This is a genomic window from Mixta sp. Marseille-Q2659 (assembly GCF_940807255.1).
Lineage (GTDB): Bacteria > Pseudomonadota > Gammaproteobacteria > Enterobacterales > Enterobacteriaceae > Mixta.
The window spans coordinates 1-115,343 of record NZ_CALNWY010000002.1 but is presented as its reverse complement, the minus strand read 5'-3'; the positions used below and the strand labels follow the sequence as shown (position 1 = coordinate 115,343).

Annotated in this window: 95 protein-coding genes and 5 pseudogenes (1 of these 100 running past the window's edge); 56 read left to right on the top strand and 44 right to left on the bottom strand. The window is 55.5% G+C overall.

What is annotated here, in order from left to right; all coding sequences use genetic code 11:
- Positions 1-1,154 carry the 3' portion of a hypothetical protein gene (locus P3C52_RS02395; protein WP_275553630.1) on the top strand. It extends 796 nt beyond the left edge of the window, so the window shows 1,154 of its 1,950 coding nt (coding positions 797-1,950); its start codon lies beyond the left edge, outside the window; it ends in the stop codon at positions 1,152-1,154.
- On the top strand, positions 1,147-3,798 hold the full coding sequence (locus tag P3C52_RS02390) for a DEAD/DEAH box helicase family protein (protein WP_275553629.1): 2,652 nt from the start codon (positions 1,147-1,149) through the stop codon (positions 3,796-3,798). Before P3C52_RS02395 ends, P3C52_RS02390 begins: the two co-directional genes overlap by 8 nt.
- A gap of 98 nt (positions 3,799-3,896) precedes the next feature.
- Here P3C52_RS02390 and P3C52_RS02385 read toward each other — a convergent pair whose 3' ends face one another.
- The 3 genes from P3C52_RS02385 to fsa all read right to left on the bottom strand — a co-directional run bounded on the left by P3C52_RS02385 (position 3,897) and on the right by fsa (position 6,952).
- Positions 3,897-4,661, bottom strand: coding sequence for a DNA-binding transcriptional regulator YciT (locus tag P3C52_RS02385; protein WP_275553628.1), 765 nt, complete (start codon positions 4,659-4,661; stop codon positions 3,897-3,899).
- 120 nt (positions 4,662-4,781) lie between these two features.
- Positions 4,782-6,050, bottom strand: coding sequence for a DUF1479 domain-containing protein (locus tag P3C52_RS02380; protein ID WP_275553627.1), 1,269 nt, complete (start codon positions 6,048-6,050; stop codon positions 4,782-4,784).
- Positions 6,051-6,289: 239 nt separating this feature from the next.
- Positions 6,290-6,952: a fructose-6-phosphate aldolase gene (gene fsa / locus P3C52_RS02375; protein WP_275553626.1), complete on the bottom strand. Its 663-nt coding sequence runs from the start codon at positions 6,950-6,952 to the stop codon at positions 6,290-6,292.
- Positions 6,953-7,090: 138 nt separating this feature from the next.
- On the opposite strand from fsa, the gene P3C52_RS02370 reads away from it, so the two are divergent.
- The 8 genes from P3C52_RS02370 to P3C52_RS02335 all read left to right on the top strand — a co-directional run bounded on the left by P3C52_RS02370 (position 7,091) and on the right by P3C52_RS02335 (position 16,436).
- The gene (locus tag P3C52_RS02370) at positions 7,091-7,990 is read left to right on the top strand and encodes a glycyl-radical enzyme activating protein (protein ID WP_275553625.1); all 900 of its coding nucleotides are present in this window, start codon (positions 7,091-7,093) and stop codon (positions 7,988-7,990) included.
- A 4-nt stretch (positions 7,991-7,994) separates the two neighbouring features.
- A complete protein-coding gene (locus tag P3C52_RS02365; protein WP_275553624.1) occupies positions 7,995-10,430 on the top strand; it encodes a formate C-acetyltransferase/glycerol dehydratase family glycyl radical enzyme in 2,436 nt (811 codons plus the stop codon).
- Between the two features lie 165 nt (positions 10,431-10,595).
- Entirely contained in the window at positions 10,596-10,733 is a 138-nt protein-coding gene (locus P3C52_RS02360; protein ID WP_275553623.1) for a hypothetical protein, read from the top strand.
- The gene (locus P3C52_RS02355; protein WP_275553622.1) at positions 10,730-11,434 is read left to right on the top strand and encodes an ABC transporter ATP-binding protein; all 705 of its coding nucleotides are present in this window, start codon (positions 10,730-10,732) and stop codon (positions 11,432-11,434) included. Before P3C52_RS02360 ends, P3C52_RS02355 begins: the two co-directional genes overlap by 4 nt.
- A gap of 5 nt (positions 11,435-11,439) precedes the next feature.
- Positions 11,440-12,312, top strand: a complete 873-nt coding sequence (locus tag P3C52_RS02350) for a metal ABC transporter permease (protein ID WP_275553621.1) — start codon at positions 11,440-11,442, stop codon at positions 12,310-12,312.
- Positions 12,309-13,190, top strand: coding sequence for a metal ABC transporter substrate-binding protein (locus P3C52_RS02345; protein ID WP_275553620.1), 882 nt, complete (start codon positions 12,309-12,311; stop codon positions 13,188-13,190). Before P3C52_RS02350 ends, P3C52_RS02345 begins: the two co-directional genes overlap by 4 nt.
- 133 nt (positions 13,191-13,323) lie before the next feature.
- Positions 13,324-15,288 carry a glucose PTS transporter subunit IIA gene (locus tag P3C52_RS02340; RefSeq protein WP_275553619.1) on the top strand — a complete coding sequence of 655 codons (1,965 nt, stop codon included), beginning with the start codon at positions 13,324-13,326 and terminating at the stop codon, positions 15,286-15,288.
- A 155-nt stretch (positions 15,289-15,443) separates the two neighbouring features.
- Positions 15,444-16,436, top strand: coding sequence for a LacI family DNA-binding transcriptional regulator (locus P3C52_RS02335; RefSeq protein ID WP_275553618.1), 993 nt, complete (start codon positions 15,444-15,446; stop codon positions 16,434-16,436).
- A gap of 5 nt (positions 16,437-16,441) precedes the next feature.
- Here P3C52_RS02335 and P3C52_RS02330 read toward each other — a convergent pair whose 3' ends face one another.
- Positions 16,442-17,461 carry a LacI family DNA-binding transcriptional regulator gene (locus P3C52_RS02330; RefSeq protein WP_275553617.1) on the bottom strand — a complete coding sequence of 340 codons (1,020 nt, stop codon included), beginning with the start codon at positions 17,459-17,461 and terminating at the stop codon, positions 16,442-16,444.
- A gap of 943 nt (positions 17,462-18,404) precedes the next feature.
- Between P3C52_RS02330 and P3C52_RS02325 the strand changes: the two genes are divergently transcribed.
- Genes P3C52_RS02325 through P3C52_RS02315 form a run of 3 tightly spaced genes read left to right on the top strand, consistent with a single transcriptional unit; the run spans position 18,405 to position 22,196 of the window.
- A complete protein-coding gene (locus P3C52_RS02325; protein WP_275553616.1) occupies positions 18,405-19,064 on the top strand; it encodes a gluconate 2-dehydrogenase subunit 3 family protein in 660 nt (219 codons plus the stop codon).
- Between the two features lie 38 nt (positions 19,065-19,102).
- On the top strand, positions 19,103-20,875 hold the full coding sequence (locus P3C52_RS02320; protein ID WP_275553615.1) for a GMC family oxidoreductase: 1,773 nt from the start codon (positions 19,103-19,105) through the stop codon (positions 20,873-20,875).
- A gap of 1 nt (position 20,876) precedes the next feature.
- Positions 20,877-22,196, top strand: coding sequence for a cytochrome c (locus tag P3C52_RS02315; protein WP_275553614.1), 1,320 nt, complete (start codon positions 20,877-20,879; stop codon positions 22,194-22,196).
- Positions 22,197-22,325: 129 nt separating this feature from the next.
- On the opposite strand, the gene corA is transcribed toward P3C52_RS02315, so the two are convergent.
- Positions 22,326-23,294, bottom strand: a complete 969-nt coding sequence (corA, locus tag P3C52_RS02310; RefSeq protein WP_275553613.1) for a magnesium/cobalt transporter CorA — start codon at positions 23,292-23,294, stop codon at positions 22,326-22,328.
- Positions 23,295-23,578: 284 nt separating this feature from the next.
- Between corA and P3C52_RS02305 the strand changes: the two genes are divergently transcribed.
- Positions 23,579-23,758: a hypothetical protein gene (locus tag P3C52_RS02305; RefSeq protein WP_275553612.1), complete on the top strand. Its 180-nt coding sequence runs from the start codon at positions 23,579-23,581 to the stop codon at positions 23,756-23,758.
- A 56-nt stretch (positions 23,759-23,814) separates the two neighbouring features.
- Here P3C52_RS02305 and P3C52_RS02300 read toward each other — a convergent pair whose 3' ends face one another.
- Positions 23,815-24,198 carry a RidA family protein gene (locus P3C52_RS02300; protein WP_275553611.1) on the bottom strand — a complete coding sequence of 128 codons (384 nt, stop codon included), beginning with the start codon at positions 24,196-24,198 and terminating at the stop codon, positions 23,815-23,817.
- A gap of 233 nt (positions 24,199-24,431) precedes the next feature.
- A complete protein-coding gene (dbpA, locus tag P3C52_RS02295; protein WP_275553610.1) occupies positions 24,432-25,811 on the bottom strand; it encodes an ATP-dependent RNA helicase DbpA in 1,380 nt (459 codons plus the stop codon).
- 284 nt (positions 25,812-26,095) lie between these two features.
- On the opposite strand from dbpA, the gene P3C52_RS02290 reads away from it, so the two are divergent.
- Complete coding sequence (locus P3C52_RS02290) at positions 26,096-26,455, top strand: DUF1971 domain-containing protein (RefSeq protein ID WP_275553609.1); 360 nt, start codon at positions 26,096-26,098, stop codon at positions 26,453-26,455.
- Between the two features lie 207 nt (positions 26,456-26,662).
- On the opposite strand, the gene P3C52_RS02285 is transcribed toward P3C52_RS02290, so the two are convergent.
- The 6 genes from P3C52_RS02285 to P3C52_RS02260 form a co-directional block, all read right to left on the bottom strand.
- Positions 26,663-27,649, bottom strand: coding sequence for an ABC transporter substrate-binding protein (locus tag P3C52_RS02285; RefSeq protein ID WP_275553608.1), 987 nt, complete (start codon positions 27,647-27,649; stop codon positions 26,663-26,665).
- A 36-nt stretch (positions 27,650-27,685) separates the two neighbouring features.
- Positions 27,686-29,755, bottom strand: coding sequence for a TonB-dependent receptor (locus P3C52_RS02280; protein ID WP_275553768.1), 2,070 nt, complete (start codon positions 29,753-29,755; stop codon positions 27,686-27,688).
- Between the two features lie 259 nt (positions 29,756-30,014).
- Positions 30,015-30,773 carry an ABC transporter ATP-binding protein gene (locus P3C52_RS02275; RefSeq protein WP_275553607.1) on the bottom strand — a complete coding sequence of 253 codons (759 nt, stop codon included), beginning with the start codon at positions 30,771-30,773 and terminating at the stop codon, positions 30,015-30,017.
- Entirely contained in the window at positions 30,770-31,765 is a 996-nt protein-coding gene (locus tag P3C52_RS02270; RefSeq protein ID WP_275553606.1) for an iron chelate uptake ABC transporter family permease subunit, read from the bottom strand. The genes P3C52_RS02275 and P3C52_RS02270 overlap by 4 nt, the downstream gene beginning before the upstream one ends.
- Complete coding sequence (locus tag P3C52_RS02265) at positions 31,755-32,714, bottom strand: ABC transporter permease (protein ID WP_275553605.1); 960 nt, start codon at positions 32,712-32,714, stop codon at positions 31,755-31,757. The genes P3C52_RS02270 and P3C52_RS02265 overlap by 11 nt, the downstream gene beginning before the upstream one ends.
- An 11-nt stretch (positions 32,715-32,725) precedes the next feature.
- Positions 32,726-33,676, bottom strand: a complete 951-nt coding sequence (locus P3C52_RS02260) for a siderophore ABC transporter substrate-binding protein (protein ID WP_275553604.1) — start codon at positions 33,674-33,676, stop codon at positions 32,726-32,728.
- Between the two features lie 358 nt (positions 33,677-34,034).
- Here P3C52_RS02260 and P3C52_RS02255 point away from each other — a divergent pair, with 358 nt between their 5' ends.
- Positions 34,035-36,221 carry a TonB-dependent siderophore receptor gene (locus P3C52_RS02255; protein ID WP_275553603.1) on the top strand — a complete coding sequence of 729 codons (2,187 nt, stop codon included), beginning with the start codon at positions 34,035-34,037 and terminating at the stop codon, positions 36,219-36,221.
- Between the two features lie 358 nt (positions 36,222-36,579).
- A complete protein-coding gene (locus tag P3C52_RS02250) occupies positions 36,580-36,987 on the top strand; it encodes a POTRA domain-containing protein (protein ID WP_275553602.1) in 408 nt (135 codons plus the stop codon).
- Here the strand turns inward: P3C52_RS02250 and P3C52_RS02245 are convergent.
- Positions 36,981-37,678, bottom strand: a protein-coding gene (locus P3C52_RS02245; protein ID WP_275553601.1) for an IS1 family transposase whose coding sequence is annotated in 2 segments (ribosomal slippage) — positions 36,981-37,429 and positions 37,429-37,678 — 699 coding nt in all. Because the reading frame shifts where the segments join, the coding sequence is not laid out codon by codon here. The two genes, P3C52_RS02250 and P3C52_RS02245, sit on opposite strands and share 7 nt — an antisense overlap.
- 41 nt (positions 37,679-37,719) lie before the next feature.
- On the opposite strand from P3C52_RS02245, the gene P3C52_RS02240 reads away from it, so the two are divergent.
- From P3C52_RS02240 to P3C52_RS02210, 6 genes and pseudogenes are all read left to right on the top strand, one after another.
- The gene (locus tag P3C52_RS02240; protein ID WP_275553600.1) at positions 37,720-39,027 is read left to right on the top strand and encodes a ShlB/FhaC/HecB family hemolysin secretion/activation protein; all 1,308 of its coding nucleotides are present in this window, start codon (positions 37,720-37,722) and stop codon (positions 39,025-39,027) included.
- A gap of 12 nt (positions 39,028-39,039) precedes the next feature.
- Positions 39,040-44,989: pseudogene (locus P3C52_RS02235) on the top strand (filamentous hemagglutinin N-terminal domain-containing protein); the annotation flags it as partial.
- Positions 44,986-45,225 (top strand): annotated as a pseudogene (locus tag P3C52_RS02225) (tyrosine-type recombinase/integrase); the annotation flags it as partial. The pseudogenes P3C52_RS02235 and P3C52_RS02225, both read left to right, overlap by 4 nt.
- Before the next feature lie 56 nt (positions 45,226-45,281).
- Positions 45,282-45,560 carry an antitoxin of toxin-antitoxin stability system gene (locus P3C52_RS02220; protein WP_275553599.1) on the top strand — a complete coding sequence of 93 codons (279 nt, stop codon included), beginning with the start codon at positions 45,282-45,284 and terminating at the stop codon, positions 45,558-45,560.
- Positions 45,557-45,856 (top strand): type II toxin-antitoxin system RelE/ParE family toxin, encoded by a 300-nt coding sequence (locus P3C52_RS02215; protein WP_275553598.1) that lies wholly within the window; start codon positions 45,557-45,559, stop codon positions 45,854-45,856. Before P3C52_RS02220 ends, P3C52_RS02215 begins: the two co-directional genes overlap by 4 nt.
- Positions 45,857-46,458: 602 nt before the next feature.
- Positions 46,459-46,743: pseudogene (locus P3C52_RS02210) on the top strand (IS3 family transposase); the annotation flags it as partial.
- Positions 46,744-46,790: 47 nt separating this feature from the next.
- Here P3C52_RS02210 and P3C52_RS02205 read toward each other — a convergent pair.
- On the bottom strand, positions 46,791-47,039 hold the full coding sequence (locus tag P3C52_RS02205; protein WP_275553597.1) for a SymE family type I addiction module toxin: 249 nt from the start codon (positions 47,037-47,039) through the stop codon (positions 46,791-46,793).
- Positions 47,040-47,288: 249 nt separating this feature from the next.
- On the opposite strand from P3C52_RS02205, the gene P3C52_RS02200 reads away from it, so the two are divergent.
- Both P3C52_RS02200 and P3C52_RS02195 read left to right on the top strand, forming a co-directional pair.
- The gene (locus tag P3C52_RS02200) at positions 47,289-48,989 is read left to right on the top strand and encodes a molecular chaperone HscC (protein WP_275553596.1); all 1,701 of its coding nucleotides are present in this window, start codon (positions 47,289-47,291) and stop codon (positions 48,987-48,989) included.
- A complete protein-coding gene (locus P3C52_RS02195; RefSeq protein WP_275553595.1) occupies positions 48,986-50,323 on the top strand; it encodes a J domain-containing protein in 1,338 nt (445 codons plus the stop codon). The genes P3C52_RS02200 and P3C52_RS02195 overlap by 4 nt, the downstream gene beginning before the upstream one ends.
- A gap of 89 nt (positions 50,324-50,412) precedes the next feature.
- Here P3C52_RS02195 and tehB read toward each other — a convergent pair whose 3' ends face one another.
- Genes tehB through norV form a run of 3 tightly spaced genes read right to left on the bottom strand, consistent with a single transcriptional unit; the run spans position 50,413 to position 53,898 of the window.
- Positions 50,413-51,276, bottom strand: coding sequence for an SAM-dependent methyltransferase TehB (gene tehB, locus P3C52_RS02190; RefSeq protein WP_275553594.1), 864 nt, complete (start codon positions 51,274-51,276; stop codon positions 50,413-50,415).
- A 14-nt stretch (positions 51,277-51,290) separates the two neighbouring features.
- Positions 51,291-52,424, bottom strand: a complete 1,134-nt coding sequence (norW, locus tag P3C52_RS02185; protein ID WP_275553593.1) for an NADH:flavorubredoxin reductase NorW — start codon at positions 52,422-52,424, stop codon at positions 51,291-51,293.
- Positions 52,425-52,428: 4 nt separating this feature from the next.
- Positions 52,429-53,898: an anaerobic nitric oxide reductase flavorubredoxin gene (norV, locus tag P3C52_RS02180; RefSeq protein ID WP_275553592.1), complete on the bottom strand. Its 1,470-nt coding sequence runs from the start codon at positions 53,896-53,898 to the stop codon at positions 52,429-52,431.
- A gap of 156 nt (positions 53,899-54,054) precedes the next feature.
- On the opposite strand from norV, the gene norR reads away from it, so the two are divergent.
- From norR to P3C52_RS02165, 3 genes are all read left to right on the top strand, one after another.
- Positions 54,055-55,569 carry a nitric oxide reductase transcriptional regulator NorR gene (gene norR / locus P3C52_RS02175; RefSeq protein ID WP_275553591.1) on the top strand — a complete coding sequence of 505 codons (1,515 nt, stop codon included), beginning with the start codon at positions 54,055-54,057 and terminating at the stop codon, positions 55,567-55,569.
- Positions 55,570-55,707: 138 nt separating this feature from the next.
- Positions 55,708-57,087 carry a glycoside-pentoside-hexuronide (GPH):cation symporter gene (locus P3C52_RS02170; protein WP_275553590.1) on the top strand — a complete coding sequence of 460 codons (1,380 nt, stop codon included), beginning with the start codon at positions 55,708-55,710 and terminating at the stop codon, positions 57,085-57,087.
- Positions 57,084-59,126, top strand: a complete 2,043-nt coding sequence (locus P3C52_RS02165; protein WP_275553589.1) for a glycoside hydrolase family 31 protein — start codon at positions 57,084-57,086, stop codon at positions 59,124-59,126. Before P3C52_RS02170 ends, P3C52_RS02165 begins: the two co-directional genes overlap by 4 nt.
- 262 nt (positions 59,127-59,388) lie before the next feature.
- Here the strand turns inward: P3C52_RS02165 and P3C52_RS02160 are convergent, their stop codons facing one another.
- From P3C52_RS02160 to P3C52_RS02150, 3 genes are all read right to left on the bottom strand, one after another.
- The gene (locus P3C52_RS02160) at positions 59,389-60,183 is read right to left on the bottom strand and encodes an SIR2 family protein (protein ID WP_275553588.1); all 795 of its coding nucleotides are present in this window, start codon (positions 60,181-60,183) and stop codon (positions 59,389-59,391) included.
- Entirely contained in the window at positions 60,180-60,740 is a 561-nt protein-coding gene (locus P3C52_RS02155) for a non-canonical purine NTP pyrophosphatase (RefSeq protein WP_275553587.1), read from the bottom strand. The genes P3C52_RS02160 and P3C52_RS02155 overlap by 4 nt, the downstream gene beginning before the upstream one ends.
- A gap of 151 nt (positions 60,741-60,891) precedes the next feature.
- Positions 60,892-64,692 (bottom strand): NAD(P)-binding protein, encoded by a 3,801-nt coding sequence (locus tag P3C52_RS02150; RefSeq protein WP_275553767.1) that lies wholly within the window; start codon positions 64,690-64,692, stop codon positions 60,892-60,894.
- Between the two features lie 799 nt (positions 64,693-65,491).
- Here P3C52_RS02150 and P3C52_RS02145 point away from each other — a divergent pair.
- The 4 genes from P3C52_RS02145 to P3C52_RS02130 all read left to right on the top strand — a co-directional run bounded on the left by P3C52_RS02145 (position 65,492) and on the right by P3C52_RS02130 (position 69,281).
- Entirely contained in the window at positions 65,492-65,701 is a 210-nt protein-coding gene (locus P3C52_RS02145) for a YdgH/BhsA/McbA-like domain containing protein (RefSeq protein WP_275553586.1), read from the top strand.
- Between the two features lie 74 nt (positions 65,702-65,775).
- Positions 65,776-66,501: a pirin family protein gene (locus P3C52_RS02140; RefSeq protein WP_275553585.1), complete on the top strand. Its 726-nt coding sequence runs from the start codon at positions 65,776-65,778 to the stop codon at positions 66,499-66,501.
- Between the two features lie 566 nt (positions 66,502-67,067).
- Positions 67,068-68,102: a cell division protein ZapE gene (gene zapE, locus P3C52_RS02135; protein ID WP_275553584.1), complete on the top strand. Its 1,035-nt coding sequence runs from the start codon at positions 67,068-67,070 to the stop codon at positions 68,100-68,102.
- Between the two features lie 321 nt (positions 68,103-68,423).
- A complete protein-coding gene (locus P3C52_RS02130; protein ID WP_275553583.1) occupies positions 68,424-69,281 on the top strand; it encodes a glucose 1-dehydrogenase in 858 nt (285 codons plus the stop codon).
- 85 nt (positions 69,282-69,366) lie between these two features.
- Here P3C52_RS02130 and P3C52_RS02125 read toward each other — a convergent pair whose 3' ends face one another.
- The 4 genes from P3C52_RS02125 to P3C52_RS02110 form a co-directional block, all read right to left on the bottom strand.
- Positions 69,367-70,188 (bottom strand): Cof-type HAD-IIB family hydrolase, encoded by an 822-nt coding sequence (locus P3C52_RS02125; RefSeq protein ID WP_275553582.1) that lies wholly within the window; start codon positions 70,186-70,188, stop codon positions 69,367-69,369.
- A gap of 174 nt (positions 70,189-70,362) precedes the next feature.
- On the bottom strand, positions 70,363-71,751 hold the full coding sequence (gene sad, locus P3C52_RS02120; protein ID WP_275553581.1) for a succinate-semialdehyde dehydrogenase: 1,389 nt from the start codon (positions 71,749-71,751) through the stop codon (positions 70,363-70,365).
- 544 nt (positions 71,752-72,295) lie between these two features.
- The gene (locus P3C52_RS02115; protein ID WP_275553580.1) at positions 72,296-72,532 is read right to left on the bottom strand and encodes a hypothetical protein; all 237 of its coding nucleotides are present in this window, start codon (positions 72,530-72,532) and stop codon (positions 72,296-72,298) included.
- A gap of 106 nt (positions 72,533-72,638) precedes the next feature.
- Positions 72,639-72,809, bottom strand: a complete 171-nt coding sequence (locus P3C52_RS02110; RefSeq protein ID WP_275553579.1) for a hypothetical protein — start codon at positions 72,807-72,809, stop codon at positions 72,639-72,641.
- A gap of 197 nt (positions 72,810-73,006) precedes the next feature.
- Here P3C52_RS02110 and P3C52_RS02105 point away from each other — a divergent pair, with 197 nt between their 5' ends.
- Entirely contained in the window at positions 73,007-73,447 is a 441-nt protein-coding gene (locus P3C52_RS02105) for an anti-virulence regulator CigR family protein (protein WP_275553578.1), read from the top strand.
- Between the two features lie 98 nt (positions 73,448-73,545).
- On the opposite strand, the gene P3C52_RS02100 is transcribed toward P3C52_RS02105, so the two are convergent.
- Positions 73,546-73,692 (bottom strand): hypothetical protein, encoded by a 147-nt coding sequence (locus P3C52_RS02100; protein WP_275553577.1) that lies wholly within the window; start codon positions 73,690-73,692, stop codon positions 73,546-73,548.
- Between the two features lie 269 nt (positions 73,693-73,961).
- Between P3C52_RS02100 and P3C52_RS02095 the strand changes: the two genes are divergently transcribed.
- Both P3C52_RS02095 and P3C52_RS02090 read left to right on the top strand, forming a co-directional pair.
- Positions 73,962-74,312, top strand: coding sequence for a DUF305 domain-containing protein (locus P3C52_RS02095; RefSeq protein WP_275553576.1), 351 nt, complete (start codon positions 73,962-73,964; stop codon positions 74,310-74,312).
- A gap of 75 nt (positions 74,313-74,387) precedes the next feature.
- Positions 74,388-74,581 (top strand): annotated as a pseudogene (locus P3C52_RS02090) (hypothetical protein).
- A 78-nt stretch (positions 74,582-74,659) separates the two neighbouring features.
- On the opposite strand, the gene P3C52_RS02085 reads toward P3C52_RS02090, so the two are convergent.
- From P3C52_RS02085 to P3C52_RS02060, 6 genes are all read right to left on the bottom strand, one after another.
- A complete protein-coding gene (locus tag P3C52_RS02085) occupies positions 74,660-75,340 on the bottom strand; it encodes an ABC transporter ATP-binding protein (RefSeq protein WP_275553575.1) in 681 nt (226 codons plus the stop codon).
- Positions 75,333-76,172: an ABC transporter ATP-binding protein gene (locus P3C52_RS02080; RefSeq protein ID WP_275553574.1), complete on the bottom strand. Its 840-nt coding sequence runs from the start codon at positions 76,170-76,172 to the stop codon at positions 75,333-75,335. Before P3C52_RS02080 ends, P3C52_RS02085 begins: the two co-directional genes overlap by 8 nt.
- On the bottom strand, positions 76,162-77,022 hold the full coding sequence (locus P3C52_RS02075; protein WP_275553573.1) for an ABC transporter permease: 861 nt from the start codon (positions 77,020-77,022) through the stop codon (positions 76,162-76,164). The genes P3C52_RS02080 and P3C52_RS02075 overlap by 11 nt, the downstream gene beginning before the upstream one ends.
- Positions 77,019-78,071, bottom strand: a complete 1,053-nt coding sequence (locus P3C52_RS02070) for an ABC transporter permease (RefSeq protein ID WP_275553572.1) — start codon at positions 78,069-78,071, stop codon at positions 77,019-77,021. The genes P3C52_RS02075 and P3C52_RS02070 overlap by 4 nt, the downstream gene beginning before the upstream one ends.
- Positions 78,071-79,639, bottom strand: a complete 1,569-nt coding sequence (locus tag P3C52_RS02065; protein WP_275553571.1) for an ABC transporter substrate-binding protein — start codon at positions 79,637-79,639, stop codon at positions 78,071-78,073. Before P3C52_RS02065 ends, P3C52_RS02070 begins: the two co-directional genes overlap by 1 nt.
- 118 nt (positions 79,640-79,757) lie before the next feature.
- A complete protein-coding gene (locus P3C52_RS02060; RefSeq protein ID WP_275553570.1) occupies positions 79,758-80,417 on the bottom strand; it encodes a type II CAAX endopeptidase family protein in 660 nt (219 codons plus the stop codon).
- A 216-nt stretch (positions 80,418-80,633) separates the two neighbouring features.
- Here P3C52_RS02060 and P3C52_RS02055 point away from each other — a divergent pair, with 216 nt between their 5' ends.
- The 3 genes from P3C52_RS02055 to P3C52_RS02045 all read left to right on the top strand — a co-directional run bounded on the left by P3C52_RS02055 (position 80,634) and on the right by P3C52_RS02045 (position 84,593).
- Positions 80,634-83,246, top strand: a complete 2,613-nt coding sequence (locus P3C52_RS02055) for an EAL domain-containing protein (RefSeq protein WP_275553569.1) — start codon at positions 80,634-80,636, stop codon at positions 83,244-83,246.
- A 263-nt stretch (positions 83,247-83,509) separates the two neighbouring features.
- Positions 83,510-83,806, top strand: a complete 297-nt coding sequence (locus P3C52_RS02050) for an I78 family peptidase inhibitor (RefSeq protein ID WP_275553568.1) — start codon at positions 83,510-83,512, stop codon at positions 83,804-83,806.
- A 241-nt stretch (positions 83,807-84,047) separates the two neighbouring features.
- Complete coding sequence (locus P3C52_RS02045) at positions 84,048-84,593, top strand: GNAT family N-acetyltransferase (protein ID WP_275553567.1); 546 nt, start codon at positions 84,048-84,050, stop codon at positions 84,591-84,593.
- A gap of 13 nt (positions 84,594-84,606) precedes the next feature.
- Here the strand turns inward: P3C52_RS02045 and P3C52_RS02040 are convergent, their stop codons facing one another.
- Complete coding sequence (locus P3C52_RS02040; protein WP_275553566.1) at positions 84,607-84,855, bottom strand: biofilm development regulator YmgB/AriR family protein; 249 nt, start codon at positions 84,853-84,855, stop codon at positions 84,607-84,609.
- Between the two features lie 188 nt (positions 84,856-85,043).
- Positions 85,044-85,715, bottom strand: coding sequence for a MarC family NAAT transporter (locus tag P3C52_RS02035; RefSeq protein ID WP_275553565.1), 672 nt, complete (start codon positions 85,713-85,715; stop codon positions 85,044-85,046).
- 363 nt (positions 85,716-86,078) lie between these two features.
- Here P3C52_RS02035 and cspA point away from each other — a divergent pair, with 363 nt between their 5' ends.
- A complete protein-coding gene (cspA, locus tag P3C52_RS02030; protein ID WP_103058889.1) occupies positions 86,079-86,291 on the top strand; it encodes an RNA chaperone/antiterminator CspA in 213 nt (70 codons plus the stop codon).
- 136 nt (positions 86,292-86,427) lie between these two features.
- On the opposite strand, the gene P3C52_RS02025 is transcribed toward cspA, so the two are convergent.
- Positions 86,428-86,601: a general stress protein gene (locus P3C52_RS02025; RefSeq protein WP_275553564.1), complete on the bottom strand. Its 174-nt coding sequence runs from the start codon at positions 86,599-86,601 to the stop codon at positions 86,428-86,430.
- A 569-nt stretch (positions 86,602-87,170) separates the two neighbouring features.
- On the opposite strand from P3C52_RS02025, the gene iraP reads away from it, so the two are divergent.
- Positions 87,171-87,425 carry an anti-adapter protein IraP gene (gene iraP, locus P3C52_RS02020; RefSeq protein WP_275553563.1) on the top strand — a complete coding sequence of 85 codons (255 nt, stop codon included), beginning with the start codon at positions 87,171-87,173 and terminating at the stop codon, positions 87,423-87,425.
- 100 nt (positions 87,426-87,525) lie between these two features.
- Here iraP and proC read toward each other — a convergent pair whose 3' ends face one another.
- Entirely contained in the window at positions 87,526-88,338 is an 813-nt protein-coding gene (gene proC / locus P3C52_RS02015) for a pyrroline-5-carboxylate reductase (RefSeq protein ID WP_275553562.1), read from the bottom strand.
- A gap of 105 nt (positions 88,339-88,443) precedes the next feature.
- Here proC and P3C52_RS02010 point away from each other — a divergent pair, with 105 nt between their 5' ends.
- Genes P3C52_RS02010 through P3C52_RS02000 form a run of 3 tightly spaced genes read left to right on the top strand, consistent with a single transcriptional unit; the run spans position 88,444 to position 89,895 of the window.
- Entirely contained in the window at positions 88,444-88,959 is a 516-nt protein-coding gene (locus tag P3C52_RS02010; protein ID WP_275553561.1) for a hypothetical protein, read from the top strand.
- 10 nt (positions 88,960-88,969) lie between these two features.
- Positions 88,970-89,413, top strand: a complete 444-nt coding sequence (locus tag P3C52_RS02005) for a YetF domain-containing protein (RefSeq protein WP_275553560.1) — start codon at positions 88,970-88,972, stop codon at positions 89,411-89,413.
- Between the two features lie 11 nt (positions 89,414-89,424).
- A complete protein-coding gene (locus tag P3C52_RS02000) occupies positions 89,425-89,895 on the top strand; it encodes a YaiI/YqxD family protein (RefSeq protein ID WP_275553559.1) in 471 nt (156 codons plus the stop codon).
- A 226-nt stretch (positions 89,896-90,121) separates the two neighbouring features.
- On the opposite strand, the gene P3C52_RS01995 is transcribed toward P3C52_RS02000, so the two are convergent.
- Positions 90,122-90,814 (bottom strand): DUF2076 domain-containing protein, encoded by a 693-nt coding sequence (locus P3C52_RS01995; protein WP_275553558.1) that lies wholly within the window; start codon positions 90,812-90,814, stop codon positions 90,122-90,124.
- A gap of 282 nt (positions 90,815-91,096) precedes the next feature.
- Between P3C52_RS01995 and aroL the strand changes: the two genes are divergently transcribed.
- The 4 genes from aroL (at position 91,097) to ppnP (ending at position 93,827) form a co-directional block, all read left to right on the top strand.
- Complete coding sequence (aroL, locus tag P3C52_RS01990) at positions 91,097-91,621, top strand: shikimate kinase AroL (RefSeq protein WP_275553557.1); 525 nt, start codon at positions 91,097-91,099, stop codon at positions 91,619-91,621.
- A gap of 174 nt (positions 91,622-91,795) precedes the next feature.
- Entirely contained in the window at positions 91,796-91,975 is a 180-nt protein-coding gene (locus P3C52_RS01985; protein ID WP_275553556.1) for a YaiA family protein, read from the top strand.
- An 815-nt stretch (positions 91,976-92,790) separates the two neighbouring features.
- Positions 92,791-93,465 carry an AroM family protein gene (locus tag P3C52_RS01980; protein ID WP_275553555.1) on the top strand — a complete coding sequence of 225 codons (675 nt, stop codon included), beginning with the start codon at positions 92,791-92,793 and terminating at the stop codon, positions 93,463-93,465.
- A 77-nt stretch (positions 93,466-93,542) separates the two neighbouring features.
- Complete coding sequence (gene ppnP / locus P3C52_RS01975; protein WP_275553554.1) at positions 93,543-93,827, top strand: pyrimidine/purine nucleoside phosphorylase; 285 nt, start codon at positions 93,543-93,545, stop codon at positions 93,825-93,827.
- Positions 93,828-93,863: 36 nt separating this feature from the next.
- Here the strand turns inward: ppnP and rdgC are convergent, their stop codons facing one another.
- Positions 93,864-94,775 carry a recombination-associated protein RdgC gene (gene rdgC, locus P3C52_RS01970; protein WP_275553553.1) on the bottom strand — a complete coding sequence of 304 codons (912 nt, stop codon included), beginning with the start codon at positions 94,773-94,775 and terminating at the stop codon, positions 93,864-93,866.
- A 146-nt stretch (positions 94,776-94,921) separates the two neighbouring features.
- Between rdgC and mak the strand changes: the two are divergent.
- A pseudogene (mak, locus tag P3C52_RS01965) lies at positions 94,922-95,829 on the top strand (fructokinase).
- Here the strand turns inward: mak and P3C52_RS01960 are convergent.
- From P3C52_RS01960 to sbcD, 3 genes are all read right to left on the bottom strand, one after another.
- Positions 95,830-96,204 carry a cell envelope integrity TolA C-terminal domain-containing protein gene (locus tag P3C52_RS01960; RefSeq protein ID WP_275553552.1) on the bottom strand — a complete coding sequence of 125 codons (375 nt, stop codon included), beginning with the start codon at positions 96,202-96,204 and terminating at the stop codon, positions 95,830-95,832. It lies immediately after the preceding pseudogene.
- 70 nt (positions 96,205-96,274) lie between these two features.
- Positions 96,275-99,952: an AAA family ATPase gene (locus P3C52_RS01955; protein ID WP_275553551.1), complete on the bottom strand. Its 3,678-nt coding sequence runs from the start codon at positions 99,950-99,952 to the stop codon at positions 96,275-96,277.
- Entirely contained in the window at positions 99,949-101,178 is a 1,230-nt protein-coding gene (gene sbcD / locus P3C52_RS01950; RefSeq protein WP_275553550.1) for an exonuclease subunit SbcD, read from the bottom strand. The genes P3C52_RS01955 and sbcD overlap by 4 nt, the downstream gene beginning before the upstream one ends.
- A 237-nt stretch (positions 101,179-101,415) precedes the next feature.
- Between sbcD and phoB the strand changes: the two genes are divergently transcribed.
- From phoB to proY, 7 genes are all read left to right on the top strand, one after another.
- Positions 101,416-102,105 (top strand): phosphate response regulator transcription factor PhoB, encoded by a 690-nt coding sequence (phoB, locus tag P3C52_RS01945; RefSeq protein WP_085067747.1) that lies wholly within the window; start codon positions 101,416-101,418, stop codon positions 102,103-102,105.
- A gap of 14 nt (positions 102,106-102,119) precedes the next feature.
- Entirely contained in the window at positions 102,120-103,454 is a 1,335-nt protein-coding gene (gene phoR / locus P3C52_RS01940) for a phosphate regulon sensor histidine kinase PhoR (RefSeq protein ID WP_275553549.1), read from the top strand.
- A complete protein-coding gene (locus P3C52_RS01935; RefSeq protein WP_275553548.1) occupies positions 103,451-104,368 on the top strand; it encodes a phosphate ABC transporter substrate-binding protein PstS family protein in 918 nt (305 codons plus the stop codon). Before phoR ends, P3C52_RS01935 begins: the two co-directional genes overlap by 4 nt.
- 422 nt (positions 104,369-104,790) lie before the next feature.
- A protein-coding gene (locus tag P3C52_RS01930) for an IS1 family transposase (protein WP_275553408.1) occupies positions 104,791-105,488 on the top strand; the annotation gives its coding sequence in 2 pieces (ribosomal slippage) (positions 104,791-105,040 and positions 105,040-105,488; 699 coding nt in all).
- 582 nt (positions 105,489-106,070) lie between these two features.
- Positions 106,071-107,174 carry a cobalamin-independent methionine synthase II family protein gene (locus tag P3C52_RS01925; RefSeq protein WP_275553547.1) on the top strand — a complete coding sequence of 368 codons (1,104 nt, stop codon included), beginning with the start codon at positions 106,071-106,073 and terminating at the stop codon, positions 107,172-107,174.
- 405 nt (positions 107,175-107,579) lie between these two features.
- Positions 107,580-108,899 (top strand): branched-chain amino acid transporter carrier protein BrnQ, encoded by a 1,320-nt coding sequence (gene brnQ, locus P3C52_RS01920; protein WP_275553546.1) that lies wholly within the window; start codon positions 107,580-107,582, stop codon positions 108,897-108,899.
- A gap of 67 nt (positions 108,900-108,966) precedes the next feature.
- Complete coding sequence (proY, locus tag P3C52_RS01915) at positions 108,967-110,316, top strand: proline-specific permease ProY (protein WP_275553545.1); 1,350 nt, start codon at positions 108,967-108,969, stop codon at positions 110,314-110,316.
- A 93-nt stretch (positions 110,317-110,409) separates the two neighbouring features.
- Here proY and P3C52_RS01910 read toward each other — a convergent pair whose 3' ends face one another.
- The 3 genes from P3C52_RS01910 to P3C52_RS01900 form a co-directional block, all read right to left on the bottom strand.
- The gene (locus P3C52_RS01910) at positions 110,410-112,362 is read right to left on the bottom strand and encodes an acyltransferase family protein (RefSeq protein WP_275553544.1); all 1,953 of its coding nucleotides are present in this window, start codon (positions 112,360-112,362) and stop codon (positions 110,410-110,412) included.
- A gap of 275 nt (positions 112,363-112,637) precedes the next feature.
- A complete protein-coding gene (locus tag P3C52_RS01905) occupies positions 112,638-113,888 on the bottom strand; it encodes a mechanosensitive ion channel domain-containing protein (RefSeq protein ID WP_275553543.1) in 1,251 nt (416 codons plus the stop codon).
- Between the two features lie 183 nt (positions 113,889-114,071).
- The gene (locus tag P3C52_RS01900) at positions 114,072-114,650 is read right to left on the bottom strand and encodes an ACP phosphodiesterase (RefSeq protein WP_275553542.1); all 579 of its coding nucleotides are present in this window, start codon (positions 114,648-114,650) and stop codon (positions 114,072-114,074) included.
- Between the two features lie 103 nt (positions 114,651-114,753).
- Between P3C52_RS01900 and P3C52_RS01895 the strand changes: the two genes are divergently transcribed.
- The coding region (locus tag P3C52_RS01895; protein ID WP_275553541.1) for an S-adenosylmethionine:tRNA ribosyltransferase-isomerase at positions 114,754-115,343 on the top strand (590 nt) is incomplete at its 3' end.

Here is a 115,343-nt window from a genome sequence, read left to right as displayed (position 1 = left end):
GCACACCCTGGTGCAAGGAAATAGCAGATTTACAGCAAAGCGGCCAGCTGGTTTTCTGCCGTAATCCCTGTTCCGCGAGCCGGGATGAACGTGTAGAGATGATTCATGCAAAAATCTGGTATGCACGCAGCGCCGCAGGCCGACGGATGGCCATTGGCTCCTGGAACTTTACCCAACCAGGCTGCGCCAGCCTGGAAGGAGAGCGCAATATTGAAGCGGGTATTGTTCACCGGGTAAAAGAGGTTATCGAGATTGCCGGGGAACGCTGGCAGGTTAAGCGCAGCGACTTCGCCGATCGGGAAATGCTGGATAATGAACAGCTGGTGCTGCAAAGCCTGCCGCCTTTTGATCTGCAGGTTATTTTTGACTGGCGCCTTGGCGAATACCAGATTAGCGGCGTCTGGCAGGAGGGCGATACGAGCGAGGCATATCAGTTGCAATTGCCCGCTATCGCAGAGGAGATTCCTCTGAGCTGGAAGTCGATAGCGAGGACGCTTCGTGTTCTGACATTATCTCCGACAGAGACCGATGAGCTGCTGACCCAGCGTTTCTATACATTGCTGAAGGACGGTAAACCCTGCGGACAGGGCATCATTCTGGAAAAGGAACAGGTATATCGCCGTGTGGAGGCTTTCAGTTCACTGGAAGAGATCCTTGAAAGCTACGCCAGCGGCCTGATGCCGACGGAAAGCAATCGCACCATTCTGCGTGGAAGCCAGCAGAGCGAGGAAGCAGAGCCGCACGCCGATCGCGCCGTCGCTGCTTCCTCTGTGATGCCCAGCTACTTCCGCCTGTTTTATGCAATGGCGCAACGGCGTAACGTACTGGAACAGGCGCCTACGCCGGAGCAGTTATATTTCCACCTGTTTAGCGAGCCTGGCTGCCTGCTGGAGCTGGTGGAAAAAACGAATCAACGCCTTGCGCAATTGCCGGAGTCAATCTTCAGCTGGTTCCTGCAGCATGAAGTGCGCAAGCTGGCCCGCCTGGCGCGAGCGCGCTACCGCAGCTATCCGCAGGCGAGCAGGAAAGCCTTCCCTGTTTCCGCCGCCCGGTGGGAAAAACTCACCGTCAATGCCTGCCCGATCAATAACAAAAAGAATGCTCAGCGGCAGCGTTATATCGCGTTAATTATGAGTGAGTGTGGTTATGAGTAAACGGTGGCAGCGCATTAAGCCGGAACAGGTATCAAAGGTGATGAACTTCGATGCGGCAAACCCGACGTGGCATTACTGCAAGAGCGACAGTTCAATGGCGGCAAAGCAGGTGGAAGGCGTGGCCGGGTTGTGGAACCTGCTGGCGGAAAACGCGCTGGCGCTGCTGGCAGATGAGGTTGGCATGGGCAAAACCTACCAGGCCATTGGCGTGATGCTGTGGCTGTGGCAGCAGCGGCCTGATGCCAGAATACTGGTGATGGCGCCAAACCGTAGCATCTGCCACAACTGGCAGAAGGAGTTCACCACCTTTTTTGACAAGCATTATCGGGCTACAGCGGAATTTCAGAAGCCGGAGAAGAGCCGGTATCAGCCCACACTGTTCACCCGGCTGGAAGCGCTGGCAACGTCCGTGGAGAAAAATCCCTGCCATTTTTATCTCGCCACCATTCATTCGTTAAGCGGGCTGGTAAAAGATAAAACGAGCAATCTACTGGATAAAGCGGAGGAGGAAGGAGAGCGCTATCGCCGACAAATTAAAAAGGCGATAGGGCAGTTCGATCTTATCATTATTGATGAGGCGCACTACTTGCGTAACCGCGGACGCTCACAGCGCAACATGGCGGCGGAAGGCTTTTTTGGTAAAGAAGGTGACCGGCTGGGAGAAAAAGCGCTGCTGCTGACGGCAACGCCCAATCACTCCGCTGCGCGCAATATCTACGATATTTTCAGCTACTTTACCAGGCTACCTGCAACGTTCAGCGAAACCGATATTAGCGCGTTGATGAAAACCTATGGTATTCGCCGTCTGCGCCAGATGCGCGGCAAAGAGGGCAGGAGTTTCAATAAATATCAATATCGACGGGAACAGGCAACGCCCGTTGATTTTTCTGCCAGCCCCGATGCCGAACTATTTTTCGCTTTTTACCAGCAGCAACTGGTCGCGGATCACCTTGAAGGCGGCGAAAAGCGCGCCTTTCTGTATGGTTATCTGGAAGGTTTCGAATCTGTCGGCAGCCAGTCGCTGGAGGAAAAAAGTACGAGCGAGGCTGATGAAGAACCCTCGCGTAAAGATTTTAACAACGCCCCGGACAGCGACCTGCTAAAAAAATTAGCCCGTCAGTTTCATGACATCTATCACCGCTTTCCTGACCATCCTAAATATGACGCTATCGTCAAAGACTGCGTACCGGAGGCGCTTTTTGAACGCAGACAAATCATCAGTAACAATAAGCATCTGGTTTTTGTCCGGCGCATTCCGTCGGTGCGTGAACTGACTCAGCGTATTAATGCCGGATATGATGAGACGATGGCGCGGAAAATCCTTTCCGTTCTGGTGCCGGATGCGCTGGAAAAAACGCTGAATGCATGGCGGAAACAGCACTGGTCACGGCAGATGTTCAACCGTATCGTTAACCGTCAGGACATTCAGCACGATGAAAATATGGTGGAGATCGATTCCGAACGTGCTGAAGAGCAGGAGCAGAATGAAGGCGATAAGAAAATTGCCAGTCAAATCGCCGAACTGTTTGTGGTCAAGCGGGAGGAGAAGAAGCAGACCGACTGCACCAAAGTAAGCCTGCGTTTTCGTCGCCCGGAGAGCCTGTTTTCGCTTTTTCTGGAGCCAGCTTCAGATTATGAAAAAGGCGAATACCATTGGTACTACCTGAAACCGCGTGAAGGCCGTCACGATCGCAAGCAGCGAGAAAGCTACAGCGATGCGGCAAAAGATGCGCGTCAGGCCAAAGGGAAACCTTCTGACAGAGCTGTGAATGACTATCAACAGCCACTCCCGACGGCCTGGGGACTGATGTATTGCTTACTGCCGGAAAAAAGCCGGAACCAGCTGCGCGCATGGAAAGCAAAAGATTCGCGTATTCTGGAAAACTTCGGCAACTACCTGCGTGCCGGCTATCTGTTTGCCAGTCCAGTCATGGTCGAGCTTTACTGTTGGTTCACCGAACTGAATCGGACACGGCAGGAAAGCGATGTGCAAAAACGCTATTTCAGTTTTACCCAGTGGGTAGCTAAAAAGCTGCCCGATTCGCTGATGCTGAACTACTTTATCGCCGCCATTGAAACCTTTGAAACGCTGTGTGAGAAAATCGCCGAACACCAGCTGGATGGGGCCGATCATCCCTGGCGTGAGTTGGTAAGCCTTAACAGCCCGGCCTGGTATGCCAGCGGTCAGTCTGATAACCGTGAGCGATTGATCATCGGTTTTAATAGCCCTTTTTATCCCAATACGCTGGTCGCAACCTCGGTACTTCAGGAGGGCGTTAACCTGCACCTTAATTGCCATAAGGTTCACCATTACGGCATCGCCTGGACGCCGGGAGATAATGAGCAACGGGTAGGGCGTGTTGACAGGTTGTTCGGGCAGGTCAACGCGATGCTGCGGGAGCAGGGCAGCGCCACGCTGGATATTCACTATCCCTATCTGGCGGGGAGTTTCGATGAGGATCAGCTGGCTTCATTTTTGCGTTTGAAACGGAGCGTTGAGGAAAAGCTGGACGCCTGTGAGCAGCCGACGTTTAATCGTGAAATTAATCTGCGTAACAGCGAGACAGAATTACAGCGGTGGCTGCGCCAGCCGGATAATACGCAGTTGCAGGATCCTTATCCGGCAACGTTTAAAAAGAAATAAGCGCTTTTATTCACAGAGGGAACCGTTGATAACGGTTTTACCGACAGAGCCGTTCAACGCGGCTCGCTGTTCTTGCTGAAAATAAAATCTATCATTCCTCACGCCACGCCGCTTATTTTTTCCGGCACCAGATGAACGCGCGTATGTGCTTTTTCCAGCGCTGAACGATATTCCGGTAATAAACCTTCATCCGTAATCAGATGGCGGAAAGGTTTATCCAGCGCGAGCGGATAGGGATGGATCAGGCCGAATTTAGACGAGTCCGTTAAGGCAAAACTTTCAATATCTTTTGCCATAACCGCATTTACAATATCGCTGCGCAGCATATTTTTGCCGGTAAAACCGGTGTCGGAATGCCAGCCGTCGATACCAATAAAAGCTTTTTGAAAATGCACCTGCTGAATACAGCTGCGCGTTAAAGGGCCAACCACGGATTCACTGCTTTTTTGATACAGCCCGCCCAGTACAATCACTTCACAGCGCGAGTTTTTTAATATGCCGGCAATATAATGGCTGACGGTAACAATCGTAATGCTGTCGTCATCCGCCAGATAGCGGGCCAGCAGCGCATTAGTGCTGCCCCCTTCAATAAAAACCGATTCCCCGGCATTGACCAGTGAGGCGGCATATTCCGCCAGGCCTTGCTTCAATGGAAAGCGCGCCTGCATTCTTGCTTCGACATTATCGCTTTCCAGCGAGACGGCGGAACCGTGAACGCGTTTCAGATAGCTGCCTTTTTCCAGCATATTTAAATCCTGGCGAACAGTCACTTCTGAAACCTGCGTAATACGGGACAGTTCGCTGACGCTAACGCTTCCTCGTTCATTAACCAGCTGAACTATCTGTAATTGCCTTGCGTTCATCTCACGTCTCACCTTCGGTTTCGGGGGAGGGGAGTATAACAAAATCGCCGTGGGATCACATTTGACGCGAAGTCAGCAAATAAAGGGCTTCTTTCTCCATTAAGAAGCCCTCAGCCGAACTCAGTTCTCTTCCATTCCCAGAGCGCGTCGCCCGTTGATATTAAGATCGCTTAGCTGAAAACGGTTTGCCCACGCCTGTTCGTAATCTTCCTGCGGGAAGTCGGCGGGCGAAGCGCCTTTCTCCAGCGCGTTGCGCACGCTGTGGGCATAGGCCAGATTTTTCTCACACATCGGCGCCGCCGGAATATACATAACGTTGCCCCAGCCCTGTTGGTTTTCCACCGGCGCCACGGAATGAATCACATCGCAATGCCACCAGACGGAATCTCCCGCCTGAACCGCAGGAATAGAGCAAAGTCCGGCAATTAAATGAGGATGCCACTTCTCGGAAACCGGCAGTACGCGCCCCGGCGCTACGCCGCACAGCTCATCTTCCGGCACATCGTCCAGCAAAGGGCGCAGCAGCACATAAGCCATCGCTTCCGGCACCGGCACCACATGCAGCAAACCCTGCCCGCTCAGCATATCCGATAGTGCCGTCCAGCCCTGGAAGGTACGAAACGCCGAACATTTGGTGGTGTTCGCGACATCATATTCGTTTACCTCAGGACGGTAAGCCGCATCCCAGGGATCGTACTCAGCAAAGCGGTTAGTAAAGATTTTGCGGAAGACTTTTTGATAAGCGGGCAGCAGCCAGCGCTCCAGCGCGCCGGAATCGGTATGCGCGCCCAGTCCTTTTGACGTGGTGCCCGGTGGACGACGACGAATGCGGTCGGGATAGATAATATTGACGTCCGGGTTAAACCAGCTGCCGCCCGCCTGCTGAAAATGCCACAGACGATTAAGAAAAGATTGCGTGGCCGCCATCTGCTCGCTTTGGCGCGCGCTCATCTGCGCTTTTGACCAGTAGATGGGATAAATCTCCGGGCGTGACGCCTCCAGCGAACCAAAGAAGTTATCGCCTGGCCCGCGATAGACTTCATCAAAATGGTTTTCATCGAGATAGTTCAGCATCGAGCGATCCATCTCCAGCGCGCTCTCCCGGCTAAAGGTTTGTCGCACCACCAAACAGCCGCGCCGCTTGATTTGCGCTATCTGCTGCGGTGAAACTTTCCCCGCCGCCAGATCCGCATAGCTTATTTCTGGCCAGGCGCTGCCGTTTCGCTTCTCTTCTTCACGCGCCGCTGCGATTTCCGTTTCGATTTTGTCGCAAACCTGGCGAAACAGGCCTGCTATGTCGCCGATTTGTGCGCGCATGGCGCGTTTCATTTCAACAATATTCTTTTTGTAATCATCAGGTAAGGTTAAGGAAGAAAAGGATGTCGTCATGGTCTTCTCCGCAGGCAAGGTTATGTGGCATTAACTGAATGAAGGTTAATTTCTTTCATTCGTAAGATAGTTGACGAAATGTAGCAGAATTGATAACGGAATTTTGTGAAAAAGATCGCGGTTTAGCCGTTCAGCTAGCGATGAAAGGCGTCATGCAGAAAGAGGAAATGAAACAGAGTACCTAATGAAAGAGAGGACAGGAGAGCTACGAAAGCAGCTCTCCAGAGTGGAAAAGCGGCTTACAGGCCCGGCACCCCAAAAGCGGCCAGCCAGTCCTGCTCAAACTTCGTGACGGCGGCGGTCACGGCTGGCGTCGCGATCATCTGCTCCGCCACATCCAGCGGCAGCGTAATGGCTTCGCAGCCTGTGAGCAGGCAATCCAGCGCCTGGCGCGGCGTTTTAAAACTGGCCGCCAGCACTTTTGCGCCTGGCGCATGCAGCGTCAGCAACTGCTGAAGTTCTTTTACCGTCTGGATGCCGTCGCCGCCCTGTGCATCAACGCGGTTCACATAGGGCGCGATATAGTCTGCGCCCGCCAGCGCCGCCAGCAAACCCTGCGCCGCGCCGTAAACCGCCGTCCCCAGCGTGGGAATGCCTTCTGCCTTAAGCAATTTAATCGCCGCCAGGCCCTGGGCAGTTACCGGCACCTTAACCACCAGATCGGGAATAATGGCGCGCAGTTTTTTGGCTTCTGCCACCATCTGTCCCGCTTCCGTCGCCATCACCTGGGCAAACAGACGGCCCCGGCCGCCCAGCGCCTCCTGTAGCTCAGGCAGCACCACATTAATCGGCTTTTTGCCGCTGGCGATAATGCTGGGATTGGTGGTGACGCCAGCCAGCGGAAAAATGGGCGCCAGGCGTTTGACCGCCGCGACATCCGAGGTATCGAGATAGAGTTCCATAACTGACTCCTTAAGAAATCGTGATGTTTAGCAAATTTCGTTGAGTATATCTGCAGGGCCGCCTTTTTTATTGACAGGCATCAATATCACTTTCTTTCGAAAGCTATCTAATCTTCAAACGAAAGATGAGGTGGCTTTATGATTTTTAATATCCAGCGTTATTCCACTCACGACGGCCCCGGTATTCGTACCGTGGTATTTCTGAAAGGCTGCTCGCTGGGATGCCGCTGGTGCCAGAACCCTGAAAGCCGCTCACGCCATAAAGATCTGCTGTATGACGCCCGGCTCTGTCTGGAAGCGTGCCGTTTATGTCAACAGGCGGCGCCGGACGTGATTGAGAAAACAGTAAACGGCCTGCTAATCCAAAGAGAAAAAATCGAGCCGGAACATATCGCCGCGCTGGAAAACTGCTGCCCGACGCTGGCGCTGACGGTATGCGGCGAGGAAAAAGATGTTGCAGAGATCATGGCGGTTGTCAGACGCGATCGACCTTTCTATCAGCGCAGCGCAGGCGGCGTTACGCTTTCCGGCGGCGAGCCTTTTATGAATCCCGAACTGGCGGCCACGCTGTTCCGTCAGTGTCATGAAGAAGGGATCCATACCGCCGTGGAAACCTGTCTGCACGTGCCATGGCGCTACGTTGAGCCTTCGCTGCCGTGGGTCGATCTCTTTCTGGCGGATCTGAAGCATGTTGATGAGACCATCTTCCAGCAATGGACCGATGGCTCGGCAAAACGCGTACTGAACAATCTACGTCGGCTGGCCGCCACTGGCAAACAGATCGTTATTCGGGTGCCGCTGATTCAGGGATTTAACGCCGATGAACGATCCATTACCGATATCGTTAACTTTGCCGCCGATGAACTCGGCGTCAAAGAAATCCACTTTTTGCCTTACCACACCTTAGGCATCAACAAATATACCTTGCTGAATCAGCCCTATCTGGCACCGGATAAACCGCTGGATAGCCCGGCGCTGCTCGCGTTTGCTGAAACATACGCAACGCAAAAAGGCCTGACCGCGACACTGAGAGGATAAGAAGATGACGACGCTGAAACTCGATACCTTAAGCGAACGTATTAAGGCCCATAAACAGGCGTTAATACATATTGTTAAGCCGCCGGTTTGTACCGAACGCGCGCAGCACTACACCAAAATCTATCAGGAAAATATGGATAAGCCGGTGCCGGTACGCCGCGCGCTGGCGCTGGCGCATCATCTGGCGAACCGCACCATCTGGATTAAGCACGATGAGCTGATTATCGGCAACCAGGCGAGCGAAGTGCGCGCCGCGCCGATTTTCCCGGAATACACGGTGAGCTGGATCGAAAAAGAGATCGACGATCTTGCCGATCGTCCCGGCGCCGGCTTTGCCGTTTCGGAAGAGAATAAGCGCGTGCTGCATGAAATCTGTCCGTGGTGGCGCGGCCAGACGGTGCAGGATCGCTGCTACGGCATGTTTACTCATGAACAGCAGGCGCTGCTGGCGACCGGCATTATCAAAGCCGAAGGGAATATGACCTCCGGCGACGCGCATCTGGCGGTTAATTTCCCGCTGCTGCTGGAAAAAGGGCTGGACGGCCTGCGCGATAAAGTGGCGGAACGCCGCGCGCGCCTTAATCTTACCGTGCTGGACGATCTGCACGGCGAGCAGTTCCTGAAAGCGATCGCTATCGTGCTGGAAGCGGTCAGCGATCATATCAAACGTTTTGCTGACCTGGCGCGCCAGATGGCGCAGCAGGAAGATCGCGCCGCACGCCGGGCCGAGCTGCTGAACATCGCGACAAACTGCGACGTTATCGCCCATCAGCCGCCGCAGAATTTCTGGCAGGCGCTGCAGCTCTGCTACTTTATCCAGCTGATCCTGCAAATTGAATCCAACGGCCACTCTGTCTCTTTTGGCCGCATGGATCAGTATCTTTATCCGTTCTGGCGCCGCGATGTGGAGCTGGAGCAGACGCTGGATCGCGAACAGGCGATGGAATTGCTGCAAAGCTGCTGGCTGAAGCTGCTGGAGGTCAATAAAATCCGCTCCGGCTCGCACTCAAAAGCCTCTGCGGGCAGTCCGCTTTATCAGAACGTCACTATCGGCGGTCAGAACCTGATCGACGGCAAAGGGGTGGACGCGGTGAATCCGCTTTCCTATGCCATTCTGGAATCGTGCGGCCGCCTGCGCTCTACGCAGCCGAATCTGAGCGTGCGCTATCACGCCGGTATGAGCGACGATTTCCTCGACGCCTGCGTGCAGGTGATCCGCTGCGGCTTCGGGATGCCCGCCTTTAACAATGATGAAATCGTTATTCCGGAATTTATTAAGCTGGGCATTACGCCGGAAGATGCTTATCAGTATGCCGCCATCGGCTGTATCGAAACCGCTGTTGGCGGCAAATGGGGCTACCGCTGCACTGGCATGAGCTTTATCAACTTCGCCCGCGTAATGCTGGCGGCGCTGGAAGGCGGACGCGACGCTACCAGCGGCAAAGTGTTCCTGCCGCAGGAAAAAGCACTGTCGCAGGGTAACTTTAATAGCTTCGAAGAAGTGCTGGCCTGCTGGGATAGCCAGATCCGTTACTACACGCGCAAATCGATCGAAATCGAATATGTGGTAGATACCGTGCTGGAAGAGAACGCGCACGATATTCTCTGCTCGGCGCTGGTGGATGACTGCATCGAACGCGCCAAAAGCATTAAGCAGGGCGGGGCGAAATATGACTGGGTATCGGGTTTACAGGTCGGTATCGCCAACCTTGGCAACAGCCTGACGGCAGTGAAAAAGCTGGTTTTCGAGCAAGGCATCATTGGTCAGCAGCAGCTGGCGGAAGCGCTGGCCTCCAACTTTGACAGCTTAAACCACGAGCAGCTGCGCCAGCGCTTAATCAACGGCGCGCCGAAATATGGCAACGATGACGACAGTGTCGATACGCTGCTGGTGCGCGCTTATCAAACTTACATCGACGAGCTGAAAAACTACCACAACCCGCGCTATGGCCGTGGTCCGACGGGCGGCAACTATTACGCTGGCACCTCTTCTATTTCGGCGAACGTGCCGTTCGGCGCACAAACCATGGCGACGCCGGATGGACGCAAGGCAAAAACGCCGCTGGCGGAGGGCGCAAGTCCCGCTTCCGGCACCGATCACCTGGGGCCGACGGCGGTGATCGGCTCGGTCGGCAAGCTGCCGACCGGTTCGATTCTTGGCGGCGTGTTGCTGAATCAGAAGCTGAATCCGTCCACGCTGGATAATGAAAGCGATCGCCTGAAGCTGATGGCGCTGCTGCGTACCTTCTTTGAGGATCATAAAGGCTGGCATATTCAGTACAACATCGTCTCGCGCGACACGCTGATTGCGGCGAAAAAGCATCCGGATCAGTATCGCGATCTGGTGGTCAGGGTGGCGGGCTATTCCGCCTTCTTTACCGCGCTGTCACCGGATGCGCAGGATGACATTATCGCCCGTACCGAACATAGTTTGTCCTGAGTCCCAATGGCGCAGTGCCAGCACTGCGCCGCTTTCCTTCTCTGTTCTTCCCAGACCTTACCACGTCAAAACATCTTCAGAAAACGCCCGTCTCGCTTCATCCTTGCAGTTAACTTTTGTTATGTTATAACATATAAAAATCAAGCCGCTGTTATTGAGTCATTTATGCCTGAATCTTTTTCTGCCGGTGAACGTGCCGGCTTAACGCTACTGGCGCAGTCTGCGCTCACCCGCATTTTTTCTGTCTCCCTGTTGTTGGGCCTGCTGTGGTTTGCCATTTACTGGGCGGAAGCGATTTTATGATCGGTCTGGAAAAGCTGGTTATCGGCTATCGCGGGCAGGCGCTGGGGCAGCCGCTCAGCGGACAATTTGCACGCGGCAGCCTGACGGCGATTATGGGCGTTAACGGCGCGGGCAAATCCACGCTGCTGAAAACCATCGCCGGACTGCTGCCCGCCGTAAGCGGCACGCTGCACAGAACCGCAGAGGCGAAACAGATTGCCTGGCTGCCGCAGCAGAGCGACATCGATCATCATTTTCCGTTGCGGGTGATTGACGTGGCGGCAATGGGAAGCTGGCCTGCTACCGGACTGTTCAGCGGCCTGAACCGCCGGATGCGCAATCGCATTGCTGCCGCGCTGGCGCTGGTTGGGCTGACGGATCTTGCCAACCGCGCCATCGGCGAACTCTCCGGCGGCCAGTTTCAGCGCATGCTGTTTGCGCGCATGCTGGTGCAGGACGCAGAGGTCATGCTGCTGGACGAGCCCTTTACCGGCATCGACAGCCAGACCAGCGCACTCCTTCTGAACGTTATCGACGAACTGCACGCGCAGGGCAAAACCATCATTACCGTGCTGCACAGCCAGCCGATGGTGGAGAGCCATTTCCCTGAGCTGCTTTATTTGCACGACGGACACTATCACTGGGGCAAAACCGGCGACATCCTGGCGGCCAGGCAGACGCCGCCGCTCGCCTTGATCCGCTGTGCGGTCGGCCAGGAGTAAAAGCGATGACGCATCATATTTTTGAGGCGTTTACCGCCTTTGGCTTTATGCGCCGCTCGCTGGTGGCCTGCCTCGCTTTATCGCTGAGCGTCACGCCGCTGGGCGTCTTCCTGCTGCTGCGACGCATGAGTCTGATAGGCGATGCGCTTTCCCATGCGGTGTTGCCCGGCGTGGCGATCGGCTATCTGCTTTCCGGCATGTCGCTGCTGGTGATGGGCGCAGGCGGCTTTATTGCCGGTTTGCTGGTGGCGCTGCTGGCGGGCTGGGTCAGCTCGGTTACCACGCTGCGCGAAGATTCCAGCTTTGCCGGTTTCTATCTGGGATCGCTGGCGCTGGGCGTGACGCTGGTTTCCCTGCGCGGCAGCGGCGTGGATCTGCTGCATCTGCTGTTTGGCTCGCTGCTGGCGGTCGATCGCCAGGCGCTGACCTTTATCGGCATTATCGCCAGCCTGACGCTGTTGACGCTGGCGATGGCTTACCGGGCGATTGTCGCCGAAGCCTTCGATATGACCTTTCTGAAAGTCCGCGCCCGGCACGCGCCTCGCCTGATCCACGCGCTGTTTCTGGCGCTGGTGGTGATGAACCTGGTCGCGGGTTTTCAAATTCTCGGCACGCTAATGACGGTCGGATTAATGATGCTGCCCGCTATCGCCGCGCGCTGCTGGTCAAATCGTCTGCCGGTCATTTTATTGCTGGTGGTGTTAACCGGTATGGCCAGCTCTCTGATCGGGCTGAGCTGGTCCTGGTATCAGTCGCTGCCCGCCGGGCCGGCGATTGTGCTGACCGCCAGCATCATCTTTCTGTTTTCGGTGCTGTTTGGCACCGAAAAAGGAATATTTCGCTTTATTAACAACAAGGTAAAAGGTGAGGAAAAATGAAATCTGTGCTGTGGAAATGTTCTGCGCTGTCGCTGCTGATGGTCAGTCCCGCGCTGCTAGCGAAAACCGTCAACGCGGTAGCCAGCTTTTCGGTGCTGGCCGATATTGTGCAGCAGGTGGGCGGCGATCGCGTGAACGTTACTTCGCTGGTGGGGCGCGACGGCGATCCGCATGCGTTTTCGCCTTCGCCAAAAGATAGCCTGGCGCTGCATAACGCTGATGTAGTGTTTGTCAGCGGGCTGGGCCTGGAGGGCTGGATGGATCGGCTGGTAACCGCGTCCGGCTATAAAGGCCAGGTGATTACCGCCTCGACGGGCGTTAATACGCGCAGCATGGAAGAAGAAGGGCAGCGCATTACCGATCCGCACGCCTGGAACAGCGCGAAAAACGGCGCGGTCTATGCCCGAAACGTCATGAATGCGCTTATCGCCGCCGACCCGGAGGATAAGGCAATATTTCAGCAGCGCGGCGAAGCCTATATTCAGCGGCTGGAAAAGCTGGACGCCTGGGCGAAAGAGACCTTTGCCGCCGTGCCGCAGAGCAAGCGTAAGGTGCTGACCAGCCACGATGCCTTCGGTTATTTCGGCGCTGAATATGGCGTGCGTTTTCTGGCGCCGTTGGGCTTCTCTACCGAGTCGGAAGCCAGCGCCAGCACGGTTAGCAGCCTGATTCAGCAAATAAAACAAGAAAAGATCAAAACCTGGTTTATTGAGAACCAAACCGATTCTCGTCTGGTGAAGCAGATTGCGGCAGCGAGCGGCGCAGAGCCGGGCGGGGAGCTTTATCCTGAAGCATTAAGTAAAGAAAACGGGCCGGCACCAACCTACGAAGCCGCCTTTAAACATAACGTCACCACGATTTATGCCAGCATGAAATAAGTCCCGTTTCTGCATTTTCCCTGGTCAATAAAAACTGCGATACGTTGCACAGTTCCTTTTGAAACCGGTTGCAGCGCAAGTTGCCGATGCTACGCTGAAACCGGTTTCAATCACTTAGCCGCAGGGAATTACCATGGGAAAAATAAGAGATTACTCGCAATTAGCTGCTGACATCCTGAAGGAAACCGGCGGCGAAACGAACCTGATTAGCTTCTCCCGCTGCGCCACGCGCCTGCGGCTGGTGTTAAAGCGCGTGCCTGCGGGCGCCATGGAGAAGGTCAAACAGCTGCCCGGCGTGATTACTGTGGTGCAGAGCGGCGGCCAGTTTCAGGTGGTTATCGGCACGCACGTGGCGGATGTCTATGAGGCGCTTGCCGCCATTGTCGATCCCGATAAGCTGCAGAGCGGTGGTGAAAAACGGCGTTTTCTGGATACGGTAATTGCCACCATGTCCGCCGTCTTTGCGCCAATTATTTATGTGCTGGCCGCAGCCGGTATCCTGCAAGGGATCCTGATTACCGTTAACTATTTCCTGCCGTCGTTTCAGCAAACCGGCGCGTTCAGCGTGCTTAACTTTATTTCCTGGACGCCTTTCGCCTTCTTGCCGGTCTTTATTGCCGTGACCGCCGCGAAATTTTTCAAATGCAATATGTTTATTGCTCTGTTCTGCTGCTGTGCGTTGATTAACCCGGAATGGGCGGTCATCGCCGCGCAGATTGCCAAAGGCGATGCCGTTACCTTCTTTTCCCTGCCGCTGGCGCAAACCGTCTATACCTCATCGGTACTGCCGCCGCTGTTTTTGGTGCTGGGGCTCTCTTATCTGGAGCGCGCCGTCGAACGCCTGTTGCCGCAGGTCGTCGCGCCGCTTTTTACCCCGCTGATTTGCGCCATCATTATGGTTCCGCTGACGCTGGTGCTGATTGGGCCGGTGACCTCCAGTCTGGCGAACGGTATTGCGATGGGCTACAACTGGCTGTTTGAAACCGCGCCTGCGCTGGCGGCGGCGGTGATTGGCGGCGTCTGGCAGGTTATCGTGATTTTTGGCGTTCACTGGGGCATTACGCCGGTGGTGATGGCGAACTTCGATCTGCACGGACGCGACTCCTTCCAGGCTTTTCAAACCATGGCGGTTGTCGGGCAGATGGCGGCGGCCTTTGCCTGCGCGCTGAAAGCGAAGCAGCGCGGCTTTAAAACCGTGGCGTATTCGGCTGGCCTGACCGGCGTTTTCGGCATCACCGAACCCGCTATTTATGGCGTCACCTTAAAGCTGAAAAAGCCCTTTATTTGCGGCTGTATCGGCGGCGCGGTGGGCGCGATCGTCACCAGCCTGTTTGGCAGTTACTACTACGCCTATGCCGGTTTGCCGGGATTGCTGACCATTGTGAACGCCATCAGCCCGGAAAATCCGATGTCGTTTATTGGCGAAGTCACGGGCGTAGCGGTGACGCTGGTAGTGACGTTTGCGCTGGTTTTCCTGGTGGGCTTTAAAGAGCCAGCGGGCGAGCAGCAGGGCGGTGACGCTTCAGGCCCATCCGCCGCGGGCTCCGTTCCTCCGTCAAGCTCCGCCGCGCCGTCGTCAACGCTGTCATCCGTTGCTGCTTTATCAAGCGCTGCTTCAGCATCCACCACGGTAGAAAAAGGCGTTCCGGCCTTAACGCTGATGAGCCCGGTGGCGGGCAACGCGCTGCCGCTGGCTAACGTGAGCGATGAAACCTTTGCCGGTGGGCTACTGGGCGATGGCATCGCCATCGTTCCTGAAGGTGACGTGATCGTCGCGCCCTGCGATGCGGAAGTGGCGACGACGGTGGAGAGCCATCACGCCGTCGGTCTGCTGTGCGCTAACGGCGCGGAGCTGCTGATCCACGTTGGGCTGGATACGGTAAAACTCGGCGGCCAGCACTTCTCTACGCTGGTGAAGGTGGGCGATAAGGTGACGGCGGGAACGCCGCTAATCAAATTTCAGCGTCAGGCGGTGATCGCTTCCGGTTATGACATCACCACGCCGTTTCTGGTCATCAACAGCGACGATTACCAGATGACTAAATATATTGTTAACGGGCCGGTTGCCTCCGGCGCGCCGGTGATGGCGGTCAGCTAAGCATCCGCGATCGGTGCGGCGTCCGGCGGTTAAAGCGGACGCCGATGCCGGATAACCTTACTATCGCCGGTAATCTTTACGATATACTGGCGCCGTTTTCGCCGCTCCCTTGTCTGGGAGAGTGTCCGATAAGGTTGTCCGTAAGCGAGGCTGTAATGGTTACAATGCTTGACGTTGCGCGCTGTGCCGGGGTGTCGAAGTCCACGGTATCGCGCGTACTGAATGGTAAAAACGTCGTCAGGGAAGAGGTCAGGGCGCTGGTCTACAAAGCGATCGCCGAAACGGGCTATCGTCCTAATCTGCTGGCGCAGCAGCTGGCTACCAAAAAAAGCAGCATGATCGGGCTGGTGATGACCAACGAAGTCTACAATGGCCCTTTTTTCTCTACGCTGGTCTATAACGCCGCAAAATTCTGCGAACAGCACGATCACCGGCTGATCTTTGCCGACGGTAAAAACTCCGCCGAAGAGGAGATCAACGCCATCGATTTTCTGGTGCGGATGAAATGCGCGGGCATTATGGTTTACGCCCGCCACACCAGCCAGGCGCAGCTGGAGAGCATCATCCATGACAGCCCGGTGCCGGTGATGATCCTTAACCAGAAACTCACGGTTCGCCCTGACCGCAATATCTTCATCGATCACTATCGCGGCGGCGAAATCATGATGGATTACCTGCTCAGCCAGGGACACCGCCGCATCGCCTATATTCGCGGTAAAATGCCGTCCCCCAGCAACACGGCGCGCCAACAGGCCTGGCAGGATAAACTGACGGCCAGCGGATGCGCGGATATTGACGCGTTAATAGCGCAGGGGAACTGGAGTATGGAAAGCGGCTATCAGGCGGCGCAGGCGTTGTTGGATAGCGGAGCCGCGTTCACCGCCATTCTGGCTGCGAATGACGATATGGCGTTGGGCGCGATCAAAGCGTTAAAAGAGCGCGGGCTGGCGGTGCCGCAGGATATTTCCGTCGCCGGATTTGATAACGCCAAAATCGGCCACTTCTTTTCGCCCACCCTGACCACGCTGGATACGCCGATTGAGCAGATGATCCAGCGCGCGGTGGCAAGGATCCTTGACGTTGCCGAGCCGGGCCAGGCTGCGCTTGTTGGCTCATTGGTGGTACGCGAATCAGTGAGCGCGCACTAAGCACGTTAGCAGAGGTTTTCCGCTGTAATAATTTTCAGCTCTACCTTACCATCCTGATACGCTTCCGGCTGGTGGCCGGTTTCCAGATAGTTCAGCATAATCTGCGTAGCCAGCTGTGCGTGCTGTTGCGCGTTTTGATCGAGCGTAAAAGAGACCGCGTCTTCTTCCAGCAGTCGGCGCGTGGTGCTGTACAGCTCATGGGTAATATAAAGACATTTACCAGCCAGCCGATGACGCGCCAGCGCCTCGCTAATCGCCGCGTTACCTACGCCGGTGTTATAAATGCCGACCAGATTGCTGCAGCGGGCAAGGTTCTCTTCCAGCAGGCGGCGAATGGTATCGCGCTGATCCTGGCCCGCCAGCACCTCGCGCAATATTAGCCAGGGCGCGCGCTGCTGTAGCACTTCGCGAAAGCCCGCCACCCGCTCCCAGTGCGCGCGATAATCAAAACGCCCACTGATAGTTAAAACCTCTCCGGGCTGGCTGGCGGCCTTTTTCATCAGCAATCCAGCTGTGCGTCCGGCCTGCTGCTGATTAATGCCGACGTGGCATAACCGCTCGGCGCCGGGGAGATCGGTCACAATGGTAATGACCGGCACGTTGCGCGCCTTGCAGACCGCCAGCGCGTCATAAAGCGCCGGATCGTCATGGGCGAAAACAATAATGCCGTCGCGTTTTTCGCTGCATTCAATAATATGCTGCGCCAGCTTCTGCGGGTGGGATTCCGACATAAAGGTGCGGTGCAGGGTAATACGGCGATAGCCCAGGCCATTGGCGACATCAATAAAATCCTGCGCCAGCTTCTTAAAAAACCAGGCGTCATTGCTGCTCAGTAAAACTTCAATTTGCCACGGATGCTGATACTCCTGCGGCAATACACGTTTCAGGCCTACGGCGCGGGCTGCCTGTAATACTTTTCTGGTGGTTTGTGGCGAGACGCCGCCGCGCTCATTTAATACCCGGTCAACGGTTGCAATGCCAACACCTGCCATTTTTGCCAGCGTCTCAAGGGTGAACCGTTTCATTATCGCTCCAGTCAGTACAAATAAAAAATGCGGCATCCCAGCGCGAGGCCAGCCCGTTTAATGCTTATTTCTTTGTCGCCATGGCGGAAATAAACAGCCAGCGTGGAAAATAGTTATCATCGTCGCCCGGCAAATAATCATAGCAAACGAAAAGCGTGGCTTAACTTAAAAGCAAATAAATCCCGCTCGCTATTTATGCGCGATTTTATTTACCTGAATTACTCCGCCTTGTCTGCCTCAAATAAAGGCAAATACAGCGTTTACTTTAGCGATTTTGTAACAGTTGATTGCTTTTCAACGTTTTAAATCTATCGATGGGAGAAGAGAAGGGTAATGTGCGGCGCATTAAATAACGTAAATTCAGGATGATGTTATTTTTTAAGCGGCCTGGCGATGTTTGCATTATGTTAACGGTGGGTAAATGAGCGCAGCCCAACCAGAGGATTTTCAGCGTCGCAGAAGGCGTATTCTATTGTTCAGAATAGCTTATCAATCAACATTGATGCATGGATAACCCGGTTTTGTCGTTAAATTAACCTTGATGGAAAACCATCAAGCACAATGTTTAAAAAAAGTAGCTGAATAGTTAATATCGCTCCGCTTATGATTAACGACTTAATAACATCAATAAATGCGGGCCGTTAATTATCGCTAATTAAGCCTTGCCACAGGCGGGCTGAGATAAAAATGTACAGGAGATCATTATTGCGCCGGAAATCCGCAAATTAAAAATTGATCTCTGCCGAGCTTGTATTTGGCAATACTCCCTTTCCGCTTTGGCGGAAGATTTTTCTGAGCGCTGCATTTTTTAATCTACACTCAAAAATTATCTGGTTATTTTCTGTCTGACTCTCTGACATCGTTTAATTAAATAAGACCGCAGCATTCCAAAGATTGTTTTTATTTATAACGGCAAGTTTTTTTGCAATAACAGGGCATATCTATGAAGCGTAGGGAATTCCTCTCATCTATCGCTGCTCTCAGCGTGACTTCCGCGCTGCCTGTCGCCAGCGCGCAGGAAGTTAAAGGCGGCCTGCAGTTTTTTACTCCTCATGAATTCGCCACCGTCGGCACCATCGCGGAAATTTTCATTCCAGCGGACGAGCTGAGCATCAGCGGGAAAGAGGCCGGATGCGCCACCTTTATCGATCGTCAGCTGGCGAGCGATTACGGTCGCGCCACCACCCTTTACCGCCGGGGCCGCTTTATTAAAGGCACGCCGGAGCAGGGCCCGCAGTCGCCTTTAACACCAGCCGAGCGCTATCGGCAGGGGCTGACGGCGCTGGATGCTTACACGCAGAAGCAGTTTGGTAAAAACTTTATCGATCTGACTAACGCTCAGCAGGTCACGCTGTTGACGGCAATGGAAGCGAACCAGCTGAACCTCGGCGCCGATGTCGAAACCAAACCTTTCTTTGAACTGATGCTGCAAAACGTGCGCGAAGGGTTCCTCGCCGATCCCATTTATGGCGGCAATAAAGATATGACCAGCTGGAAAATGCTGGGCTTCCCCGGTGCCCGTTATGACTTCCGCGACGTGCTGAGTAAGAAAGGCCAGAAGCTGAATATCATTCCTACCAGCCTGATTGACAACACCCTGTAAGCAGGCCTGAAGCAAAGCATTGATGAGTTCTGAAAATAATGAAAAATAGTCGTCCAAAAGCTGACGTCGTTATCGTCGGCCTTGGCTGGTGCGGATCGCTGATTGCCGAAGAGCTAACGCGCGCTGGTCTGAATGTCGTTGCCATTGAGCGCGGCCCCTGGTTTGAAACCGCCACCGATTTCCCTCCCTCCATCGATACCGATGAGCTGCGCTGGGATACGCGTCGCAGTATGCTGCTTCCGCCCGCCGTGGAAACCACCACGTTCCGCAATAACAGCACGCAAAAAGCGTTGCCGAGCCGTGACTGGAACCTGAATGAGATGGGTTATAACGTCGGCGGCTCCGGTACGCACTGGGCGGGCATGGCCTGGCGCTTCACGCCGTTTGATTTCCAGCCTTATACGCAAACTATCGAGCGTTACGGCAAACAGCAGATCGCCGATGGCCTGATCCTGCAGGACTGGGGCGTCATCTACGATGAGCTGGAGCCGTTCTACGATCGCTTTGAGAAAATCGCGGGCGTATCGGGCAAAGCGGGCAAACTTAACGGCGAGATTCAGCCGGGCGGCAACCCCTTTGAAGGCAATCGCAGCAGCGAATATCCGCTGCCGCCGCTGGAAAGCCTGCGTCTGACCGATATTTTCCACGATGCGACAAAAAGCCTTGGCTATCATCCGTTTATGGTGCCTGCCGGTCACGCTTCGCGCGCTTACGTTAATCCGCTCGGCGTGCGCATGGGGCCATGTACCTACTGTGGCTACTGCCTCTATTACGGTTGCGGCAACTTCTCCAAATCCAGCCCGAACGCCTGTGTGATCCCGGCGCTGATGCAGCGTGAAAACTTTACTGTTCTCACCGAGTCGGCGGTGGTGCGGGTCAACAAAGCGGATGACGGCAAAACCGTGACCGGCGTGACCTATATCGATCGCAACAAGCAAGAGTGGGAGCAGCCGGCGGACATCGTCATCCTTTCCGCTTTCCAGATGCAGAACGTGCGTCTGCTGCTGCTGTCAAAAATCGGCAAACCCTACGATCCGGTGACCAAAACCGGCGTTGTCGGACGTGCCTATAACTTCCAGACCGTCTCCGGCGCCAGCCTGTTTTTCGAAAACGAATATCTGAACCAGTACATCGGCGCGGGCGCGCTGTCGCAGCAGATTGATGATTTCAATGGCGACAACTTTGACCATACCGGCCTGGGCTTTATCGGTGGCGCCGGGATTCTGGTGGTGGCACGCGGTGCGCGTCCGATCGGCAACGCCGATACGCTGCCGCCGGGCACGCCGCGCTGGGGCAAAGAGTGGAAAAAAGCCTATACCCATGCTTTCCAGAACGCGACTTTCATTTTCGGTCAGGGCACCAGCTTTGCGCATCAGGATCACTACCTCGATCTCGACCCGGAATACACCGACGATTACGGCCTGCCGCTATTGCGCCTGACCTACGACTACAACGAAAACGATCGCCGCTCGGCGAAGTTTATCCAAGAGAAAAGCGTGGAAATCGGCAAGGCGATGGGCGCGAAACTGGTTTATGGCACCAATTCCGCTTCCGGCCACTATTCACCGTATAACTTCGCCAGCGATCACACCAACGGCGGCGCGGTGATGGGCACCGATCCAAAAACCAGCGTGCTGAACCGTTATCAACAGAGCTGGGATATGCACAACCTGTTTGTGCTGGGCGCCTCCTCTTTCCCAAACAATGCGGGCTACAACCCGACCGGCACCATTGGCGCGCTGAGCCTGTGGACGGCAAAAGCGATCATTGAAAAATATCTCAAAAACCCCGGCCCGCTGGTAGAGGTGTGATATGAAGAAGCTTAACATTATCGGCGGGATTGCGGTGCTGGCGGCGGCCGTCGCCGTGGGACTGTTGTGGCAAAACGGCGACGCTTCGGCGGATGACGTGGCGGATAATCAGATCCTGATGAAGCAGCCGCCGGCGCCAGAGGATGCGGACGCGGTAGCGCGTGGCCGCTATATCGCTATCGCGGGCGACTGCGTGGCCTGTCATACCGCGCCGGGCAGCAAAACGGCGTTCTCCGGCGGCTATTCCATCAGCACGCCGTTTGGCGGCATCTTTGCCAGCAACATTACGCCGGATGCGGAAACCGGCATCGGCAACTGGACCGAACGCGACTTTTATCGCGCGGTGCGTCACGGCAAGGGCAAAGAGGGTGAAAACCTCTATCCGGCCATGCCTTATAACGCCTACGTGAAGGTCAGCGATAAGGATATGCACGACCTGTGGCTCTATATGCGTTCAGTGCAGCCGGTACATAACAAGGTGCCGGAAACCGATCTCGGCTTTCCCTATAACATTCGTCTGGCGATGATGGGCTGGAACCTGCTGTTCTTCAGCAACAGCCCGTTCAGGCCTGATATGAGCAAGTCAGCCGAATGGAACCGGGGCGCTTATCTGGTGGAAGGGCTGGAACACTGCGGCGCCTGCCATACGCCGAAAAATATCCTTGGCGGCGATCGGGACGCTTATTTGCAGGGCAGCAACCTGGGCGAATGGCACGCGCCGGATATCACCAGCAATAGCTACACCGGCATCGGTCGCTGGAGCGAAGCGCAGATTGTCGATTACCTGAAGGTCGGCAGCAACCATGTTGCCGTGGCCTCCGGCCCGATGGCCGAAGCGGTGACCAACTCGACGCAGTATCTGTCGGATGAGGATCTGCGCGCGATTGCGGTGTATCTGAAGGCCCAGCCCGCTTCGCCGACAAAAGCGCCGCAGCCGCTGACGGCGGAGAATGCGCAGATGAAGATGGGCGCTAACGTTTATTCCGCTAACTGCGACGCCTGCCATAACAGCGACGGCAAAGGCATTCCGGGCATTGCCGCCAGCCTGGCGGATAACCCTGGCCTGATGGCGGAGGACGCCTCGTCCATTATTACCACCGTGCTGCAGGGCGGACGCGGCGCCGTAACGCATGCCAACCCGACCAGCGGCGCGATGCCTTCTTTCGCCTGGAAGCTGTCGGATGAGCAGGTGGCGGCGGTCTCGACCTATATCCGCAATAGCTGGGGCAACGCGGCGTCGGCGGTGCCGGTAGAAAACGTGAAGGAAGAACGTGAGCTGCTGAAGCTGCCGGAGCAGATGCCGGCGGGCCAGGGCGACTAAGCGACAAGAGGATGGCCGGGGCCATCCTCTTTTTTTCAGGCCATTCAGCGTGCGCTTTCAATTCTGACAGGAGAACCGAGCGCTTTCGCTCGCCGTACCGATTGGGAGCCAGCCGCACGCATTAGTCGATTACACCCAGCCGGCGCGTTTCAGTCGCCAGTAGAGCGCCGCGCAGATCAGCAGCGTGCCGCCGATGGAGATGGGATAGCCGTAAGGGGAATGGATTTCCGGCATACTTTCAAAGTTCATGCCGTACATGCTAAAAATCACCGTCGGGATCACCAGAATCGCCCCCCAGCCCGCCAACTTTTTCACGACTTCGTTTTGCTGAACGGTGACCAGCGCCAGGTTGACGTGCATGGCGTTGGTGAGAATTTCACGCATATCGTCCGCGTCGGTCACGACGTGATGCGCATGATCCTGCACGTCGCGAATATAGGCACGTAGCGGCTTGGGAATAATGTTTTCATGCAGGCGGATCAGCTGATTACAGATTTCGTCCACCGGCATCGCCGCATTGCGCAGCGACAGCAACTGCCGACGCAGGGTATAGACCTTCTGCACCGCCTGGCGATCAAACTCGGTGCGGAACATCGCACGCTCCAGCTCATTAATCCGCTCGCCGAGCGCGGCGGTAATATTGCTGTAGTTATCCACGATAAAATCGAAGAGGCAGTAAAGGGGAAAGCCGACGCCTTTACTGAGCATTTCCGACCGCTCTTCCGCCCGCTGTCGCAGCGGCGCATAGGTGTCCGACGCGCCGTGGCGGACGGTAATCAAAAATTTTTCATTAACGAAGAAATGCGTTTCGCCAAACTCAAGGCGATCGTCCTCGGTCAGATGGGCCGTTTTCAGCACAATAAACAGCGAATCGCCATACTGTTCAATTTTGGGACGCTGGTGGGCGGTCAGGGCATCTTCTATCGCCAGCTCATGCAGGCCGAACTGCTCCTGCATTTTTTTCATAAACGGCGGATCGGGTTGATAAAGACCCAGCCAGATAAAGGTATCCGGCTCATCCATCACCTCACCGATCTTCTCCGCGTCAATGACTTCTCCCCGCTCTCCATTGCGATAAACGATACTGTTCACAACCATAGCTCACACGGCTCCCTTTCTGGTCTGGTTTCTCCTCTGTAAAGCGTAGACGTTAACCGCGCCGCGGGCGCCACTCCTTTGTAACAAAGGGCTTTTTTCAGAGCAGGCTGACGTAAGAAAGCCTTTGCCGCTGTATATTGTCGCCGTCAGCGATGCTGAAGAAAATCTGGAAAAGGCTCTGCCTTACTGGGTTTGCCGCGAAACTTTTATTCTGCTGAATTAACATAGCTTACCGCCAGCATTCTGCTTTGGCGGGCTTCTGAAATTGATTTATGAGGGTGTTTATGGCTGTTGTAGCAGATAAGACGTCGTCCGTTTTTTCCTCTGAGGAGCTGGTTCGCATTGGCCAATGGTCAACGTTGTTACGCGAGCTGCTAAAAGGAAAGGGCGAGATGTGGAGCGCGGCAGACGAAGCGTTGTTTAAGCGGTTACAGACCGCGCTGCCTGAAACAGATGTGAACTAACGCTGTGCCGGGCCATGATCCTGTACGGGTCAGCAGCCCGGTCTGTTCTGAACCTTTTAGTGATTCAGCGCCAGAATTGCTTCTATTTCTACGTTAAGATCGGGCGAGAACAGCTGGCTCACCTGCACCAGCGAACTGGCAGGCAGATGATCGCCAAAATTGCGATACAGCACTTCCCGCAGCCGATCGATCCCATCCAGCGCAGTGACAAAAATGGTCACTTTCAGCAGCGCATGCAGCGAGGTGCCTTCAGCATCGGCAATCAGATGAAGCTGACGGAAAATTTCCTCCGCCTGGTCGGCAATCCCGGCCTGCTGCGCCGCGCTGCCGAAAGCGGTTAAACCGGAGATATAGAGCGTTTCGCCATGCCGCACCGCATGAACATACGGGCCTTTTACCTCGCCCAGCTGCGGATAATTTTTTCGTTCAGCAATGCCCATTCTGCTTCCTTATTGAGGGTGATCGATAAGCCAGCTTAATCGTATCGCCGCCGCTTTGCTATCGGGATGCAAAAGGATAACTTCAGGAAATGACCATGATTGCTAAAGAGAACGCAGAGCATTATCAGTGGGGCGGCCAGTGCGATGGCTGGTATCTGGCGAGGGTGGCGATCGTACCGACGTAGCGTGAAAAGCGGGCGCGCCTGCTGGCAGGCGGCCCGTAAGCGGAAAACCTATTTCAGCAGAATAGCGCGGCAGGTTTTGCCTTTGATTTTGCCCTGTTTGAGCTTAATCAGCGCTGCTTTCGCCTGGTCGGCGGCGATGGCGACATAGGCGTGCGTCGGCGTCAGATCGATTTTGCCGATCAGCTCGGCACTGAAGCCCGCTTCGCCGGTCAGCGCGCCGAGAATATCGCCCGGACGGATTTTCGCCTTACGGCCACCATCAATACAGAGCGTCATCATCGCGGCGGGTAGCGCCTGCTGCGGCTGATTTTTCAGTGCCGTTGTTGCCACCCAGTTCAGCGGCTGTTGCAGATAATCTTCCAGCGCGTGGGCGCGTACCATCTCATCCGGCGCGACAAAGCTGACCGCCGTGCCTTCTTCACCGGCGCGCGCGGTACGGCCAATGCGATGCACATGCACTTCCGGATCGAAAGAGAGCTGATAGTTCACCACCATCGCCAGCGCCTTAATATCCAGCCCACGCGCGGCAACATCGGTCGCCACCAGCACGCGGCAGCTACCGTTGGCAAAGCGAATCAACACCCGATCGCGGTCGCGCTGTTCCAGATCGCCATGCAGCGCCAGCGCGCTGATATTGCTGTTTTCCAGCGCGGCGGCGATGTCATCGCATTCGCGTTTGGTATTACAGAAAACCACGCAGGAGGCGGGCTGCTGCTGGCTGAGCAGGGCAATCAGCAGCGGTAACTTCTCGCGGCTGCTCGCCTCATAAAAATATTGCTCGATGGTTGGCAGTTCAGTGACATCTTCGGTGGCGATAGAGAGCGCGTCACGCTGAAAACGCTTGCTGATAGCGATAATGCCGTGCGGCCAGGTGGCGGAGAACAGCAGCGTCTGACGCTGCGGCGGCGTCTTGCTGACAATCACTTCCATATCTTCCAGGAAGCCCATTTCCAGCATCCGATCGGCCTCATCCAGCACCAGCGAACGCAGCTGCGAAAGATCCAGCGTTTCGCGCTTCAGGTGATCGAGAATACGGCCCGGCGTACCGACCACAATGTGCGGCGCATGCACCAGCGAATCGCGCTGAGCGGCAATCGGCTGGCCGCCGCACAGCGTCAAAATTTTAATATTGCGGGTAAAGCGCGCCAGGCGACGCAGCTCGTTGCTGACCTGCTCGGCCAGTTCACGCGTGGGACACAGCACCAGCGACTGTGTCTGATATTGTGCGGTATCAATATGTTGCAGGATGCCTAACCCAAACGCAGCGGTTTTGCCGCTACCGGTTTTTGCCTGGGCGCGCACGTCGCGTCCCTCAAGAATAGCGGGCAGGGCGGCGGCCTGGATGGGCGTCATGGCGTCGAAGCCCATTTCGCGCAGGTTATCGAGCTGGCTGGCGGGCAGTTGCGTCAGGGTGGAAAAAGCAGTCACGGGAAAATCTCTAATCAGGCGGGTTTGCGGCGGCCAGTTTACCAGAAGTTCAGCAGGCCGACAGTAAAAGGCGCAGAGGACGCGCCGGGAACGGTATAAGCTTTACTCTGTCGGCGCATCGTGTCACTGCCACAATGCATTGTCAAAAAGACTATTTTTAACCGCGTCTTTTTAACAATTAAACGCGGCGCTGAAAAGCTTAACCTATTGAATTTAGGTAATTAAAAAAGATGGCACAGAGGTTGCAATATTCAGCGTAAATAAAATCCTGAGAGGACATCACCATGGCTCATCAAATTCCTAAACACTTCGTTCATACCCGCTCCACGCCGTTCTGGGATAAAGAGAGCGTGCCGCGCGCGCTGCTGACCCATCACAACACCAAAAAAGGCGTTTACGGTCGCCTTTCCGTGATGCAGGGCGCAGTGAAATATTACGGTTTCGCCAACGAGCATGATGAAACGCCGGAAATCGAAGTGGTGATTGAGGCCGGACATTTTGGCATCAGCCCGCCGCAGTACTGGCACCATGTGGAGGTGCTGACGGACGATACTTATTTCAACATCGATTTCTTTGCCGATCCGCAGGAAGAGCTGCAGGGTCAGGGCATCGGTCAGGTGGTAAATACCCATAAAGGCGCATAATTCTGGCGCCTGAAAGATGACGGCAGGCGTTAACAGCGCCTGCCGCAAAAGGCGATCAACGTAGACGCAATAAGAGCATTGAATACGATGTCGCCTAAGCCCTGCCGCGTTTACGAACCGCTTATTTTGGTGCTGTGAAGAACGTAATTTGCGGGGCAATTCCCTATCATCAATGAATATTCGCTCTGCCGTTCGCGCTTATCTGATTTACTCTGGCGACAAAATATCCCGTACCTGCTTATCGCTTAAGGTAATGCCGAAAAAGTCGTGGTAAAAACGCCGCGTCTCCTGCGTCATATCAATATCCTGAAAGCGCTGCGGATAGAGCGTTTTCGCCAGCCACAGAAATTGCAGCGCTTCCTCACTGGTCTCGCGGCACCACCAGAACATTCCTTTTGGATTCACATAAACCCGGTGATGCTGCACGGCGGCGATGCCCTGCCACTGCGCGGAATGAAGTATCAGATCGGCATCACGCTTATTCATCGCCACAATCACATCGGGATTAGCCTGCGCCACTTTCTCCAGCGGCACTTCGCCCGCGCTGTTTTTATGACCGCGAAACCAGTCCGCCGCCACGTTGCGGGCGCCCGCCAGATCCATCCAGTCCTGATTCAGCGAAGGGCGGCCGGTAGTCGTCAGGGCGTTGCCCATACTGTGATAAACCCGCAGCCGCTGCTCAACGGGCAGATCCTTTAGCCGCGCCTGCACGAGTTCCACGTTATGCTGAAAATAGCGCTGATAGCGATCGGCAACCTGTTCTGCATCGGGCCCGAGCGCTTTGCCGGTCAGCGTGACGCGATCGCGCAGGGCCTGCATGGCATTTGCCTGCAGCGCCAGCGTTTTGACGCCCGCCTGCTGCAACACTTCCGGCTCCGGCACCGTCATGGTTTGCGGCAGAAACAGCAGCTGGGTGCGCAACGCGATGACCTGTTCAGGGTTGATTTCATGGCCGCTGGTCACGCTAATCACCGGCACCTTATCAATGGCCGGATAAACCTGGCGGAACAGCGGAATGCGTTTAGCGATTGCCGAGGTGCCGACAATATTCTGGCCGTAGCCGAGCATGGCGATAATGGTATTTTGCGCCGGCCACGGCGTGGCGACGCGAATATCGCGATGCGCAGGCGCGGCGAAAGCCAGCGCTGGCAGCAGTAGCCAGGCCAGCAGGGCAGAAGATCGTTTGAGTTTCATAAGATTCCGGCGCGCGGCCATCGCGCGCCGCTCCGGTCAGAAGTCAAAGGTGACGGAAGCGCGGACTTCGCGTCCCGCGCCTGGAAACGCGCTGGATGCGCCTTCGTTACCATCGGTATCGGTAGCGAAAATCGACGCCCAGTAATGTTCATTGGTGACGTTATTGACGGCGATGCGGAAGGTAGTCGGCAGCCGATCGATTTTGGTACTGTAGCGCGCGCCTAAATCCAGCGTGGTATAGCTGTCGGCCCAGCTGGTATTAGTGTCATTGGCGGCGCGGCGGCCGGTGTAATGCACGTTGGCGCTGTAAACCAGCTGCGGCATCGACGGCAGGTTATATTCCATCAGCAGATTCGCCTGCGTTTTCGGCACGCCGACCACGCGCTTGTCGCGTGTACTCTGATACTGCGTATTTTTCAGCTGCGGATCGAGGAAGGTGACGCCGCCGTAGATATTCAGCCCCTGCCAGAGGTTGCCGGTAGCCGTCAGCTCCAGGCCGTTGTTAACCTGATCGCCTTCTTCTTTATAGACATTGTCACGGGGATCGAGCCAGGCGAACGGGCGTTTCAGACGGAACAGCGCCGCGCCAAGATTCATCGCGCCTAAATCCGCTTTCAGGCCCAGTTCATACTGTTTGCTGCGGTAAGGATCGAGCGTCTGACCGGCATTTTTCACATAATCCTCGGTGGGCGCAGTGCCGCCCTGTTCCAGCGAGTCGGCGTAGCTGATCCAGGTCATCAGCGTCGGCGTAATGTGATACATCAGCGCCACGTTCGGGCTGAGGCCGTTTTCATTGACCTGACTGGTTTTGTGATGCTGCTTATCGAAGCTCTGCGTTTCCAGCCAGCTCTGGCTCAGATAAAACATCGCCGACCACTGCGGATTAAAGGTCACCGTATCGCCGAGGGTAATGCTTTGCTGGGTGTTCACGCTCGATTTATAGCGCGCGCCATGTTTATTGATGGTGCCGTTGCCCGGCTCTGCCAGCGCGGAAGGATGATAAATCGAGGTGGTGCCGAGTTGATAAGGCGTATTGCTGCCTTTAGCACCGTAGATTGACCAGACGTAGCCGCTGGTGGCAAGCGCCAAATCGTGGCCGATGCTGCCGGTATCGAGATGGCCGTTCAGTGCCAGGCTGTTGCTCAGCACGCGGAAACGACCGGCGGCGCTGGCATCGCTAATCGAACGATTAAGCGTGCCGTCATTGTCCACCAGCTTATTGGAGAGCGAACGCATGGCGCGATCCGCCTGCTGCCAGCCGACGCCCGCGGTCAGCGACCAGTCCTGATTAAAATAGTGAATCAGGCGGGTGCTGAGCGTATCGGTCGTGAGATCGTTGCCCGCCGTCGGTAGCGCGAAATTTTTATTTTTGGCATTGGGCGCGGCAGGCAGTTTGATGCCAGGGCCATAGCTGAAGCCGCCCGCGTAGCCTTTCTGCAAAAATTCATAGTGGCTGGCGTTCAGCTGAAGCTGGGTGCCAGGCTGGATATCCCAGTCGAGGGCCAGCGAAACCAGTTTGCGCCGCAGCGTGCTGTCGTCAACGCTGCCTTCGCCCTCTTCATCCAGCAAATTAAGGCGATAGCCGAAGCGGTTGTCCTTATCGAGCGGCCCGCCCAAATCAAGATGACCGCTGTACGCGTTGCGGCTTTGATAGCCGAGCGTAACGCGGTGCAGCGGCTGCGCGGTCGGGCGTTTGGCGACAAAATTAAACTGTCCGGCGGGACTGGCGGGGCCGTAAAGCGCGCCGGTCAGGCTGTTAAGCACGTCCAGCCGCTCCAGCATCTCTACCGGAAAGGCGGTGGTGGAGACAATGTTCAGCCCGTCGAGGCGGCTGTTCGCCACCACGCTGCCCTGCATACCGCGGCTCTGCGGACGACCGACATCCATGCCGCCGCGCGCCTGCATCTGCGTATCGGGCGCATATTTCAGCAGCTCGCTGACGCTTTTCGCCTGCTGATTCTGAATCATCGCCTGCGTTACGGTGTTGCTGGAGTAAGGCGTATCCACCCAGCTTTTATTGCCCAGCGGTCCGACATCCAGCTCAGAGGTCACAAAGCCTGCGCCCGCCTGGTTAGTATCAGCTGCGGTAGTAGCGTTGACCACCATCTGTTTTTCTGCGGTGGGCTTTTCCGCCGCATCGGTAGCGGCTAAAGCGAGAGAAGGGAGGCCTGGCAGCGCCAGCAAAAGTGCGGCAAAAGCGGGTTTGTTCATTTTATGCTCATCGCCATATAAAGTTTTATATTACGGTGGCGAAACCTAACACCTTTTGATGTTCATCACACTTTATTTTTTTAGGTAAATTTTCGTATAGAAAGCGTAAGCGAGGCAGTTCGCCCGCCACAGGCAGGCGAACTGAGCGGCAGGTTTAACGATAATAGATGGCGATATGCTGGCCCTGCAGGGTTTCGATATGCACTTTAGTATCAAAGATCGCTTCGATAATTTCGGGGCGCATGATTTCCTGCGGCGTGCCGCGATAAAGGACTTCGCCCTGTTTCATGGCGATAATATGGTCGGAATAAGCCGAGGCGAAATTGATGTCGTGGATCACCAGAATAATGGTTTTATGTAGTTCGTCCGCCGCCCGCCGCAGCTGTTTCATCATCGCCACGCTGTGCTTCATGTCCAGATTATTGAGCGGTTCATCCAACAGCACATAATCGGTGTTCTGACACAGCACCATCGCTACGCAGGCGCGCTGACGCTGGCCGCCGGAGAGCTGGTCCAGATAACGATTCTTCAGCGGCAGCAGATCGAGAAATTCCATTGCGGTGACAATATGCTGGCGATCATCCTCAGTTAAACGCCCTTTAGACCAGGGATAGCGACCAAAGCCGACCAAATCTTCCACCGTCAGGCGGCTGGTAAAATGGTTTTCCTGGCGCAGCACCGACAGCACTTTCGCCATCTGCTCATCGGGCGTTTTTGCCACTTCCAGCCCGTTTACCCACACGCTGCCACTGTCCGCCGTCAGCAACCGGCTAATCACCGACAGCAGCGTCGATTTGCCCGCGCCGTTGGCACCGATAATTGAGGTGATGCCGCCTGCCGGAATGGTTTCGCTAATGCGCTTCAGCACCTGCGTATTCTGGTAGCTCTTATTAATCTCTTTTACTTCAATCACACCGCAGCCTTTTTAATCAAAAACCAGAGGAACAGCGCACCGCCGACAAACTCAATTACCACGGAAAGCGAACCGGCCATATTCAGCCCGCGCTCCAGAATCACCTGGCCGCCGACCAGCGTAATGATGCCGGTCAGTACCACGCCGGGTAGCAGATAGTGATGACGATGCGAACCCATCAGCTGATAGGTCAGGTTCGCCACCAGCAGGCCGAAGAAGGTCAGTGGGCCGACCAGCGCAGTAGAGAGCGCCACCAGCAGCGAGACCAGCAGTAAAACCAGCGTCACGCGACGGCGCCAGGGCACACCGAGGCCAATAGACATATCGCGTCCCAGCGCAATCACATCCAGGCTATGGCGCATACGCCAGATTATCAGCGCAACCGCCAGCACGACCAGGCCGGAAAGAGCGATGATCTCCGGCGCGGCGCGGGTAAAAGTGGCGAAAATACGGCTTTGTAGAATAGCGAACTCGCCCGGCTCCAGCAGGCGCTGCAGCAGACTGGAGATACTGCGGAACAGCGTGCCGCATACCAGGCCGACCAGCAGCACCATATGCAGATTGACGCCGATCCGCCCCAGCAGCCAGCGGTAAAGAAAGGTGGAGAACAGCACCAGCAGTAGCGCCTCGCAGATAAACTGCCCGACGGTGCCAAGCATACGCAGGCCATTAGCGTCGATAAAAAAGATCAGCAGCGTCTGAATCAGAATAAACAGCGCTTCCAGCCCCATTACCGATGGCGTAAGAATGCGGTTATTGGTCACGGTCTGAAACAGCAGCGTGGCGACGCCGGAGGAGAAGGCGACCAGCAGCATGGTGGCGAGGATCAGCCCGCGATGCACCAGAATATAGCTGATGTTGCCGCGCAGGTTGATGGTCATAAACAGCACGATGGAGGCCAGCGCCAGCACGCTTAAGCCCGCCAGCCGTTTACCGGGCGTATCGAAAGATAAGCGCCGCGCCGGACGACGCACGGAACTTTCAGCCTGCATAGCGGCGACTCCTTAAAATCAGCAGCAAAAAGATCGCCGCGCCCAGGCAGCCGAGGATCACGCTGACCGGAATTTCCCACGGGAAGCTGATCAGGCGGCCAATAATGTCGCACAGCACTACCAGTCCGCCGCCGCACAGCGCGACCCACGGAATGGTACGGCGCAAATTATCGCCGATGGCGAGGCTAACCAGATTAGGCACGATCAGGCCGAGAAAAGGCAGCACGCCGACCACCACGATCACCACGCCGCTGATCAGCGCGATAATACCCATGCCGAGAAACACCACGCGGCGATAGTTCAGCCCGACATTCACCGCAAACTCGCGGCCCATGCCAGCCACGGTAAAGCGGTCGGCAATGATGCAGGCCAGCACCGTCAACAGGCCGGTCAGCCACAGCAGCTCGTAGCGACCCTGCAGCACGCCGGAAAAGTCGCCCGCTTCCCAGCTTCCCAGCGACTGAAGCAGATCGAATTCCATCGCCAGGAAAGTGGTAACCGCGCTGAAAATCGCGCCGAGCATAATGCCGGTAAGCGGCACCATCAGCGGCGTTTTAATGCGCATCCGCTGCAGCACCAGCAGAAACAGACCGGTGCCCGCCAGCGCAAACAGCGTGGCGACCACCATTTTTACCATTACCGGCGCGGCGGGATTGACGATCATCACCAGCAGCAAACCCAGGCTGGCCGACTGCGTGGTGCCGGCAATGGAAGGCTCAACGAAACGGTTCTGGGTCAGCATTTGCATAATCAGCCCGGCCACGCTCACCGCGCTGCCCGCCAGCAACAGCGCGAGCGTGCGCGGCACCCGACTGAGAAAAAAGACATCGCGGATTTCCGCATCGCTCCACAGCCGGGACAGCGTCACGTGGCTGACGCCAACAAACAGACTCCAGGTCATCAGGCCCAGCAAAATCACCAGGCCTGCGACAAAGCTGAAACTCTTCATTACGTTAATGATTACTCGCTTTTGGCGTTGTTCAGTGCGGCGCTTACGCTATCCATTAAACGTGTGTAGCTCTGAATGCCGCCAGCGATATAAAGCGAAGCAGAGTCAAGGTAGACGATGTGTTTGTTCTGCCAGGCTTTGGTTTTATGAATCAGCGCGTTATCCAGCACCTGCTGTGCAGACTCGCCTTCGGCGCGGCCGATAGCGCTGTCGCGATCCAGCACGAACAGCCAGTCGGGATCGGTATTCATAATAAATTCAGAGGTGACGACGTTGCCGTGTTTACCCGCCTGGGTAAAAGCGGCGGCAGGCTTAAAGCCCAGTTCGTCAAAAATAAAGCCGAAGCGGGAGCCGGGCGCATAGGCAGACATTTTTCCGCCGCTGATCATAATGACCATCGCGCTGCCCGCATGTTCAGACTGCGCGCGCAGGGCGGCGATTTTGGCGCTAAAGGCGTCGGTTAGCGTTTTGGCTTCTTTCTGCTTGCCAAAGATCTCGCCCAGCTGTTCCACGCGCTGCGTCAGGCTCTGGGTAAAGTGGTGAGGATCGACATCCAGCGCAATGGTCGGCGCGATGGCGCTGAGCTTATCGTAGGCGTCATGCGCGCGGCCACCGGCAATAATCAGGTCAGGTTTGGCGTTGCTGATGGTTTCGTAATCAGGTTCGAACAGCGTACCGGCATTCAGGTAAGACTCACCCTGATATTTTGACAAAAATGCGGGCAGATGCGCGCTGTTTTTCGGCACGCCGGCGACGGGAATCTGTAACGCATCCATGTTATCCAGCGTCGAGGGATTCAGCACAATCACTTTCTGCGGCGACGGCGTAACCGAGGTGGTTCCCTGCGCATGTTCAACTTTGATGGTATTCGCTGAGGCCGTTTGCGCCGTGGAATCATCACATCCGGCGAGGGCTAAGGATGCGGCCAGAATCGTGGTAGTAAAAATGGAAGATAGACGCATTTTCTCTCCTGAAAATGTTAACAGGCGGACTGCTACTGTTAATGAATATGATTCGCATTCTTGATGCGGCCGGCGAATCATACCCCCGTCTTAACGGCTTGAACAGCGCTCTGTTTTATTCGGGCTGCGATAAAAATTGGCAGGATCAGGCAATAGTTTCCATTGCTGCTAACTATGGTTAATAAATAATATATTGTTTTTTAAAGTTTTTAGTAAAGCAGGCACAATAGTGCCGCTTTTATATGGCGTTAATTATGGAGATTTTGTGAAGATTGGACGTCAGGCAGTGTAATGGAAATAATAATCGTTATCATGTTGCCCCGGAAACAATCATATACATTTATCAGGGATTAGTAGCATGATTCATACAAAGTCTTTCCAGTTGCGTCCATGCGCGCTGTTGCTGTTGCTCTGCTTCAACGGTACCAGTCAGGCGGCCGATGAAATCCCGGCTGAAGATGGCGTAATGACGGTACGCGCCACGGCAGAAGAAGAACTCAAACAGCAGCCGGGCGTATCGATTATCACCGCTGAAGACATTGAGAAAAGCCCGCCGGTAAACGACCTTTCCGACATTATTCGCAAAATGCCAGGCGTCAACCTGACCGGCAACACCGCAAACGGCAGCCGCGGCAACAACCGGCAGATCGATATTCGCGGGATGGGACCGGAAAATACGTTGATTTTGATTGACGGCGTGCCGACCACCTCACGCAACTCAGTACGCTACAGCTGGCGCGGCGAGCGCGATACGCGCGGCGATACCAACTGGGTGCCGCCGGAAATGGTTGAGCGTATTGAAGTGCTGCGCGGCCCGGCAGCGGCGCGTTATGGCTCCGGCGCGGCGGGCGGTGTGATTAATATCACCACCAAGCGTCCAACCAACGACTGGCATGGCAGCCTGTCGCTGTTTACCAACCAGCCGGAAGATGACAAAGAAGGGGCGACCAAACGCGCCAACTTCAGCCTCAGCGGCCCGCTGGCAGGCGACGCGCTGACGATGCGTCTCTACGGTAATATTAACAAAACCGATGCGGATGCCTGGGATATTAACAACGCCCAGAATGGCTCTTATGCCGCCGGTCATGAAGGCGTGCGCAATAAAGATATTAATACGCTGATTTCCTGGAAACTGACGCCGGAGCAGATTATCGATTTCAGCTACGGTTACAGCCGCCAGGGCAATATTTACGCGGGCGATACCCAGTACAGCAACAGCAACCTCAGCCCTGGCAACCGCATTCAGGATCTCTACGGTCACGAAACCAACCGTATGTATCGCCAGACTTACGGCATTACGCATAACGGCATTTGGGACTGGGGTCAGTCGCGGCTGGGCTTTTCCTATGAGAAAACCAACAACACCCGTCTGAAAGAGGGCGCCGGCGGTAAAGTTGAAGGGATGATCAACAGCGATGAGTACGCGACCAGCCGTCTGAAAAATTACCGCGCCAACGGTGAGATTAATGTGCCGCTCGATCTGCTGGTGGAACAGAATATTACGCTGGGCGCCGAGTGGAACCGCGAAGAGCTGGACGATCCGGCATCAATGTCGATGATGGACGCGGGCGACGTCGATATTGGTGGCATCTCTGGCGATCCGACGAAGCGCAGCAGTGAAAACAGCGCCGATTTAAGCGCGGTTTATTTCGAAGATAATATCGAGCCGCTGCCGGGCACTACGCTGATTCCGGGCCTGCGTCTGGATCACCACAGTAAGTTCGGTAACAACTGGAGCCCGAGCCTGAACCTGTCACAGGAGCTGGGTGATTACTTCAAGCTGAAAGCAGGTATTGCGCGCGTGTTCAAAGCGCCAAACCTCTATCAGTCAAGCGAAGGCTATTTGCTCTCTACCCGTGGTAATGGTTGCCCGCTGGGTATTGAAAGTCAGTGTTACTTGATGGGCAATGACGATCTCGACCCGGAAGTAAGTGTCAACAAAGAGGTGGGCATTGAATTTACAAACGCGGGTTACGATGCCGGTATCACCTGGTTCCGCAACGATTATAAAAATAAGATTGTTTCCGGCACCGATTTGATTGGCGTAGCCAGTAACGGTTATCACATTTTGCGCTGGGAAAACGGCGGTAAAGCGGTAGTTGAAGGGCTGGAAGGTAACCTGGTCGTTCCGTTAGTGAAGGATACGCTGAGCTGGCGAACTAATGTAACTTATATGATCACCTCAGAAGATAAAGAGACCGGTAACCCGCTGTCGATCATTCCGAAGTATACCATTAATAATATGCTTGATTATCAAGTCACCGATAAGCTCTCTGCTAATGTTAACTGGACGCTGTATGGCCGCCAGAAACCGCGCACCTATGCGGAAATTAACAAAGAAGAAAAAGGTGGCCTGTCAGATAAAGAGATTGGCGCTTATTCCGTGGTCGGCTTTAACGTTAATTACGAGCTGACAAAAAACCTGCATCTGAACGCCGGTATTAGCAACCTGCTGGACAAACGCGTTTATCGTGAAAATGAAGGTGCATCGACTTATAACGAGCCGGGCCGCGCTTATTATGCAGGCGTGAAAATGTCCTTCTGATTTTTTCTACTATCTTTACAGCTCAACAGAAAGCCTGCGTTATGCAGGCTTTTTTATTATTTTCTGCATAGCAACCTCACAAGATTTAACTGAAATAGTTTAACGTAGATATTATTTGAACTGATAAGTGAAAGTGGCAGTGCGCGTTTTTAGCAACGGTCAGTACGACGGTGAAAACAGATATGTGACGACGATCTGTTAATAAATAAATTTATTTGGGTTAAGCGGAGAACTATTTTTCTCGTTAACTCAAATTAATAAAGAATTGTTTTTTTTCTGCTCCCATGAAACTTTAGTTATTTAGCTGGTATTCTGCGCTGCATCAAAAATAAGATTAAACTCATTCAACAATCGACCTATGATGATGGCACATACAGGGAAAGTCATAGTGCTGGCTGCCGCGCTGGGGCTGTTTAACGCACATGCAGCGCCGCTTTCGCCGGCGGATCGCAATCAGGTGCAGCTGGAACAGCAGCAACGTCTGGATCAAAACCAGCAGCAGCGCGAAGAACTACAGCGCAGCATAGATACGCGTTTACCTGCCAGTCCGGCGCCCGCCGAACCGCAAGGCGCTTGCATCACCATTCATCACATCATTATTGAACAGGCCACGCTGCTTAATGAAAAACAGCAGCAGCGGCTGACCGCACCTTATTCCAGCCGTTGCCTCGGCATGCCGCAAATTAATCAGCTTATTCGCGATGTTTCGCAGTGGTATATCAGCCGGGGCTACATTACCAGCCGGGTAATGACTCCAACTTACTGATAGTGTTTTATGTTCAGATAATGCCCGATGACCTTGTCATGCAGCTCCACCGATTTTGAGAACGACAGTGACTTCCGTCCCAGCCTTGCCAGATGTTGTCTCAGATTCAGGTTATGTCGCTCAATGCGCTGAGTGTAACGCTTGCTGATAACGTGCAGCTTTTCCTTCAGGTGTGATTCGTACAGCGGCCAGCCATCCGTCATCCATACCACGACCTCAAAGGCCGACAGCAGGCTCAGAAGACGCTCCAGTGTGGCCAGAGTGCGTTCACCGAAGACGTGCGCCACAACCGTCCTCCGTATCCTGTCATACGCGTAAAACAGCCAGCGCTGACGTGATTTAGCACCGACGTAGCCCCACTGTTCGTCCATTTCAGCGCAGACAATCACATCACTGCCCGGTTGTATGCGCGAGGTTACCGACTGCGGCCTGAGTTTTTTAAGTGACGTAAAACCGTGTTGAGGCCAACGCCCATAATGCGTGCACTGGCGCGACATCCGACGCCATTCATGGCCATATCAATGATTTTCTGGTGCGTACCGGGCTGAGAGGCGGTGTAAGTGAACTGTAGTTGCCATGTTTTACGGCAATGAGAGCAGAGATAGCGCTGATGTCCGGCAGTGCTTTTGCCGTTACGCACCACGCCTTCAGTAGCGGAGCAGGAAGGACATCTGATGGAAATGGAAGCCACGCAAGCACCTTAAAATCACCATCATACACTAAATCAGTAAGTTGGCAGCATTACCTACCAGCCGCGCTTTTATTACCGAACAGAACCTTGCCGACGGCGAGCTGCATATTACCGTGCTGGAAGGAAAACTACAGGCTATTCGTCTGGAAGGCGGCCCCTCGCGCCAGCTAAACATGGCGTTTCCTGGTCTGATCGGCAAGCTGCTTAACCTGCGCGATATAGAACAAGGCATGGAGCAAATTAACCGGTTACGCGCTACGCCGGTACAGATTGAAATATTGCCCGGCGATAATCCCGGCTATTCCATTGTTAATTTAACCGCCACGCCGGAATTTCCGCTTACCAGCGCAATAAGTTTTGATAACAGCGGGCAGAAAAGCACTGGCCAGGGGCAACTTAACGGCTCCCTGACAGCCAATAATCTGTTAGGACTGGCGGACCAATGGTTTATCGGCGGCGGCCGCAGCAGCGCTTTTTCTCACGCGCGCGATGCGCAAAATTTTCAGGCGGGCGTCAGCGTGCCTTACGGTTATGGTCTGCTTGATTACAGCTACAGTTGGAGCGACTACCGCAGCACCATCAACAATAACGGCTTCAAATGGCTGTCGCATGGCGATAGCCAGGCGCATCGGCTGACCGGTTCCTGGGTATTTTTTCGCAACGGCGATATTAAAACCGGCCTGATGGCAGGATTAAGCCAGCGTAGCAGCCATAACTGGCTGAACGACACGCTGCTGAGCAGCAGCAGTCGCCGCCTGACCAGCTTTCAGCTCGGTATCAACCATACGCAAAAAATTGTCGGCGGCGTCACCACCTTCAACCCCACCTTCAGCCGCGGCATGCCCTGGTTTGCAGCCGAGCATGACGCGGGCAAGCGTGGCGATCTGCCGAAGGCGGAGTTTCGCAAATGGAGCCTGAACGCCAGTTTTCAGCGTCCTATCACTCAGGATCTCTGGTGGCTGTCCAGCGCTTACGGGCAGTGGTCGCCGGACCGGCTTTACGGCAGCGAGCGCCTGACGATCGGCGGCGAAAGCTCGGTACGCGGCTTTAAAGAGCAGTATCTTTCCGGCGACAACGGCGGCTACTGGCGCAATGAACTCAATTACCGTCTGTTTACGCTGCCCGTTATCGGCGAGGTGAGCGCCACGTTGGCGCTGGACGGCGGCTGGCTGCAAAAAGATGCGCAGGATCCCTGGGCGTCCGGCACGCTGTGGGGCAGCGCCGTCGGGCTTAACGCGCGCAACCGCTATGTATCTACCCAGTTCACGCTTGGCGTTCCGGTCAGCTATCCCAGCTGGCTGGCGCCAGATCGTTTCAGCCTTTACTACCGGATAGCTTTCGTTATTTAAGAGGCCAGGATTATGGATAATCAGCACAAGCCCGTTCCGCTTTCTCAGCGTCTGCTGAGCTACCTGATTTGCGCATTAATCGCCTGGCAACCGCTGTTGCCCGCGCTGGCGGCCAACATTACGCCGGTCGGTAAAGGCACGCAGTTGGATAAAGCCGCCAACGGCGTGCCGGTGATCAATATCGCCAAGCCGAACCAGGCTGGCCTCTCGCATAACCAGTATCAGCAATATAACGTTGGCAAAGAGGGACTGATCCTCAACAACGCCACTGGCCAGCTTAATCAGACGCAGCTGGGCGGCCTGATCCAGAACAACCCTAATCTGAAAGCCGGGCAGGAAGCGAAGGCGATTATCAACGAAGTTACCGGCGCGAATCGCTCCCAGCTCCAGGGCTACACCGAAGTCGCGGGCAAGGCGGCCAACGTCATGGTCGCTAACCCTTACGGAATTACCTGTAACGGCTGCGGTTTTATCAATACGCCGAACGCCACCTTAACCACCGGCAAACCAACGCTGGATGCGCAGGGCAATCTGCAGGCGCTGGAGGTAAGTAAAGGCAGCATCATTGTCGAAGGGCAGGGGCTGGACGCCAGCCAGAGCGATGCGCTCTCTGTTATCGCGCGCGCCACTGAAATCAATGCCGCCATTCACGCCAAAGATCTGACGCTAATCGCCGGGGCGAACCGGGTTGCGCAGGATGGCAGCGTGACGCCGATAGCCGGTGCTGGCGCGGCGCCGGGCGTGGCGGTGGATACCGGCGCGCTGGGCGGCATGTACGCCAATCGTATCCATCTGATTTCCAGCGAAAAAGGCGTAGGCGTTAACCTCGGTAATCTGAACGCGCGTCAGGGTGATATGGTGCTGGATGCCAGCGGCAAGCTGACGCTGAAAAACAGCCTGACCAGCGGCGCGCTGACGGCGAAAGGCGACAGCATTGCGCTGAGCGGCGATCACAAAGCCGGTGGCGCGGTAACGCTTAACGCTCAACGGGACGTGACGCTGAATGCGGGCGCTCTGGTCAGCGATAGCGCCATCGCCCTGAGCGGCAGCGGCCAGCTCGCACTCAACAATGGCAAACTTACTGCTGGCAAAGATATTCAACTGCGCGCCGCGGAGATTAAAACCGATAAGAACAGTGCGGCAGATAGCGCGACAAACATCGCCCTGACGGCGCGTAACAGCATTGATAACGCAGGCCAGCTTACTGCAGGCAAGACGCTTAATCTTAGGGCGCAGCAGGTGGAAAACAGCGGCGCGCTGGTGGTAAAGGGCGATCAGCTCGTTAATGCCAGCAAGCTGAACAACAGCGGCAAAATGGTCGGTGACAGCCTGACGATAGAAGGCAGCACGCTAACCAACAGCGGCGAAATGCTCAGCGGCAAACGCAGCGAGATTAAGGCTGATCGGTTAACACAAACCGGCACGTTGAGTTCGCAGGGAGCGACGCAGTTAACCCTTGCCGATACGCTGGAAAACGGCGGCGCGATAGCCAGCAGCGAGACGCTGAAAATGACCAGCGGCAAGCTGCTTAACCGGGGCTCGCTGAGCGCGCCGCAGCTAGCGCTCGGTACTTCGCAATTGACTAACAGCGGTCTGATCCAGGGCAACAACCTCCTGACGCTTTCCGCCGATCGGCTGGATAACCTCAGCGGCGGCAGCATCGCCTCTGCCAACGACGTCGAGCTTAATTTACCCACCTTAAACAACAGCGGCCTGATTACAAGCGACACCGGACTGTTGCTTAGCGGTGACAGCCTGAACAACGACGGCACGCTGCTCAGCGGCGGAGCGCTGGCGCTGCAGAACGACACAATTAATAACCAGGGATTAATGCAGGGCGACAAACTGTCGCTAAAAGCCCACGACTGGCAGAACAGCGGCAACACGCTTAGCAGCAACGACGCCGATCTTCAGGTCACAACGCTTAATAATAGCGGCAAAATTCTGGGTCAGCATGGCATTCAGCTACAGGCTGACAGCACAGATAACAGCGGCTGGCTGCTGGCGCAGGCGTTACGTTTACAGGGCGATCTCATCAATAGCGGGCTGTTGCAAGGCAACGACAGCTTGTCGCTGAACGGCAACACTATCAGCAACCATGCCGCAGGGCAGCTGTTGAGCGGCGGCTCGCTGGCGGTTTCCGCTACGCAGCTGGATAACCAGGGGGCGCTACAGGCGGACAGCCTGCAGATTAACGCTGAGAACTGGCAGAACGGTGGCAGCGCTCGCGCCGCTCAACAGCTGGATGCAACCGTAAACAACAGGATCGATAACGTCGGCAGCCTGATAAGCGAGCAAGCGCTCGCCTTATCAGCCGGACAGATCTTTAACCAGGGCAAGCTGGCGGGTGATCAGGTCAACCTTACCGCGCCGCTGCTGACCAACAGCGGTCTGTTACAGAGCAACAGCACGCTGGCGTTGAATAATAGCCAGCTAACTAACCAAAAAGACGGTGAATTGCTGAGCGGCAGCCCGTTATCGTTAACGCTGGATCGGCTGGATAACGACGGTTTGCTGCAGGTTAACGGCGCGCTCGATGTTACTGCGCGTCAGTTCGGCAACAGCGGGCGGATACTGGCGGATGCGGTTGTTGCGCATGCCGATGAAACGCTCGGCAACAGCGGCGAGCTGCTGGCCCGACAGCAGGCGACGCTCAATGCGCAGACGCTGAATAACCTCGGTACGCTTGTCGCGCAGGATGTCAAGCTGACCGCCGACGCGTTACATAATAATGGCGTGGTGCAGGGTGATAATCGTCTGGATATCACGGCGCAGCAGCTGGATAACCAGAACAATGGCCGCTTATTGAGCGGCGGCAACCTGACGCTGCATGGCGACAGTATCAGTAATGATGGTAGCTGGCAGGGCCAACGGCTCGATTTTAACCTGGGCTCGCTGGCTAACCACGGCACGATTAACGCTAGTGAGACGCTAACCGGCAGCGTACGCGATGAGCTGAATAACAGTGGCAAGATGCTGAGCCAGGGCAACGGCAGCCTGACCGCCAGCAGCCTGCTGAACAGCGGAAAAATTATGGCCGACAGCCTGATGTTACGCGGTCAGACGCTGAATAACGGGGGATTATGGCAGGGAAGTTCTCTGCTCGATGCGCAGGGCGACAGCCTGAGCAGCACCGCAGGCAGCCGCACGCTATCCGGCGGGCTGCTGTCGCTGACCGGCGAACAGCTGATCACCGATGGCACACTGCAAGGCGAGCAGGCGCAGGTAACCGCTAACGACTGGCGACATCAGGGATCGCTGCTGGGCAATAGCGAGCTGACCACCAGTGTCGCCGGGCAGCTGGTTAATAACGGCGGCCTGTTAAGCCAGGGCGACGCGCAAATTCAGGCGCAGACGCTGATCAATCAGGGCGATCTGCTGAGCGCAGGCGCGATGACGCTAACTGGCGACAGGTTAGACAACAGCGGATCGGTGCAGGGTAAAACGCTGGCGATCGCACCAGCAAAAGTGGTGAATCAGGGCAGCCTGATTGGGTTGCAGGCGCTAACGTTAGGCGCTTTGCCGCAGGCGGCGGGACGCATCATGCTAATGGCCGCAGCTTCCGCACGCCAGCTGATCAATAACAACGGCGGCTCGCTGCTGACGCAGGGGGCGCTGACGATCAATGGTGACGTCGTCACTAACAACGGCAGCTGGCAGGGGCAGCAAATTCTGTTGAACGCGCAGCGGTTGACTAACGGCGGCGCAATCCAGAGCGCCGACGGCCTGCAACTGCAGCTTACAGATAAGCTGGACTCAACGGCAGGCAGCAAAATTACCGCGAACGGTACGGCGGCGCTGCAGGCGCTGGCGTTAACCAATCAGGGAGAATGGATAGCTAAGAACCTGACGCTGAACGGCAATACGCTGAATAACGGCGGCAACATCAGCGGCGTTGACGGTCTGACGGTTAAACTCAATGGCGCGTTAACCCAGCAGCAGGATAAAACGCTGCTCACGGCGGGCAAGCTGAATCTGCAAACCGCATCGACTAATAACGCCGGACGTATTCAGGGCGGCGAGCTGGAAATCACCAGCGGCGCGCTGGACAACAGCGGACGGATACAGGGCGATAAAAACCTGCTGCTGACGCTGAACGGGCGCCTGACGAACGCCGCCAGCGGCACGCTTATCAGCCAGAACGGGCTGACGCTCACCGCGCCGGAACTCTACAACTACGGCCTGATTCAGGGCGGCGGAACCACCGGCATTAAAACTACCGGACTGACGAATAACGCTGGCAAGCTGCTGTCCGGCGATACCCTGACATTAACCACGCCGCAGTTGACCAACACCGGCTGGCTACAGGCAACACAGCTAATTCTCAACGCCACCAACGGCAGCAACAGCGGGACATTGCTGGCGCAGCAGCAGGGCACGCTGACCGGCAATGGATTTAATAATCAGGGCAGCGCGCAGGGCAATAATCTCACGGTTAATTATCAGCAATTGACCAACAGCGGCACCTTATTAGGCAATAATCAGCTGAACGTGACCGCTACCCAGATCAATCAACAGGCGGCAGGCAAGCTGTTTAGCGGCGGCAACATGGTCTTAAGCAGCAACGGCTTCGATCAGCTGGGCCAGGTTGTCGCTCTGGGCGATGCCTCGCTGAAGCTAATCAATAGCTTTACCAATAAGGGGACGCTGGCTGCAGGCAACCGCCTGAGCGTCAACAGCAACGGCGCGCTGGAAAACCAGGGCACCATGCAGGGCCAGGCGCTGACGGTCGGCGCGGGCGGCAATCTGTCCAATAATGGCCAGCTTACCAGCGGCAGCGGCGACAGTACGCTAAGCGGCAACCGTATTGCGATGAACGGCAGCGGTACGCTTCAGGGCGGCGGCAATATTGCTCTTACCAGTCGCAGTGATATCACGCTGGATGGCTTTACCGGTACGCTCGGCAATCTGACGCTTAACGCGCCGGGCAGCATTATTAATACCGCGCTGCTTTATGCGGCAAATAATCTCTACCTCTACGCGAACAGCATTAAAAACCAGCAGGGCGATATGCTGGCAGGTAACAGTCTGTGGATGCAGCGCGATGCGGCAGGCAATGCCAATGCCGAGGTGATAAATAGCTCCGGCAATATTGAGACGCAGAACGGCGATATTTCGGTTAAAACCGGGCATTTATTGAATGAGCGGGCGGGGTTTAGTGCGAATGAGCAGGTCTCTACCTCATCTATACCGGCTTGGGCAACCGGCGAAACGAGCATCGGCATTCCCGTATCATGGCTGCCAGCAGGAAGCTATGGCATTTACTATACCGAAGGCCCAATGCACCATGGCCATGGCGACTGGTGGTCTGAAAAAATTCCCCATTACGCCCCTTATTCGCGGGCGGATGTACAGAAAGTTCCAATAAGCGTAACCACCGTTACCGTCAATCCTGGTGGCAATCAATCTCGTATTTCATCCGGACGCGATATAAATGGTCAGGTTAATAATCTGGAAAATTTCGCTTCGTCGATTTTAGCTGAACGTAATATTGCCCTGTCAGGCAGCGATCTTAATAACAAAACCTGGACAGAAGGCACGACAACAAAATATGGCACCTATCGTTACGGTGTGGGAGCGATAAACCCAGCCAGGCCTTCTTCAGGTGCCGGAGGCTCGCCTAAAAGTAAAAGCATACTCTATACGCTTGATGGGCCTTTTACCTATGAAACGGTCGGCAGCGGCAATGTTTACCGTGGCGTTATTCAGGCGGCAGGGAATATTACGGCAAATTTCAGCAACAATATTAGCAATACTAATATTAGCGCTGGGGTTACAGGAGTAACGGCGGGGTTGTCGCCGAATGCGAAGAAAGGAAAAGCGTTACGTGCCCGCCTGACCGGGCTGGGCGTGCTGCGTGAAACCACCCGTCAGGACCACTTCCGGGGTGCCGGTTATGGGCTGGTCTGAGAGTCATGATCCGGCAGCGCGTGGCCGGGTGTTGCAGCTGTACGGGGGCCGTATCTGAGAGCGGCGGGCATCGACAGTGGAAGCTGTTACCTGTTCCGCCACGCGATGGTGACGCAGATGCTGAAGAACGGCGCGGACCTGCGGTGGATACAGGCGATGCTGGGACACAGGAGCGTGGAGAGTACGCAGCTCTACACACAGGTGAGCATAAAGGCGCTTCAGGCGGTGCATGCCAGTACGCATCCGGCGGAGCAGCGGGAGAGTAAGAAACCAGGCGGGATGGAGTAAAGGTAATGATAAGGTATATACTTGGTCAGTACTCAGGCGAAATGAGGAAAAGAGCGATGGCAAAAGAAGCGGTGTTCACAATGAAACTGGAAAGCTCGCTGCGGGAAGACTTCATCGCCGCAGCAAAGGCCAGCGACAGACCGGCCTCTCAGGTGATACGCGAACTGATGCGGGAGTACATCCGGCGTCAAAGCGAAAGCCGGGCTTATGATGCTTACCTGGCGCAGAAAGTGGAGAGAGGACGGCAGTCCATCCGGTCAGGTGAAGGCGTGGATAACGAAGAGGTTGAAAAGTTGTTCGCAGCACGGCGGACCAGAGCGGCAGGTAAGGTATGAGGGTGCGCTGGGCGCCGGAAGCGCTTGATGACCGTACAGCGATATGGGATTACCTTGCCGAACGAAACCCGCTGGCTGCAGCGGAAATGGATGAGCGGTTCAGTGAAGCAGCGGCCAGGCTGGCAGAGCAGCCGTTGATGGGCGCGCCGGGAAAAATAGTGGGCACGCGGGAGCTGATACCGCATGAACATTACCGGCTTGTGTATGAGCTGGATGAAGAAGCCGGTATCGTCTGGATAGTGACGCTGATCCACACAGCCCGGTGCTGGCCGCCGGTCTCGCCGGACAGCCCGTAAAGTTAGCCCGCTCCTGTGAGCTGAGTTGTTCCGTGCGCGGCAGAGCGCCGCGTCCCTGCGGCGATCTGCCTTCACCGGGAGCCGTGTGCGCGGGGGTAAATGGTCAGGCAGCGGCACAGGCCACGCAACATGGCCGTCGGGATGTGGCCGCTGCCTGACCATTAAACATAATGTGCAGGTATTATGCGAAGCTCGCCGCCTGCCCGGACAGCTCATCTTCGCCGCGTCCTGCGGCTCGTATCGCATAATACACATTATGTCGTGCGCGCCCGCGTTGTGGTGCAGGGTGGGGCCGCCCTCCCTGGCGGCACCGGCCGCATCGCTGTGTGTGAGTAAATCCACAATGAAGTGGCCTGACGGCCTCCGCTAAAAAGAAGTTAATGCCCGCCCGGCGTCGTCTGGCTGCGGCGGCTCGCACTGCGTTGCTCGTTCCCGCCTCGCCAGCTTCCGCATCCCGCCCCGGTTCCGTGCGGTCATGCAAACCCGTTCGTTCCCTCAGCCTTCCATACCTTAGAGCGCTGTACAGCGCTTGCGGGCTTCGCCAGCCCGCGCCCGGCAGACGGTTCACCGGGTCACAGCAAGCTGTGACCCGGCTAGAGGGCAGCATGAGCCGTCGCGGTAACTGCCACGATAACGCGGTTGCAGAAAGCTTTTTCCAGCTACTGAAACGCGAGCGGATAAAGAAAAAGATCTACGGAACGCGGGAAGAGGCCCGCAGCGATATTTTTGATTACATCGAAATGTTTTATAACAGAAGGCGCCGGCATGGTTCTGGCGATCAGATGCCACCTACTGAATACGAAAACCAGTATTATCAACGGTTCGGAAGTGTCTGGATTATCCGTGGCGATTCAATAAAAATAAAAAGTAGCCCTGTTATAAGATAACAAAATCCCAGCCAATTGGCTGGGATTTTACTGTGTAACTTGGTCACTTATCCTTCCCCTGCCAGCCGGATGATCAACTCTCCCGGCCCGGTGATCACCTCGATCATCTGGCCGGTGCTGAACCCCAGTGTCGCCATCCAGTGGCCCTTAAAGGTGATGGCGGGCGACGGCTCAAACTGCCGATGATCCCGGATATAACCCACGGCATAACGGCGGGTTGTGGATGTCTTCGTCAACGGCGCAGAGGGCAAAAAAGAGCGGCTGGAGCGGCGCCACGCGGTGGCCGGTGGCACCATTACCCTCTGCAACTGGAGCAACAACCGCAGGGCATAGTAGGATGCGCGCTGTTATAAAATGTGTGGCAGTCATTAGTTATATCAACGAGATGAACGGCCTAAAGCTGGCATGCGTTGCGTCTAGCCGGTTAAAGATTCGCGCACCTGCGACGATAAATAGAGGTATCACCTTCCTCAATGTTAAAGCGCTAAACAGCATAGCCAGCTGAATAAAGCCAATAAAAACAGGACACTTTTTTGGGAGTATGCATGGCAGCTAAGCAGGTAATAGGGATCGATCTGGGAACCACCAACAGCGCGGTGGCGGTATGGCAAGATGGTAAAGCGCAGCTGATAGCCAATAAATACGGTGCCAGGTTAACCCCTTCAGTGGTCGGGCTGGATGATGCAGGTCATCTTCTTATCGGTCAGCCTGCGCACACACGGCTCACTACCCATCCTCACCTTACTCAGGCCAGTTTTAAACGTTATATGGGCAGCGAAGCTGCCCTCAGACTGGGGACGCAAACCTTTCGCGCTGAAGAACTCTCCGCCATTTTATTGCGTCAGTTAAAAGAGGATGCGGAAAGCTGGCTCGGCCAGAGCATCACTGATGCGGTGATTACCGTACCCGCCTACTTTAATGATGTGCAGCGCCGCGCGGTAAAAAACGCCGGAAAACTGGCGGGGCTTAACGTGCTGCGTCTGCTCAACGAGCCGACGGCAGCCTCGCTGGCGTTCGGACTGCTGGAAAATCGCGAACAAAAATATCTGACTTTTGATTTAGGCGGCGGCACCTTCGATGTCTCCGTGATTGATATGTTTGAGGGCGTGGTTGAAGTGCGCGCCAGTAGCGGCGATGTTCAGCTTGGCGGTGATGATTTCAGCGAAGCGATCTGCCAGTGGATGCTCAACCAGCAGCCGGAACTGAAAGCGGCATTGCCAGCGGTTAAGCCGATATTGCTGGAGCAGGCCGAACGGCTGAAACTTGCCCTGAGCAATCTGCCGGAAGCCAGCGCAGAGCTGATATGGCAGGACAGGCGCTGGTGCTGGAGTATGAATGAAGAACAGCTTGACCACTGCTGTCAAACGCTGATCGCTCGCTTACAGCAGCCGGTAATGCAGGCGCTGCACGATGCACGTTTCTCCCTGCAGGAACTCGATCATGTGCTGTTAGTTGGCGGCGCGACGCGTATGCCGCTGGTGCGTCAGGCAGTGGCGCGTCTGTTTGGTCGCTTTCCCCGGCACGATCTTCATCCTGATGAAGCGGTGGCCCTGGGCGCTGGGGTACAGGCAGGCATGGTGATGGAAGACGCCGCGGTGGAAGAGATTATTCTTACCGATGTGATGCCCTTTTCCCTGGGGGTGGAAACGGCAAAAGAGAGCTATGGTCGACTGGAAGAGGGCTTTTTCCTGCCCCTTATTGAGCGCAACACCTGGCTGCCGGTCAGTAAAAGCAAAACGGTCAGTACCGTTGCCGACAACCAAACCTGTGTCCTGCTGAAAATTTATCAGGGTGAAGGGCGGCGGGTAAAAGATAACGTCTATCTCGGCGAAATGAACATTGAAGTGCCACCGCGCAAGGCAGGCGAGGTATCGCTGGATATCCGTTTTACCTATACGCTGGATGGTCTGTTGGAAATTGAATGCCAACACAATGAGAGTCCGAACGCCTCCCGGATGGTAATTGAGAAAGTGCCCGGCCAGATGAGTCAGGAGCTGATTGAGCAGAGCCTGCAAAAACTAAACGATCTCAAGCGCCATCCGCGCGATCGCCAGGAGAATCGCGATTTGCTGCTGCGCGGTTCGCGTCTGTTTGAAGTGCTGCTTGGAGAGGAACGCGCCTGGATAGATAACGTAATGAGCGTATTCGAGCAGGCGCTGGCCAGCCAGGATGAACGCCGGATTGCCGACGTACGCCAGAAAGTTTACGAGGCCCTGTCGCAGTTTGATGAAAGGGGATCAAAATGAACAGCTGGCAGGTTTTGGGCATTGAACCAACGTCCGACGAAGCGTTAATCCGGCGTGCTTATGCGCGCCTGCTGAAAAAACATCGTCCCGACAGCGATCCGCAAGGCTACCAGCGGCTGCGTGAAGCCTTCGAGGAGGCAAAAAACAGCCTCAGCAGCCCGCAATGGGCCGACTCCTCCGATGAAGCTAATGACGTTCAACCGTCAACAGAAACGCAGTTTAAGGTAAAAACGGACCACGCCACATCTCCGCCTGCTGCAGAACAGCGTTGGCTAACGCCGGTTTATACCCAGGAAGAGATAGAAACGCTGGCCTTTGGGCTGGTTGAACACGGGGCGCAGCAGCTTGCGGCACTGGATGCGTTATATCAACGCGTAATGCGCGAAGGTAATCTGCTGCAACAGCAACAGTTCCATCATCAGCTGGCTGCGGCTCTGGCGCAGCAGCCTGGGCTGGCAGAGTGGCTGGTGGATCGGGTCAGCGATCTGCTGGCGTGGGAGCTGGACCAGTACAGCAGCAGCTATCGGGTGCCCGAAGAGTTACAGAACGCGCTTTATGCGCAAGTTCATGCCACCGAGCGTGAACGTGCCTGGGCTCAGGTGAACATTGAATCAACGCACGGCAGCCGATATACGCGCATCGTGTGGGATCTGCTGCGCAATGAACGAACCTCGGTGCCGTTTTGGGTACGTCTGGTGCCGGGGCTTATTACCCGCATGGCGCACCAGGTCAATATGCTCTGGGCGACCTTTCCTGAACTGGTGCAGCGCCTGAATCCCGTTATGCTCGAATTTATTAGCACCTCCCGCTGTGCGCTGAGCTGGCAGGGGATATTTTTGTTAGCGTTTTGGAGCGTGATTTTGCATCTCACGCTGTCGCTGAGTTCCACTACCGGGCTGATAGCTCTCGGCATCGTGATCTTTTATCTCTACCTTAACGACTTGATTATTTTAGGGTTAGCACGACGAAAAGGAATGAGCGGCCTGTTTCTTTTGCTGGAATGTGGATTATCGCTGGTGATGTTATCTGCTTTATTTGCCGGCGTGCTGTTTATTACCATCAGCCAAATGCCGGCGAGAGGAGAGGGTTTTCACGGACTGACACCGCTGTTTATGGTGCTGATTGAGTTTCTGATACTGTGGTCGGTCTGGCCGAAAAACGTGCCGGGCATCCGACGTCCAGGCGTGGCCGTGGCCCGCTTATTCACCAGCCCCTGGCGTCTGCTTGTCACGCTGGATTTTAGCGTGATGGCCTTTCCTTTGGTCGCGTTTTACGGTGCCTTCTGCTACTTGCTGCTAAACGAGCTAGTAAAAGCCGCTACCGGCTTTTACTGATATTGCCGCTTAACCTTACTGTCGCATAATAAACAAGCCCGGCCTGTAACCAGACGCCGGGCTTGTTGCATTGAACGAAGCGGATGGAATTAAACCGGCTTGCGCGCCAGCAGCGTAGCGAAGCGCAGTTTAATCCGGTTGCCCTGCGCGTCGGTTTTATGCAGCGCGCCAGGGTTCTCGTTGTACTTCAGAATATCCCAGCCGTCATAATAGCCGAGCAGCTCGCTGCGGCTAAAGGTGAACGGGAACGGCATCGGACACGGGTAATCTGGCGTACTCATCGCCGCCACAATCAGATTGTGGCCGCCCGGCGCGGTCGATTTCTGCATCTGTGCAATCAGCCCCGGAATGGTTTCCGGCTGCAAAAACATCATGACCACGGTGGAAAGCATAAAATCGTACTGCTTCTCAATCGTTACCTGATTTAAATCGCACTGCTTCAGGCGAATGCCTTCCAGCTCTTCGGTATCAATAATCTGCTGAAGGTTGTTCAGACTGTCGCTGTTTCTGTCCCAGCCTTCCACCTGAAAACCTTTCTGCTGCAGATAAAGCACGTTGCGGCCATTGCCGCAGCCGAGATCCAGCACCCGTCCTGGCGGTATAATTTTCGCGGCTTCCACCACTTCGGAATGCGTTGGCGTCAGCTGATAGCGACGGTGATAGTAATCCTCCGGCTTGCAGTAGAGCGCCAGCTGGCACTCCACGTCCGGGCTGAACGCTAACACGCGATGCAGTTGCTGAGGCGCAAGGCGCGGCGGCTTTGACGCTGCGGTTAAGGTTAAGGTCTCCACCACTTCACCCTGTTCGGTGAGCAGCGCCAGATCCAGCGTCCCTTTATAGAGTTTCGGCTGCGCCCAGCTTCCCGGCTCGGTGCGGTAGGGCTGCTGCCAAACCGGCGGCAGCGTCGCGCTATTCCAGAGCGGCAGCGTTTGATAACAAATCAGGTCGGTCATGTTGTACTCCGTTGTTAACGGCTTAACTGTTTCAGCAAGGGAAGCGCCTGCTTCATATGATCTTCACTGACCACGAACGCTTTTAGCTGTCCGGCGGCGTCCAGCCCTTTCGCCACGATGCCCGCTTTGCTGAACTGCATCTCCCAGTTCAGATCGGGATCGCCTGCGTTGCCCGCCAGATGCAGCGGCAGATCCGGCGTTTTGATTTTCACCAGCATCGCTGGCAGCATCAGGCTGGCGCTGTTGCCGGTCAGGTTTTTCGCCAATGTCATGGCTGCCAGCTGGGCCGGTTGCAGATACGGCATCAGCTTGCCCTGAATCTCTGCGCAGTCGCCCAGCGCAAAAATGTCGGGATGCGAGGTGGTCAGGCGATCGTCCACCACGATGCCGCGCTGCACGGTCAGGCCAGCCTGCTGCGCCAGCGCCACGTTCGGGCGCAGGCCAATCGCGCATACCGCCGCGTCACAGGTGATCTGCTGGCCGTTGTTCAGGGTCGCAACCAACGTATCGTGATGACGCGCCAGCGAAGCCAGTTCGCAGTTAAAGCGCATCTCTACGCCCGCTTTCAGCAGACAGTTTTGCAGACGGGCGCTGATTTCCGGCGGCATCAGCGCGGAAAGCAGGCCGCCGCTGCGGTCGAGCAGAGTAACCTGTTTACCGGCGCGGTTAAGATCCATCGCCAGTTCGGTGCCGATCAGGCCGCCGCCAATCAGTAGCACGCGTTTTGCGTCGCGCAGGTTTTCTTCGCACTGGCGATATTCCTGCTGGCTGTTCAGGGTATACATCAGCTCGCTGCCGCTGACCGGCGGCACCAGCGCTTCGGCGCCGGTAGCCAGCACTAACTTGCCAAAGGCAAAGTCGCCCGCCGTGGTTTCAATACGGTGGCTGGCGGCGTCGATTCGGGTCACCCGCGTATGCGGATGCAGCATGACGTTATTTTTTTCCGCGTAGTCGGCGGCGGTCACACGGGTTAAATCGTCGGCCCGCTGGCCCAGCGAAAAGACGTGGCTCAGCTCCGGTTTATGGTATTCGTCACAGCTATCCGCCGCGATCAGGCGGATAGCAACCTCTTTATTCTGCTGACGCAGGTTCTTAATCAGCTGTCGGGCGGCAAAGCCGGAACCGATAATCACAATATCTGATGACATAGGATTAGCCCTCGTACGGGTCGAAAACGTCTTTCCCCATGCCGCATTCGGGGCAGAGGAAATCTTCTGGCACATCTGACCAGGCCGTACCCGGCGCCACATCCTGAGAATCTTCGCCAGTTGCCGGGTCATAAACCCACAGGCAGACGCTGCAGATCATTTTCTGACCGGCATCGACGGCGGTATCACAGGTGCTTTTCGGCGCGGCGTCAGCGACGACCTCCAGCGCGGCGGCCGGCGCAGTTTCCTGCGGCTGGGCGGCTTTCACCGGCAGCGGAGAGAGTGCCCACTGGCGGGCAATCGCGCGGCCATGTTCGCGGCATGCTTCCAGCGCTTTCCCGTCCGGACGCCATTTCGCTTTCAGGCTGAGCGACATCTCAAAGCCCGCGTCCTGCAGACGGGTGGAGAGACGATCCACCGCGCCGCCGCTCCAACCGTGTGAGCCGAAGGCGCTGGCGTGCTTGTTGCGGAAGCGCAGACCGGTCATCTCTTCGACCAGACCAGCGATTTTCGGCATCATCACGTTGTTCATCGTGGAGGTACCCACCAGCACGCCTTTTGAGCGGAAGACGTTAGTCAGCACTTCGTTTTTGTCGCTGCGCGACACGTTAAAGATTTTCACCGCCACGCGCGGGTCAACTTCGGCGATGCCCTGCGCGATAGCGTCAGCCATCATGCGGGTGTTGTTGGACATGGTGTCATACAGGATGGTGATGCGATCTTCCTGATAGTCCGCCGCCCATTTCAGGTACAGCTCCACAATCTGCGTCGGGTTATCGCGCCATACCACGCCGTGCGAGGTGGCGATCATGCTGACCGGCAGGTTGAAGCCAAGAATTTCATTGATTTTCGGCGTAACCAGACGGCTGAACGGCGTCAGGATGTTGGCGTAGTAGCGCTGGCACTGTTCGAACAGCTCGGTCTGATCCACTTCGTCGTTAAACAGATGTTCGTCACAGTAGTGCTGGCCGAAGGCGTCATTACTGAACAGCACGGCATCTTCCGTCATATAGGTCATCATGCTGTCCGGCCAGTGCAGCATCGGTGTTTCCACGAAGATCAGTGTTTTGCCGTTGCCGATGTCCAGCGTGTCGCCGGTTTTCACCACGTTGAAATTCCATTCCGGGTGATGGTGATGACCGTTAATCGAGTCGATGGCGTTTTCGGTGCAGTAAATCGGTGTATTGGGAATGTAAGACATCAGCTCGGTCAGCGCGCCGGCATGATCTTCTTCCGCATGGTTGATAATGATGTAATCGATCTTCTCCAGGTCGATCTCTTTGCGCAGATTCAATACGAATTCGCGGCTGAATTTATGGTCGACGGTATCGATCAGGACGTTCTTTTCTTCTTTGATCAGGTAGCTGTTGTAGCTGCTGCCTTTTAAGGTTTTATATTCGGTACCATGAAAATCACGTACTTCCCAGTCGCGTTGGCCTACCCAGGTAATATTGTTTTTAACGTGAATGCTCATCTTGGTTCCTCAACAGGTTCATAAAGTTACCCTCCTATTGCATTCCGCGTGCCAACTATTATTTTATTGATTTTAAAGGGATTAAATTTTAAGGGTTGTTAAAATGACAACTGAGGTCTATTGTATTTTTGACAATGACATTGTGGAAAAGACAGTATGACCATTTCTGTAGAGGGTCTGGCCGCGCTGGCGGTTGAGATCCAGAACGGCCTTTCACGCTCTGACCGCTTTAACCGCATGATCGGCAGCATTCACCATCTGTTGCAGTGCGATGCGACCGCGCTGCTGCGCTACGAAGCGCAGCACTTTAAGCCGCTGGCGACGGCGGGCCTGGCGCCGGATGTGATGGGCCGCCGCTTTAAAATCGAGGCGCACCCGCGGCTGGAGGCGATTGCCCGCGCCGGTGATGTGGTGCGTTTTCCCGCCGACAGCGATCTGCCCGATCCCTATGACGGACTGATCCCCGACCGCCACGAACTGCACGTTCACGCCTGCGTCGGGCTGCCGCTTTTTTCCGGCCAGAACCTGATCGGCGCGCTCACGCTGGACGGCATGAACGCCAGCCAGTTTGATGAATACAGCGATGAAGAGCTGCGCGTGGTCGCCAGCCTGGTCGGCAGCGCGCTGAATAATGCGCTGCTGCTGGAGCAGCTGGAAAAGCCGGGCTACGCCTTTACGCCCGATGCCCGCCAGAGCGGAGGCGACAGTAGCGAGATGATCGGCGAGTCGGCGCCCATGCAGCAGCTGAAAAAAGAGATAACGGTGGTGGCGCCCACCGATCTGAACGTGCTGATTACCGGTGAAACCGGCGTCGGAAAAGAGCTGGTGGCACAGGCGCTGCATCAGCAGTCGGCGCGCGCCGCCAGCCCGCTCATTTACCTGAACTGCGCCGCGCTGCCGGAAACGGTGGCGGAAAGTGAGCTGTTCGGGCATGTGAAAGGGGCCTTTACCGGCGCGGTTCACGATCGCACCGGCAAGTTCGAAATGGCCGATAACGGCACGCTGTTCCTGGATGAGATTGGCGAGCTGCCGCTGGCGCTGCAGGCGAAGCTGCTGCGGGTTTTGCAGTATGGCGATTTACAGCGCGTCGGCGAGGATCGTCATCTGAAAGTCGATGTGCGCATTCTGGCGGCGACCAACCGCGATCTGCGTCAGGAAGTGGCGGACGGCAATTTCCGCGCCGATCTCTATCATCGCCTGAGCGTTTTCCCGCTTCAGGTGCCCGCACTGCGCGAGCGCGGCGCGGATATCATCCTGCTGGCGGGTTACTTCTGCGAAAAATGTCGGCTGAAGTTCGGCCTGCAACATATTGCGCTCAGCGCGGCGACCAGCAATATGCTGAGCCATTACCACTGGCCGGGCAATATTCGCGAACTGGAACATGCTATTTATCGCGCCACCATTGTGGCGCAGGCGGATGCCCGCAACGGCGATATTCTGCTGATGCCGCACCATTTTTCGCTGGATAACGGCGCCGAGGTGGCGGAGGTGATGCCGATCGCCGAGACGTTGCCGCAGCAAAATCTGCAGGACGCCACCCGTGATTTCCAGCGTCAGTATATTTTGCGCGCGCTGCAGGCCAGCGACAATAACTGGGCCGCCTGCGCGCGGCGGCTGGAGATGGATGCGGGTAATCTGCACCGGCTGGCGCGACGGCTGGCGCTGAAATAACGCGTTACCCGTATCACAGAAAGAAAAAAACATAAGTATCGAATCAGATCCCGCAATTGTGACGCCCAGGCCCGCTTCTTATAACTGATCGTCTGAGCCACGGATGGTGCCCTTTTCACACGAGCAAGGTGGACCAAGATGCGTGCAACTCTGTCAGTTAAAGAAAAAGTCAGCTACGGCCTGGGCGATATGGCAAGCCACATCGGTCTGGAGAATGTGATTATTTTCCTGACCTTCTATTACACCGACGTCGTCGGCTTACCGGCGGTCTTTGTCGGCACGCTATTCCTGCTGGCGCGCATTGCCGATGCCATTGTCGATCCGGCGATGGGGCTGATTGCCGATCGCACCCACACGCGCTGGGGCAAATTTCGTCCCTGGCTGCTCTGGCTGGCGGTGCCGTTCGGCATTAGCTGCCTGCTGATTTATGCGGTGCCGGAGTCGCTGTCGCTGACCGGCAAAATGGTTTACGCCAGCGTGACCTACTGCCTGATGATGCTGCTCTATACCGCCATCAATATCCCTTACTGCTCCATGGGCGCGATTATTACCGCCGATGATACGCAGCGTATCTCTTTGCAATCCTACCGCTTTTTCCTGGCGACCCTCGGCGGCGCGATGTCCACCTTCCTGATGATCCCGCTGGCGGAGTGGCTGGGCGGCGGCAACAAGCTGGACGGCTATTTTAGCGCGATGGCGGTAATGGCCAGCCTGGCGGCGATCATGTTTCTGCTCTGCTTTTTCAATACCCGCGAGCGCGTCACTGTTAAAGGCACCCATGAGAATTTCCGCGCCGACCTGCGCGATCTGCTGCGCAACGATCAGTGGCGCATCGTCGCGCTGCTGGTGTTCTTTAATATCGCCTTTGGCGTGGTGCGTCTGGGCGCGATGATGTACTACGTCACCTATTATCTGGGCGATGCCGCGCTGTTTATGTGGCTGCTGGCGGCGCATATCGTCGGCAAAAGCGTCGGCAGCGGGCTGGCTAAGTGGATGACGCGCCGTCACAGCAAACTGAAAGCCTTTACCTTCAGCGCCGTCGTCTGCGGCCTGCTCAGCATCTCGATTCTGTTCCTGCCCGCCACGCTGTCGCTGCTGGTGGCGATGACCTTTATTGTCTCCAGCTTCTACCAGGTCACCACCACGCTGATGTGGGTGATGATGTCTGACGTAGTGGATTACGGCGAATATCGTCAGGGGAAACGTATGGACGGCACCATTTTCTCCACGCTGCTGGCGGTGCTGAAAATGGGCATGGCGGTGAGCGGGGCTATTGTCGGCTGGACGCTGGGGCTGAGCGGCTACGTGGCCCAGGCGCCGCAGCAAAATCCTGCCGCCATGCTGGCGATTATCGCGCTCTTCTCCGTGATCCCCGGCGTCCTCTCGCTGCTCAGCGCGCTGACCATGCGCTGGTATCGCCTGAGCGACGACACCATGCGCCAGATTAACCAACATAAAACCGTGGCGGCACAGACCGCTGCCGGCCCGACCGCTTTACAGCCACAGGAGTTGTCATGAGTTTATTACGTGCAGAATCGCAGCGTCTTATCTGGCAGTTTGACCGGCAAACGCTGATCGTCGAGCCCTGGGGCGAAAACAGCCTGCGGGTGCGCGCCAGCTGTCAGCCGCAAATCATGGATACCGACTGGGCGCTGCTGCCGACCGAGCCGCTGCCGGTAGAGATTTCCGAAGCAAACGAGACGCTCAGCCTGCGCAACGGCAATATCACCGCCACGCTGAATCAGCGCGGCCAGCTGGCCTTTTATAATCAGCACGGCGAGCTGCTGCTGGAGGAGTTCTGGCGGCAGCGCACCACGGTCGGCATCGGCGCCACGGAGAAAAGTCAGGATAAATATATCAGCGCCCTGAAGCTTGATGGCCGCGAGTTCCGCCCGATTCCCGGCGGCAAATATCAGCTGACGGTGCGCTTTGAGTCGCGGCGCGACGAGAAGATTTACGGCATGGGGCAGTACCAGCAGGAGGGGCTGGATCTGAAAGGCTGCACGCTGGAGCTGGCGCAGCGTAACTCTCAGGCCAGCGTGCCCTTTATGGTGTCAAGTCTCGGTTACGGCCTGCTATGGCATAACCCGGCCATCGGCGAGGCGACCTTTGGCAAAAATGTCACCCGCTGGCAGGCACAGGTGACCGACCAGATGGATTACTGGATCACCGCTGGCGATTCACCGGCGCAAATCATGCGGCAATATGGCCGCGCCGTTGGCACCGCGCCGCCGATGCCGACCTTCGCAACCGGCTTCTGGCAGTGCAAGCTGCGCTATCGCACGCAGCAGGAAGTGCTGGAGGTGGCGCGCGAATACCGGCGACGCCAGCTGCCGCTGTCGGTGATCGTCATCGACTTTTTCCACTGGCCGAATCAGGGCGACTGGTGCTTCGATCCCGTTGACTGGCCCGATCCGGCGGCGATGGTCAGCGAGCTGAAAGCGCTGGGCATTGAAACCATGGTCTCGGTCTGGCCGACGGTAGAGAGCCGCAGCGCCAACTATCCGCGCATGAAAGCGCAGGGGCTGCTGGTGAACAGCGATCGCGGCGTCTCGGTTAACCTCGATTTTCTCGGCAATACCACCTTTTTTGATGCCACCCATCCGGCGGCGCGCGAGTTTGTCTGGCAGGAGGTAAAGCGCAACTATTACGATCTTGGCATTCGCACTTTCTGGCTGGATGAGGCGGAGCCGGAGTATCGCGCCTACGATTTCGATAACTATCGCTATCATCTGGGGCCGGTGCAGGAAGTCGGGAATATCTATCCGCAAAAGTTTGCTCAGGGCTTCTGGGGTGGACTACGCCAGCAGGGGGAAACGGAGATTGTTAATCTGGTGCGCTGCGCCTGGGCGGGCAGCCAGCGCTACGGCGTGCTGGCCTGGTCGGGCGACGTTCACTCCTCGTTTCATGCGCTGCGCAACCAGTTTTCCGCCGGTCTGAATATGGCGATGGCAGGCATTCCCTGGTGGACCACCGATATTGGCGGCTTTCAGGGCGGCAATATCCACGATCCTGCGTTTCATGAACTGTTGATCCGCTGGTTCCAGTGGGCGGTGTTCTGTCCGGTCATGCGTTTGCACGGCTATCGCGAGCCGCAAATTCAGCCGCCGGAAGCCTGGCGCGACGGCATCGCCCAGTGCAACAGCGGCTCGCCGAACGAGGTCTGGAGCTATGGCGAGGAAAATTACGCGTTGATGAAAGCCTGCCTGCTACTGCGTGAACGCCTGCGGCCTTATATTGAGCGGCTAATGCAGGAGGCGCATCAGCCGGGCGATCCGGTGATGCGTCCGCTGTTTTATCACTATCCGCAACAGCCTGAGAGCTGGCAGGTGGAAGACCAGTATTTGCTGGGGCGGGATTTGCTGGTGGCGCCGGTGCTGCATGCCGGACAGCACGAGCGCCGAATCTGGCTGCCCGCTGGCAATCGCTGGATTGCGCGCTGCGGTACGCAATATCAGGGAGGACAGTGGCTGACGATGGAAACGCCGCTGAGCGTAATTCCGGTGCTGGTGCGCGCCGAGGCCGATCCTGAGCTGGTGGCGGCAATACGCCTCTGATAATAACCCCAGGCAGTCGGGCCTGGCCGTCAGGTAAGAAAAGCGGGCGGGCAGGGCGTTAATTAGCGGTCACCGTGAACATAACCGTAAAAGGCAGGCATGAAAGCCTGCCTTTTTTATTTTTATCAACAAGGGAATATTACGCGCGCGTCAGGCAAATTCACGTGAAAGCAAAAAAGCTAAAGCAGAAAGCCTGCCTGAAAGCAGGCTAATTCGCCGTCCAGAAAAGTCGGGCATTCTTTGTATAATCTGACGGCCCGTCTCAGGCGATCAGCTCGGCGAGGAAATCGCCCAGCGCCTTACGCGGATCGTCCTCCTCCGACACAATCATCTCAATGCCCCACTGGCCCAGCACCTCTTTCGCCACCGGATTGTTGCGGTTGGTGAACAGGTAGGAGGTCGGGCGCGCCGTAGCCAGGCCGGTGCGTCCCCACATTTTGGTCAGACGATAAAACAGCAGACGAATATTAAAATCGCTGATGCTGTAGCCGACAAACAGCACCGAATTGCCCATCACGTCATGCGTCAGCTTAATGTCCAGTGGGGAGTCGAAATAGAGACGTTCAAAGTAGCTGCTCTCGTCCAGCACAATCGAGGTATCGTCATCGAAGTCGCCGTGCAACTTGATGATATGACGCCGGTTTTCGCTGAGCGATACCAGATCGGCGGCGTTCGCCACTTTGTAATAGGGCACCTTATGCGCATCATGTGCCATCTCCAGCCAGCGATCGTAGTTGGTGGTATAGATGCGTGAAAAGTGGCCCTGGGTGATCATGGTATGAATTTCGGAGGAGCGCACATCGATGTCGGGGCGGTGCCATTCGCGATCCATCCAGCTGCGCAACGGCCCCAGCGATCCCTTTCGCTGCTTGTAATATTCCGCCAGCGACAGATGGGTGCCGTAAGTATTAAAGATTTTTGGATCGTAACCCAGCTCCTGCGCCAGGTGCGCAATCAGCTCATGCCACTCCGGCAGGCCCAGATTGCGCGACACGCCCGCTCCGGCAAACAGTATCAGCTTTCCGGCATCGTAGGCGCGTTTCAGTTCCGGCTTCATGGCAGGCTCCTTGCGGTTTTCAAAAAAGCGGCAAAACGATCCAGCGCCAGTCGTCGCATAGAGATTTCATTTTTTAGCTCGCCCATTTCGGCGAAGGTTTGCGTATGGCCTTCCGGCACAAAAATACAATCCCATAAAAACTCGCGCGGGCCAGCGGGCTGGGTGATGATTTTGCCGCGTACCTCACCGGAAAACTGATACATCTTACGCCCGTCACAGTAGCCCAGCACCGTTTTCGCCGTGGCGCTCTGGCTGTCCAGCGCCTGTACCAGCGCCGTAAAGCGATCGGCATTCAGCCGCTGCCAGAAAATGCGCGTCAGGCCAGCGGGCAGGCCGTTCAGCCCATCCAGGTAGAGGCCGGTATGCTCAACGAACAGCGGCCGTCCGATTAGCGAAAAGGCTTTGGTCAGCTTGTCGCGCACCAGCTCTACTTCATTTTCCGTCTGTATCTCTTCAATGCGACAGCTGACGGGAATAACCTTTACGCCAACCGGCTCAAGGATTTTACGCACCTCGTCCAGCTTCTGCTCACTGCTGGAAAGAAACCGTATTTTCATTGCTTCACCGTATTATTTCTGCCGGTATGGTTATGATTATGGGCGCGGAAAGGCGCCGACCGGTGTCAACCAGTGTAGACCAGATGGGATGGCGAGGCAGCAGAGAAAAGCGTGAAGAGGGCATCGGGCGCAGCGCCCGATGCCGGACAGGTTAGTAATGGGTTTCCTGGGTTTTCAGCGAGCCCGCCCGCGCTTTCACAAACTCCGCCGCGCGTTTGCCGGCAAGGAAAGCGTGGTCAGAGTTGTAATATTCCCATTCGCTGTAGCGCCCCGACAGCAAAATATCCTGCTGGAGCAGCCAGTCGCGGATCAGCGCAATGCTCGCTTTGCGCGCATGATCGTAAACCACGTAGGCGTAAGGAATATCGACCTGGTTGGCGGTCAGGATCTTATCGTCGGCGTTGATCATGCCTACGGCGATACACTCCTGAATGCAGCGTTCGGTCAGCGCATCGCCATCTACCGGCAACGGTTTATCCGGTGAGTAGCTGATTTCAAAGGTCAGGCCGCAGCCGCCCGGCGGATTACAGAACGGGCTGGCGTTGCCCTGTACGAAAATGCGGTGAAACAGCGTGTCGCCCGGATAGTAAATCCAGTGCTTCTCGGTGAGATCGGCGCGTCCGACGCCGATATTGACGCAGCGAATAGAAACATGACGCAGTTTGGCCGCCGCCTCATGAATTTCTGGCGGCGCCTCGTCGCCAATCATCGCAATCAGCTGCGGCAGCGGCATGGTGCTGACTAACTGATCGTAACGATAGCGGCGTCCGTCGGTCAGCACCGCAATATGCTGTTCAGGATGCAGCTCGGCCAGTGCGCTGTTGGTTTGCAGGTCGCACTTCAGATGCGGCAGGAAGCCGTGCATCAGCGCCTGAAAACCGCCTTTCAGCGGATAGCCGAAGCGGGCGTTCGGGCCCATTGGTTTCTCCAGCGGCGCCAGCGCGCCTTCCACAATCTGCGCCAGATCCGGTAGCGGTACGCGTCCGCCGAGCCAGGAGGTTTCCATCTCGGTTAGCGGTAACGTCCAGAGCTTTTTGTTGTAGGGCAGGGCGAAATGTTTAGCGATGCCCCGGCCCCAGGTGCGGAAAATAAACTGCTCGAAATTCTCTGTCTGGTCCGGCGTTTCCTGCGCGGCGTAAACGGGGCCGTCCGGCACCGCGCCGTCGGCGCAGCAGTCGCGGCGCTGGGCGATCGGCAAACTGTCGTTGGAAGCCGCGTTTGCATCGCTGATGCCGTAACGCGCTTCAATGGCACCCAAAATGCACTCTTTAATCACGTCGGCAGGCAAGCCATACAGCGATCCCTGGAACGGATAGCGGGTATAGACGCCCTCGTTATAAACCCAGGCCTCGCGCATCTGCCAGTGCAGGTTATCGCCCAGCAGCATCTCATACATTTTCAGCACGTAGGGATCCTGCGAAAACATAATGTGTCCGGCGTAATCGAAGGTAAAACCCTTATCGTTGATGGAGCGGCACCAGCCGCCCGCCGATGCGTTTTTCTCCAGCACCAGCGCCCCTTCGCCGTAGTGATAGCCGGCGCTCAGGCCGGTCGGCCCCGCGCCGATAATCAGGCAGGGAACTTCGGCGTGCTGATCCGTGGCCGGTTTCAGGCGGCGGGTAATTTGCTGAACCTCATCGGCGATCACCGGCGGTACGGCATCAGCCTGCGGCGCGCGTTCGGCGGCGGCGCCTTTTTTCATCAGGGCGTACATCTGCTCCGCCGCCGCATCCCAGGATGTCGCGGCGACAACCGCCTGCATGCGCTGCGCCATCAGTTCGCGTTCCGCCGTGTTCATCGCCAGCGCCCGCTCGCAGGCGTGAACAAACTCTTCCGGGCTCCAGGCTATATTCACCAGTTCAGCATAGTGGCGCGCCACATCGGTAATGGCGGTGCTGACGACGGGCAGCTGCGCCGCCATATACTCCAGCACTTTGGTCGGGCTGATAAACTGCGTTGAGGCGTTGAGCGCAAAAGGCATCAGGCAGACATCCCAGCCCGCGAGGAACTGCGGCAGCGCCGCATAAGGCTGCTGACCCATCCAGTGAATATTGGCGCGCTGCGGCAGCGTGGCGGGATCGATTTTGACCACCGGACCGACCATCATAATTTGCCATTCCGGGTGCGCATCGGCCAGGGCCGCGACTAGATTAAGATCAAGACGCTCATCAATAACGCCATAGTAACCAAGACGCGGACCGGTCAGCGCCTGCTGCTGCGGATGATTATTGCTACGGTCCAGCGCCTGTTCAAAATGGACGGCGTCCACGCTGCTGGGGAAACAGTAAATGGCGTGATGCTTGTTCTTTTTCGCTTCATACAGGCTGGAGCCGCCGGTAAAGACCAGGTCGGCGCGCGTCATCAGCGCCGATTCACGCTGCTTAAGCTGGCGCGGCGCCTGATTAAAGGCGGAAAGCTCATCCATGCAGTCATAAATTACCAGGGACGGCGTAAACGGCGTCAGCAATGGCAGCGCCATCGGCGTATAGAACCAGACGATCGGCTGCGCCTGTTCATCCACCAGTTCCGCCAACAGCAGCTGAAGCGTGGCAATCTGCTCGTCATGAAAGCCGGGCGCTGAGACCGGCGTATGCGGCTGAATAACGGTCACATTTGGCGCGGGATGTGAATAGTGGAGCGTGGGCGCGCCGGGATCGTAGATTGGCTCTTCAATAAACAGCACGCGATAATGCTGCGCCAGGCGCGACAGCAAATGCTGCGGACGCTGAAAAACAAAACCCCAGCGCAAATGGCTAAATACGATCAATGTTTTCTGCTGCATAACATTCTCCTTATTCTCCGCTGTCGGAGCGATAAACGACTGAAAGTTTTGTAATGCCTGTTGTGCCTGGCGCAGCGCCGTGGCGTAAGGAACGTTGATTAAGCGACGAAAAGGATCGGGGCCGTCGAGATCGAGATCCCAGAGTCCGCTGTGCGGCCAGGCCATCAGGTTTTCCCAGCGCGGCCGGTCAATAATCGGATAGAGGCAGACGCCGCAAAGCTCAACGCCTTCAAGCTGCGCCTGAGCGATATGGCCGGTAACGTCGGTGAGCCAGGCGCCACGGCCGCTGCCGACATGGCTGGTTTCCGACAGCAGCATGGGGCGCTGATAGCGCTGTTGAAGCTCTGCCAGCATGGTATGCAGCGGTTTACGGCGGCGATCCCCTAAATGCCAGTGCAGCCGCGCCATGGTGGGAAATTCCCATTGGTTATCGTGGTAGTAATTCGCGCCGATAATATCGAGGTAGCGCGGCGCGCCGCCTAACTCCGGCGCCAGCCTGCCGCTGAGCATGTCCCAGGCCTGAAATTGCGCATTGCCGACCGCCTGCGCCGTCTGCTGCGCTTCCGGCGTATCTTCAGCAGCAACCAGGTGAATAATGGGATCGCAGTGCAGAATGCGCGCCCGGCTGTCCGCCTGCCAGATCGCATCGCAGGCGGCGAGCGTCGCCTTTACCAGCTGACGTTTACAGGCGTCGGCGGGATCGTGTTCCGGCAGGTTTTCGCAGGGAAACAGCCCAACGGCGATGCCCCAGCTGAGAAAGGAGATTTCATTAATCGGTGAATAGATCGGCTGGCTGGAATAAGGTGCCAGAAAGCGGGCGACCGCCGCACAGAAGGCAGCAAAGCGCGGAATAAAGTCCTCAGAAAAGAGCGTGAGATCTTCGGGCCAGCCGTAGTGACAAATCGTCCAGCAAATTTGAATATCCTGTTCCTGCGCCGCCTCCAGGCGTGCGATGAGGGAGGAGAAATCATATTCTCCGTTGCGCTCGGTCAGGCGCCAGCCGATGCTTTCCCGCACCGTAGCAATATTAAATTTTTTCAGGGCGGCGTAATCTTCTTTTACTCGCGTGAGATGCGCGTTGGTTTCGTTCATTGCCAGCCGTTCGCCGTGCGGATTGATATGATCCGCACCTTCGTAGCCTGCCTGCCAAAATGAGGAAAAAGGATTCATCATTATTTCTCCTGCAGCACTGCCAATTAAAAAACAGCCATGGCAATCGCATTCGCTAAATTCAGGAAAAAAGAAAACAGGAACAGCAGCCGCTGCTCAGGTTTCAGCAGGTCATTCAATAAAAAGAATGACCAATGGGTAAGACATGCTGTTGTAAGTAAGAATAAAAACGGAGGAGCCTGGTTAGCGTGTTAAACCGGAATAGTTAAAGGCGGTTACGCTTGTTTATATTTGTTTTATTAAATCATTGCGTGGGGGAATGATGAATTAAAGTATAGGTAACCTTCTCCGTTGCGCAAGATGTGCGGGTATGCACGGATTAACTTAGGAATTTCCTTATTTTCCTGTTACTAAAATGGTTAATTTTATTTGTATATTTGGCGTGGTAAGCGATACGGTGACAGTGCCGGAAAGAGAATGAATAAAAGACGAAAAGAAAAATTAACCTGCTGAATAGATATGCCTTATAAAAATATCTGCCGTTTTATTCCAGCAAATGTTGGCTATGCGTTTTTTTTCTGTCGGCATTAATTTATGTTGGCCGGTAATGTGTATGAAAAATTTAAAATTCGTTTTGCGGCAAAAAGGTGCCCCTAAAAAGCCTGCGCCGAAAAAGCGTTACGTAGCCAGACGCAGTAAGTGCAGCGGTAAAAACGCGCAGAGCCATTTATTTTTTGTTCAAATTTTATGAAAGAAAACAGCAAAACCTTCCGCTTTTTATTGCGACAGTATCCGCCTATTCTCTATCGCATCGAGGCGGAATGCCTCACTTAATTAAAAATAACTGAGGCTTACCATCATGAAATCAATCAAAACTTTTGCTGCAATAATCGCACTTTCTACGCTTTCCTTCGGCAGCTTTGCCGCCACCATTACCGCAACGGCGTTAACGCTGGATGGCGCAGAAGCAAAAATCGCCGCTCAGGCACAGGCGCAGGGCGCAACCTACAAAATTACCGAAGCCAACTTTAATAATGGCGTGCATATGACCGCCGAGCTGGTGAAATAACCGCGCACCACGATAAAAGAGCGCCTTCAGGCGCTTTTTTTTAGTCAGCCGTCCAGTTATGTGGGGAAGAAGTAATGAATATCATGCGTTCCAGCCCGACACAGTTATTTGAATATGGCCCTTTTACTATTCGTCGTATGCGCCCTGGCGACATCGATCCTACCGCGCAGCAAAGTGCGTTTGGACCGCTGGCTATCATCGATCATATGCAGATTGAGAGCGGCGCGCATATTGCCATGCACCAGCATGTGAATGATGAAATCCTGCATTATGTCTGGCGTGGTTCAATGATGCATGAAAATGAGCAGGGCGAAAGAACGCCAGTTTCCGCCAAAAATGTCATGTTAATTAATGCCGGACGAGGCGTGCGGCATGAAGAGTCAACGCCAGTCATTAACGCGGAAACGCTGCAGATTTTTATTCGTCCTGATGAAGCGGACAAAGAAGGACTCGTGCAGTTTATGGCGCGGCCTGAAGGGATCAGCACAGGAGTGTGGACGCTGCTGGCTGGTCCGGAGCAAGAAGCGCCGCTGGTGCTGCGGCAAAATATACGGGTTTATGATATTCAGCTGGCAGCACAAACCACAACCGAGGCGCCTTTCCAGGCTGGCATGGCGCAGTGGCTTTACGTCGCGGAAGGGGAAGTGGAAATCGGCGGCGAACGGCTGCAAAAGGGCGATGCGGTAAGCGATACGCAGCCTTTGCCTGCGATCAGTGCCAGCCGTGACGCTATTTTAATCTGCTTCATGGTCGATTTAACGGCGCAGGCGACGCTGGCGGGGCAGATTAGCGGGCAATAAGCGCGGCCGTCGCGGCTGGCAATGGAATGTCGGCGCTGTGTTGGCGAGCCTAATTCATCGCCGCTGCGGGGCGTGCAGGTGAGAATATTATTACCGGTCACTTCTTTCGACCAGTTTTCAAAATCAATTCGTCCACGGGAAAGGGGAAGTGAAGAGAGCGTTCTGTCCGTCATACGTTGTTCCTTAACGTTACATAAAAAGAGCAAATACCATTCCGATTAACTGTATATATACACAGCATTTGTTGTAAAAACTTTTCCCGGCCTGTCAACGCAACGTTTTAACGGTTGAATGAATGTCTCGGACTTAATATTTTGATATATAAGTTAAAAATTTGGAATGGTCTTATCTTTAACGTTCTGGCAAATTCTGTTTTCTTATTCACATCGCCCGTTCGAATGTTTTCGCGTTGGGATAATTAATGTGCTGGCGCTCATGGTCGCCGTGGCGGCAAGATGTCATCCTGTCCGGTCGACAGGGATCGCGCAGGCAGCACGGCTTGTTGCTGATATTACGCGTAGCCCTGGTTATGATGTCCGGCCGATAAAACTCACCAGGACAGCGAGATGACTGAAGCATTACGGCAGGATAGCGTTCTTTTCCAGCACGCCATGGCACAGCTGGCGCAGAAGAAAGGTATCACGCTGGATCACCATCAACAGCGGCTTATCACCCGTCTGGAGGCGGTTTCCGCGCCGTGGCTTACCTCTTCCGGTCAGAAAAAAACGTATTGCGGGCTTTATATCTGGGGTGAACCGGGGCGCGGTAAATCCTTTATTGCCGATGCGTTTTTCCACTGGGCGCCGCTGGCAAAGAAAAAACGGGTGCATTTTCACGCCTTTTTTCGCGAGCTGCATCAGCTTATTGCGCGTGGCGGCAGCGTTAATCAGGCTATCCTGACCGCCATCGGTGATTGTCAGCTGCTCTGTTTTGATGAGTTCCACCTGCACGATATTGGCGATGCGATGCTGATCAAACCGCTGCTGGAGCTACTGTTTCAGCGCGGTGTTCTGCTGATCGCGACCTCCAACCATCCGCCGGAAGACCTGCTGGCGAATCCCCTTTACCATCAGCGTTTTGTTTCCTCTATCGCGCTTATCCGACAGCAAATGGAGGTGATTGCGCTGGCGGGTGAGAAGGATTACCGCACGCTCAGTCATGAAGAACATGGACCGTTCAGCACCGGCGGGCTGCTGTTGAACGGCGACCAGGCGCTGCGGCAACGGCTGGGTTTGCCGCAGTCTGCGCCAGCGCCGCTGGCGCTACAGGTCGGCTACCGCACGCTTCAGACGCTGTCGCCAGCGCAGGATTTTTTGCATTTCTCTTTCAGTGCGCTGTGCGAAGCGCCGACGGCGGTAATGGATTATTTGCAGCTCTGCGATCGTTATCCGCAATGGCTGATTGAAGAGGTTCCTGAGCTGGCCCGCGTATCGCCCGCCGTTCAGCAGCGCTTTATTAACGTGATTGACGTGCTGTACGATCGTCAGTGTCGGCTGTTTCTGACCGCGCACAGCCCGCTGCCGAGGTTAACACGCGGCGTTGAACTGGAGGATATTCAGCGTACCTTCAGCCGTCTGAGTTTATTGCCGGTTTATCAATAAGCGCGTGGATTAATATTAATAACGCAACAGAGAAAAGCCTGCGGAAATAGTTATTTCCGGGCTTTTAAATTACGCCATTTATTTATTTTTTTAGCCAAACCATTGCGCGAAAATAACATCCATTAAACCTGATAAAACAGGGCCACAGGCTGCTGGAACAGGGCAGGCGGCGTTACCGCTGCGCTTGCAAAATGAGTCAGTCAACTATACTGAAACGGTATTCGATTATTCAGTCAATGCCGTTTATCCACTGTCTTGACTGAATAATAAGATAGTCATGATGGCCAGGCGGCCATTCACCTGAAAGGAGACCGTTTTATTATGACCAGTCGACCACAACCACCGCAGCCAGAACAGCAACAGGACGTGCCGGGAACCATTTTTGATATGCAGCCCGCGCCGGATCATGGGGAAACCAGCTACAAAGGTTCAGGCCGTCTGGCAGGCAAAAAAGCGATTATTACCGGCGGCGATTCCGGTATCGGTCGCGCCGTGGCGATCGCCTATGCACGTGAAGGTGCCGATGTGCTGATCTCCTATCTGGATGAACATGAGGATGCTAAAGATACCGCGCGCCTGATTGAGGAAGCGGGGCAGAAAGCCGTTCTGGTGCCGGGTGATATTAGCGAGGCGGAACACTGCCGTCATATTATTCAGCAGGCGGTCAGCAATTTCGGCCAGATCGATATTCTGGTGAATAATGCTGCGTTTCAAATGACCCGCGAGTCGCTGGATGAAATCAGTGACGAAGAGTTTGATCGCACCATGAAAACCAATATTTATGGCATGTTTTATCTGTGCAAAGCGGCGGTTCCCCATATGCCCGCCGGATCGGCGATTATCAGCACCGCCTCCATTAATGCCGACCAGCCGAAACCTAAGTTGCTGGCGTATTCAGCGACCAAGGCGGCGATCGTTAACTTTTCCGGCGGCCTGGCCGCGCTGCTGGCGGAAAAAGGGATTCGTTCGAACGTTGTCGCGCCCGGCCCAATCTGGACGCCGCTGATCCCATCGACCATGCCTGCGGAACAGGTAAAAAATCTGGGCAGCGAAGTACCGCTTCAGCGCGTCGGACAACCGGCAGAGCTGGCGCCAGCTTATGTGATGCTTGCCAGCGACGAGGCCAGCTATATTTCAGGCTCCACCGTCGCCGTGACCGGCGGCGTGGCCGTGATTTAAGCAGGACGTTATATTGCCTGATCTCAGCCGCGTAGTGGAACAGGCAAAGCGACGGCAGCGCAGGCTGCCGTCGAAGGAGAAGCGTTTAGCCGAAGGGATATTCTTTTGATAGCAGGCGGGCAATGACGTTCAGCGCGCCTTCGTCATCATTATTCTCGGTGCGATAGCGCGCCGCTGCCGATACCGCTTCCGTGGCGTTGGCCATTGCAAAGCTGTAGCCCGCCTGGCGCAGCATCTCAATATCATTACCGCTATCGCCGATGGCGACCACTTCACAATCATCAATGCCCCAGCGCTGCTGTAGCAAGCCGACGCCGTGCGCCTTATGCAGGCCGGGAATAATTAAATCGACAAAGCCGAAGCCGCTAGAGACCGGCTGCACGATATTACCGGCCGCGTTAAGCGCTTTGGTCAGCCGCTCAATCAGCGGCATAACACCTTCATGCGGCAGGTTAAGGGAAAATTTAAAAATGGTATCGTCGATATGATTAAGGTCGTCATGTTTTTCCAGACGACGGTAATGGTTTGACAGCAGCGCCACCACTTCGTCCGACATCGATGGCGGGATATAAGCGCTGCGTTTGCCGCAGACCACGGTGCTAATTTCCGGCTCTTCCGCCAGAATCGACAGCACCCGCCGCACGTTTTCCGCGCTGAGTTCGCCGCAGAATACTTCTTCATTACGGTCACTGATATAAGCGCCATTTTCCGCAACAAACGCGATCTCATCGGCGATGTCGGGAAAATAACTTTGCAGTTGATAATACTGATTGCCGCTGGCCACAACAAAACGAATGCCGCGTTCTTTTAGCTGGGCATACTGACGCAAAAAGCGCGCCTTATTATAACTTTTGCCGGAATCCAGAAAGGTTCCGTCCATATCCACCGCAACCAATTTTACCGCCACCGCGTTCTCCTTCAGATAAAGATCGATTCCCCGCCAGCCAGTGCGTAGTCGGCGGGGCAAGACGTAAGGTTAACAGGGATAACGGCGCTTGCCAGTCATCTGAAATAAATAAAGCCGGTGATTTCACCGGCTTTCAGAATATCCCGACTCCGCTACAGCGGGCGCGAAAAGCAATTAACGGCGGTTGCGCCAGACGGTCTGCACGTTACAGAATTCATGCAGGCCAAAGTGCGACAGCTCGCGGCCAAAGCCGCTCTTTTTCACGCCGCCGAAGGCAACGCGCGCATCGCTGGCGCTGTAGCCGTTGATAAAGACGCCGCCGCACTCCAGGCGGGCCGCCATATCGGCCGCCAGCGCGTCATCGGCGGTATAAATGGTCGCCATCAGACCAAATTCGCTGTCGTTAGCCAGCGTCAGCGCGTGTTCGGCGTTATCGGCCACGGTAATGGTCGCTACCGGCCCGAACATCTCCTGACGGAAAGCCGTCATCGCAGGCGTGACGTTACTCAGGACGGTGGGCAGATAGTAGTTGCCTGCGCCCGCCTGCTTTTCGCCGCCGGCCAGCAGCGTGGCGCCTTCCGCCAGCGTTGCCGTTACCTGCTGATGCAGCTCATCACGCAAATCGTAACGCGCCATTGGACCGATATAGTTCTCCTCCACGCGCGGATCGCCCATCTTCAGCTGACGCACCGCGGCGACAAATTTCTCGCTGAAGGCATCGGCAATGTCACGCTCGATAATAAAGCGCTTCGCGGCGGCGCAAACCTGTCCGGTATTCTGGTAGCGTCCGGCGACGGCGGCCTGCACCGCCGCATCCAGATCGGCATCCTTTAACACAATAAAGGGATCGGAACCGCCCAGCTCCAGCACGCATTTTTTCAGCGCTGCGCCTGCCTGAGCGCCAATGGCCGATCCGGCGCGCACGCTGCCGGTAACCGTGACCGCCGCAATACGCGCATCGTTAATCGCCTGGCTGACGCCAGCATTATCGGCATTAATAACGCTGAACAGATGGGCAGGCAAACCGGCATCGCGAAACAGCGCTTCTGTCAGCATCGCGCAGCCCATCACGTTTGGCGCATGCTTCAGCAGATAGCTGTTGCCCGCCAGCAAAATCGGCACCGCGCCGCGCAGCACCTGCCACAGCGGGAAATTCCACGGCATAACCGCCAGCACCGGCCCAAGCGGGCGATACTCAATGACGGCCTGATTGTTCTCCACCTGCGTTGGTTCGGTTGCCAGCATCGCCGGACCATGCTCGGCATACCAGTCGCAAAGGCTGGCGGATTTTTCCACTTCGCCGCGCGCCTGAAGAATGGGTTTGCCCATTTCGGCGGTGATCATCTGCGCCATCTCTTCGCTGCGCGCCCGAATCGCCGCAGCCAGAGCGCGTAGCTTTTCTGCCCGCAGCTTGAGCGGCTGCTGACGCCAGGCGAGGAAAGCCTGATGGTTGGCGGCAATAGCCGCATCGATCTGTTGATCGTTAATGTAAGGCTGAGCGGAGAGGATTTCACCGCTGGCCGGATTGCGCGAGATCGCATGTGTTTCTGGTGAAAATGACATAACCGCTCCTCAGATAAGCAGATGATTGCTGATGCGCTTACCTTAACCGCCGGGGATATTGATGAAAACTGAATAATACTAAGCGAGTTGCTGTTGAAAAAAGAAAGGAGCTACAGAAAGCAAGCGGCGCAGAGACGAGTACGGATTTAACCGGTTGAAGCACAGACGAATTAAATACAGAGGTAACCGCTGCAACTAAAGACTGCTACCTGACAGAAAGCCCTTTTTGCTGAATCGATCCAGATTTTTTAACTACAGTAAATAAGCTTATTGATATGTTTGTCTGAGAGCAGGGTGGATTTCAGCGTGATAGCTTGAGAAGCCTGTCAGGACTGGTTTTAAGGGGAATCCTTTGCAATTTCTTAACACGTGAATAGTTAAGATTGTGTTATATTACCAGCGCACCGCTAGTGATGTGGCGTTGTGCGCTTCAGTTTGCCATTTTCCAATGGCTTTCCCCCTTGTGGTATGGAAACGCTTTCCCGGCACGTCTGGTACGGTCGGGCTTTTCATTACGCCTTTCACACGGCGCTGACCGCAGCGGTCAGGCCGCTTCCTGCCAGCGCTGACGCCGCACGGTTCGATTGCCAGAACCCGGAACGCGCCAGGCTTTGGACGGATCGCCAGCGATAAATTCCAGCGAGGGCGAGAAATAGAACGGCAGCCAGCCGCCGTAGCTACTTTCCCACTCCCAACGCACCGGACAGGGCCAGAGAATATTATCTTCCAGAATGTAATAAATCCATCGTCCGCTGGGACGACGGGGCTTACGATTTTTCATGGGATTCACAACGATGTTGATAAATGCGGAAAAAGCTCATATTTTGACCTTTTTGCTGCCGGATAGCAATCGACTATACGGCAGAAAAAGCCATTTTTACGTACGCTTACCGATGAACTTCACCGCAAAGCAATACGGCATTCGGACGACGCTGCTGAATGCGTGCCGCCATATGTTCACATGCAGCCTTTGTTGGATAAATATGTTCGGTAACGGGCAGGGCATCACAGGCGTCGTGGCCACAGGCGCTCACTAAAAGTACAAATCCAATCAACATGTTCCGCTCCTTTGCGCGCGCCTTGCTCTGAGGTCTTTTTTTTCTTTGGTCGGTAAGTATAGCCGATAAGGTCGTTTAGCGATTTATCTACCGAAGCTTAGCCTGGTCCTGATAAATGCCGGACAGTGAGCGGGTAGACGCTTATGTGCGAAAATAGTATCTATAATCGCAGCGTACCTTTATTGCTGGAGAAAACCATGCATACAGTCACCTTAAAACCTCTGCTTGCCGTCGCCGTTTTGCTGCTGAGCGCGCCGCTTTACGCCGAACCCGGTCATGGAAATCCAGGCCACGGCAATCCAGGCCACGGCAACCACGGCAAAGACAAACATCATGACAAAGGGCGACGGGCAGAAGGCGGCGATATTCATATTAATATGGGCTACAGCGATGCACGGCGGCTGGCGGTTTCGCACGGGCTGACCGGCTATACCGATTTGCCGCCCGGAATTGCCAAAAATATCGCACGCGGTAAACCTTTGCCACCGGGCATTGCTAAAAAAGCGGTGCCGGAACCGATGCTGCGTGAATTACCCCATTATCCTGGCTACGAATGGCGTATTGCCGGACGCGATTTGGTGTTAATCGCGCTTAGCACTGCGGTAGTGACCAGCGTTATTAATAATGTCTTTGATTAAAAAGGCGAGGTGAATTTACCTTAGCGCGGGGTGACGTTAATAATAATTTCGGGCTGGCAGGCTTCGCCCGCATTAACGCGACGAAATTCTGCCTGTCCCTAGTAAACGTAGATACAGGCGCGGCCCTGCGCGCCGCCATCCTGCTCTTGCGACAGTGCTACCGCTACGGTTTCTGCCTGGACGCTGCCTGTTATCAATAAAGCCACGGCGAACCACAGCGTATTATTTGCCAGAGAATATTTCATCGGGAATACCTGCTTCTTATAAAGCGACCTTCACGCGGTGCTGAACCGTTATTATTCTGTTTAGCTGCGATAAAAACAGACAGATTTATCTGATTCGGATTTATTTGGCGCCTGCCTCACAGATAATCATTTTTAAATCACAAACGTATTTTCAGCTGCCGTCAACGGGCGTTAAGCGAGACGGGTTTTATTTTGCCGTTTTCCTTATTGACCTTCCCCCAAGGGAAAGGTGTAGCCTGGATAATCGTCATTTTACTGGAGGATCAATAATGAAAACCTTGCCCGTTGCTCTCATTCTTACCTTATTAGTTGCACCGTTCGGCGCCGGGGCCGCTGATAAAATGCACCATCATCAGGGGATGACGCCAGCGCAAAAAAGCTATCAGCAGGGCATGACCGCCATGCATGAAAATATGATGAAAGGACTAGAGGCAAAGGATGCTGACGTCGCCTTTGCGCAGGGCATGATTGCGCATCATCAGGGCGCGATCGAGATGGCAAAAACGGAACTGCAATATGGCAAGGATCCAGAGATGCGTAAGCTGGCTGAGCAGATTATCGCCGCGCAGCAGCCTGAAATTGATCGGATGCAGGCCTGGCTGAAAAAATCGGGCAAATAAGCGCTCGTCCCGGCGCGGTTTTTGTTGGGGTTTAGGCTAAACTCTGCCATTTCCCCTTAATGACAGGAATGTTTTATGTCGAATGAAATTGCTCATCCTTCCAGCAGCCCAAAACAGGCGGCGCTACAGCTGGTTATTGAACTGGTGCGCGCAGGTAAACTCAGCCCGCTGCAGGGCGATGCGAGCAACATGATTCTATCTATGAACAGTTCAAAACGCATTTCGAGTCTGACAAAAAGAAAGACGCCTCGGATTCAGCGATTTCCTGACAGACGCTTCACTGAAGCATGAAAAAAGGCGGCCCGTGTGAGCCGCCTTTGTTGTTTTTGCCAGCCGACGCCAGCGCACTACGCCGCGTGGCGGGTGCCGACAATGCGGCCTTCGGCCATCTGTACGGCACGATCGCACATATGATCGATCACATCGGGATCGTGACTGACCAGTACCATGGTCAGGCCATCCTGCTGTTTCAGCTGATTCAGCAGGTTCAGGATTTCCGCCTGCACCGACATATCCAGCGCCGAGGTCGGCTCATCCAGCAGCAGCACTTTGGGCTGGAGCAACAACGCGCGCACAATCGCCACGCGCTGACGCTGGCCGCCGGACAGCTGATGCGGATAGCGATCGGCCAGCGCCGGATCGAGACCTACATGGCGCAAGCCGGCGCTGATGCGATCGTTGATATTATCCTGTTTCAGCAGCTTCAGCGGTTCCGCCAGCGTCCGTCGCAGACGATGACGTGGATGCAGCGAGGCGTAGGGATCCTGAAAAACCATCTGCACGTCGCGCCGCAGATCGCCGGTAAAGGCTTTGCCCGGCTGCGCCTGATGACCGGCCAGCTGCATAGTGCCTTCCCAGTGCGGATTCAGGCCAGCCATTACCCACAACAGCGATGATTTGCCGCAGCCGGAAGGGCCGACCAGCCCGAAGCATTCGCCCGCGTTGACCGTCAGCGAAACGTCATGCACTACCGTGCGCAGATCGTAGCCGTGCCGGTGCGCCACGCTCAGATTTTGCATCTCAATCATGTTCCAGCTCCTTCTCCAGCGCCACGCGATCCAGTACCGGCAACGGCTGACCGTGTGTCGCCTTGCTGGGCCGGCAGGCCCACAGCGTGCGCGTATAAGGATGCGTGGCGCGCGGCAGTTCGGCGGCGGGCAGGCTGTCGAGCAGCTGGCCTTTATACATCACCATAACGCGCTCGCAGTGTTCTGAGACCTGCTGCAGATCGTGACTGATCAGCAGTAATCCCATATTGCGCTCCTCAACCAGCCGCCGGATCAACGCCAGCACCTGATCGCGCATCGCATGATCGAGCGCGGAGGTTGGCTCATCGGCGATCAGAAATTGCGGATCGGCGATCAGCGCGATCGCCAGCATCACGCGCTGGCCCATGCCGCCGGAGAGCTGGTGCGGATAACGCGTCATCAGCTGTGTCGGCTGCGGCAAACCCACCGCCGCCAGCATCTCTGCCACCTTTTCCCGGCGCTCGGCGCGGCTCAGGCGATGATGCAACTTCAGCGGTTCTTCCACTTGCCAGCCGATAGTGCGCGTGGGATTTAAGGCATATTTCGGATCCTGCATCACCATCGCCAGCTCGCTACCGCGCAGCTGGCTCCAGCGCTTCTCATTCAGCGTCAGGGCATCCCGTCCCGCCACCTGAAGCTGACGCGCCTGCAAATGCAGCCCTGGCGCCAGCAGTCCCATCAGCGAGCGAGCGGTTAACGATTTGCCGGAACCCGATTCGCCGACCAGCGCCACGCGCTCGCGTCCCAGCGTAAAGCTAATCGGCTTTACCAGCGGCGTTGTGCCGCTGTGAATGGTGAGGTTTTCTGCGATGATTAACGGTTCAGCTGTCATTGCGGGTATCCAGTCGGTCGCGCAGGCCGTCGCCTGTCAGGTTAAAGGCCAGGCTGGCGAACAGAATGGCGCCGCCCGGCGCGGCTGCCACCCACCACTGATCGAAAATCACCTTACTCCCTTCGGCTACCATCGAGCCCCATTCGGCGGTCGGCGGCTGGACGCCCATGCCGAGAAAGCCCAGACCGGCGGCGGAAAGAATAATTCCGCCGAGGCTCAGCGCGGCGCGCACCACCGCGCTGGGCAGGCAGAGCGGCAGAATATGGCCGAACATCAGGCGCAGCCCGGTAATGCCCTGCATACGTGCGGCAGCGAGGTAATCGCTGCGGCGCAGCGCCAGGGTTTCGGCCCGTGCCTGGCGGGCAAAGGGCGGCCAGCTGGTTAACGCCAGCGCCAGCGCACCGTTCAGCAGGCCAGGGCCGAGAATGGAAACCAGCGCCAGCGCGATCACCAGGTTCGGCAGAGAAAGGAAAATATCGGTAATACGCATCAGTACGCGCTCGGTCCAGCCGCCAATATAGCCCGCCGTAATGCCGATCAGCAGCCCGACCGGAATGGTCAGCACTAAAATCAGCGAGACCAGCAGCAGCGTAGGGCGCGCGCCGTAAATCACGCGCGACAGCAGATCACGGCCAAAGCCATCGGTGCCGAACCAGTGCGCGGCGGAGGGCGCCAGCAGGCGGGCAGAAATGGTTTGCGCATTGGGATCGAACGGCGCCAGCAGCGGCGCCAGTAATGCGGTCAGCACCAGAATGGCTACCAGCGTACCGCCAATAACCAGCGTGGTCAGGCGGCGGCGGCGGCGCGGTGCAGGCGTGACGATTTCCGCATCGGATAAATGTTGTGTCATCGTGTTCTCGGATCGGTTAACCAGGTCAGCGCATCAACCAGCGCGTTTAACAGCACGAAGCAGCCGCCGATCAGCAGCGTTGAGCCCAGAATAGCGGGCACGTCGGAGGCAAACAGCGCGGTGGTGAGATAGCGACCCACGCCGGGCCAGGCAAACACCGTTTCGGTCAGCACCGAGCCTTCCAGCAGCGTGGCGTAGGAAAGCCCCAGCACGGTAATCAGCGTGCCGCGCACGTTAGGGAAGATATGACACAGCAGAATACGGGTGCGGCTGGCGCCTTTGGCGCGCGCCAGCGTAACATACTCTTTGCCGTTCTCTTCCAGCAGGGCGGCGCGTAGCAAACGGGTAATGGCCGCCATCGACAGCATGCCCAGCACCGCCACCGGCAGCCATAAATGGGCGATGGCGTTGCGGAACATCTCACGGTCGCCAGACAGCCAGCTATCCACCAGCACCAGACCGGTTTTCGGCTCCAGCGTATAAATCCAGATATCATCCAGCCGTCCGGGGCCAGCCGACCAGTGCAGCACCGCATAAAACAACAGTAGTCCCAGCAGGCCAAGCCAGAATACCGGCACCGAATAACCCAGCAGAGAGATCAGCCGCGCCAGATTATCCAGCAGGCCGCCCGGTTTCCAGGCCGCCAGCAACGCCAGCGTAATGCCGAACACTGCGCCAAAAATCATGGCGCAGGTCGCCAGCTCCAGCGTGGCCGGAAACGCGCGCGCCAGATCGCTGACCACCGGCTGCGCGGTGATATGGGACATCCCTAAATCGCCGCGCGCCAGATGTTCCAGATAGCGCCAGAACTGCACCGGCAGCGGCTGATCCAGACCTAAGTCGTGACGCACCTGCTGATAGGTGGATTCACTGGCGCGATCGCCTGCCACCTGTAATACCGGATCGACCGGTGACAGGTGCGAGAGCATAAAGGTAAAGGCCAGCAGGCCCAGTAGCGTGACCAGCAGTGAGAGCAGGCTGGTGATCAGCCGACTGCCGCCACGCCAGAATTGCCGGGCAAGCCCGGCCTGTGTTGCAGAATTAGCCATTACTTACTGACCTGGCTGTAGTAGACCATATCGGGGTTGATGCCCTGCACGTAGCCTTTCAGGTTATCGCGCACGGCGATCAGGTTGCGCGCCTGCAGACCGATTACGTACGGCGAGTTTTTCATCACGTCACGCTGCATTGCCTGATAAAGCGCGATACGCTTCGCCGGATCGCTTTCCGCCGTTGCCGCCAGCGTCTGTTTACTCAGTTCAGGAATATGCCAGTTGGAGCGCCAGGCAAGCGTTTTGCTGCCATCTTCCGGGTTATAGGCAAAGGCGGAAGCGTTGGTATTAGGATCGAAATAGTCCGCGCCCCAGGCGTTCAGGGTCGCTTCATATTTGTGCGCTTTCACATTGGTCGAGACTTCGGTACTCAGGCCGGGAATCAGCTCGACTTTAATGCCGCCTTTGGCAAAGCTGGCCTGCAGCGCCTGGGCAATATCCAGGTACGGCGGCTGGTTGCTGACCGCCAGCTTAAAGCTGACATCTTTCAGGCCCGCTTTGGCTAAAATCGCCTTCGCTTTTTCGGGATCGTACTGGTACGGCGTCTCGTTCAGCGCGCCGGGGAAGCCGGCCGGCAGGAACGACTGATGCACCTGGAACTGGCCTTTCAGCAGATCGTCAGCGATGCCGTGGTAGTCAAACAGATAGCGCGCCGCTTCCCACAGGGCTGGATTTTTCAATGCCGGCTGCGCGTCGATATTGAACTGCATGTAGTAAAGCGACGCCATTGGAATCGCCAGCGGCTTCACGCCCGGCTTGCCTTTCAGCGCGGAAATCTGATCGACGCCCAGGTTGCGGGCAATATCGGCATCGCCCTGCTCAAGCAGCAGACGACGCGTCGCCGCTTCCGGCACGTTTTTAATCAGAATATTTTTCAGTTTCGGCGCATCGCCCGGCGAACGCGGGTTGGCGGTTAACAGCACCACTTCATGCGGCACGTAGCGGCGGATCTGGAACGGGCCGCTGCCGGCGGAGTGGGTCGCCAGCCACTTATTGCCGAGATCGTTATTCTGCTGATTCGCCAGCACCGTTTTGGCATCGAGAATTGACGCTACCGGCGCGGCCAGCAGGCTTAATACATAGGCCGGACTGACATTGGCCTGCCAGCTAATCTGCACATGGTTGGCGTCGATTTTTTTCAGCTGGCTGTCCACGTTCTCTTTGGTCCAGCCGAGCTGGGTGAGGATAAAAGAGGGATCGAGGTTCAGCTTGACGACACGCGACAGTGAGAAAATGACATCTTCCGGGCGCACCGGATTGCCGGAGGCGAAGGTCGCGCTGTCGCGCAGCGTGACGGTCAGACTGCGGTTGTCTTTACCCGCCTCCCAGCTGCTTGCCAGCGTCGGCTTCAGCTCGTTAGGATTCTGCGGATCGGATTGCACCAAACGTTGATAAAGATTAGTGAAAGCCTGAACTGAAGTCAGTTCAAAGCCTTCCGCCGGATCGAAGCTGTTGGCGTCGTCAATCGACTGAGCGATAACCAACGTATCGGGTGGCGTCGCCGCGTTGGCGGCGAAGCTGGCACTCAGGGCCAGCGTCAGGACTGCATAAGCAAAAGGTTTCATGACGTTTCCTTACCGTTTTTTCGCGAGTGTAAGGGAACTGCCCGGCGTGCTGATAGTTGATTATCCGCTATGCTTAGCTTAAAAAGTTATAAGTTCGTTAAAATGGTTATAAACATCTCTAACTGGCTTGTAAGACGAACAATAAAGAAGGCAGCAGCGCGATCAGATTATTAAGCATATGCAGGAATATCGGCAGCAGCAAACCGTTGCTGCGCAGGCGCGCGTAACACAGCAGTATCGAGAAAAGCGTCAGCACGGCGATGGTCTGCCAGTGAATATATTGCGTGTGCATTGCCGCGAACAGCAATGAGGTCAGCACAATACAGGGCAGGCGGCTGCGCGGCGCCCATAGCAGAAACGCCTGTAATAAAAATCCGCGGAACAAAATCTCTTCAAAAATTGGTGCCAGCAGGACGGCGGAAAGCAGCATGATCCAGAGTGAAAAAGGCGTCTGGCGCACCTGCTCCTCCAGCCAGCGCTCCGGCTGTAAAAATTGCGTTTGTAGCACCATCAGCCCCAGTAACAGCAGGATAAACAGCAGCGTCGGCTTCGTCTGCAGCCGCCCCAGCGGAATATCGCCGTAACGCGCCTGCGCAAAACGATACATCGGCCACAGCACGGCAAACTCAAAAAGGCAGAGAACCGGCACCAGCAAACCTTTTTGCTGTAATTCGCCGTAATTAGGAAACAAGGAAATCGCCAGCGTAATCAGGTAATAGAGGGCAAAACTGCCGAGGTAGAACAGCGTCAGCACGATTCTGTCGTGGTGGATTTTCATAGGCGGCGTAGATCAAAGAGGAAGTGCGCGAGTGTAACAATCACCAGGATCGCTGTCGAGGCGCGTGCATAGCGGTGCTTTTTTGCTAAATAGTCGAGGCGAGGGGCCGATAACGGTTGTAAGCGTGAAAAAAGCAGGAGCATACGCCGCGCCGCGACAGTTGCTGCGTAACCAACAGCGGAGGTTGTGTAACGCATTATCACCAGGGTCTTGTAAATGAACTTACCTTCTTTATTACCTTTTAACCTGCGCGCCGACGCTACACCGGCGACCTTGTTTACTCGCCGGACGCTGCTGGTGCTGGGCTGTATGTTAGCGGCGGTGCTGATGACCACCGCTGTCTTTATTATCGCTATCGCCATGCGCCAAAATAGCGCGGCGCTGTCACAGGAGAAATTTCTGCTGCGTAACGCCTGGCAGGCGCGCCAGCAGTCGATTCTGACCGATATTCGCGATTACGCCTTCTGGGGAGAAGCCTGGAATCACTTACATCTGACGGTCGATAAGAGCTGGGCTTTCGATCAGCAGAATCTGGGGCCGGGGCTTTACAGCGAATACCATTATGAAGGCGTTTTCGTGGTGGATGGCAGCGGACGGACGCGCTACGCCGTGATTAACGGCAAGCTTTCCGATATGCCGCTGGAAAGCTGGTTGGGCAGCCAGAGCGCGACCATTGTGCAACAGGCGCGTGGCTTTTTGAGCGATGAAAGCGCGCTGGTGAAAAATGCGCGCATTGAAAACCTTCCGGCGATTGTTGCCGCCGCGCCGATTACCACCGGGAAAGTGCCAGGGCTGGGAACGATGGCCGGGCCGCCTTCGGTGCTGGTTTTTGTCGATCTTTATACGCCGCGCAAGCTGTTGGCGCTGGGGAACAGCGTCGGCGTCAGTAGTGCGCATCTTACTGACGGAAAGAAAATCGTGTCGGCGAGTTTGCTGTTGTCGCTGGAGCAGGGCGATCCGCTACGGGTTAGCTGGCAGAGCAGTGAGCCGGGACACCATCTGCTGATGTTTACCGTACCGCTGCTGGGGCTGACGATGCTGATGCTGGGCATTATTTCCCGACGCGTCATTCGGCACGCGATGGATAATGCGCGCCTCTCCGACTGGCGTTTCGAGCAACTGCGGCAGAGCCAGCGTGAGCTGAGCGACAGCGAAGCGCGCTTTCGCGATGTGGCGGAGGCTGCCTCCGACTGGATATGGGAAACCGATGCGCGCGGCGTAATAACCTATCTTTCCACCCGTTTTACGGCGGTCACCGGATACGATATTACGGTGCAGCTGGGTAAACCGATCGACGAGCTGTTAGTGAGCAGCGGTCACTCGGTCTCCGAGTGGATGCAGCGCCAGAGCGCCGGAAGCGATTGCCGGACGCTGCGCTGTCATTATCATTCGGCGCAGGGCAAGGAGCGTATCTGTAGCCTGGTGGCGAAACCGATCGAAGTGCAGGGCAAGAAGCTGGGATTCCGCGGCACAGTTTCCGATATTACGCTGGAAGTAGAGGCGCAGGCGCGCATTCAGTATCTCTCGCAGCACGATACCTTAACCGGGCTGCCGAACCGGCATCGCATGAATGAGTTTCTCAGCGGCAAACTGCAGGCGCAGCCCACCGCTGCGCAGCCGTTGGTGATGCTGAGCCTCGATCTCGATCATTTTAAACCGGTTAATGACCTGTACGGCCACGCCGCTGGCGATCGGGTGTTGAACGAAGTCTCCCAACGGCTGCGGGTTTGCCTGAACGAAGACGATCTGTTGTCGCGCCAGGGCGGTGACGAATTCATTTTGCTGCTGAGCGGCCTGACCAGCCAGCAGGAGATTGAGGCGCGTTGCCGTTGCCTGATGGAGGAGATCCGCAAGCCATTTGAGGTGGCGGGCCAGTCAGTGCAGATCGGCGCGTCTATCGGCATCGCCTGCGCGCCGCAGGATGCGTTACAGCCGGAGGAGCTGCTGCGAATGGCCGATATTGCGCTCTATCAGTCAAAAAACCTGGGACGCAACCGTTGGGTATTTTACTCGCCAGAGATGTCGGAACAGCTGGTACGGCGCCGGGAAATGGAGCGCGCGCTGGGCCAGGCGGTCGCCCGCGATGAGCTGCGTCTGTTTTATCAGCCGCGCTATTCGCTGCACAGCGGCAAAATGGACGGCGCGGAAGCGCTGCTGCGCTGGCAGCCTTCGCCGCCCGCTCTGGTGATGCCCGACAGCTTTATTCCGCTGGCGGAGGAGACCGGACTGATTATTCCTGTCAGCGACTGGGTGTTGCAGCGCGCCTGTCGCGATGCGCTAAGCTGGCCGGGAGCATTTTACGTTTCGGTCAATATCTCTCCGATTGAGTTCTGCCGTGGCGATCTTGCCGGGCGCGTGGCCAGCGTGCTGAAAGTAACGGGGCTGCCCGCTGAACGGCTTGAGCTGGAGATCACCGAAAACGTCACTCTTGAAAACCCGGAAAAAGCGCTACGGATTATGCAACGCCTGAAAGCGCTCGGCGTGCGGCTGACGGTGGATGATTTTGGATCGGGCTACGCTTCGCTGGGCTATCTGAAAACCTTCCCGTTTGATGGGTTGAAAATGGATCGCTCTTATATGAAGGATTTTCCGCATTCGCAGCAGGCGCACTCTATCGTTAACGGCATTATCGGGCTGGGCAAGGCGTTTTCGCTGGTGATCACGGCAGAAGGCATTGAAAATGCCGAACAGTTTGCCGAGCTACAGGCAATTGCCTGTGATGAAGGGCAGGGATACTTTCTGGGCCGGCCGATGCCGGCAGAGGATTTTATGCGCTTGCTGGAGATTGCCGGAGAGAAAAAGAGCAATGAAACGGGCCAGCCGGGCTGACCCGTCAGGAGGCTTAGCGAACACGGACGGCCACACAGGTCATCAGCACCGCAAAGCCGATAAAGACAACCAGTTCCATAAGCACCTCCTAAGAAAAGTCTTAGGAAATTATAGGAAAAGATTGCGTGAAATTTACGCAAATCGTGCCGCATTTACGGGTGAGGTCACATTTAAGCGCAGGATAAAGGCCTGCACGCTCGCCAGACGATCTGTTAGGCTTTAAGGTCAGTTGCTGAACCAATATGCCGAAGAGGAGAGTTAAGGTGAAATTTTATGGAAAAGCCGTAATGGTTATGGCGCTTTTTACGCTGGCGGCCTGTCAACATGGACAAAAAAGTTCTGATAGCGCAGCGGTGACCGATCCCGATGCGGACCGTTGCGGCGCCTCCAGCTATCAAAATTATGTAGGGAAACCGCTGTCGGCGCTCAGCAGTCTGCGCTTTGAACATCCGGTACGCGCTATTCCCTACCACTCTGCGGTCACGATGGATTTTAATCTCAACCGGCTTAATTTCCTCGGCGATAAAGATAATGTGATTACCCGTGTTTACTGCGGCTAAGGCTTTTAACGAAAGTGAGCATTTGCTGTCACGTTGCTGTCATCTGCAGCGGATAGTGTGTGGGAAACAGAATGATCTCCCCGTCATATAACAGTGCAATGCTCGTCTTATTCATCCCGCCGCGTGCGGGATTTTTTTTATCTCTTTTTCACCGCAGGGTGCAGCGTTGTCACAATCGGCTACGCTTGAAAAAACGCAGCAACACGGCGAACGATAATCACCACGGCGGGGAGCAGGGACGATGCAACAGCAAAAAAACGTAGAGGTAATGGAAGCCACGCCAGCGCTGCTGCCGGCGCTGCAGGCGCTCGATTACCGCTTTACCGTGACGCAGGAGCTGGCGGCGGTTTTTGACCGTCCGGTGCGCGAAGGGCTGTACCAGGTAGAGGCGCGCGAAAAAAACTATTTTAATGATCCGCAGCAGTTTGCCGCCTTGCTTAACAGTCGCGATGGCGCCCTGTTTGCCGCGCGGGTGAATGAGCAGCCTGCGGGCTACCTGGCGGTCAGCCGCAACTGGAACGGACTGGCGCTGGTGGAAGATATTGCGGTTGATAGCGCTTTTCGCCGCAGCGGCTGCGGCTGCGCGCTGTTACAGCGCGCCATTGACTGGGCGCGCGAGCAGCAGCTGGTCGGCGTAACGCTGGAGACGCAAAACACCAATGTCGCTGCCTGTCTGCTGTACGAAAAAATGGGTTTCGAACTGGGCGGTATCGATCGTCACCTTTATCGGGCGCTGCATGCGCATCCGGCGGAAACGGCCCTGTTCTGGTATTTGTGGTTTCGGTAAGGCGTCTGCCGTATCAGTCAGAGGTGCCTTCCATCAGCTGGGCTAACACATTGCGATAGCTTTGCAGAACGCTTTCATCTTTTTCTAAATCGAGCTTTTTAATAACGCTGGCGATGAGCGCCTTATCGGTCACGGGTTTACCCGCCTGCATGAGTTCCGTCATGATAATCGCCAATAGCTCAGCCTCTTTCGGGGCGTGCCAGGCCGGGCTGTTAAAATAGTCGGTGATTTCCCGGCCAGCGCTGGTGGATTGTGTTCTCATGCTCAACCTCCAAAAACGCATCACCAGTTGGCGTTAAGCTGCCGATCGGTGACAGGATAACTCTGCCTCAGCCAGGCAAAACGGAGAGATAGTTCACCACTGAAACAAAGGTGGTGATTTTTTAAACATAGAAGCGAGCGCAAGAAAAGTCAGTAACAAAATGAAATATTTTTAGCGGCTGACAATTTTTAATTGAGTTGGAAGCCGTGAATCACTTCCAGTATGCCGTTAATAATGAACTGTACGCCCATACACACCAGTAAAAAGCCCATCAGACGTGAAATCGCCTCGATACCGCTTTTGCCAGTCCAGCGCATAATAGCGCCGGAGCTGCGCAGGCAGAGCCATAAGATCAGGCTGACGCACAAGAAGGTCGCTACCGGCGCCACGGCAACCACCCACGGAGAAAACTCTACGCTGCCGCGCAACGTCGAGGCGGAGCTGATAATCATCGCAATGGTACCCGGCCCGGCGGTGCTGGGCATCGCCAGCGGTACAAAGGCGATATTGACCGTTTCGCACGTATTTAATTCGTCACGCTTATGCTTTGCTTCTACCGACTGCCCTGCAGGCTGTTGTGGAAAAAGCATGCGAAAGCCGATAAAGGCGACGATTAGTCCGCCGGCGATACGCAGGCCGGGAATAGAAATGCCGAACGTATCCATAACCGCCTGACCTGCATACCAGGCGACCGTCATGATCAGAAAAACGTAGCAGGAAGCCTGGAAAGCCTGCCGCCTGCGTTCACTGGCGCCCATATCGCCCGCCAGTCCCAGAAACAAGGCGACGGTGGTTAGCGGGTTTGCTAACGGCAGGAGTACCACTAAACCCAGCCCTATGGCGCGGAGCAATTCTGTCATCGGCTGTCCCTTTATTTTTACTGATTAAATCAACGGTAAATTAGTGCGATGCCCGTATGGCATTAAATAAAGAATGCGCTCAATCGACCTTCCGTGCCTTATGGAGTAGCGCTGGTGTCTGAGGCAAGGATTTATTTATCCGCATTAAGTAAAATCCTGCTTGCATTGCCCTGGCGATTATGAGTAAATGCACCGTCGGTTTGTTAAACAGAACCGGGTATGCGAGCAGTTTTAGTAAAGCAGTCTGCAGTGTAAGAGTTATCTCTGATATTTCTTCTTCAGTATCGCCTTCCTGAGTGCCTCATAACATCTGTACACAAACCTAGTGCCCTTGGGCGTTTATATTGAATGAAGGATAGACAAATGTCTGCAAAACTGACTGGTTTAGTAAAATGGTTCAACGCTGAGAAAGGTTTCGGCTTTATTTCTCCGGCTGACGGCAGCAAAGACGTGTTCGTACACTTCTCTGCAATCCAGAACCAGGGTTTCAAAACTCTGGAAGAAGGTCAGAACGTAGAGTTCACCATTGAAAACGGCCCGAAAGGTCCGGCTGCTGCTAACGTAAACGTACGCTAAGCTGCCAGAATTCAAAAAACCCGCCTGATGGCGGGTTTTTTATTGCCTGTTTTCAGCCCAAAAAGAACCCCGAACCAGGCAACACGTTCAGGGGCTGAGGCTTGCATTACCACATTAGTGCGGCAACCCGAGCGGATCAGGACTTACGGCCGCTATTGCTACTTTGTCCGCCTTTTTTGCCCGCTTCGGACGCTTTTTCACGATCGTTTTTAAAGTTACCGCCGCTATTCTGTCCGCCTTTTTTACCAGCTTCAGACGCTTTTTCACGGTTTTCTGCGAAATTACCTGAACCACCACGATGTTCTGCCATAATCGTCTCCTGATTATCTTTCCAGTTTTGGTGAGCGTCATAGAATATGTTTCATTACCTGCGTAATTCATATTCTGCGTTGTAGCGATATAAAGTGTAGTCGCGCACTATTATTGTTCCAGTCCTCTTTCTGAAAGCTACATTTATTATAACTTGCTGTATTTTATAAGATATTAAATTGTTTTAGAGATTGTTGTTTTATAAGCTGCTGATGGTAAAGGTAAATAAAATATATCTTTTTTCGCTTTTTAGGGTAAATCAGGATAACTCTTAAGACGTGCGAAGGCGTTATTTCGCTGCGCTTGTTTTTTAAAACGAAGCGGGGAATAGTTTCATGATTAATCATCGGTGGCTTAAAGTGGCGCGTATAACAGATGCTATTTATCAGAAACAGAAGCCGGTTTCGTGTCCAGAACGTCTTAAATGAGTTCCGTTACGCTGTCTCTATGCTCTGTCTCACGATTTTGTAGGGCAATCAATAAAATATGTAAAAATAACAGCAGCGTCTGCTGTTATTTTGTTAAATGTGGTGATAGTATCTGCTTTTCTATTGTTACCGGGATCGGGTGATGAAACAGCTCATTGCAGAACTACTGGTTAAACTGGCAGAAAAAGAAGCAGAGTCTAAAGAGCTGGTGGCCCAGGTTGAAGCGCTGGAGATAGTTGTTACCGCACTGCTGCGAAAACTGGGTGACGATCAGCGTCAGGAGTTAAACCAAGGCATTACTGAGGCGTTAATAACGGCTTCCGATGGTGCCAGCGCAGAGGATGCTTCTTTGCTGCACGGCTATATTGATAAGCTACTTAACCATCCTCGCTACTGATTAACTTTGTAAATAAAACCGCCATAGCATTATGGCGGTTTTTTTGTTTAACAACTTTGCCGCGCGGCCATGCGGCGGCGAACATTATTAAAGTCAGAATTCAGCTTTTGCTCAGGGCCTCAGAGCGGTCCATACATTTTTCCATCGCGGCAATGACCGCTGAGCGCAGACCTTTCTCTTCCAGCACTTTTACCGCCTCGATAGTGGTGCCGCCCGGCGAACAAACCATATCTTTCAGCTCACCCGGATGCTTGCCGGTTTCCAGCACCATTTGCGCCGCGCCTTTCACCGCCTGAGCAGCAAACTGGTAAGCCTGCGCTCGCGGCATGCCGCCCAGCACCGCTGCATCCGCCATGGCTTCGATAAACATAAAGACATAGGCGGGGGCCGATCCGCTCACACCGACTACCGCATGAATCAAATATTCCGGCACCACGGCGGCTTTGCCGAAGCTGTTGAAGATAGCCAGCACTTCGTCGGTCTCTTCCTGCGTTACCAGCGGGTTCGGCGTAACGGAGGTCATGCCTTCATTAACCAGCGCTGGCGTGTTCGGCATAACGCGTACAATTTTACGATCGTGTCCTAACGCGATGGCCAGCGCGTCCAGCGTGATGCCCGCAGCGATAGAAACCACCAGCGTCTCTTTATTCAGCGCGCCCGCGACATCTTTTAAAACTTTCAAAATCACGTTGGGTTTGACCGCACCAAACAGAATATCCGCCTCGCGCGCGACTTCTTCGGCGCTTTGCCCCGGCGTCACGCCATACTGCTGCGCCATCGCCTGATTGGTTTCTTCTTTGCGATCGTAAACCCAAATCTGGGCCGCATTCACCTGTCCACCCGCAATCAGTCCACCAATAATGGCTTTGGACATATTGCCGCAGCCAATGAAGCCAATTTTTTTCTCCAGCATGATTTTTCCTTCTGCGTAGCCGTTTTCAGTTGCGCATCAGCTTACGCCATTCCGCCGCTTTATTCAGCTTCAGCTAAACTCAGAACGTAACAGGAGGAGAGGAAAATGGACGATTTTCAGCAAGATGAAGGGCGTAACCGCAGCTATCCCGTACAGGAACATATGCGCTGGCAGCGGATTGAATGGCGTATCCAACGGCTGGGCTATGTTGTGCTGCTGGCGGTGGTGATTAGCGGCGCCTGCGGCCTGTTCTCTAAGGGCTTTCTGAGCGACCGGGAAGTGGTTTCATCAAACGGCACGCTGCGGGTCGAATATGAGCGGTTTGGACGGCAGCAAAGCGATATGGCGATGACGTTGCGTCTGCAACCGCAGCGCGGGCTGTATCGCGTAACGCTTAGCGGTGATGGCGTCGATAATTTTCAGCTCCAAAGCATGCAGCCGCAGCCGCTGCGTGCGGAGAGCCGCGATCGCACCTTAACGCTCTGGTATCAGACGCAAAGCCTGAATCACGGCGCGTCGATCTGGCTGGGCGGACAGCCGCAGTCGCCGGGCAAATATAGCTTTGCCATTAGCGACAGCGAGGGGGGAAACGTGCAGTTTACACAATGGGTTTATCCATAGGAGAGCGGCGATGGAAACGGTATTACGTGCGATAAGCATGTATTTTTTACTGATGGTAGTGCTGAAAATTGCCGGACGCCGAACGCTGCTGGAAATGACCAGTTTCGACTTTATCCTGCTGTTGATTATCAGCGAAGCAACCCAGCAGGCGCTGCTGGGAAATGATTTTTCCGTCACCGGCGCGGCCCTGACTATCATCACGTTAATCGTTATGGATATTCTGCTGGGGGCTTTGAAAGGCTGGTTTCCCCGGCTGGAGCTGTTGATTGACGGCGCTTCACTGATCCTGGTAGAGGATGGCAAGCTGTTAACCCGCAGGGCGAAAAAGGCGGGTATTACCGCAGAGGATATTCTGGCCTCGGCGCGCAGCACTCAGGGCCTGGAGCGTCTTGATCAGATAAAGTTTGCCATTCTGGAGAAGAACGGCAAAATCAGCATTATTCCCCAGTCCTGACAGGAAAACCGATGCCAATTTGGGTGGATGCCGATGCGTGTCCAAAAGTGATTAAAGAGGTGCTTTACCGGGCGGCCGAGCGTAGCCAGACAGAACTGATCCTTGTCGCTAATCAGCCGCTTTCCGTACCGCCTTCCCGTTTTATTCGCACGTTGCGCGTGGCCGCTGGGTTTGATGTGGCGGACAATGAAATTGTGCAGCGCGTCAGCGCCGATGATTTAGTCATTACCGCCGATATTCCGCTGGCGGCTGAAGTGCTGGCGAAAGGCGCGGCGGCGCTTAATCCGCGCGGCGAACGTTACAGCGAAGCGACGATTCGCGAACGACTGACGATGCGCGATTTTATGGATACGCTGCGCGCCAGCGGTGTGCAAACCGGCGGGCCAGCAACGCTTAATCAGCGGGATCGTCAGCAATTTGCCGCCGAACTGGATAAATGGCTGTTGATGCAGCAGCGCCGTAAACGTACCGCTGCCGAATAGACCGAATAGATCAGAAGCGGCTTGTGCAGCATGATAGAAGGGGCGCTGCGGCAAACATCGAAAGGATAAAGCTAGCGGTTAACCTTTGGTGAGCAAGCCAGCCGGTGAAGATTAAGCTGCTCACTGACGCGCAATTGAAGTGGAACATTGAGTACCGGAAAGCCTCGGCTGCTTGCCAGTTCAAACTAACGGGCCTGTTGCCAAAAACAACAGGCCCGTGTCACGTTTAAATAAAGCTGTCGTCGTCGTTGAAATCGTCGTTGCCGAAATCGTTATCAAACCCGGCGTTATCATCCGGCTGCCAGCTGGCATCCTGCAAAAACGCCCGATCGTCGCCATTATTAAAGGTGTCCAGGCTGGTATCCAGTTGCGGATCCGGCAGGGCAGGCTCGTTAATAATGTTCACGATCTCCTGCGGCTGAGAATGGTGGAACATGCTGGTCAGCATATCTGCCATGACCACGCCGCCTGCTACGCCTACCGCGGTTTGCAGCGCGCCGCCAAGGAATCCGCTACCGCGCGCGGCGGTCGGTGCGCTGTAAGGCTGCTGTGGCGCGTTATAGGGCTGTTGGTAAGGCTGTTGCGGCGCGTTATTCCATGCCGGTTGCTGTTGTGCAGGCTGACGCTGTCCGCCGCCGCCAAACAGGCTGGAAAGAAAGCCGCCGCTGCTTTGGCGTTGCGACTGCTGCTGCGCCTGGGCCAGCCGGTTTTCCAGCTCGCTCACCTGAGCGCTAAGTTTTTTCATCGCCGCTTCCTGAATCAGAATCGCCTGCGCCATATAATAAGGCGCGGCCGGCTGCTGACGCAGCTGTTGCTCGATCAGGCGCTCAGCGGCGGCATCGCGCGGCGCTGACTGGTTTTCAGCCTGTTTCAGGCGGCTAAAAAGACTCTCTATCAGACGTTGCTCTTCGCTCTGCATGGAACCCTCCGTAAACAAGCGTTATCTTTTTATTCTGGTCGCTCTGTGGCGAAAGTAAATCAGCACAGCGTAAGTAAATATTGCCGACACTTTCCCCTTAATCCCGACGATCCCAAAAAGGCTTTTTGGTTAGCCAGCGCGACAAAGTGGTAAAACTTTTTTCCGATGCGTAAAAACAACGTTACAGCTGGCTCCAGATATTTTTTGTCGGTATGATGCCCGCCATCTGTCAATCATTTGCCCACTGCGCCAGAACGCAGTAACAGTGGAGGAAAGCCTGTCATGTCGTTACCTATTTTTCTGATCGGCGCGCGTGGCTGTGGGAAAACCACCGTCGGCGAACCGCTGGCGCAGGCGCTTGGCTATGCTTTCCGCGATACGGATCACTATCTGCAGCACAGCACCGGCCAAACGGTGGCAGATATTGTAGCGGCTGAAGGCTGGGAGGGATTCCGGCAGCGAGAAACCGACGCACTGTTCGCTGTTACCGCGCCGGAAACCGTTATCGCTACCGGCGGAGGCATGGTGCTGGCAGAAACCAATCGCCGCTTTATGGCCGAGCGCGGGCATGTTATCTGGCTGCAGGCCAGCGCCCATATTCTGGCGGCGCGCCTGGCGCATTATCCGCATTCTGCGCAGCGGCCAACGCTGACCGGACGCCCGATAACCGAAGAGATGGCGGAAATTCTGGATGAGCGCGCCAGCCTGTATCAGCAAACCGCGCATCATATTATTGATGCGATGCAGGCGCCCGAACAAGTTGTGGCGCAGATCCTCGACGCGCTTTCGCTGGCGCGCGCCAGTTAGCGCTTCGCGCCTTCTCGGTCTTAACCCGTCTGTTTTTGTTACCTTTCTTTTCCATTTTGTTAGCGTGTCGTTGCGATTGTCTATACTAAGCAGACGAGCGCATCAGCGAACGTTCTCCGTAGCAAGAAGCCGGAGAGGAGCGGAAAATACTTTCACCATAAGAGGGAAGAGACAATGCCGACAAGACCACCTTATCCACGTGAAGCTCGGGTTGTTCCGGTTGATAAAGGCGCCGTAACAAGTTATGAACTACGGGCCGACCATCCAAAGCCTAATTCATTGATTAGCGAGCATGAAAGCGAACAGGAAGCGCTGGATGCAAAAGAGCGCTACGAAAATAGCGATAAAGAGTAAGCGAAGCGGGCAAGGATGCCTGTAAACTGAACAGTAAAAGAATATTCTGATTTAAAAAGCCGTTAATCAGTTAACTCAATGAATCCTGCTACATTATTTACCCTGTCTATTCCTTTCCGGCATTTCGTTAAGCCTGCCAATAAAATATCCGCCGGGAGCGATCCTTAATTTTCTGTCTGAGAGATAACGCGCAAAAACGATTTTCTCTTGACGCAGCGGGGCATGAATTTTATTTTTTTCTTTCGGTTGATGTGCGCGTTGTTGCTTATTCCTTTACTAAAGCTGAGGACGCATAACCTGCTCACCTGTGGCTCTTGGGCGGGTTCAGGCGCAGGCGCAGAACAGGTTTACATAAGCGTGACGAAAGGAATAGCCTGGCTTTTACCTTCTGGCTAATGAATTATGTTATTTGTAAAGGTCAGAAATAACGCATTAATCAGGATCTAATCGCCGGATACATGCGTGGTTTTTAACCATTAGCTACGTTAGGATGATATTGCCGTGATGATTAAGGTAGTGAAAAAATAATAATGTGTTGCTTTAAATTATTATCACGTTAATAAAGGAAAATAGCGCTTTAAACGTGTTCGTTAACGCAGATTTGCAAACGCTATTGATCCCGCTAACCTCAATTAACCCTTATAAAAAAGTTGTTTTACCGTCAGAAAAATTAAAAACAGCGGCGCAGAAAATATCGCCGCAGTCTGGCCTACGTAAGCCATCAATAAAATGATGCAGTAAAGGCCGACCTCTTCAGCGCTGGCATTTTATTACGATGACCAGAGTGATTTTTTATGATTTTTGAAGAAGTTATTATGAAACAAACACTGGTAACATTGACGATAGTCCATTCGCCGCACAGCGATATAACGCCACTACTGCTGGAGTATCTGCCTGAAGAACAAATCTTTCATGTCAGCCTGCTGGATGGGCTGTCCACCACGGAAATTTCAGAAAAGTATGCCGCTCAGGACGATGAACCGACGGTGATGGTTCATTTTCCAGACAACCGCCAGATGGCGCTCTCCCTTGATAAAGTTGAGCAGGGATTACAGCAGCTGATCGGGCAACTGGAAGCGCGCGGCGCGGAAAATATTTTGCTGCTAACTTCCGCTTCCTTCACCCATCTGCAGGCGCACAGCGCGGTGCTGCTGGAGCCGGATCGCCTGGTGCCACCGCTGGTCAACGCGATGGTTGAAGGGCATCAGGTCGGCATCCTCGTTTCTAACGAAGAGCCGCTACGCCAGCAGGCGCGTAAATGGCGCAACCTGAGCCAGCCAGCCTGTTTTGCCGTTGTCAGCCCCGATCAGGATAATGAAAAGCTGCTGGATGCGGGGTTGCTGTTGCAGGAGCAGGGCGCAGATGTGGTGGTGCTGGATAGCCCCGGCTATCACCACCGGCACCGGGATTTTTTACAAAATCTGTTGGGGATTCCGGTACTGCTTTCCAATGTATTGCTGGCGAAAATGGCCGCTGAGCTGCTGGTATAACTGACAATTTCAGGTGACAAAACGCGCACTTAGCCTCTAAACTGCCTCTTCACTCATTTTGGTTTCGGGGATGCAGCATGCTGAACGTAAGCGAGTACTTTGAAGGGAAAGTGAAGTCGATCGGTTTTACCAGCGCCAGTACCGGACGCGCCAGCGTCGGCGTGATGGCTGAAGGGGAATATGCCTTCAGTACCGGTCAGGCAGAGGAGATGACGGTTGTCAGCGGCGCTTTAAACGTGCTGCTGCCTGGCGAAACCGAATGGAAAATTTATGAGGCGGGCGGCGTTTTTCATGTTCCCGGTCACAGCGAATTCCATTTGCAGGTTGCCGAGCCGACCTCTTATCTCTGCCGCTACCTTTAATCATTTATGTGCGCCGCCTGCGGCGCACATTGTCATTTAGCGTTGCGCTTCGCCGCCCAGCGCTTCCGTCAGATTACTTACTAATGCCGCCAGTTCGCTGGTCATCAGGATAAAGTCAGCGTCAAAACGCTGCGCAAAGTCTTCCCGATCGATGTCATCGTTTTGCTCGCGTAGCGTATCGGCAAACTTCAGACGTTTTACGGAACCATCATCCGCCAGCATCAGCTGAATACGCTCCTGCCAGTCCAGCGCTAGCTTGGTGACCAGTTTCCCGGCTTCGATATGGTTGGCGATCTCATCGCACACCAGATCCTGCTTTTTACAACGGATCACGCCGCCATCTTCCAGAATCGCTTTCAGCTCCGCCTCATCCATCAGCGTAAAGCCGGCGGGCAAGTCGCCGGAGCGCACCCATTCAGTCAGCGTCAGTTCGATGGGGTTTTCCAGCGTCAGTGGCACTACCGGCAGCGAGCCGATACTTTTGCGCAGCAGCGCCAGCGTATCTTCCGCTTTTTTCGCGCTGGCGCAGTCAACCATAATCAGGTTGTTAACGCTGTCGATCCACAGATACGTCTGGCTGAAGCGGCTAAAGGCGCGCGGCAGCAAACTGTGCAGCACTTCATCCTTCAGCGAATCTTTTTCGGTTTTTTTCAGCTTACGCTGCTGCTCTGCTTCCAGTTTCTCAATTTTGGCTTCCAGCGCCTGCTTGATAACTGGCGCGGGCAGAATTTTCTCTTCTTTACGGGCGCAAATCAGGATCTGTCCGTTATTGACGTGAGTCAGGGCTTCGCTACGGGAACCCATCGGCGAAACCCAGCCGGTTTTCGCCATATCCTGACTGCCGCACGGGGAAAAGGAAAACGCAGCGAGTTGTTTTTCCAGGTCGTCTGCGGACAGCGGAATGTCACGATTCAGACGATAAATCATCAAATTTTTAAACCACAACATAGGGTTTTCCTTTGCCGGATGTGCATCAACTGCACAGGTCATAAACGGAGCGCGCATGATAGCGAAACATCGTCGGCGGGTCATTGCCTTTCCTGTTACTGGCTTCTAATGTAACTGCCATCCCGATAAAAAATGAGGAGTAACCTGTGCGCATTGGTATTGATTTAGGCGGCACTAAAACGGAAGTGATTGCGCTTTCTGATGCGGGCGAGACGCTGTTTCGCCATCGCGTTCCGACGCCGCGCGACAACTATCCACAAACGCTGCAGGCGATTGTCGATCTGGTTCGGCTGGCGGAAGAAAAAACCGGCGAGCGGGGCAGCGTTGGACTCGGCATTCCCGGCACGCTGTCGCCTTTCAGCCAGCGGGTGAAAAACGCCAACTCCACCTGGCTGAACGGTCAGCCGCTGGATCACGATCTGGCGCGCCTGCTGGATCGCGAGGTGCGCATCGCCAACGATGCCAACTGTCTGGCGGTTTCCGAAGCGGTAGACGGCGCGGCGGCGGGCAAGGCGCTGGTGTTTGCGGTCATTATCGGCACCGGCTCCGGCGCGGGCATCGCTATTAACGGCGCCACCCATACCGGCGGCAACGGCAACGCGGGCGAATGGGGACATAATCCGCTGCCGTGGATGGATGATGATGAGCTGCGCTATCGCGAAGAGGTGCCCTGTTACTGCGGGCAAAAAGGCTGTATCGAAACCTTTGTATCAGGAACCGGTTTCGCTATCGATTATCAACGTCTGAGCGGAAAAAGTTTGCGCGGCGCGGAGATTGTCGCGCTGCTGGAGCAGCAGGATCCGCTGGCGGAACTGGCGATGAGCCGTTACGAGTTACGGCTGGCGAAATCGCTGGCGCAGGTCGTCAATCTGCTCGATCCCGATATTATCGTGCTGGGCGGCGGCATGAGTAATGTCGGGCGCCTTTATCAGACGCTGCCGACCTTAATTAAGCCCGGGTTTTCGGCCGTGAATGCGAAACGCCGATTGTGCAGGCGCAGCACGGCGATTCCAGCGGCGTGCGCGGCGCTGCCTGGCTCTGGCCGCTGGCCTGATTAGCGGGGACGAAACGTCACCATGATCTGCTGAGGCGCGCCGGCTGGCGGCGGCGGTAAGGCATCGGCGCTGCTTACCGCCTGCCAGGCCTTCAGGCAGAGCGCCTCATCGCCATCGGTGCGTAACACCTGATAGCCACGGCGCGGATCGTAACCGATCATTACGTCGCAGTGCTGGCCGCGATAGCGATCCGCCCGATCAAAATTACCGATCACGCGCTGCTGGATCGTATTGATCCAGACGCAGCGCGCCTGTTCCGCGCCGGTGCAGCGCACGGCAGGATCAGTGGTAGGCGTTGGCGAAGGCTGCGACGAATGTTGACAACCGCTCAGCAGCAACAGCGCGAGCGCCGGGACGAAGCGTAAAACCGACATATATTTTCCTTCCAGCATCGAAGTATTCGTCGCGCACCCTAACATGCGTGCTGCCCTGAAAACAGGCGCATCAGACTGAAAATAGCCGGTCGAGGCGGCTGTAGCCGAGGCCGTTCACCTTGCGCACTTTAATCTGCACCGGGATCCGCTCTTTCATCGCTTCGACGTGGCTGATAACACCGATGGTTTTGCCGCTGGCGTTCAGCGCATCCAACGCATCCAGCGCGGTATCCAGCGTATCGGCATCCAGCGTGCCGAAGCCTTCATCCAGAAACAGCGATTCGATACGGGTTTTATGGCTCACCAGATCGGAGAGCGCCAGCGCCAGTGCCAGGCTGACCAGGAAGCTCTCGCCGCCCGACAGCGTGCGGGTATCGCGCTGCGCGTCCGCCTGCCAGGTATCCATCACCTGCAACTCCAGCGTGTCGTTCGATTTACGTTGCAGCAGATAGCGACCGTGCAGCCGGTTAAGCTGCTGATTAGCGAGCCATACCAGGTGATCGAGCGTCAGCCCCTGGGCAAAACGGCGGAACTTATCGCCGCTGCTGGAGCCGATCAGCTGATTAAGGTAGCCCCAGTCCTCTACCTGCTGTGCATTATCTTCGATACGCTGCAGCAAACTCTGCTGCTGCTGGCGCTGCGCGTCATCACTTTCTAATTGCTGACGCAGCTGCCCCTGCTGACGGACAATGGCATGAAGCTGCTGCTGTTGGCTTTCCAGCGCCGTTTCCAATGCCTGTAGCGTAACGTTCAATTCAGTAGGGCGTGCCAGCTGATGCTGCGTCAGGTGCTGTTCCGCCTGTTCCATCAGCGCCGTCGCCTGCTGACGACGGGTTTCCAGTTGCTGACAGCGATCGCGCAGCGCGGCGGCCGTCTGCTCATCCAGCAGGGCGGCAAGAAAGGCCGCTTCATCACTAAAATCACTTAATGCCAGCGCCTGAGTAAACTGCGTTATCCGTTCCTCGTAGCGCTTTTGCGTGGTCTCCAGCTGTTGCGCCAGAGAATTATGCTGTCCGGTCAGATTATTTAGCTGGTCCTGACTTTGCTGCCAGCGCTGCTGTTGCGCACGGAGGTGGTTTTCCGCCTGCGTCAGGCGCTCTTGCCACTGTTGTCGCACCTCGGCAATGACGCTGTCGCCCAGCAAGCTGTGCCGTTGCTGACGCCATGCGTTCAGCTGCTGTTGCTGTCGCTGCACCTGCGCTTCGGCCTGAAGACGCTGTTGATCCAGCTGCGCCAGCTCCTCATTCAGGCTGCGCAAAGCGCTGTCGCAGGCGGCGAGGCGCGTCGCCAGATCGGTAAGCACTTGCTCACTTTGTTGCCAGCGCCGCCATGCGCTCTGGCAGGTATCCAGCCACGCCTGCTGCGCCTGCGGTTCCGGCAGCGTCAGCTGATGCTGCATCAGCTCCTGCGTCAACGCTTCATTAAGCTGTTGCAACTGCTGATGCTGTTGCTGATGGTGCTGTTCCGCATCCTGCCGCTGCTGCTGAAGATAGTGCAGCTGCTGTTCCGCCAGCTGTCGCGCCTGATACTGCTGTTGCCAGCGCTGCTGAGCGTTTGCCTGCGCCTCTTTTGCCTGCTGGTAAAGGCGCGCTGCCTGTTCCAGCTGCTGAAGCTGCTGTTGCAGCGCATTTTCCTGCTGTTCCTGCTGAGCGAGCCAGGTGCTGAGGCCCGCCTCATCTTCCAGCGTCAACGTCAGGCTGGCGGCGGCCAGCAAGGTTTGCCATTCATCCTGCAGGCGCGTCAGTTCGTTATTTAGCGTCAGTTGTTGCTGACTGAGTCGCGCCTGCTGATTCTGCAGCGCTTTCAGCTGTTCGCCGCAGCTGACGCCCGCCATTTTGAGTTGCTCTTCCTGCTGAAGCATTTCTGCCAGGCGCTGCTGATTTTTCGTCAGCGTCAGCGCCTGGTAGCGCTCCACCGCCGGATGATCGGTGGAGCCGCACAGTGGGCAGGGTTCACCGGCGATTAAACGCGCCCGCTCCTGCTCAAGGCTGACGATACGCTGTTCCGCCTGTAGCAGCTTTTCCAGATCGAGGCGATGCTGATGTTTCTCTTTCCATGCCTGGCGCTGCTGTTCCAGCTGCTGCGTTTGCTGAGCAATCTGTTGCTCCAGCGCCTGAAGTTCCTGGTGCTGCTGAAGATGGCGCTGGCTCAGCGGGCGCAGCGTCGAGGCACAAACCAGTAGCTGTTGGCGCAGCGAGCGCTGTTGCTGGAGCTGTTCCAGCTGCCGAAGTAAGGTGCTTTCCGGCTGCTGTTGCTGAAGGGCAGTAAGTGCTTGCTCAGCTTGTGTTGCCTGCTGACACGTAAGTTCCAGCTCGCTTTCCAGCGGAGCGGCCTGTTTGATCAGCCGATCCAGCTGTTGCTGCTGTTCATCGTGCTGTTGCTGATATTGCCGTTGCTTGTTCTGAAGCGCACTCAGATTGTCCAGCAGCAGCTGCTGCTGATGGAAGCGTTCGCGCCAGCCGCCCAGCCGATCGCCCCAGCCGGCAACCTGTGCGTTGTCGCGGCGCCATTGCTGCTCCTGCTGCTGCTGAGCGCTCAGCGTCTGATGTTCCTGGTTCAGCTGCTGCTGACGTTGCTGACGCTGCTGTTGCGCCAGCAAACGCTCATCCAGCGCCTGCTGCTGCTGCGTCAGTTGCTGCGTCAGCGAGGCGATCTGATGGTCAAGGGGAATGACCTGGTCGTTAATCAGCGTTTCCTGCTGACGCCACTGCTCATTCAGCTGCTGACTCGCCTGTTCCGCCTGCTGACGCGCGTTTTGCAGGGTTTGTAATTGCTCACTGGCCTGTTGAATCGAGGCCGTAAGCTGCTGGGCCTGCTGTTGAAGCTGCACCAGATCCTGCTGGAGCTGTTGGCGCTGTTGCCAGAGCGGGCGTAGTTTGTCTGCCGGTTCCGCGCGCGCCAGCCGCTGGCGATCCGCTTCCGCCTGCTGCCAGCTGCTTTCCGCCTGCTGCTGCGCCAGCGCCGCCTGCTGTTTCTCCTGCTCCAGCCGCTGCTGCTGGCTAAGCCACTGCTGCTGCTGACGCGTAGTGGCGAGCTGTTGATGCAGCTGCTGTTCCTGTTGCGCCAGCGCGCTTAAGGCGTTTTCCAGCTCCTGACGCGCCGTTTCATCCAGCAGTGACATGCCAGCGGCGCGCGCACGCAGCTGATCCAGCTCGATACGCGCCTGCTTGTGCTGTTCATAGATACGGGACGAGAGCTGGCCGTATATTTCGGTGCCGGTTAGTTCCTCCAGCAGCTCAGCGCGATCGTTGGCGTCAGCGTTCAGGAAGGCGGCGAACTGCCCCTGCGACAGCATCATCGATTTGGTGAAGCGGGCAAAATCGAGGCCGGTCAGTTGAGCAATCATCTCCAGCTTATCTTTCACCTTATCGGCAACGATGACGTTATCGGCGCAGCGCGCCAGCTCCACGCGCGGCGCCTGCAGGTTGCCATCCACCGCGCCACGCGCCCGGTTCTGGCTCCAGAAGGCGCGCCAGGCTTCGCCTTTCACCTCAAATTCCACTTCCGCCAGGCATTCGGCGGTATCGCGGCTGATCAGCTCATTTTGCGACTGGGAAATTTTTCCCAGCCGGGAGGTTTCGTGATACAGCGCCAGACAGATAGCGTCGAGCAGGGTGGTTTTCCCGGCGCCGGTGGGGCCGGTAATGGCAAACAGGCCGCTGCTGGCGAAAGGTTCGCGGGTAAAGTCGATTTTCCATTCGCCCTTCAGCGAATTGATATTTTTAAAACGCAGGGACAAAATTTTCATGACGGGTTTTCCTCGCCCTGGTAGAGCGCGTCCAGCGTGCCGCTGAACAGCTGGCGCACGCGCTGCAGGCGGCGCTCATCCGTTTCTTCTTCCTGCTCCAGCCGCCGCTCGAAAACCTCTTCCACCTTTAGCTCGCTCAGCGTCTCATTCTCCAGGCGAGCAAGTGCCCGCTCACGTAATTCACGGCTGCGGCGCATCAGCAGCACTTCCACCGGCAGGCCGTCGGTCAGCGTCTGGATATGCTGCTGCATGTTATGCAGATACTCCTGGGTGGTGATCTCAATATCCAGCCAGACTGGACGCGCCGGTTCGGCGTCGGCAAAGGTTTTCAACTGCTGTTCAATTTCTGCCAGCGTGCCTTTAATGGTTTGCATCGGCTGAAAGCAGGGCACCGGCAAGGGCTCAACGCGCGCCAGTTTGCCGTCGGCGAAGCTCACCAGAAAGACGCTTTTTTCGCTGCCCAGCTCGTCGAAGCTGAGCGGCAGCGGCGAGCCGCTATAACGAATATGTTCGCTGCCGGCGATGCGCTGCGGACGATGAATATGGCCGAGCGCGATATAGTCCGCTTCAGGAAAGGCCTGCGCCGGAAAGGCATCGAGCGTGCCGATATAAATATCGCGCACCGCTTCGCTTTTGCTGACGCCGACGGTAGTCAAATGGCCGGTGGCAATCACCGGTAAGGGGTTGTCGCCCTGCTGACTGAGCTGACGGGCGTGCTGATAGCTGCGTTGATAATGTTGGGTAATGGCACTCAGCAGGCTCAGCTGTTTTTGTTCGCCGGACTGGCCCGCCTGGCTGCGCATAATATCGCGCGGACGCAGGAACGGAATGGCGCATAAAATCGCGCCCGGTTCGCCCTGACGATTGGTTAAGGTAAGTACTTGCTCCTCTGGCTCACCGCTGGCAGCGGCAATAACCTGCGTATTCAGGCAGGCCAGCAGCTCGCGCGATTCGTTCAGCGTGGCGACCGAATCATGATTGCCGCCCAGCACAATCAGCTGACAGCCGGTGCGATGCAGGTTCACGACAAAGCTGTTATAGAGTTCGCGCGCGTAACTGGGCGGCGAGCCCGTATCGAAAATATCCCCGGCGACAATTACTGCATCCACCTGATGCTCTTCAACACGCGCAATCAGCCAGTCAAAAAAAGCCTGATGCTCGGCGGCACGGCTGCGGGTATAAAAAAACTGACCCAGATGCCAGTCTGAAGTGTGAATAATGCGCATAGAACTCCCAGCTAAAAGCAGAACGCCGGGGGCGATTATAACCAGAGCTACGCCGTGAAAGGGAACGGGATCGATCGTCATCTGCGCGCGGCCTTCAGAAAACCGCTTCTGATGGCTACACAAAAGCGTTATCACCGCGCAATGGAGCCCGTGCATTTTTCATAAATCTGTCATAAAACTGACGCATAATGACGCCGCAAATCCCCGTGACAGAGAGTCACATTCGCAGGAGCAATAATGGCTAAGCGCATTCTGGTTGTCGAAGATGAAGCCCCCATCAGGGAAATGTTATGTTTCGTGCTGGAACAAAATGATTATCAACCTATAGAGGCTGATGATTATGACAGCGCCGTTAACCTGCTTATCGAGCCCTGGCCCGACCTGATCCTGCTGGACTGGATGCTGCCTGGCGGCAGCGGCATTCAGTTTATAAAACATCTTAAGCGCGAAGCGATGACGCGCGATATTCCGGTGATGATGCTGACGGCGCGTGGCGAAGAAGAAGATCGCGTGCGTGGCCTGGAAGTGGGCGCCGATGACTACATTACTAAACCCTTTTCACCGAAAGAGCTGGTGGCGCGCATTAAAGCGGTGATGCGCCGTATTTCGCCGATGGCCGTTGAAGATGTGATTGAGATTCAGGGGCTGAGCCTCGATCCCTCGTCGCATCGCGTGATGTCCGATACCACGCCGCTGGAAATGGGCCCGACCGAATACAAGCTGCTGCACTTTTTTATGACGCACCCGGAGCGCGTTTACAGCCGTGAACAGCTGCTGAATAACGTCTGGGGCACCAATGTTTATGTCGAAGACCGCACGGTTGACGTTCATATTCGTCGTTTACGTAAGGCGCTGGAGCTGACCGGACACGATCGAATGGTACAAACCGTACGCGGAACGGGGTATCGTTTCTCCGCTCGTTACTGATCGGAGTCTGCCTCGTGCTGGAACGCCTCTCCTGGAAGAGATTGTTACTGGAACTGCTGCTTGTCTGCCTGCCTGCGCTGCTGCTCGGTCTGCTGATCGGCGGACTGCCGTGGTTTCTGCTGGGCGCCGTGCTGCTGCTGTTGGGCTGGCATTTCTGGAATTTGCTGCGGCTGTCGCACTGGCTGTGGACCGATCGCACCATGACGCCGCCCACCGGCCGCTGGAGCTGGGAGCCGCTGTTCTACGGGCTGTACCAGATGCAGCTGCGCAATCGCCGCCGCCGCCGCGAACTGGGAAACCTGATCAAGCGCTTTCGCAGCGGCGCGGAATCCCTGCCTGACGCGGTGGTGCTGACGACCGACGAAGGCACCATTTTCTGGTGTAACGGCCTGGCGCAGCAGCATCTTGGCCTGCGCTGGCCGGAAGATAACGGCCAGAACATCCTTAACCTGCTGCGCTATCCTGAATTTTCCCGCTATCTGCGCCAGCAGGACTTCACGCGTCCCCTGACGCTGGTGATGAATAATCAGCTGCATATGGAATTCCGCGTCATGCCTTACAGCGAAGGACAGTGGCTGCTGGTGGCGCGCGACGTGACGCAAATGCACCAGCTGGAAGGCGCGCGCCGTAACTTTTTCGCTAACGTCAGTCATGAATTGCGTACGCCGCTCACCGTTTTACAGGGCTATCTGGAGATGATGAGCGACGCGGTGCTGGAAGGAAAATCACGTGAAAAGGCGCTGCAAACCATGCAGGAGCAGACGCGGCGCATGGACGGGCTGGTCAAACAGCTGCTGACGCTGTCGCGTATTGAAGCGGCCCCGGCGATCGATCTGGCGGAAAAAGTGGATGTGCCAATGATGCTGCGTCTGCTGGAACGCGAGGCGGAAACGCTGAGTAACGGTCGGCATCAAATCGTCTTTCACACCGATGCGCAGCTGAAGGTATTCGGCAATGAAGAGCAGTTGCGCAGCGCGATCTCTAATCTGGTCTATAACGCGGTGAACCATACGCCGGAAGGTACCCGTATCGAAGTGAGCTGGCAGCTTTGTAAACAGGGCGCTCAGTTTGCGGTACGGGATAACGGGCCGGGTATTGCCTCAGAGCATTTGCCGCGCCTGACCGAACGTTTTTATCGGGTGGACAAGGCGCGCTCGCGCACAACCGGCGGCAGCGGGCTGGGGCTGGCGATTGTGAAACATGCGCTGGGCCATCACGGCGCGCGTCTCAGCATCACCAGTCAGCCGCATAAAGAGACCTGCTTCAGCTTTATTCTGCCGACAAGGTTGATTGTCAGCCAGCCTCTGCCGGACATGCGACGCGTAAAATCTGACGGATGCAAAGAATGAAAATATTCATCGCGGTGCTGCTGCTGTTTTCCGGCGCGCTGCAGGCGAAACCAGCGATACTGGCGGGTAATCTCAGCAGCGTTGGCTCTGATACGCTGGGTAACCTGATGGCGCTGTGGGGCGAAAGCTTTAACCGCCAGTATCCGGGCGTTAATGTGCAGGTGCAGGCGGCGGGATCTTCCACCGCGCCGACGGCGCTGGCGGCAGGTGCTGCACAGTTGGGCGCCATGAGCCGGCCAATGCAGCCATCGGAGCGCCAGCTGTTTCAGCAGCATTATGGCTATCCGCCGCTGGCGGTGCCGGTTGCGCTGGATGCGCTGGTAGTGGTGGTGAATCAGGACAATCCGCTGAGGCAGTTGAACGCACAGCAGCTGGACGCGGTGTTTTCCGTTACCTGCCGCTGCGGCGCTGGCCGCTCGCCGCGTACCTGGGGTGATTTAGGCTTACAGCAGGTCAGCTGGCGCGAACGTCCGTTACAGCGGCTGGGCCGCAATTCCGCCTCCGGTACCTGGGGATATTTCAAACAGCAGGCGCTGTGCAGCGGCGATTTTCGTCGTGACGTCGGCGAGTATCCCGGCTCGGCGGCAGTAGTGCAGGCGGTAGCCAATAATCTTAACGCCATTGGCTACGCCAGCTTTGGCTTTCATATCAGCGGCGTCAAAATGCTGGCGCTGGCGAAAGAGGGCGAGGCGGTAACGCCCGATGCTGCTACCATTCGCAGCGGCCGTTATCCCTATGCGCGCCCGCTCTATATCTATATCAATAAACCACCGGGCAAAGCGCCGGAGCCGCTGACCGCTGCTTTTTTGCGTCAGGTGTTATCACCGGAAGGACAGGCATTGGTCAGCCAGGCGGGTTATTTGCCGCTCTCCGATGAGCAAATTGCACAAGCGAAGAGACTGCTGGGTTGGTAGGGCTTGCACTATTTGCCCAAAAGATGCAAACAGCGCGTCGTTGTTATGCGGGGTAATCGAGGCGTGGCCTGACTATCAAAGCAATTTCTGATTTTGGATTTTCAGGAAAGCGGCTCAATAACCTGCAAAATAAGCTGTTTCAATAGATCTGGATGGTGGCGTTATTAATAATGCGGTTGCCAATAATTTGACTTAATAACAGTAAGCAGAGAGAAAAATTCACCGTTAATAAAAAAGGTTTTTGTAAAGGGTCTGGCTTTTTACTAAAGATTGGTTGGCGTACGGAAACTAATTCTCTGGATTATTTACTGCGCGCGGCGGCACCGGCTTGCAATTTGTTGCGGAAAAACATCTGGATAAAGGCGTGGGTAATGCTGCCAACTTACTGATTTAGTGTATGATGGTGATTTTAAGGTGCTTGCGTGGCTTCCATTTCCATCAGATGTCCTTCCTGCTCCGCTACTGAAGGCGTGGTGCGTAACGGCAAAAGCACTGCCGGACATCAGCGCTATCTCTGCTCTCATTGCCGTAAAACATGGCAACTACAGTTCACTTACACCGCCTCTCAGCCCGGTACGCACCAGAAAATCATTGATATGGCCATGAATGGCGTCGGATGTCGCGCCAGTGCACGCATTATGGGCGTTGGCCTCAACACGGTTTTACGTCACTTAAAAAACTCAGGCCGCAGTCGGTAACCTCGCGCATACAACCGGGCAGTGATGTGATTGTCTGCGCTGAAATGGACGAACAGTGGGGCTACGTCGGTGCTAAATCACGTCAGCGCTGGCTGTTTTACGCGTATGACAGGATACGGAGGACGGTTGTGGCGCACGTCTTCGGTGAACGCACTCTGGCCACACTGGAGCGTCTTCTGAGCCTGCTGTCGGCCTTTGAGGTCGTGGTATGGATGACGGATGGCTGGCCGCTGTACGAATCACACCTGAAGGGAAAGCTGCACGTTATCAGCAAGCGTTACACTCAGCGCATTGAGCGACATAACCTGAATCTGAGACAACATCTGGCAAGGCTGGGACGGAAGTCACTGTCGTTCTCAAAATCGGTGGAGCTGCATGACAAGGTCATCGGGCATTATCTGAACATAAAACACTATCAGTAAGTTGGAGTCATTACCTAGCGGGACTATTATTAACGTTGCTGGCCTGCTGGTTTTTCTTCAGACGTAAAAAGAAAACGCGCAGTGTGATGATTACGCTCTATCTGTTCAACCTTATCTGTGCGCTTTATTTCACCCTCCTGCCGCAAAAGTTATTTCATATTCCGCTGGGAAAAGATGATATCAGGCTGCTGGCAGGCGCAATCATCACCGTAGTGATATGGGTACCCTATTTTATATTTTCAAAACGTGTGCCACAGGTGTTTAGCCGATAGCAGTCTTTTTATCCCGTTTATTGCGTTATCAGGCAACTCGGCCCTACAGCCAGCAGATAAAAAGAATATGTATCTGCTGGCGCAAAAAGAGGCCTTGCCCATTGTTAAAATCTAAACGTCCCGGCCGCTCCCTCTCTCAATATGAATAATTTTCACCACGCATGAAATTTCCTCCCTTGCTGCTGAGCAGAACTCATGCGAGTCTGCGTTCAGACATTTAGACATCCAGAAGTCTTAAAAGTACAGATCTGAAATTATTTCATCGGTAAATCAGCGGGGCGGGATCGCCTCGTTACAGGAGTTGAAAACAATGCAAAGAACAACTGCCCCTTTCCGTGCCGACGTGGTTGGCAGCTTTTTACGTCCGGCGGCAATTAAGCGCGCCCGCGAACAGTTTGCCGCCGGGGAAATTGATGCCGTCGCGCTGCGCCGTGTGGAAGACGAAGAAATCCGCCATGTGGTAGAGCAGCAGCGTGCCTGCGGTTTGCAGGTGGTGACTGACGGCGAGTTTCGCCGCGCCTGGTGGCACTTTGATTTCTTTGATGGTTTGCAGGGCGTGGAGCGCTACGAGGCGGAGCAGGGCATTCAGTTTAACGGCATTCAGACCAAAGCGCGCGGCGTGCGCGTCACCGGTAAGCTGGGTTTCGGTGACCATCCGATGCTGGAAGACTTTCGCTTCCTGAACAGCATCAGCGGCGATGCCGTAGCGAAAATGACCATTCCCAGCCCCAGCGTGCTGCATTTCCGCGGTGGCCGCCAGGTTATCGATGCCGAGGTTTATCCCGATCTGAAAGAGTATTTTAACGATCTGGCACTGACCTACCGCGATGCAATTAAAGCGTTTTATGATGCAGGCTGTCGCTATCTGCAGCTGGACGATACCGTCTGGGCCTACCTTTGCTCAGACGATCAAAAGCGTCAGATTCGCGAGCGTGGTGACGATCCAGAAGAACTGGCACGAACCTATGCATACGTGTTGAACAAAGCGCTGGAAGGCAAACCAGCCGATCTTACCGTTGGGCTGCATGTTTGTCGCGGCAACTTCCGTTCTACCTGGATTTCTGAAGGCGGCTACGAGCCGGTTGCTGAAATCCTGTTTGGCGGCGTGAACATTGATGCTTTCTTCCTGGAGTATGATAACGAGCGTTCCGGCGGCTTCGAACCGCTGCGCTTTATCAAGCCGGGCCATCAGCAGGTGGTATTAGGGCTGATCACCACCAAACAAGGCGAGCTGGAAACGGCGGAAAGCGTGAAAGCGCGCATTAAAGAAGCGACGCAGTTTATCGACATTAACCAGATTTGCCTCAGCCCGCAGTGCGGCTTTGCCTCTACCGAAGAGGGCAATAATCTGAGCGAGGCGCAGCAGTGGGATAAGCTGCGTCTGGTAGTGGATATTGCAAAAAACGTCTGGTAACTGACGTAAAATTGTGCAGACAGGCGCGTAAAAACGCGCCTTTTGTACATTTATTGCTGTCTTAATGAAGAAAATAACGCCGGGCTGGTGAAAAAAAAGTCACATCATGTAAGGTGCTTTTAGCATACTTTGAAGTGATCCACTGCTCTGGCGGATATATACGTTATATCACTCTGCTTTTCCGATCCCGTATTGCCTTTCACCGCTATAAACGTTTTACTTATGCCGCTTATCGCGGTTTTCCTCTGTGAAAAGAACAAAATTAGCTCATATCACTGCGCCTGCGCTTCGGAACAAGCAAAAATTCAACTAATTGCCTGAACCGACAGCATTTTTGCGCAGAGAGGATGCAATAAGCATTTACACCACATCCACCGCAACATCAGTAGCAGGCAATTCAGCTTTATGACACATCGTTTAACGTCGAAAGACATCATCGCGCTGGGCTTCATGACATTTGCCCTGTTTGTCGGCGCAGGTAATATCATCTTCCCTCCCATGGTTGGTTTGCAGTCAGGCGAACATGTCTGGATGGCGGCGCTTGGGTTCCTGGTTACCGCGGTCGGTCTGCCGGTCATTACCGTTATTGCGCTGGCGCGCGTCGGCGGCGGTATTGACGCGCTGAGTACGCCCATCGGCAAAGCGGCGGGCTTGCTGCTGGCTACGGTCTGCTATCTGGCCGTCGGGCCGCTGTTCGCCACGCCGCGTACCGCCACCGTTTCTTTTGAAATCGGCATTGCGCCGCTGACCGGCGACGGCGCGCTGCCGCTGCTGGTGTACAGCCTGATCTATTTCGCATTAGTGATCGGCATTTCACTCTATCCGGGCAAGCTGCTGGATACCGTGGGCCACATTCTGGCGCCGCTGAAAATCGTTGCGCTGCTGATCCTGGGCGTGGCAGCGCTGCTGTGGCCGGCGGGCGCGCCTATTCCGGCTACCGACGCCTACCAGAATGCGGCGTTTTCCAGCGGCTTCGTTAACGGCTATCTCACGATGGATACGCTGGGCGCGCTGGTGTTCGGCATCGTTATCGTTAACGCAGCGCGTTCGCGCGGCATTGATGATGCGCCACTTCTGACCCGTTACACCATTATGGCGGGCCTGATCGCCGGCGTAGGTTTGACGCTGGTTTACCTGAGCCTGTTTAAACTCGGCTCCGGCAGCGGCGCGCTGGCCGATCAGAATGCGAACGGCGCGGCGATCCTGCACGCTTACGTTCAACATACCTTTGGCGGAATGGGCAGCTTCTTCCTGGCCGCGCTGATTTTTATTGCCTGTATGGTGACGGCGGTTGGCCTGACCTGCGCCTGCGCCGAATTTTTCGCGCAGTATCTGCCGTTCTCTTATAAAACGCTGGTCTTTATCCTCGGCCTGTTCTCCATGGTGGTTTCTAACCTGGGGTTAAGCCATCTGATTCAGATCTCCATTCCGGTGCTGACGGCGATTTATCCGCCCTGCATTGTGCTGGTGGTACTGAGTTTTACCCTGAACTGGTGGAATAAAAGCTCGCGGATCATCGCGCCGACCATGCTTGTTAGCCTGGTATTTGGTATCATCGACGCGATTAAAAGCTCCAGCTTTAACGATGTGCTGCCTGCCTTTAGCCAACACTTGCCGCTGGCGGAGCAGGGGCTTGCCTGGCTGCCGCCTTCGCTGGTCATGCTGATTATTACGGCGCTGGCCGACCGCATGATGGGACAAGAGCGAGTCAGGGCGCATCATTAAACCTGATACATTCGGTTTAACCACGGGCTTGCCCGTGGTTTTTCATTTCCACAGGTAAGATGTCATTATGCAAGAAACCAATAAGCTCAAACGGGGATTGAGTACTCGTCATATCCGTTTTATGGCGCTGGGATCGGCAATTGGTACCGGGCTGTTTTACGGCTCTGCCGATGCGATAAAAATGGCCGGTCCAAGCGTATTGCTGGCCTATGTTATCGGCGGCGTTGTGGCCTACATTATTATGCGCGCGCTGGGCGAAATGTCCGTTAACAACCCGCAGTCCAGTTCTTTCTCACGCTATGCGCAGGATTATCTTGGCCCCATGGCGGGCTATATCACCGGCTGGACCTACTGTTTTGAAATCCTGATTGTCGCCATCGCCGACGTGACCGCGTTCGGTATTTATATGGGCGTCTGGTTCCCCGATGTGCCGCACTGGATTTGGGTATTGAGCGTGGTACTGGTGATTGGCGCCGTCAATTTGATGAGCGTTAAAGTCTTCGGCGAAGTGGAGTTCTGGTTCTCTTTCTTTAAGGTCGCCACCATTATCATTATGATCGTTGCCGGTCTCGGCATGATTATCTGGGGCATTGGCAACGGCGGTCAGCCAACCGGCATTCATAATCTGTGGACCAACGGCGGCTTCTTTGCGCATGGCGTGGTCGGTATGCTGCTGTCGCTGCAAATGGTGATGTTTGCCTACGGCGGCATCGAAATTATCGGCATTACCGCCGGTGAAGCGGAAGAGCCGGAAAAATCGATTCCACGTGCTATTAACTCGGTGCCGTGGCGTATTCTGGTGTTTTATGTCGGTACGCTGTTCGTCATCATGTCCATCTATCCGTGGAACCAGGTTGGTACGCAGGGCAGTCCTTTCGTGCTGACTTTCCAGCATCTGGGTATTGCGGCAGCCGCGTCGATCCTGAACTTTGTAGTGCTGACCGCGTCGCTATCGGCGATTAACAGCGACGTCTTTGGTGTCGGCCGCATGCTGCATGGCATGGCGCAGCAGGGTCACGCGCCGAAGATGTTTATGAAGGTTTCCGAGCGCGGCATTCCGTGGGTGACAGTGGTTGTCATGATGCTGGCAATGCTGATTGCGGTTTACCTGAACTATCTGATGCCGGAAAAAGTGTTCCTGGTAATCGCTTCGCTGGCGACTTTCGCTACCGTCTGGGTATGGATTATGATCCTCTGCTCGCAGATTGCCTTCCGTCGTAAGCTCACCAAAGCCCAGGCGCAGGCGCTGAAATTTGCCCTGCCGGGCGGCAGCGCGACCGCCATCTTTGGCGTGCTGTTCCTGATCTTTATCATCGGCATGATTGGTTACTTCCCGGATACTCGCGTTTCGCTTTATGTCGGCGCAGTCTGGATTGTATTGCTGCTGGCGGGCTATAAGCTGGTGCGCCGCCGCTGATGTGGCGATAACAACACGGTGACTGGAACCGCACTCCTAAAGTTGAATGCTCAACGAGTCAGAGTGCGGTTTTTTTATGGGCAATGATGGTTGCTACAGATTATTCCCCAGCGCAACGGTGCTGCCCAGTTCGGTCAGGTGATTTGCGTCATAATAGACCGGCTGGTTGCCGGTTGAGATTAAACAGCCGCTGACGGAGCAAAGCTGCTCTTTTACCGAAATGACTCTGACGCCGTGGGCGCGCCAGGCGGTCAGCGTTTTTTCTATCCGATCGCCGGGAAGATGGAACAACATTGTGCGTTCACCGATGGCGGGCAGGCCATTCCAGCGTGTGAGCAGCTGATTTAACTCTTTACGTAGCGGAATATTGCGGTTGTTATGCAGCCGCAATGGATCGATATCCAGATTAGGCGCATCTTCCACAATGGTAATTTTCTTACCGGCCGCCTGTAGACGGGTGATAGTTTTTTCCATGCCGTAATTAAGTGCCTGATAATTATCTCTGATTTTCCCTGCGCTATCGCGGTAGCCAAAGCCAGGCAGCAGGCTGATACCGGAAGCCCAGTAGGCAGAAATAACTACTTCATCGACCTTGCTGCTCAGCACAATTTTCATTACCGCTTCATTAAACTGCTGGCACTGCTGCGCATGTTCAGGATGATCGGATACGGCGCGCGTCACATCAGCCAGGAAAGGGCAGGAGGCTTTGGTCAGCTGCAGCAGTGGCTTATGGTTTTTTAACGCGTACTGTGCCACTGCGCTACGCAGCGCGGAAGCATGACTGTCGCCCAATAGTGCAACGCCCGGTTCGCTGGCGTCGGGTATACAAAGCTTATTGGTGGAAGGCTGGCTGGCGCCATAGTCAAGCAGGCAAGGATTCGACTGGACATTAATTTTATAATTCTCGCCGTTGTTAACCAAATCGTTCATGCGGTATTTCAGTCCGCCCATCAGATACGCAGAGAAAAATGCAACGGCGGCGACGCTGGAAAGCAGACAGTAGCCGGAGATGACGCCCCGATAACTGGCGCGCGGCTGGCGAAAAGGTTGCTCTACCCAGCGGTAAGAGGCGGCGGCGATGCCAAAAGCCAGCACGCAAACGCTAAGCGCCTGCATCACACTAAGCGGATGATCGCTACAGATGCGCGTAATGCTCAACAGCGGCCAGTGCCATAAATACCATGAATAGGAAATCTTACCGATATAGCGCATCGGCGCATTTTCCAGCAGCCAGCGGCTAAGGCTGCCGCGCGCAGCAAGCAACAGTACTGCGCCCAGCACCGGAAGCAGCGCCAGCCAGCCGGGAAAAACATCGTCTTTTTCCAGCATTATGGCGGGCAATAATAATAACAGCAGGCCTGCCAGCGTCAGGCTATTCGCGCCTTTGCCGCTAAGCGGTTGCGGCTGATAAAGCGCCAGCAGTATGCCAGCGCCTAATTCCCAGGCGCGTGTATGCAGCAGATAGAAGGCGGTTTTAACATTTAACGGCGTCAGGACAATACTGGCGCACAGCGAAAGCAACGTTAACAGCCAAATAACCCGTCGGGCAGACCATTTAAAACGGCTGGCTAACAGCAAAATGATGGGCAGGATAAAGTAGAATTGCTCTTCGATGCCCAGCGACCAGGTCATTAACAGCGGATTAAGATCGGCAGAAACGCTAAAATAGTCACTGCCTTTCAGCAGCGCGACGTTAGGCAATGAGAGAAAAACAAAAGTGCCATATTTTGTCAGATCGCGAAACTCCAGCGGTGACAAAATAAGGTAGCAAAGGGCGGTGATGACAAACATCATAAAGAATAACGCGGGAGCAATACGCCGAATACGGCGGATGTAAAAATCTTTAAAACTGAAGGTGCCGTTATTTATTTGTTTATTAATGATGCCGCCGATAAGAAAACCCGACACAACGAAGAAAGCGTCGACGCCAATAAACCCGCCGCTGAAAGAGTCTATTCCCGCATGAAAAAACACCACTAACAGGATAGCCAGCGCGCGCAGGCCATCAATATCAGCCCGCCATTTTATTGTTGCCTGATGATTCATACAGCCGTCCCAAAGTTCATCAGCCTGAAAAGATGAGAAATTTATAAATGGCGCAAGATTATGCGGGTGTGAAACCCACAAGGTTTTATTTCTCACCGTGAATTTGATTTAGGTTATTGCCCGAGGAAGACTAAGCTTTATCTGAAGAGTTTCCAATTGGTGATGAGTAAAAGCAGATAAACCTCAGGTTAATTCTTTTTATTTTTGGCTCCGAAAATAAGTTTATTTTCAGAGCCAGTTATTATTAGAAGCGATAAATAGATTAACGAGGCGCTTTATTTATCCGTATTAACCGTAAGAAAACGGAAATCGTGTCCGGTCGGCGTTTGATGCACGCGCAGGCCGAAAGCGGGCAGGACGGCATAAATATGATCAAAAATATCTGACTGAATGCGTTCATATTCCAGCCAGACGGTAGTATTGGTAAAGGCGTAAACTTCCAGCGGCAATCCTTCCGATCCCGGCGCCAGTTGACGCACCATCAGCGTCATATTCTGATGGATCTGCGGATGGCTTTTCAGCCAGGCTTCCAGCCAGGCGCGAAAGGTACCGATATTGGTCAGATGACGCCCGTTCAGCGGCGTGTTCAGGTCGCAGCCCAGGCGGGCGTTATAGGCAGAGACTTCGGCAGTTTTCTGCTGAATATAAGGTGTTAACAGCTGCGCGCGCTGTAGCTGCGCCAACTCTTCTTCACTTAAGAAATGAATGCTGGTGGTATCAATATTAATGCTGCGCTTAATGCGGCGTCCGCCCGATTCCGACATGCCGCGCCAGTTTTTAAATGAATCGGCAATCAGCGCATAGGTAGGGATGGTGGTAATGGTATTGTCCCAGTTACGCACTTTTACCGTCGTCAGGCCAATATCGATCACGGCGCCATCCGCGCCATATTTCGGCATATCCAGCCAGTCATTCAGCTTCAGCATATCGTTCGCCGAGAGCTGAATGCCCGCCACCAGACCGAGAATGGGATCTTTAAACACCAGCATCAGGACGGCGGTCATCGCGCCCAGGCCGGTTATCAGCACCAGCGGCGATTTACCCAGCAGCACCGAAATAATCATGATGGCGAACAGAATCGCTGCCACCAGCTTAATGCTCTGGAAAATTCCGCGCAGCGGTAGCTGGCGCGACAGGGCGCTGTTGGCCGATAGCTCCAGCAAAATATCCAGCAGGGAAAAGAGCATCAGCAACGTGAACAGCATCATCCATACCTGCGAGATAACCAGCAAAATAGCATACAGCGGTTCACTGCTGTGCAAAAACAGGCCGGTCTGGATATTCAGCAGGACGCCCTGCAGCAGCAAAGCAAAGCGGTTAAAAAGGTGGTTATCAATTAACGATTTTGGCCACTGGTGACTGGAGGCGTAAGCGCGACGCTTAAGCATCGGCAGTACGGCACGGTGGAGTAACAGATGGGCAATAAGCGAAACGATTAAAATGACCGCAACCACTAACGCTAACGAGAGCGGGGTGGCGTAAGGCACATCAAAGTGATGAAGCCAGAAAAGAATCTGGTGCTGCATAATATCTCCCTGAGAATAGTGCTAATCCTGATAAAGAAATGCCCAGGCAAAGCGCCCGTGGAACAGCCTGAAACGCGCAAAAAGCGCGTGAGTCGCTGCCGCTGCGCCTGCTGAAGCAGCGGGGGAGTCTAACAAAGCGGGAGGCATAACGGTATCGTAAACTGGCCTGCTACCGGGTGAGCATTAGAGCTGCTGCGCGGCGGCGCGCGCCATTAACTGCGGGTAAAACTGCCAGAAGAAAGTTTCGAGCGCCGGGTAATTGTCGTGAAAATCGTGCCAGGAGTCGGCCAGCGCCGCCAGCCGGGGACGCCGCGCCGCCATGCCACGTAATACCTGTTGTAGATAGTCAGCTTCGGCATAACGCTCCATCCAGCGTTCGCGCCACAAATAACCGTTAAGGCGCTGAAAGCCTTCCGGCGACTGCGGCAGTACCGGCGCGATCTGCTTTTGCGCATAGGCCAGAAATTGCGGCAGAGGCTCGGCTGCGAGGCGATTCCAGTGGCGCGATAAAAAATGATCCCAGACGACATCCAGCGTAATCGGTGCCACGCGGCGCGTTTCATTACGAAACAGACGTTTAGCGCTCAGCACTTCCGGCAGAGAATCGGTGAGGGCATCAAGGCGACGATGCAGCGCGATGCCAGCCGCAATATCGGCAGGCCAGTGCGGATGCGGATCGCCGCGCACATAATCCGCCAGCAGGTTGCCTGGCAGGGAGCTGTTGGCCAGCGAGGCCAGATGAAGATGAGCAAGAAAGTTCATTCCGGCAGTATACGCTAACAGAATGGTTGCCGGGTAACAGTTCAGAATTTCCTGCTTTTCCGCTAGACTATGCCGCCTGTTTGTTAGCCCTAAGACATTTAGCATGCGCGTTGCCGATTTTTCTTTTGAATTACCTGAATCGTTGATTGCCCACTATCCGCAGCCTCAGCGCAGCGGATGTCGGCTGCTGTCGCTGAACGGGCCGGATGGCGCGTTAAGCCACGGCGTGTTCACCGATGTGCTTGATAAGCTCAACCCCGGCGATCTGCTGGTGTTTAACAATACCCGCGTTATCCCGGCCCGTGTTTACGGACGCAAAGCCAGCGGCGGTAAGATCGAAATGCTGGTCGAGCGGATGCTGGATGACAAACGCGTGCTGGCGCACGTTCGCGCCTCGAAGGCGCCGAAGCCAGGCGCCGAGCTGCTGTTTGGCGATGACGAAAGCGTGCGCGCTACCATGGTCGCGCGTCACGATGCGCTGTTTGAAATCGAATTCGATGATGCGCGCAGCGTGCTGGATATTCTGAATGCGATTGGTCATATGCCGCTGCCGCCCTATATCGATCGTCCTGATGAAGAGGCCGACCGCGAGCTTTATCAAACGGTTTACAGCCAGAAGCCGGGCGCAGTTGCCGCACCGACGGCTGGCCTGCATTTTGATGAGCCGCTGCTGGCAGCGCTGCGTGAGAAAGG

Excerpts from the sequence above, each read along its gene's own strand:
- P3C52_RS02130 (WP_275553583.1), top strand. The coding sequence starts at position 68,424 with ATGACCAGTCGACCACAACCACCGCAGCCAGAACAGCAACAGGACGTG.
- P3C52_RS02080 (WP_275553574.1), bottom strand. The coding sequence starts at position 76,172 with ATGACAGCTGAACCGTTAATCATCGCAGAAAACCTCACCATTCACAGC.
- P3C52_RS01980 (WP_275553555.1), top strand. The coding sequence starts at position 92,791 with ATGAAACAAACACTGGTAACATTGACGATAGTCCATTCGCCGCACAGC.
- sad (WP_275553581.1), bottom strand. The coding sequence starts at position 71,751 with ATGTCATTTTCACCAGAAACACATGCGATCTCGCGCAATCCGGCCAGC.
- P3C52_RS02380 (WP_275553627.1), bottom strand. The coding sequence starts at position 6,050 with ATGACGACATCCTTTTCTTCCTTAACCTTACCTGATGATTACAAAAAG.
- P3C52_RS02300 (WP_275553611.1), bottom strand. The coding sequence starts at position 24,198 with ATGGGCATTGCTGAACGAAAAAATTATCCGCAGCTGGGCGAGGTAAAA.
- P3C52_RS02115 (WP_275553580.1), bottom strand. The coding sequence starts at position 72,532 with ATGAAAAATCGTAAGCCCCGTCGTCCCAGCGGACGATGGATTTATTAC.
- P3C52_RS02280 (WP_275553768.1), bottom strand. The coding sequence starts at position 29,755 with ATGGTGGTCAACGCTACTACCGCAGCTGATACTAACCAGGCGGGCGCA.
- P3C52_RS02070 (WP_275553572.1), bottom strand. The coding sequence starts at position 78,071 with ATGGCTAATTCTGCAACACAGGCCGGGCTTGCCCGGCAATTCTGGCGT.
- P3C52_RS02165 (WP_275553589.1), top strand. The coding sequence starts at position 57,084 with ATGAGTTTATTACGTGCAGAATCGCAGCGTCTTATCTGGCAGTTTGAC.
- P3C52_RS02105 (WP_275553578.1), top strand. The coding sequence starts at position 73,007 with ATGCATACAGTCACCTTAAAACCTCTGCTTGCCGTCGCCGTTTTGCTG.
- corA (WP_275553613.1), bottom strand. The coding sequence starts at position 23,294 with ATGGTTGTGAACAGTATCGTTTATCGCAATGGAGAGCGGGGAGAAGTC.
- P3C52_RS02000 (WP_275553559.1), top strand. The coding sequence starts at position 89,425 with ATGCCAATTTGGGTGGATGCCGATGCGTGTCCAAAAGTGATTAAAGAG.
- P3C52_RS01935 (WP_275553548.1), top strand. The coding sequence starts at position 103,451 with ATGAAAATATTCATCGCGGTGCTGCTGCTGTTTTCCGGCGCGCTGCAG.
- P3C52_RS02195 (WP_275553595.1), top strand. The coding sequence starts at position 48,986 with ATGAACAGCTGGCAGGTTTTGGGCATTGAACCAACGTCCGACGAAGCG.
- P3C52_RS02140 (WP_275553585.1), top strand. The coding sequence starts at position 65,776 with ATGAATATCATGCGTTCCAGCCCGACACAGTTATTTGAATATGGCCCT.
- P3C52_RS01960 (WP_275553552.1), bottom strand. The coding sequence starts at position 96,204 with ATGTCGGTTTTACGCTTCGTCCCGGCGCTCGCGCTGTTGCTGCTGAGC.
- P3C52_RS02150 (WP_275553767.1), bottom strand. The coding sequence starts at position 64,692 with ATGAATCCTTTTTCCTCATTTTGGCAGGCAGGCTACGAAGGTGCGGAT.
- norR (WP_275553591.1), top strand. The coding sequence starts at position 54,055 with ATGACCATTTCTGTAGAGGGTCTGGCCGCGCTGGCGGTTGAGATCCAG.
- P3C52_RS02360 (WP_275553623.1), top strand. The coding sequence starts at position 10,596 with ATGCCTGAATCTTTTTCTGCCGGTGAACGTGCCGGCTTAACGCTACTG.
- P3C52_RS02145 (WP_275553586.1), top strand. The coding sequence starts at position 65,492 with ATGAAATCAATCAAAACTTTTGCTGCAATAATCGCACTTTCTACGCTT.
- P3C52_RS01995 (WP_275553558.1), bottom strand. The coding sequence starts at position 90,814 with ATGCAGAGCGAAGAGCAACGTCTGATAGAGAGTCTTTTTAGCCGCCTG.
- P3C52_RS02170 (WP_275553590.1), top strand. The coding sequence starts at position 55,708 with ATGCGTGCAACTCTGTCAGTTAAAGAAAAAGTCAGCTACGGCCTGGGC.
- P3C52_RS02040 (WP_275553566.1), bottom strand. The coding sequence starts at position 84,855 with ATGAGAACACAATCCACCAGCGCTGGCCGGGAAATCACCGACTATTTT.
- P3C52_RS02370 (WP_275553625.1), top strand. The coding sequence starts at position 7,091 with ATGATTTTTAATATCCAGCGTTATTCCACTCACGACGGCCCCGGTATT.
- ppnP (WP_275553554.1), top strand. The coding sequence starts at position 93,543 with ATGCTGAACGTAAGCGAGTACTTTGAAGGGAAAGTGAAGTCGATCGGT.
- P3C52_RS01955 (WP_275553551.1), bottom strand. The coding sequence starts at position 99,952 with ATGAAAATTTTGTCCCTGCGTTTTAAAAATATCAATTCGCTGAAGGGC.
- P3C52_RS02265 (WP_275553605.1), bottom strand. The coding sequence starts at position 32,714 with ATGAAGAGTTTCAGCTTTGTCGCAGGCCTGGTGATTTTGCTGGGCCTG.
- P3C52_RS02010 (WP_275553561.1), top strand. The coding sequence starts at position 88,444 with ATGGACGATTTTCAGCAAGATGAAGGGCGTAACCGCAGCTATCCCGTA.
- brnQ (WP_275553546.1), top strand. The coding sequence starts at position 107,580 with ATGACACATCGTTTAACGTCGAAAGACATCATCGCGCTGGGCTTCATG.
- P3C52_RS01985 (WP_275553556.1), top strand. The coding sequence starts at position 91,796 with ATGCCGACAAGACCACCTTATCCACGTGAAGCTCGGGTTGTTCCGGTT.
- norW (WP_275553593.1), bottom strand. The coding sequence starts at position 52,424 with ATGTCATCAGATATTGTGATTATCGGTTCCGGCTTTGCCGCCCGACAG.
- P3C52_RS02060 (WP_275553570.1), bottom strand. The coding sequence starts at position 80,417 with ATGAAAATCCACCACGACAGAATCGTGCTGACGCTGTTCTACCTCGGC.
- P3C52_RS02350 (WP_275553621.1), top strand. The coding sequence starts at position 11,440 with ATGACGCATCATATTTTTGAGGCGTTTACCGCCTTTGGCTTTATGCGC.
- P3C52_RS01905 (WP_275553543.1), bottom strand. The coding sequence starts at position 113,888 with ATGCAGCACCAGATTCTTTTCTGGCTTCATCACTTTGATGTGCCTTAC.
- P3C52_RS02345 (WP_275553620.1), top strand. The coding sequence starts at position 12,309 with ATGAAATCTGTGCTGTGGAAATGTTCTGCGCTGTCGCTGCTGATGGTC.
- P3C52_RS02385 (WP_275553628.1), bottom strand. The coding sequence starts at position 4,661 with ATGAACGCAAGGCAATTACAGATAGTTCAGCTGGTTAATGAACGAGGA.
- P3C52_RS02075 (WP_275553573.1), bottom strand. The coding sequence starts at position 77,022 with ATGACACAACATTTATCCGATGCGGAAATCGTCACGCCTGCACCGCGC.
- P3C52_RS02220 (WP_275553599.1), top strand. The coding sequence starts at position 45,282 with ATGGCAAAAGAAGCGGTGTTCACAATGAAACTGGAAAGCTCGCTGCGG.
- zapE (WP_275553584.1), top strand. The coding sequence starts at position 67,068 with ATGACTGAAGCATTACGGCAGGATAGCGTTCTTTTCCAGCACGCCATG.
- proY (WP_275553545.1), top strand. The coding sequence starts at position 108,967 with ATGCAAGAAACCAATAAGCTCAAACGGGGATTGAGTACTCGTCATATC.
- P3C52_RS02340 (WP_275553619.1), top strand. The coding sequence starts at position 13,324 with ATGGGAAAAATAAGAGATTACTCGCAATTAGCTGCTGACATCCTGAAG.
- sbcD (WP_275553550.1), bottom strand. The coding sequence starts at position 101,178 with ATGCGCATTATTCACACTTCAGACTGGCATCTGGGTCAGTTTTTTTAT.
- P3C52_RS02035 (WP_275553565.1), bottom strand. The coding sequence starts at position 85,715 with ATGACAGAATTGCTCCGCGCCATAGGGCTGGGTTTAGTGGTACTCCTG.
- P3C52_RS02290 (WP_275553609.1), top strand. The coding sequence starts at position 26,096 with ATGGCTCATCAAATTCCTAAACACTTCGTTCATACCCGCTCCACGCCG.
- P3C52_RS02270 (WP_275553606.1), bottom strand. The coding sequence starts at position 31,765 with ATGCAGGCTGAAAGTTCCGTGCGTCGTCCGGCGCGGCGCTTATCTTTC.
- P3C52_RS02250 (WP_275553602.1), top strand. The coding sequence starts at position 36,580 with ATGATGATGGCACATACAGGGAAAGTCATAGTGCTGGCTGCCGCGCTG.
- iraP (WP_275553563.1), top strand. The coding sequence starts at position 87,171 with ATGAAACAGCTCATTGCAGAACTACTGGTTAAACTGGCAGAAAAAGAA.
- P3C52_RS02205 (WP_275553597.1), bottom strand. The coding sequence starts at position 47,039 with ATGGTGCCACCGGCCACCGCGTGGCGCCGCTCCAGCCGCTCTTTTTTG.
- P3C52_RS02215 (WP_275553598.1), top strand. The coding sequence starts at position 45,557 with ATGAGGGTGCGCTGGGCGCCGGAAGCGCTTGATGACCGTACAGCGATA.
- P3C52_RS02100 (WP_275553577.1), bottom strand. The coding sequence starts at position 73,692 with ATGAAATATTCTCTGGCAAATAATACGCTGTGGTTCGCCGTGGCTTTA.
- P3C52_RS02315 (WP_275553614.1), top strand. The coding sequence starts at position 20,877 with ATGAAGAAGCTTAACATTATCGGCGGGATTGCGGTGCTGGCGGCGGCC.
- P3C52_RS02260 (WP_275553604.1), bottom strand. The coding sequence starts at position 33,676 with ATGCGTCTATCTTCCATTTTTACTACCACGATTCTGGCCGCATCCTTA.
- P3C52_RS02085 (WP_275553575.1), bottom strand. The coding sequence starts at position 75,340 with ATGATTGAGATGCAAAATCTGAGCGTGGCGCACCGGCACGGCTACGAT.
- fsa (WP_275553626.1), bottom strand. The coding sequence starts at position 6,952 with ATGGAACTCTATCTCGATACCTCGGATGTCGCGGCGGTCAAACGCCTG.
- phoB (WP_085067747.1), top strand. The coding sequence starts at position 101,416 with ATGGCTAAGCGCATTCTGGTTGTCGAAGATGAAGCCCCCATCAGGGAA.
- cspA (WP_103058889.1), top strand. The coding sequence starts at position 86,079 with ATGTCTGCAAAACTGACTGGTTTAGTAAAATGGTTCAACGCTGAGAAA.
- P3C52_RS02365 (WP_275553624.1), top strand. The coding sequence starts at position 7,995 with ATGACGACGCTGAAACTCGATACCTTAAGCGAACGTATTAAGGCCCAT.
- P3C52_RS02390 (WP_275553629.1), top strand. The coding sequence starts at position 1,147 with ATGAGTAAACGGTGGCAGCGCATTAAGCCGGAACAGGTATCAAAGGTG.
- P3C52_RS02005 (WP_275553560.1), top strand. The coding sequence starts at position 88,970 with ATGGAAACGGTATTACGTGCGATAAGCATGTATTTTTTACTGATGGTA.
- P3C52_RS02025 (WP_275553564.1), bottom strand. The coding sequence starts at position 86,601 with ATGGCAGAACATCGTGGTGGTTCAGGTAATTTCGCAGAAAACCGTGAA.
- P3C52_RS02045 (WP_275553567.1), top strand. The coding sequence starts at position 84,048 with ATGCAACAGCAAAAAAACGTAGAGGTAATGGAAGCCACGCCAGCGCTG.
- aroL (WP_275553557.1), top strand. The coding sequence starts at position 91,097 with ATGTCGTTACCTATTTTTCTGATCGGCGCGCGTGGCTGTGGGAAAACC.
- tehB (WP_275553594.1), bottom strand. The coding sequence starts at position 51,276 with ATGACCGACCTGATTTGTTATCAAACGCTGCCGCTCTGGAATAGCGCG.
- P3C52_RS01900 (WP_275553542.1), bottom strand. The coding sequence starts at position 114,650 with ATGAACTTTCTTGCTCATCTTCATCTGGCCTCGCTGGCCAACAGCTCC.
- P3C52_RS02065 (WP_275553571.1), bottom strand. The coding sequence starts at position 79,639 with ATGAAACCTTTTGCTTATGCAGTCCTGACGCTGGCCCTGAGTGCCAGC.
- P3C52_RS02335 (WP_275553618.1), top strand. The coding sequence starts at position 15,444 with ATGGTTACAATGCTTGACGTTGCGCGCTGTGCCGGGGTGTCGAAGTCC.
- P3C52_RS02155 (WP_275553587.1), bottom strand. The coding sequence starts at position 60,740 with ATGAAAATACGGTTTCTTTCCAGCAGTGAGCAGAAGCTGGACGAGGTG.
- P3C52_RS02095 (WP_275553576.1), top strand. The coding sequence starts at position 73,962 with ATGAAAACCTTGCCCGTTGCTCTCATTCTTACCTTATTAGTTGCACCG.
- P3C52_RS02320 (WP_275553615.1), top strand. The coding sequence starts at position 19,103 with ATGAAAAATAGTCGTCCAAAAGCTGACGTCGTTATCGTCGGCCTTGGC.
- P3C52_RS02285 (WP_275553608.1), bottom strand. The coding sequence starts at position 27,649 with ATGAAACTCAAACGATCTTCTGCCCTGCTGGCCTGGCTACTGCTGCCA.
- P3C52_RS02255 (WP_275553603.1), top strand. The coding sequence starts at position 34,035 with ATGATTCATACAAAGTCTTTCCAGTTGCGTCCATGCGCGCTGTTGCTG.
- P3C52_RS02200 (WP_275553596.1), top strand. The coding sequence starts at position 47,289 with ATGGCAGCTAAGCAGGTAATAGGGATCGATCTGGGAACCACCAACAGC.
- P3C52_RS02160 (WP_275553588.1), bottom strand. The coding sequence starts at position 60,183 with ATGAAGCCGGAACTGAAACGCGCCTACGATGCCGGAAAGCTGATACTG.
- proC (WP_275553562.1), bottom strand. The coding sequence starts at position 88,338 with ATGCTGGAGAAAAAAATTGGCTTCATTGGCTGCGGCAATATGTCCAAA.
- P3C52_RS02055 (WP_275553569.1), top strand. The coding sequence starts at position 80,634 with ATGAACTTACCTTCTTTATTACCTTTTAACCTGCGCGCCGACGCTACA.
- P3C52_RS02110 (WP_275553579.1), bottom strand. The coding sequence starts at position 72,809 with ATGTTGATTGGATTTGTACTTTTAGTGAGCGCCTGTGGCCACGACGCC.
- rdgC (WP_275553553.1), bottom strand. The coding sequence starts at position 94,775 with ATGTTGTGGTTTAAAAATTTGATGATTTATCGTCTGAATCGTGACATT.
- P3C52_RS02305 (WP_275553612.1), top strand. The coding sequence starts at position 23,579 with ATGGCTGTTGTAGCAGATAAGACGTCGTCCGTTTTTTCCTCTGAGGAG.
- P3C52_RS02330 (WP_275553617.1), bottom strand. The coding sequence starts at position 17,461 with ATGAAACGGTTCACCCTTGAGACGCTGGCAAAAATGGCAGGTGTTGGC.
- P3C52_RS02325 (WP_275553616.1), top strand. The coding sequence starts at position 18,405 with ATGAAGCGTAGGGAATTCCTCTCATCTATCGCTGCTCTCAGCGTGACT.
- norV (WP_275553592.1), bottom strand. The coding sequence starts at position 53,898 with ATGAGCATTCACGTTAAAAACAATATTACCTGGGTAGGCCAACGCGAC.
- P3C52_RS02355 (WP_275553622.1), top strand. The coding sequence starts at position 10,730 with ATGATCGGTCTGGAAAAGCTGGTTATCGGCTATCGCGGGCAGGCGCTG.
- P3C52_RS01910 (WP_275553544.1), bottom strand. The coding sequence starts at position 112,362 with ATGAATCATCAGGCAACAATAAAATGGCGGGCTGATATTGATGGCCTG.
- P3C52_RS01925 (WP_275553547.1), top strand. The coding sequence starts at position 106,071 with ATGCAAAGAACAACTGCCCCTTTCCGTGCCGACGTGGTTGGCAGCTTT.